The following is a 115,343-nucleotide window of genomic DNA, read 5'->3' on the forward strand; positions in this document are numbered from 1 at the left end:
AATTCCGTTGATTCGCACCATGCGTGGGCTGGCCGATACCACGCGTTCGCCGGAACTCGGCGAGGTTCTGGATGACGTCACTTCCCGTTTGGAAGGTGGTGCGACCATGGCGGCAGCCATGCAGGCACACCCGAAGGTTTTTCCGGACCTGTTCATCGCCATGATTCATGTGGGTGAGAATACCGGTCAGCTGGATGACGCGTTCAAGCGGCTGTCAGACATTCTTGAACTGGAACGAGACACCAAGCGTCGTCTCAAGCAGGCCATGCGGTACCCGACTTTTGTGGTTATCGCTCTGTTCGGGGCCCTGATGGTGGTGAACTTTCTGGTTATTCCAAAGTTCTCAGCGGTGTTCACCAAGCTTGGCGCAGATCTGCCGTTTTTAACCCAGGTTCTGGTAGGAACTTCCAATTTCTTGCTGGGCTATTGGTATTTTTTGCTGGCAGCGATCGTTGTCGGGGCCATCCTGGTCAAGCAGTGGAAGGAAACCGAACAGGGCCGCCTTACGTGGGATAGGTATAAATTGAAGATGCCTATTATCGGGCCACTGTTAGAGCTGATTACGTTGAGCCGTTTCGCCCGTAATTTTGCGAGCATGTTATCTGCGGGTATGCCAGTCACGCGTGCTCTGAGTGTTGTGGCGGATGCAACGGACAATGCCTGGATTTCCACTCATATCAAAGAAATGCGATATGGGATCGAGCGAGGGGAGAGTCTGCTTCGTACGGCTCGGCACAGCGATATGTTTACTCCGCTGATCCTGCAGATGATTGCCGTTGGTGAGGAAACCGGCTCTGTAGACAACATGCTGGTAAACGTAGCGGACTTTTACGACGAAGACGTGGATTACGGTTTGAAGCGGCTGGCGGAATCGATTGAGCCCATCCTTATCGTGGCCATGGGCATCCTGGTGTTGATACTGGCGCTGGGTGTATTCCTGCCAATCTGGGATCTGGGGGCGGCCGCCATGGGGCGGGGGTGATTTACAAGGAGCGGGGATGATCAACAAGTACCCGCAGGATGCTGCAGGCAGCATGGCCAACTCGCGCCGCCTGCGCCTGGCGATGGTGATGACGGTGCTGCTGGTGCTTTCATGGCTACTGCTAGACTCACTGGAGGATGCACTTGAAAGAGCCCAGGAACAAAGCGCGAAACTCACGCTCAATCAGATACGCAGTGTACTGGTTGTAAAAGGGGCAGAAATTCGTCTGAGTTCAGATCGCCATTTAGAGGCTCAGGCAGGTGCGAACCCGTTTGAGTGGTTCGAGGAGCCACCGGCTGGCTATACCGGCATTTGCGGGGCAGCCAGTCCCGAGCCAGGCAAGTGGTGTTTCAGACCGTTACAGACGGGTAACGCCGGATACAAAAAGGCAGAGCAGGCGGGTTCAGGGCGGGTTATATTCCGCCCATCTCAGCCGATAAACTTGGAAGAACGGCAAGGTAGCCGCGAAGCACCCCTTGGTTGGGTTGTGGGTATCGAATTCCAGGACCGGAATGGCAATGGAAGCCTGGACGAAGACGAGCCGCAGTCGGGGTTGAAATTAGTCCCGACGACGGTGACATCGTCGGCAAGTGACTGAGTTCTATACATTGCCTCAAGGAGGCCAGATTTATGAAAGCACCCAAGCATCGTTCTGCAGGTTTCACCCTGATTGAACTGGTGGTGGTTATCTCCATCCTCGCGATTCTGGCGGCGTTTGCGTTGCCGCGTTTTGCTGAGCTTTCGGATGAAGCGCACCGCGCAAGCATCCAGGGCACATCTGGCGCGTATGCAGCAGCCGTCGCCCTGACCCGTGCCCAATGGACAGCCCGGGGTGCTGCCGGTGCGCAAACAGACTTGCCGGGGTTCGGTGCTGAAAACGTCGACATGAGTGCTGACGGCTGGCCCATCAGTGTCGCGGGTGACAAGGGCACGGTCGCAGCCATGGACAGCGCCGATTGCGTCGATCTCTGGAACGGTCTGATGCAATCCAATGCTCCATCTGTGTCCACAACAGCGAACACCGACGACTACGACGCGACCTTCAACGGTTCCAGCGAATGCCAATACGACTACAACCTGAACGGCGGCGCGGACAACATCACCTACAACCCGGCCACGGGCGACGTAACCACCACGATCAATTAATGCTGCGATGACGCAGTGTGAGGAGAAAACCATGAACATGATGAACTCATTGGCAGTGAAAAAAGAACAGGGCTTTACATTGATCGAGCTGGTCATGGTCATCGTCATCCTGGGCATCCTGGCGGCGTTCGCGTTGCCACGGTTTGCGGATTTGGGTGGCGAGGCTGAAGAAGCTTCGATCGAAGGTGCGAGAGGTAGTGTGAAATCGGCTCTAGGCATTGTGCGCTCAACCGCGCTCGCGACGGGTAATGGAACCACTACGTCCGCCGATGCCATCACGCTCGAGGGAACCGATGTCGACCTTCTGAATGGTTACCTCGCTATCGAGTCTGTTAGCGATGCAGCCCAATTAGACGATTTCACTGTTGATGATACGGCTACCCCGGACGGCTATGTGACCATTGCATCACCGGTCGAAGACAGCCCCTGTTTCAATTTTACTGGTTCAACTGGGGCGAATACGCCTCCGACCGTCGGGGCAGTGAGCACTATGAATGCCGCTGCTGATTCGTGTGATTAATCGCTAGCGGGTTCGTCCAGAGAAGTTTCACCACAATCGCAGATCAATTTGCGATCGTGGTGAAACTTCAGAGGGAGGGGGCATGAAAAGAACGTCGGCCCCGACTTCGGCGGGGTTCACCCTGATCGAGCTCGTGATGGTGATCATTTTGATTGGCGCACTGTCGGTGCTTGGGATCGGACTGTTCGCCCGAAGTTCGGCCTTTTCTCCTCTCCTGGCGACCCAGCAATTGGCGTCGGCCACATCGCTTGCCCAACAGGCGGCACTGGCGGGTAATCCCGCTGCGACCTTGCGCATTGAGCAAGGCGCCTCGGACTTTGTGTTTACGGTGGGTGCTGGCTCAGGCAACCCCCGTGTGATTACACTGCCACGTGAAAGCACGACGCTGTCTGTCGCGGGCGGTTTGCCACTGAACCTTACCTTCAATGAACTCGGTGCTCCGGCATCCGGCGCTAATCTCAGTCTCACCTTTTCTGGTGATGCCAGCTTTCAGACATGCCTGAGCTCCCTCGGCGCTGTCTATCGGGGGGCGTGCCAGCCATGATTGTAATCCATCGAGGCGCAACGCTCATTGAACTGGTGATGACCATTGTAATCATCAGTGTCGCCATCGCCGGGGTTGTGGGCGCTTTTGGACTGATCACCAGCCGAAGTGCCGGTCCGCTGGATCAAACCCGTGCGGTCGAGCTTGCGCAACTGTATATGGATGAAATCATCACCAAAAAGTACGACGACAATACGCCACCCGGTGGTGTTCCGAAGTATTCCGGGTCTTGCAATATTGGGGCAGAGGGTGGCGAGACCCGCGGAACCTTTGATGATGTGGATGACTACGACGGCCTGAATGATTCGCCTCCCAGCAGTGCAGAGGGTGCCCTGAGCGGGTTTAACGATTTCACGGTGACGGTGGCGGTGGCCTGTGCCGGCGATGACTCGGGCATCGGTTTGCCGGCTTCAGAGGCGAAGCGCATTGATCTGACCATCACTGTACCCGGAGGCACGAATTTTGTGTTCTCCGCCTACCGGGCCAATTTCTGATGCGTCGCTCTGCCGGGTTCACGCTCACTGAGTTGGTGATGGTCATTGTGCTTCTGGGCATCGTGGCTACGGTGTCTGTGCAGTTTGTCGCTTTGTCCACGCGGGGCGCGATTGATCTCAGTGCTCGTCAACAGCGGTCGATGACTGGCGTAGTCATCAGCGAACAGATCAGTCGTCAGCTGCGTGAGGCTTTGCCGACCTCGGTGCGCACCAACGGCGATTGCATTGAGTGGATACCGATTGAGGCGGCCTCCAATTATCTGGACCTGCCCAGCGGCCCAACGCCTGATTCTTTCAATGCCGTGGCCCTCCCGGCCAATCGATCTGCAACCGGACGGATCGTGGTTTACGGCTATGGCAGCGATGTTTATGACATCTCAAGCCCCGGCCCAACGTCTCCGCTAGCGACCATGCCTGCCGGAAACCCGGAGGTGACCGTCACCTTCGATGGCGGCGCAACGCATCGATTCTCTGCGAAATCACCGGAGAAGCGTTTTTACGTGGTGGGTGATCCCGTGACCCTTTGCCAATCGGGACAGTGGCTCTACCGTTATCGGAATTACGGTATCAATGCCACCATCGCGACCAGTTTGCCGTCCACTTTTCCCGATCGAGAGGTGCTGGCGGCAGGGTTGGCGGCAAATAGCCTCAATTTTGAAGTAACTCCGCCATCGCTCCAGCGTGGCGCCGTGGTGTCGTTTGATGTGACCTTGGAAGACGCGGATTCCGGTGAGACTACCGCCATCAGTCAGGAGGTTCAGATTCGCAATGTTCCCTGAACTGAATGTCCGACAGCAGAGCGGCGCGGGTTTGCCCGTTGCGCTTTTCATCATCACGGTGCTTGCACTGGTTCTGATTGGCATGTCCCAGCTTCAGGAATCGAGTGGCGATGCGATCAGCCTCCAGATTCAGTCACAGCGTGCCTTTCATGCAGCGGAATCTGGCGCCCAGATTGCCGTCCGGGACGTGCTTGAGGCGGACAGCTGTTCGGCGATGTCGAGTACAATTACGTTCAGCGCCGGTGCCCTGACGACCTGCAGCGCCACGCTAACTTGTGAGTCCATGACGCCCAGCTCGCCCATTGGCAGTGGCGGCAATACCGTGTATTCCATCGCCAGCACCGGGCAATGCGGGGCTGGCCCGGATCAGGCGACACGAGTGATAGAGGTCCGTGTGCGATGAACATCATCAATGCTTTTTTGGCCATCCTGCTCTGGGTGGTTGCCGGGCCCGTGGCCGCCGCTATTACGTTATCCGCCAATGGCGATGCCAATGGGCCGGTCACCATCAACGAGGGCGATTCGGTGACCTTCGAAGTCACTGCAACCAATTGCCAGAACGTCGGTGGCAACAACTCGGTTTGGCGGGATATTTGGGTGAACGCGGGCAACCCAACGGAACAAATATTTGGCAGCAGTCCTTGCTCTGTCGGATCCTTTGGCCGGACCGTGACCTACAATACGGCAGGCACGTATACCGTTACTTTCATTTCTGAGTTCTGCCGAAACTATCGCAATGGCAGCTGCCGCACTGGCTGGCGGGAAGACCAGCGGGACAGCATTGTGGTCAATGTGGTCGCGTTCACCTGTTTTGAAGATGACTACGCCAGTGGTTCGTTGAATCCGGATGATTGGGTCGCACGAAGTGCCAGCGGCAGTTTCACTCCGAGTGCGGTGAATGGTCGCATGCGCATGACGGAGGCATCTGGCAATCAATCCACGGCGGTGACGCTGCAACGCGAAATCCCGGGTGCTGACAACCTAGTGGTGCTCGAGTTTGACTACTACGCCTACGGAGGGAGTGGCGCTGACGGTATTGCCGTCGTGCTGTCGGACGCGACGATCACGCCTCAGCCGGGCAGCTTTGGCGGCTCTTTAGGGTATGCACAGCGCAACAATGGGGACGACGGCTTTGCTGGGGGGTGGCTCGGCGTTGGCATTGACGAATACGGCAATTTCTCGGCCTCAACGGAGGGCCGGCAGGGCGGCCCAGGGCGGATTCTGGACTCAGTGTCGATTCGTGGTTCGGGGTCTGGGGGCTCAGGGTACAACTATCTTCAGGGAACAGGCCAGCTCAGCCCTGGCATCGATTCTACCGGTTCCAGCAACCCCCATCGGTATCGCATTACGGTGGATTCCAGAACCTCTGGGCAGGCGATCGTTTCGGTGGAGCGCGATACCGGAAGCGGTTTTCAGGAACTGATTGCGCCCTTCGATGTGCTGAACGATCCCAATCAAGCGGCGGTGCCGGAGAATTTCCTGTTATCGCTGACCGGATCGACCGGCGGCGCGACGAATATTCACGAACTGGACGATCTTGAATTGTGTGCGCTGCAACTGAATCCCGTCGGCGATCAGATTGACCATTTCGAAATCGTTCATGATGGCGTCGCGCTGACGTGTCAGCCCGAAACCGTCACCATCCGCGCCTGTGACAACGCCGATTGCAGCCAGCTTTACACGGACCCGGTCGAAGCAACGCTTTCGCCCTCTACCGGCTGGCAGGGCGGTAACACCATTAGCTTTAGCGGTGGCACTGGCCAGGCGACGCTGCAAAACACCACGGCGGGTGACGTGACTCTGGATGTGGTAGGTTCCGAACCGCCCACCAAGCCCCAGGCAACAACCCTGTGCGAAGAATCCGGTGGAGCACCCTCCTCAGCGGACTGTGTCCTGACCTTTGTGGATTCCGGGCTGGCCTTTGACGTGCCAGACCTGATTTCCCACAAGCCCGTCCAATCCATCGAGGTCCGGGCGGTTCGTCGTAATCCGCAAACCGAGGCCTGCGTGCCGGCCTTCGAAAATGTGGACCGGACGGTGCAGTTCTGGTCCACCTATGTCGACCCGGGCCCATCCGGTCGGCCGGTCAGTCGCCCTGTGTCGGTCGATGGCACTGATGTCAGTGTCGATTCGTCCGCGCCGACGACGCTTACTCTGAGCTTCGGTGCTGGCGGCATCGCCGAGATTGAAGTGGCCTATCCGGATGCCGGGCAGATGCAGCTGGACGCGCTGTATGAAGGCTCCATTGCGAATCAGGACGACGGCCTGGTGATGCCGGGGGCGGACATCTTTGCCAGCCGTCCGGCGGGGTTGTGCGTCTCCACCACGGGGGCTTGTGCGGCAGCGGACTCAAGCTGCCCCGTCTTTGTCAAGGCTGGGGCGGCGTTTGATCTGTCGATCACTGCCGCGGGTTGGGATAGTGACACCGACACCGACCTGTGTACTGGCAACCCGACAACGCCGAATTTTGAAATGACCGGCATCGCGCTTTCTCAAACCCTGGTGGCACCCGCTGGCGGAGACGCTGGTGAATTTGCGCCGGCTGAGTATGACCACAGCCGATCAGCGTCCGCCACCACAGTGGTTAGTGCAACGGAAAATGAAGTTGGCGTATTTGAGTTTGTGGCATCGCCGGGCACCGCAAATTATTTCGGTATGACGATTCCGGTGTCCACCAGTGCGCCTGCCGGACGCTTCTACCCGGACCGGTTTGTTGCTTCGGTCCAGGCTGGTGCTTTTCAGGCGGCCTGCACTACCGGAAGTGCATTCTCGTATATCGGGCAGCCTTTTACGTGGTCGGTGGTGCCGAGCTTGAGGTTAGAGGCGAGATCTGTGGGCAGTCCGGGCACGATCACCGAAAACTATACCGAGGTGGGTTTCCAGAAGCTTACGGCGGCAGGCGTTAGCCGAGCCTCGCCGATCGCCGATAGCACGGCATTGGACGCGAATAACGACCCACTCTCGGCCACCGTTAACACCGCGGCTGGTTCCTTGACAAGCGTGGCACCAGGACTGCTGGAGTATGTCTACGCACCGTCAGACACCGCCGAATATGATAAATCCGTGGACGCGAAGATTGCTCCTGTCTCGAACCCGGAGCTTGAGTTCACAGTCGACAGCGTGGTCGACGCGGACGGCGTATCAGCCTCGACGCCGATCCTGTTCACGCCGGATATGCTCTTTGATGTCCGCTACGGTCGTCTCGAAATGGAGAATGTGTACGGGCCAGAAAACCTTCCGGCGGGGTCCGTCCTCGAGATGCCGTTTTATACCCAATATTGGGATGGCAGCCGTTTCGTCCTCAATACAGATGACGGCTGTACCAACTGGACGACGGCTGATATTACGGATACCGAAAACCATCATTCACTGGAAACAGCGAGCGGAACGGTATCGGGTGGTGAAGGCGGCCCACTGCAGCTGGACCCGGATGGTACCGAAGGCACGGACACACTGACCTGGGCGGTGGAGGCATGGTTGCAGGACGATTCGGATGAAGACGGCTCGCTGGACGAACCGTCGGCGCTTGCAACCTTTGGCGTTTACCGCGGCAACGACCGGGTTATCTACTGGGAAGAGCGTTAGTCCTCTTCCCCCTCCGGATGATCCATTCCCAGCTCATTGATTTTGCGGGTCAGGGTGTTTCTGCCCCAGCCAAGCAGAATTGACGCATCGCGGCGGCGGCCGCCGGTGTGCTTCAGAGCGGTCTCGATCATGATTCGCTCGAATTCGGGCACGGCCGTATCCAGAATTCCCTTTCGTCCCCGCTTCAATTCCTGTTCTGACCAGTTTCGCAGGCCTTCCTGCCAGGTTTGGCCAGTTGCGGGCGCTTCTGCCTGTTGCATCAATTCGGGCGGCAGGTCATCAATGTGAACTTCGCGGCCGCTGGCCATAACAGTCAGCCAGCGGCAGGTGTTTTCCAGTTGGCGAACGTTACCTGGCCAGGGCAGGGTGGTCAGGTATTCCTCCGCTTCTGGCCGAAGGAGCTTTGTCTCGACGGCCAGCTCTTTGGCTGCGCGCTTCAGGAAGTGCTGCATTAGGCGGGGGATGTCTTCCCTGCGCTCTGCGAGTTTGGGCAGGTGCACACGGATTACATTGAGCCGGTGGAACAGGTCTTCACGGAAGTTGCCCGCCTGAACCAGCTTTTCAAGATCCTGATGCGTTGCGGCAATGATCCGAACATCGACTTTGATGGGTGTGGTGCCGCCCACGCGATAGAATTCGCCGTCTGCCAGCACCCTCAACAGGCGGGTTTGGGTATCCGCTGGCATATCACCAATTTCGTCCAGAAACAGCGTGCCGCCGTTGGCTTGTTCGAAGCGGCCCTGCCGGGCTGCACCGGCCCCAGTGAAGGCGCCTTTCTCATGGCCGAACAGCTCTGATTCAATCAAGTCTTTTGGGATGGCCGCCATGTTCAGGGCGATAAACGGATGGTTGGCTCTTGGGCTGTGATTATGAAGTGCCTGGGCGACCAGTTCTTTACCGGTGCCGCTTTCGCCATTGATCAGTACCGTGATGTTTGAATGGGATAGCCTGCCGATGGCCCTGAATACTTCCTGCATGGCGGGCGCTTCACCAATGATCTCGGTGTTGTGTTGATTACTTTCGGACGGTGGTTCGCTGGTGGCTCGTTTTTCGTGGCTGTGTGCCACGGCGCGTTTTGCCAAAGCCACTGCATCATCCACATCAAACGGTTTAGGCAAGTACTCAAATGCGCCGGTCTGGTAACTGGTGACGGCGCTTTCGAGATCCGAATGGGCCGTCATGATGATCACCGGCACGTCCGGATGGCTTTCAACGATTCGAGACAGCAGAGTGATGCCGTCTACGCCAGGCATTCGGATATCGCTGATGATTGCATCAGGTTGCTCGTGGTCGAGGCGCATCATGATGCTCTCGCCACTGTCAAAAGTCCGGGGTTGCATACCGGCCTGGTTTAGGGCGCGTTCCAGAACCCAGCGAATACTGCGGTCGTCATCGATGATCCAGACGTTTGCCGGTTGGCTCATTGGTTGTCCTCCAGGGGCAGGAAGATGATGAAATCGGTGCGGCCCGGGGAACTTTCACATTCCACGAGGCCATGATGTTGGCCGATGATGCTTTGGGTGATAGACAGGCCCAGGCCTGTTCCGCTCGCCCGGCCACTGATCATCGGATAGAAGATGTTTTGAAGCAGCTCTGCAGGGATGCCTGGCCCGTTATCAATCACGTCCACCCGGCAAACCAAACGGTGGCGACGATGGCCAATTGTAAATTGGCGCAGTGCCCGGGTGCGGAATGTGATGGTCGGCGGCTCTGCGTTCTTTTTGTTTGACTGGTTCTCAAATGCCGCCTCCATGGCATTTCTGGCGATATTGAGAAAGGCCTGTATCAGTTGCTCTTTATCACCGGGAAATTCTGGCAGGCTGGGGTCGTAATCGCGGTTGAAGGCGAGTCGGCCCCGGCTTTCGGCTTCCAGTAACGTTCTGACCCGCTCCAGTACTTCGTGTATGTTGGTGGCAGCCATTTTTGGGGCTTTGTTGGGGCCTAGCATTCGATCCACCAGAGAGCGGAGGCGATCAGCCTCGTCTATGATGACCTGGGTATACTCGCGCTGATCCTCATCGTTCAATTCTCGGTCCAGTAATTGGGCTGCTCCTCGAATCCCACCCAGTGGATTCTTGATTTCATGGGCCATGCCGCGGACCAGTATGCGGGTTGTCTCCTGCTGGGAGATGATGTCCTCTTCACGACTGATGCGAAGCAGGCGATCCCTTGGCTGGATTTCGATGATCAGTTCGGCCGGCTCCAGGCTGATAGAGGTCACCGAATAGTCAACCGTAAGTCGCGACCCGCTGGCCAGAACGAATTCGGCCTCGCGGCGTGTGTAGCTGTGTCCCGTGTCGGCTGCTGCATACAGGGTTTTCAGCGACTCCTCGGAATCAATGAGAATCTCATTGATGGGTAACCCTTTACTTCGGGTGATGCTGGTCTCGAAAAGGCTTTCGGCGGCGGGATTCAGATACTCGACTCGCAGGCCTTTCGCCAACACCAGAACCGCCGTGGTCAGGCTGTCGAGTGTGGTTTTGTAATCGGCCGATACAGCCATGCGTTGTTCCTTTAAAGATCGCACCCCGGAATAGATAGGACAGATTGCAAAAAGCGAACCACATTAGCCCGTTAGCGCCCACAGGATGCGCGCTATACGGGCATTGGTGCCATAAGGCGTGTGTTTGCGCCGTTCGGTAGTGCAAAAGTCTAATGGTAACGGGGGGCTGGTCGAAATCCCGCCCCGTGAACGAACAGAGTATGGCCTTATTTTAGTGCTTTCGCACCAAAACAAGGCACGCAACTGAGGGCTTGCGTTTATTGAGGGTCGGAATCAGTTTTGAATGCTTGGGCGATGAACGGTGAAACTGATGGCTTCGCCGGTTTTTACGGTGACACCGCTCGCGTCAATGATGTTGACCCTGGCCTGATGTGTGCCCCTGAACACGTTGCGTACAGTGACCGTGTCCGAGGTGGTTTGACCAACCGGTTGGCCATCGAGTGTGACTTCGTATTTGTGGCCGTTGCGCAGGCCCGGCGAGCTGGTGACCCGGAAAGAGACATCGCCACTACCGCTATGAAAGGCCTGTTGATCTTCGGGCGCCATGAAACTCACAGAGGAGTATATAGCTCCCTCTTGCTGAACTTTTTCCCGGAGTTGCTCTGGCTCTCGGACGGCTTCGGGCTTTGGAAGGGTCACGGTGGTAACGGGTTTGATTTTTACGGTTTCCGCAGGCGCCTGGTCGTTGGGCTCATCGGTATAGGTGACATTTCCCTGAGCGTCAACCTGGCGGTAGATCTCCGCGTGGGCTGTGCTGGAGAGTATCAAAACCATTCCGGTGAGCAGAGAAAGCCTGAACGTCATACGACCAACCTTTTTGTTGATTTTGTTCGATTATCATCGCCGTGGTGTTCCATTTCAATGCTGTAGGCATAAAAAAAGCCCCGCACGGAGCGGGGCTTTTCACAACTGGCTTCGGTCGCCCGAATTAGCAGCTGTAGTACATGTCGAACTCAACCGGGTGAGTTGTCATGTTCAAGCGCTCCACTTCTTCACGCTTCAGCTCGAGGTAGCCTTCGATCATGTCCTCAGTGAACACGCCGCCCTGAGTCAGGAACGCGTGGTCTTTCTCGAGGCTGTCCAGAGCTTCCTGGAAGGTCTCGGCCACGGTCGGAATGTTGATGGCTTCTTCCTTCGGCAGGTCATATAGATCCTTGTCCATGGCATCGCCCGGGTGGATCTTGTTCTGGATGCCGTCAAGGCCGGCCATCATCATGGCAGCAAACGCCAGGTATGGGTTGGCAGACGCGTCTGGGAAGCGAACTTCGATACGACGGGCCTTGGCGCTGTTTACCCAGGGGATGCGGATGGAAGCTGAACGGTTGCGGGCAGAGTAGGCCAGCATAACCGGTGCTTCGAAGCCCGGAACCAGGCGCTTGTAGGAGTTGGTAGAGGCGTTGGTGAAGGCGTTGATGGTCTTGGCGTGCTTGATGATACCGCCGATGTAGTACAGGGCAGTTTCGCTCAGGCCAGCGTAGCCGTCACCGGCAAAGATGTTCTTGCCGTCTTTGCTCAGGGACTGGTGAACGTGCATGCCAGAACCGTTGTCGCCAACGACCGGCTTGGGCATGAAGGTAGCTGTTTTGCCATAGGCGTGAGCCACGTTGTGGACGCAGTACTTGAGGATCTGCACTTCGTCGGCTTTCTTGGTCAGGGTGTTGGCGCCAACGCCGATTTCACACTGGCCAGCAGTACCTACTTCGTGGTGGTGTACTTCAATTTCCAGGCCCATGGATTCCATGGCGGCACACATCGCGCCACGCAGATCGTGCAGGCTGTCTACCGGCGGAACCGGGAAGTAGCCGCCTTTCACACCAGGACGGTGACCAATGTTGTTACGGTCAAAGTCGTCGCCGGATACCCAGGCGGCTTCTTCGGAATGAATTTCGTACATTGCGCCCTGCATGTCGACTTTCCACTTGGCAGAGTCGAATACAAAGAACTCTGGCTCTGGGCCGAACAGGGCACCATCAGCAATGCCGGTGGACTTCAGGTATTCCTCGGCGCGACGCGCAACAGAGCGAGGGTCACGCTCGTAGCCCTGCATGGTTGAAGGCTCAACGATGTTACAGGTCAGGTTCAGGGTGGTTTCTTCGGTGAACGGATCCAGTACGGCAGTTTCGTCGTCCGGCATCAGGATCATGTCGGATTCGTTGATGCCCTTCCAGCCAGAAATTGAAGAGCCGTCGAACATTTTGCCGTCGGAGAAGAAATCTTCGTCGATTTCGGACGCTGGCAGAGTTACGTGCTGCTCTTTACCACGGCTGTCAGTGAATCGCAGGTCGACCCATTTGACTTCGTGCTCTTTAATCAGATCTAACGTCTTGGACATTGTACATGCTCCGTCTGTTGTCCCGCCGGTGCGGGCGATTTCTGTGTAGATGTTTGCCGGATCTTCCCGGGTGATTCACACCCGGCATTGTTCAGGTCTGGCAGCTTAGCAAAAGCTGTCGCCGGTTACCTACAAATTCGGCTGCCAGAACCAAAGCAATTGGCTTGCCAGTTTCCCTGGGATGCGCCAGAAGGGCGCAATGGCAGGAAAGTAGGGCTTTTTTGGCGCGAACGCACCAGATTGTAACGGAATTTCGCCCTGTTGTGGTGCATTAAAATGGTGCGATACGTCTCTGGATGCACTGAAATAGCGCAACTGATGACTGGGTCAGTCCGGTGCTATTGGTCATATAAACGCCAGCGCTATTACTATATACTGCGCGCCACTTATTTCGCCTGTCGACCTTTCGGGTCGTATCAGCGCATTTTTCAGGAAACTAGTTGTGATTGAAAAACTCCGTAATATCGCCATCATCGCCCACGTTGACCATGGTAAAACCACTCTGGTTGATCAGCTGCTTCGTCAGTCCGGTACATTGGAGCGTAAAGAGCTCGATAGCGAGCGCGTCATGGACTCCAATGATCAGGAGAAAGAACGAGGCATCACCATTTTGGCAAAGAATACCGCGCTGAAGTGGCATGACTACGATATTAATATTGTGGATACACCCGGTCACGCCGACTTCGGTGGTGAAGTAGAGCGTGTCATGAGCATGGTGGATTGCGTTCTGCTGGTGGTGGACTCCATCGACGGCCCGATGCCCCAAACCCGGTTCGTGACTCAAAAGGCGTTCGCCGCCGGCCTGCGCCCCATCGTTGTGGTTAACAAAATTGACCGTCCGGGTGCTCGACCGGACTGGGTTGTGGATCAGGTGTTTGATCTGTTTGACGCCCTGGGTGCAACCGAAGAGCAATTGGATTTCCCGATCGTGTACGCCAGTGCCTTGAATGGTATTGCCGGCAATGATCACGAAAACATGGACGACAACATGGATGCCGTGTTTCAGGCCATTGTTGATCACGTTCCGGCGCCAGACGTGGATCTGGACGGTCCTTTCCAGATGCAGATTTCCCAGCTGGACTACAGCAGCTTTCTGGGCGTAATTGGTATCGGCCGAATTATGCGTGGCAAGGTGAAAACGAACTCGCCAGTCACCGCGATTGGTGCGGACGGCAAAAAGCGGAATGGCCGAATTCTGAAGATCATGGGGCATTCTGGTCTGCAGCGGGTTGAAGTGGATGAGGCTCAGGCCGGCGATATTGTGTGCGTCAGCGGCATGGACTCGCTGTTTATCTCCGATACCTTGTGTGATCAGTCTGCGGTGGAAGCCTTGCCGGCGTTAACAGTAGATGAGCCGACGGTATCCATGACGTTCCAGGTGAACGACTCACCGTTTGCCGGTAAAGAAGGTAAATTCGTCACCAGCCGAAACATCAAAGAGCGTCTGGAAAAAGAGCTGCTCCACAACGTTGCTCTTCGGGTTGAAGAAGGCGAGTCTGCCGACAAGTTCAAGGTATCCGGTCGTGGTGAGCTGCACCTGTCGGTGCTGATCGAAAACATGCGCCGTGAAAACTTCGAGCTGGCCGTGGGCCGCCCGGAAGTGGTTATTCGGGAGATCGACGGCGTAAAGCAAGAGCCCTACGAAAATGTGATCGTGGATATCGAAGAGCAGCACCAGGGCGCGGTGATGGACCAGATGGGTCTGCGCCGCGGTGAAATGACCAACATGGTGCCGGATGGCAAAGGGCGCATGCGCCTGGACTACACCATTCCAGCCCGTGGCCTGATTGGTTTCCGGAATACGTTCCTGACCATGACATCCGGCACGGGCATTCTGACGTCCACCTTCAGCCACTATGGTCCTATAAAGGAAGGGGATGTCACGAGCCGGCAAAACGGTGTTCTGGTTTCCATGGCAACCGGTACCGCTCTGACCTATTCGCTGGAAACGCTTCAAAGCCGTGGCAAGCTGTTCCTCAATCCGGGCGATGAGGTGTATGAAGGTCAGCTTTGTGGTATTCACAGTCGCGATAATGACCTGGTGATCAACCCAACCAAGGGTAAGAAGCTGGATAACATGCGCGCATCCGGCAAGGATGAAGTTATTGGCCTGGTGCCGCCGATCAAGCACACGCTTGAGCAGGCGCTGGAATTCATTGATGACGACGAGCTGGTAGAAGTGACGCCGAAGTCGCTGCGTCTGCGAAAGAAACTGCTGACGGAAAATGAACGGAAGCGTTCGAACAAGAAGTAGCATCGTCAGCTAAACTTCGGAGACACGTTGGATCCGGAATGACCCATGCTTACTCTTTACCCTGACATAAAGCCGAACGCTCACCACACGATTGCCGTGGATCCTCCTCATGAAATCTATATAGAGGAAAGCGGCAATCCTGATGGTATTCCGGTTCTGGTGGTTCATGGTGGTCCGGGTGGCGGCTGCGAAGATTATCACCGGCGCTTTTTCGACGCGGAACGGTTCCGCATCATTCTGATGGATCAGCGAGGCGCCGGCCGGTCCCGACCATTGGCAGAGCTGGAGGGAAATACCACCCAGGCGCTGATGGATGACATGGAAACGGTGCGGCGGTTCCTTGGCGTTGATCAATGGCTACTGTTTGGCGGTAGCTGGGGGTCCACCCTGTCACTGGTATACGCGCAGGCCTATCCGGAGCGGGTTTCCGGGCTTGTTCTTCGGGGTATCTTTCTGTGTCGTCCCCAGGACATCGAGTGGTTTTACCAGAGTGGAGCCAGCCGGGTATTTCCGGATTACTGGCAAGATTATCTGGCCACCATACCGGAGAACGAGCGTGGTGATCTGGTTAGCGCCTATTACCGTCGACTCACCAGTTCAAACGAACTGGAACAGATTCAGGCTGCCAAGGCGTGGTCTGTCTGGGAGGGGCGCTGTGCTACTCTGCATCCCAATCCCAGGGTCGTTGAACACTTTGGTCACCCCCATGTGGCGATCGCTTTGGCGCGGATCGAATGCCACTACTTTATGAATCAAGCCTTTCTGGAGCCCGATCAGATTTTGCGCGATGCGGGTCGCCTGAGCGAGATTCCGGGTGTCATTGTTCACGGGCGTTATGACATGGTGTGCCCGCTCGACAATGCGATCGAGTTGAGCAGAGCCTGGCCGGAAGCCGAACTTCGAATCATTCGTGATGCTGGCCATTCTGCGTCTGAACCGGCCATTGTCGATGCTCTTGTTCGTGGCGTTGAGGAAGTGGTGGAACGTATCGAAGAGGCGGGTAAATAAAAGAATGAAAGGGCTGATCCAGCGAGTGAGCAAGGCCAGCGTGACAGTGGATGGTGACGTGGTCGGGCAGATAGAACAGGGGTTGTTGTTGTTGCTGGGTGTGGAAAAATCTGACGATGAGACCCTGGCCCGCAAACTGTGTCGGCGCGTCAGCAGGTACCGGGTGTTCCCAGACGATCTCGGGCGCATGAATCTTAGCCTGATGGACTGTGGCGGATCCCTTCTGGTGGTTCCCCAATTTACCCTTGTTGCCGATACCCGGTCCGGAAATCGGCCCGGCTTCTCAGAGGCCGGGGCGCCGGAACACGCAAGACACCTGTTTGAGGTTTTCAGTGACGAAGCGGCTTCAACTCTGGGTGAAGGTCGGGTTGCTACTGGACGATTTGGCGCAGATATGAAAGTATCTCTGGTCAATGAAGGTCCGGTCACTTTCGCACTTGAGGCCCGAAACTAATACCATTGTCTCATGGCTGCACCGGGATGATGCGCTAGAGTGTTGGGAGTTCGTTGCTGGTGCAAAACAGGGGCTCAATGGCATTAAATGAGCTTTTGTTGCTAAAACGAAAAATCGCAACTTACTGATATAAAAATAAAAATAAAATCTGGCCCCAAAATTGTATGTGTTCTATCTTAGCGCTTCGGTAACAACAGCGTAATAAAAGATTGGTCTATTGCTCCCAAATAAGATAAAAAGAGGGACCTGGGAATTTGCAAACTCAGCATTCCTGTATTAAAAAGGAGCATAACGCAAGTTGTTAACAACAGCTTGTAAGTGGTTGACTATCAAAGATCCTCTGAAGGGAATTTAGTCACCAGAAAAAAACTAAAATGGAAAGTGTCTAAGGGCGTGTCATATAAATGTCACGCATTTTGCACAGAATAAGATTCATCCAGCTAGACTGGTGAAGTCTGAAGACCGGGAATATAACCCGTCGCTAAAACCTGAGTTAACTCAAAAAGGAAGACGCAACATGAAAAAGACGCTCCTCGCTTCTGCAATCGCCGCCGCGACCTTCTCCGGTGCTGCATTTGCTCAAGAAGGCAATCTGGGCTTCTACGGCAACGTTCAGTATGCCTACAGCTATACCGATTCTGATACCGCTGGCTACACAGACAGCCACGACGACAACGGCACCACCCTGGGCTGGACTCACAGCCATGCCATCAGCCCAAGCGTTGAAGGCTTCATGAAGGTTGAAGCTGAAATCGCTGCGGCAGACGAGAAAGGCGCTGGTAACGGCCTGACTGATCTGGACGAAGCCTACATTGGTGTTCGTGGCGACAGCTTCGGTCAGGTTTGGATCGGTTCTGACGATTCCATCTACGAGAGCCAGCTGGGCGACTACGGCAACTGGGTATTCGAATATGCCGCACTGAACACCTACGCCAGCTACACCACTGGTGAAGGCGACATGATTCAGTACATGTCTCCAAGCTTTGGCGGCCTGACCCTGAGCGCAGCAATTCAGGTTCGCGGTAACAATGACGGTTACGCTACAGCTTCCGATGGCGGTCAAGAGCTTCCGTACCAGCTGGGCGTAAGCTACAGCATGGACGGGCTGACTGCCTCTCTGGTTATGGATTCAAACGACAGCTCTGCTGACGCGAGCAACGAGAACAGCTACGGCGTTTCGTTCGAATACGCGATGGACGCGCTGGTTCTGGATGCTTACTACGACTACCGTGCAGCCATGGAAGGTGTTTCCGCAGCCAACGGCGATTTCACGTTTGACGGCGAAGAAGGTCGTAGCCAGATCGGTCTGATGGGTACATACAACCTGGGTGCCAACACGTTCCGTCTGGCCTACGAGATGGCTGAGACCGATGCTGATGGCCTTGAAGTCGACGTTCTGACTCTGCAAGCTCTGCACAACGTGTCTGACCACATGTATGTGTACACCGAGTTTGCTCGTCGTAACGACGAAAACGGCGCGGCTGAGCAAGAGCGTAACCAGCTGAACCTCGGCGCTGTATACTACTTCTGATCGGCTGAATAGCTAGTCAAGTAGTCGAAAACCGGCGACCTCAGGGTCGCCGGTTTTTTTTGTTTGAAAGTTAGATCAAAAATGTCCATCGGAGGGCGTATGGGCAAAGAGCTTGAAATCAAATTAAGTGTCGAAAATCAGTACAGTGCGACGGCCTGGCAATGGCTGGAGCAGCGGCCGGAAGCGCGGCCCGAATCGTCAAAACCATTGAGAAACATCTATTTCGATACGCCAGATGGTTTGTTGAATCATCGCCGGGTAGCTCTGAGGGTGCGCCAGGCGGGAGACCGCTTTATCCAGACCCTCAAGTCACAGGGCGAATTTGTCGAGGGCGTGCATCGGCGCAACGAATGGGAGTGGTCGCTGGCGGATGCAAATCTGGGCATGGATTTGTTGGTCAACCATCCTGTGCTTGAAGGGTTGGATACGGATACGCTGCAACCGGTTTTCGAAACCAACTTCACGCGGAGGACGTTGCTGCTGGAGGACAAAAACTCGTTGATTGAAGTGGCTTTTGACAGCGGCGAAATCCTGGCCGGCGGAGACAGGCAGCCATTGAGCGAAATTGAGTTTGAATTGAAACAGGGTCAGCCAGTCGAGCTGCTGCGCTGGGCTGGGGCGGTGTCCAAAGTCGTCCCGGTGTTTCTCAACATGGTGAGCAAGGCAGAGCAAGGCTACCATCTGGCTGGGGTCGCCGGTCCTATGCCGAAAGCCGATGGCGTGGTCAGCGTTCACGGTTTCCTGGAGCTGCTCAGTGCCTGCTGGCTCCGGCGCGTGCCAATGCCAATTGGCGACTCAGACCTGAGCGAGATAGAGACTGTGGCTGAGGCTGCTGGCCTGAAGAGTGATTGTCAGCGTTTGATCGCAAAGCTGGCTTCCGGTGTCCTCGTTAACGATTTGATCGACGAAGGAAGTCTTGGCAAGTTTCAGTTGGCGATTGCCCACAACGCTCGCGCTTAAGCGCCCGGCTTTTTGATGTAACCATCCTCTACAGCCTGTTCCTGCATCAAATGCCACTTGCGAATAAATTCCCGGTAGTTGGAAAGTGCCTTCTCCACCACCTCAACCGTGGGTGTTTCCTGTGATTTGACCAGAACGATCAGGCCTTTCCCTTCGATCTCCTTATCTGTGGGCGGGTGGCAGGCCACTTCGTTGTCGTTATCGATATAGGCCAGGGCTGTCCCGATTCCATGGCGGATCAGGGCGCTGACAATGTCCGCCCAGGTCAGATCGTCCAGCGGAATCTCATAGCGGTGAGGGTGGTCATGCTGGTAATTGAACAGGTCTTCCAGAACCTTCTCCGAGCCGGGGGCCACCACGGAACGAACCATGATCTCGGGATAGGTTCTTACCGGTCGGATGATGGTTCGTACGCCAACCGACTTGAAGCGTTGTCGGTTGTCGTCGACGACGCATTCAACCGTAACCCGATGACAAAGGTTGGATTCACTCAGCCGGTGAGCGATATCAAAAGTCAGGCTGTCGGATGATGGGTCGGCTTCGTCGGCGGCCAGAACTATAATATGTCTGGCGTTGCCTGCATGGACGGCCTTCAGGGCGACCGGGTCACTGCCAGAGCCGTGAAAATGCACCAAGCCTTTGTCAGACAACTCTGTTGGCAGGCCATTGGGGAATTGCCTGGTCAGGATCATGATCGGAATGGATTCATACCCGGGAACCGCCCGAACCTGAGCCGCAAAGCGGGCAAAATACTGTTCGCCCCCATTCTGGGGTGTGTTGATGATCACGATGTGGTTTTGCATGGGGTATATCCAGCGTCCAGTGATGATGCGTTCCCGGCGGTAAAACCGGTATTCAATAAAGTCGCTTACGATGAGTGTCATAACGGTAATGGCTGACACAAACATCAGCACTACTGTGCTGATGCGCCCGAAAGTGGTTTCTGGCGCAAAATCGCCGTAGCCAACGGTGACCAGCGTCGTCATGGTCATCCAGGTCGATTCAAATAATGTCAGATCTTCCGCCGTCCAGATCAGTAATATCTGGATGATCAGCAAACCTGCCAGAATGGCAAACAGGCGTTTGATCCTTGCCCGGATGATGCCCGCCATCGGAAGATGGGAAAGCTGATGTTCCGGGTTCAGTGGCCGGCGGTTTCTCTGCATGGGTTCCCTGCGGCGGTTCAGTCGGCGGAATGTTCGGTATACAGTACGCGAAATATAACAAAGACACAGGGGTTTGCATTATGTCTGAGCCTTGGCGCGGATTGCCTAAACTGTTAGCGGATGAAGTGGCGGAAATCTGGCCGGTTGTGTTCCCGGATGGCGTGCCTGAATTTTTGCTCGGCGCAAGCGGTATTTCGGAGGCGGATGTCGCACAGGCTGTTGCCCGTAGTGTGTTCCTGCGCCGGTCATTGCAGAGTCATGGGGCCTGGGTAGACTCGCTTTGCCAGTCAAGGCCGCTGACCGAGCGGACCACCAGGGATTTTATCCGGCAGCGTTGGGATGAATTTGTCCAACAGGTGGACGATGAGTCCCAGTTGCATCGCGCCTTGCGCCAGTTTCGCTTTGAGCTCCAGTTCCGGATCATCTGGCGGGATTTAATGCGCTGGGCAGACTTGGCGGAAACCATGGCAGCGGCCAGTGATTTTGCCGACGTGTGTATCCAGGGCGCGCTGGAATGGTTGCATGAAGAATGCTGCCAGCAGTTTGGTACACCATGGGGAATCAATCCGGTTACCGGGAAGGAGGGGGCACAGTCCCTGATTGTTCTGGGTATGGGGAAACTGGGTGGACACGAACTGAACGTTTCGTCAGACATTGACCTGATTTTTGCGTTTCCGGACAAAGGTGAGACCCGCGGGGCCAAGCGCTCGATCGAAAATCAGCAGTTTTTTGTTCGCCTGGGGCAGCGCCTTATTCAGGCTCTGGACCAGATCACGGCGGACGGTTTCGTGTTTCGCGTTGATATGCGTTTGCGGCCTTATGGCCAGAGTGGAGCGTTGGCTTTGAGTTTTGGCGCCCTGGAAACCTACTACCAGGACCAGGGGCGAGACTGGGAACGCTATGCGATGGTCAAGGCCCGTGTTGTGGCCGGTGATCCTTCCATGGGGCAGGTATTGATGGACAGCCTGAAGCCGTTTGTCTACCGCAAATACATCGACTTCAGCGCCTTTGAATCCCTACGCAGCATGAAGTCTATGATCCGGCGAGAGGTGCGCCGCAAGGGCCTGGAGAATAACATCAAGCTGGGAAGCGGCGGCATTCGTGAAATTGAATTCGTCACGCAGGCTTTTCAGTTGATTCGTGGCGGCCGGGACCGCGAACTCCAGCAGCGGGAGCTGCTGACCATACTTGGCGAGTTGGAAGCATTGGAGCTGCTGCCATCGGTGGTCGTGAACGAGCTAGCTGCTGCTTACACCTTTCTGCGTAATCTGGAGCATGCCATTCAGGGCATTGAAGACAAGCAAACCCAGCTTCTGCCGGACAGCGAGCTGGAGCGTGCACGCATTGCGCTTATTATGGGGTTCAAGAGTTGGTCTGACTGCAAATCGGTTCTGGACGACCACCGGCGTCGGGTTGCTATTCATTTCGAGGATATTATTGCCACGGATGACGAAGAGGGCGACCGGGTCGATTTCGCAGAAGAGTGGCAAGAACTCTGGATGGGCGAGATGGATAAAGCTACCGCCGTCCAGTGGCTGGGTGAAAAGGCGTTTGAGGAACCCGAGGCCAGTTATGAAGCGCTGACGACCTTGCGCAGTTCGCGAACCCTGCAAAACCTTCAAACTCAGGGGCGACAGCGCTTGAACCGGTTTATGCCGGTGTTGCTGGACGCGCTGGCTCAGGTCGAAGCGCCCTCGCAGACGCTGACGCGGGTGCTGCAGCTGGTGGAAGCGATTCTGCGCCGAACTGCTTACATGGTGCTGCTGCTGGAAAATCCGGGCGCCAGAATGCAGCTGGTGAGACTGTGCAGTGAAAGCCCCTGGATTGCCTCTCAACTCGCGGAAACCCCGCTGCTTCTCGACGAGCTTCTTAACGCCGAAAGCCTTTACAAACCGCCTGCCAAAGCCGAACTTGAGGACGACCTGCGCCAGCAGCTGCTTCGCATCCCTTTTGAGGATCTGGAAGAGCAGATGGAAACCCTCAGGCACTTCAAGAAGGCCCATATTCTGCGGGTCGCGGCGTCGGAGATTCGCGGCACCTTGCCGCTGATGAAAGTGAGCGACTACCTGACCTGGATCGCCGAAGTGGTGCTAGAGCATGTGGTAAACGTGGCTTTTGCCAATCTGGTCAGCCGGCATGGGCGTCCGACTCGTAGTGATGGTTCGACCTGCGACAGCAATTTTGCGGTTATCGGGTACGGTAAATTGGGTGGGATCGAGCTTGGCTACACATCGGATCTGGACCTGGTGTTTATCCATGATGGGGATCCTGAGGCGTCTACAGACGGCGAAAAATCGATTGATAACGCGGTATTTTTCACTCGATTGGGGCAGCGAATTGTCCATATCCTCAATACCCAGACGCCTGCCGGACAACTGTATGAAGTGGATATGCGTCTGCGGCCTTCCGGTAATTCGGGGCTGCTTGTCAGCACGCTGACGGCCTTCGAAAAGTATCAGCGCAACGACGCCTGGACCTGGGAGCATCAGGCGTTGGCCCGAGCCCGAGGCGTTGCTGGATGCGCGGATACGTTGGCGAGCTTCGAACAGTTGCGAAAGTCCATTCTTTGCCAGGTCAGGGATCGCCAGACTCTGCGCGAGGAAGTCGTGGCAATGCGCGAGAAAATGCGAACAGCTCTGGGTACGTCGACGTCCGCGGGACAGGATGCCGACGTTTTCCATCTCAAGCATGATGACGGCGGGATCGTGGATATCGAGTTCATGATCCAGTTTCTTATGCTGGCCTATTCGTCGGACTATCCGGGATTAACCCAGTGGTCGGACAATATTCGGCAAATGGAAGAGTTGGGGGAGTTAGGGGTGATACCAGTAGATGATGCCCAGGAACTCAGGCAGGCCTACATTACGCTTCGATCCACCATTCACCGTCGGGCTTTGCAGAATCTGAACAGCCGCATACCGGCGGACTCGTTTCAGGATGAGCGGGAATACATCAAGTCGATGTGGAAACGAATAATGCTGGACTAGAGCAGCTGTTCTGGGAATCTGTACTCTTCGTACCGGTGGGTTTTCCTGCTAAACTGCCGTTTTTCGTGTAAAGGCGCTTAGGAGCAAGAACAATGTCGATGGCTGATCGCGATGGCCTGATCTGGTTGGATGGTGAGATGGTTCCCTGGCGGGACGCCAAAACTCACGTGCTGACACATACCCTTCACTATGGTTTGGGCTGTTTTGAAGGTGTGCGTGCCTATAGCACGCCCGAAGGCGCTGCAATTTTCCGTTTGCAGGATCACACAGACCGGCTGTTCCGCTCTGCGCATATTCTGAACATGAAGATGCCCTTTTCCAAAGAGCAGTTGAACGAAGCTCAGCGTATTGCAGTCCACGAAAATGGACTGGATGAGGCTTATATTCGCCCCATGGTGTTTCTTGGCTCTGAAGGCATGGGCCTGCGTGCTGACAACCTTAAGGTGCACGTGATGGTCGCGGCCTGGAGCTGGCCCTCGTACATGTCGCCGGAAGCCAAGGAGTTGGGCATCAAAGTGCGTACATCGTCTTACACGCGCCACCATGTCAACATCACCATGTGTAAAGCCAAAGCGAATGGTAACTACATCAATTCCATGTTGGCGTTGAATGAAGCCATTGCCAGTGGCTGTGAAGAAGCCTTGTTGCTCGACAACGAAGGTTATGTGGCCGAAGGTTCTGGCGAAAACATCTTCATCATGCGAGACGGCGTGTTGCACACCCCGGAACTGACATCCTGCCTGGAAGGTATTACCCGTCAGACCATTCTCGATTTTGCAGAAGAGCTGAAGATTCCGGTAAAAGAGCGCCGGATCACTCGCGATGAAATTTACATCGCTGACGAAGCTTTCTTCACTGGAACCGCTGCCGAAGTACTGCCGATTCGCGAATTGGACGGTCGCACGATTGGAGCTGGCAAACGAGGACCGGTGACCGAGAAGCTCCAGACCATGTACTTCGATGCTGTAAAGGGAAAACTCCCTGAGCGCAGCAGCTGGCTGACAACCGTAGGTTAATGCCCGGTGGGGGAGGCCTGCGCCCGCTACGTAGGGCCTACTGTGGGCTATCTGGTCGCCAGCCGGTTTGAAGCGGAATTTCAGCAATCCTGGTTTGACCCGGAGTTCTGGGGGGCAAATGCCACACCAGTAGCGAAAGGCGGCCGTGGCTCGGCATGGTTCATTCGTAACGAGAGGCTGGGCGGACTGGTTCTGAGGCACTTCTGCCGGGGTGGCTTGCCGGGGCGATTTATTAAACGGGCGTATCTGTTTCTGGGGGCCGACCGGGTTCGGTCGTTCGCCGAATTTCAACTGCTGGATCGGCTCTACCGCATGGGCATGCCAGTGCCCGAGCCAGTGGCCGCCGGGTTTAATCGTCGCTGGTTGCTGCTATACCGGGCTCAAATCATCGTTGGAAGAATTCCCGACGCGCGTCCTCTCTCTGAATATACCGACCAAAGTCATTCCTCGATCTGGCGATCGGCGGGCGTTTGCGTTCGCCGTTTCCACGATGCCGACGTGTACCATGCTGACTTGAACTGCATGAATATTCTGGTGGCGGATCAGATCTATCTGATTGATTTTGACCGGGGCGAGCTAAGGTCTGAAGGCAGTGGAGATTGGAAAGCATCAAATGTAGCCCGGCTTGAGCGTTCCGTTGCCAAATTCTTCGCCGAGTCTGATGCACAAGTGCAATCGCAACTGTGGCACTCGTTCTTGAAAGGCTATAACGACGGAGCGTAGTAGCTCCGGTTCAATGGAGAGTAACTGGGGTTCAATAAACCGGCTTTTCGCCCGGTGCAGTCCGGCCGAATCGCTTGTACTCCCATTGGTACTGCGTTGGCGCATCGGCAATGCACATTTCGACAGACTGATTCAGTGCAGTTAGCGATTCCGTCATGTCCTTGGAAGACATGCCCGGAGCAGCCTCTCGAATGACTATCTTGAACCCTTCTGAATCGGGCAGCCTCTGGGCGTAGGTGACGAGGGGGCGGGCGCCTGTCTTCTGAACCAGCTTTGACGCCAGAGTCATGGTAATGGCGGGGATGCCAAAGAAAGGCGCAAATTCGCCCCCTTGCCGTCGCGGCATCTGGTCTGGAAGTATGCCCACGACCCCCTTATCACGGAGAATGCTGAACAGTCGCATGATGCCGCGTCGGTCTGTCGCGACAAGCTCTGAACCACTGCGGCTGCGGACCGATTTAATGTACTCTTCAAAGCCCTCCTGATTTGGAGGGCTGTAGAGTGCCGCCATTTTGTAGCGCGATGCGAAATACAGGCCTGCCAGCTCCCAGTTGCCCAGATGAGGAGCTAACAGAACAAGGCCCTGCGTGCCGGCTTTGTATCCGTCGAGCAGTTCCTCGCCTTCGATTTCCCGGATCAAACCGAGGCAGCGCTCAACAGGCCATTCCCACATAAGAGGGATCTCCAGAGCCAATGCACCGGTTTCCCGCATGCTCTGACGGCCCATGGCCTCAACCTGGCTATCATCAAGTTGTGGATAGCAGGCTTTGAGATTTTTACGGGTAAGGTTCACCGAGCGACCGCGTCCTCCCAGCTTCCAGGCAACGCCGCCAAGAAGTCTGCCGAGGCGCTGGGCATTCTTCAGGCTGAGAAGCGATAAAAGTCTAAAGACAAGTCTAATGAGCTTGGCAGACACAAAACCATCCAGTTGGGCGTATAAAGGAGCAAAAAAGTACCACTGTCGAGATGGGCATACAAGGTAATGACGGTGCCCGCCTGTTCCATTGCCTATCTGCTTTTAACCAACTGACGTGGTAGACTCTGCGAAAATTTTGACGGTGCGCTGAAACAGCGAATAGCCCTGTCTGGGCATGGATACCTTGGGTGAATCGGGCAGCCTTTCTATGTGGAATTCGATACTGTTGGCTTTTTTCAGATTCGCAGCCAGTGGCTGGGTGCCCGCACGGTGGTTTGAACCACATCTCCCGCCGGAAGAACGACGGGCTGCGAAAACTGGCCATTTAAAGCTTGAAGTAGTCAGTCACTGTTGGAATTACTCCCACTTTCTTGTGTACCAGCTCAGTTCTCTGGTGCTGTTTCCTCCGTCAAAACTCGACGTCACCATGACGGTTTTCTACAGCCCGGAAGACACCAAAACCGGGGAGCTTCTGGCGTTCTTTGAAAAACAAGAGGTTCCTGGCGTAACCTGGAACTGGCAGCCGATCCCCAAACAGCAGCTGTTCCGTCGCGGGATCGGTCGCAACAAAGCGGCCCTGGCCACCCAATGCGATTGGGTGTGGTTTACCGACTGTGACCTGATGTTTCGTGAAGGCACCCTGGATGCACTGGCGGAGGCATTACAAGGTCGTCGTGATGCACTGTTGTTTCCGTCCAGGGAGCACACCACAGACTTGCTGGCGGCGGATAACCCCATGTTGCAGGCTGGCAGTGCTGAGCCGCAAGTTCTGGATATAAACACGACGTCATTCACCTCTCGCGACATCTCAAAGGCGACAGGGCCGCTTCAGATCGCTCATGGCGATGTGTGCCGGGCAGTCGGCTACTGCCGTAACATCGGTCTGTATCAGCAGCCGGTCGAGAGTTTCGCAAAATGCCACGAGGATCGCGCTTTCCGATGGTTGCTGCGTAGCCAAGGCACACCCATTGATGTGCCGGGCGTATTCCGGATTCGGCATGTTTCAAAAGGTCGCTATACAGGCAACACGGCCCGGAGCAAATTTCGGACAAAGCTGCGTGTCTGGCAATCGCGATGGCGAGACCGTAAGCAGGGAAAAGGGTCATGAGCCAACCCGATGACATTGCCCTGGTCACGCCCACCTGGGCCGGAGACATTGATCATTTCAGGGTCATGCGGGCGTCTCTAGAACAGTCTCCATTGGCGAATGTTCCTCACTACGTTGTTGTGCAGACTGAAGATCTATCTGAGTTTGAGGAATTCCGTGGCAGGTCAGGACTAACGCTTTTGACCACCAGAGATGTGCTTCCGGCAGAGGTTGAACATCGCAGGGTGAAAGCGCGGGTGCTTGCGAAGCGTTTTGGTCGCAACTTCACACGGATCTGTGGCAGCCTCAAGCGAACCCTTTCCTGGCCCAGCTGGCCTTCCTACACGGGATGGCACACGCAGCAGCTTTGCAAGCTCAAGCTGGCGAGAGACCTGAACGTGGGCACCGTTGTCGTCATTGATTCAGACGTGTTGGTGACACCCCACGCGAACGTCGACGACTTTTTCAGTGACTCCGGTGTGGTTTGTTTCGCACGGTGGCAGGAGAAGTCAAAGCTCGAAGGGAAAGTTCGCAACTGGACGGTGGAATCCGAACGGCTTGTTGGCGCCGAAGCAAACGGCTCTGAAGTGAACGTCTATTTTGATACACCGTTCGTGCTAGACAGAAATCTACTTACCTCTGCCTTGAATCATCTGGAATCGAAATCAGGAAAGCATTGGTGGTCAGCATTACTTGCCAGCCCGCCGCGACGCTGGTCTGAATTCGGGTATTACAAGACCTTTCTGGCTAGCACAGCAAATCAGGAAGTTGTCCAATGGCGAGAACCCTGGTTCTTTCGATATATTCGGGATACGAGCAATCCATCGGCCGTGTTGGAATCGGTAGACTCTTATATGTGTGACCCTGATGTCCACTACGTTACCATCCATTCCGAATCCAGCGGTCGCCACCAATGGCCTGCTGAAGACTTTTTGTTGCCTATACTCGCTGATTTAAGGGCTCGCCATGGAGGCTGCTCGCAATGACAGAACCGGGGATAACGTTTTGCGTGTTTTCCTACAATCGAGGCAACTTCCTCAAGAATTGCGTTGACTCGATCAGGCTTTGTGTCCCGTCGGCTGAAATCATCATTTTTGATGACGACAGCACGGATTCAGATACCCAGGAATACCTCTCGCAAATCAAGTCCTCCGTTCGAGTGGTCGGGCAGGAAAAGGCGGGTGAGATTAAACATGGCGGCCTGTATCACAATATGAATTGCGCTCTCAGAATGTGCAGTGATCGATCTCTGGTGTGTTTTCTTCAGGATGATACTCAGGTAGTGAGGCCTGTTTCGGATGAGGATTTTTCCGTTATCGATAGCCTTTTTGCGAGAGACAGCTCCCTCGGTTTCATTCATCCCTGTTTTATCCGCGGAATCAGTCTCAAGAAGAGGCCTTTGACGCCGCTCAATGGGCGCGATGAAAGTGTGTTTTTCAGAAAGGACACGGGACAGAGTGCCGGCATTCACTATTCTGATCTTGTGGTGTTCAAGCCCTCCCGGCTATTGCATGCAGGCTGGAAGTTTGAGCAGTCCGAGCCCGAAAACGACCGGCAGGCGAGGCGGTTGTTTGGAATGATGGCTTACATGTGGTTGCCGTTTGCCATGTGGTTGCCAGAGGTCCCGGCGTACCGGGGAAAGCATAAAACTCTTGGCCTTAGATTGGCTGAAAGGAAAAAGCAGGTAGGATTTTTCCCTTTTAAAGTCTGGTCACAGGACACGGTGCAGGAAGCACGCCGCAATGCTGGTGAAACGCTACCCGTGGCCGAAGAGTGGCTGGAATGCATTCCAAAGGATCCACCGAAACCCTGGACTTATAATCCGCTCACTGGCCTTGGATTGTTTAAGCAACTTAACAACTTGGAAATCGCTATTCGACGGTGGATTAATCTGAACGGTCGACGGTAATTAACTCCCGATTCAACTACTTACGGTAGTCCAGGGTAGCAGCTTTTTATGGAGATGATGGTGCAGACACAGGCTAGACAAGGGGTGAAATTGACCAGACTTAATGTGCTTGTTTCTCTTTTACTCATTGTATTCCCGGCGTTGCTTCTTGTGGTTTCAAGCGGAGGAAGTACGCCCTATCACATTATGGCGGTGGTTGGTCTTGTTTGCCTGGCGATTCGACGCCCACAACTGCCTCGGCCACTGAGCGCCGATGAAAAACTGGCTCGCACCGGCTTTTATGCGTTTACTCTGGCAGTGTTGATTTCATTGGTGGAAACCGGTTTTAGTCGGGAAGCTGTAAAAGACTTGGATGTGCTCCTGAGGCCACTCTGGGCAATCCTCATCCTTTACCTTTTCGTCAGAGTGAATGTCTCAGAAGCTCTGCTGTGGTTTGGTGTTGCCCTGGGCGCAATCGTCGCAGGCTCAAGTGCGCTCTATGAAACGCTGACTGTTGATAGCTACGTCCGTGCAAATGGCGCAACCAGTGCAATCACCTTTGGCAATACGGCCCTGTTGATGGGGCTGATGGCCGCAGTTGGTGCCCCTTATTTCCAAAAGCTGGGGCGGTGCTATGTCGTGGTGCCCGTGCTGGCGCTTCTCTTCGGATTGATGGCAAGTCTGCTCTCGGGCAGCCGTGGCGGATGGCTGGCTCTGCCGGCCTTGCTCATGCTGCTGCTCTGGCATTTCTGGAGAGAAGGCTACAGGCGTACTTCAATTGTCTCGGCTGTATTGCTGTTATGCTTCTTTGCAGTCGCAGTTGCACTGCCTCAGACTGGGGTCATTGAAAGAGCGGAAGAGGCGGTTCTGACGTTTAATCAATACTCGGAGGATCCGGCGCAATATGGTGATACGTCCGTCGGACAAAGACTGGAATTGTGGCGCGCCTCGTGGAACATGTTTCTGGAATATCCGATTTTTGGCGGAGGAATAGGGCACTCTTTCAATGCCTACCTGAAAGAGGGCGTGGCCGAAGGGCTTTATCACCCAAGTTCCGTGGTGCAAACGATGCCGCATAATGTCTGGCTCGATACCCTCGCGATGCAGGGCCTGGTTGGGCTTGCGGGTCTTCTTGGAATCTGGGGCGCGCTGACGGTGGTGTTTGTGAGAGCTGTCGGGAGACAGCAAGCAGAATCCAGAATGCTGGGAGTAGCAGGGCTGGTTCTTATGGTCGGTTACAATCTATTCGGTTTGACGGAGTCTGTTATGGGGTATGGTCCGCCCCTCGTTTTCTTCAGCCTTTATTCGGCTTTGATCGTTTATCGAATTGCCCAGGCGCGCCTTGAAACAACGCCGTCGCGGCAACCCGGTTAATCCTTAGAACTTACCTGGAATGCAAGCCATGTCTAACAGACTTCTATTCTGCGTGTTTTCATACAATAGAGGAGAGTTTCTGGAGAATTGCATTCGGTCAATTGAGCAGTGCATTCCCGAAGCAGACATTGCCATTTTTGATGATGACAGTACCGAACCTCATACTCGTAAGGCTCTGGAACGCCTATCCGGGCACCATGAAGTTCTAAAACCCGGTAATCAGTCAACTCACAAGCTGGGTGGGCTGTATGGAAACATGCAGTCAGCCTTGGAATATGCTCGTGAACGTGACCTGGTGTGCTTCATCCAGGACGATATGCAGGTGGTGCGCCCGGTCACTAGTGAAGAAATCAAGATCTTGCATCTTGCGTTCGAACAGCACCCCAAGCTGGCATTCCTTCATCCCTGTTTTCTCAAAGGCATCAATCGCCAAAGGGATGAAAACACGCTAACCTACGACTCCGAACTCAATGCCTACAAGCGAAAAGCCACAGATCAGAGCGCCGGCCAGTATTTTTCCGCCATTCTGATCACTCGTCCCGCCCGATTATTGGATCAGGACTGGCATTTCAAAGCTTCTGAGCCCGCTAACGATTCGCAGGCAAGAAACTATTTCGAGACGATCGGGCATATGTTCGCGCCTTTTATGATGTGGCTGCCGGAAGTTCCTGCCTACCGGGGCAAAAGAAAAACCCTCGCGTTGAGGCTTGCAGAAAAGCGCCGCGGTTGTGGTCTTTTCCCTTATGAAATTTTGAGTGAACAGGATGTAGAGCAGCTGCTGGAGCGCCCGAAAGATGTGCTGCCGTTTGCCGAAGATTTTCTAGTTTGCTCGAATTCCGACCTCCAGAAGCCTTGGGGTTACTATCCCATGCAAGGCAGCCGTTTCCTGAAAAAACTTAACAGTCTTGAACTGGCGCTGCGAAATCTCTTCTGAAATTAACGGTTCTCATATGGCCGATGACGTCGAAAATGATGATCTCTACAAGCACCCACTAATTCACGTGGTGGTTGTTGAGCTGCACCATCACAGTGACTTGATAGATAATCTCATCAAGGTGCTTCGACAGGAACGCTTCAGAATGACGTTGATCACGGTCAAATCCGTCTATGACAACATGGGGCATGATTGGGGCCAGACAGAAGAGTGGCTAGAGGTCTTCTGTATGGACCGTCATGAAGATGTCTCTAGCTACATAGACCGAATGGCGCCAGTCTTTAAAGATGCCGACATTCTTTATTTCAATACGGTGCGGGATTTCTGGGCAGAGTTAGGCGCCATACCGCGCAGCTGCCCGGCGATGCTTCGTATTCACAATGCCCATGCCGATCTGGCGCCCGCCAGCCATTTTGAGCGCCCCTGGACTAGATTTCCCGGGATACTTTCACATCTGATCCGCAAGGTTTGGATAGGAGGAGAGTGGCGAAAAAGAAAGCAGTTCCTGGCGGACATGGATTACGTCATGTTTCCTAACCAGGCAATCACGGACTATGTTCTGGCGCACGGTTGGATTGAAGAATCCAGGGTCCTGCCGCCGGTTGTTCCGTTTGCCTTTCTCGGAGAATCCAGTGCTAAGCCCAACGATCAGAACCGGTGGGTGACTGCCGCGATCACCGGTAAAGTCACGAACGCGAAAAAAGACTATGGACTGGTCTATCAGGCCTTAAAAAACTGCCTACCTGATTTGGAGTCACCTCTGCGCCTGATATTGCTGGGTAAAGCAGGTGATAAGCAGGCCGAAAAAATCGTGGCAGACTTTAAATCATTAGAGTCAGATCGGTTCAGCCTGGATTACAGCACCAGCTTTATAAGCCCGGATGAGTTTGAAAAGAAGATCGCTGAAGTTGATTTTCTCTTGGCTCCAATCAGGGTCCAGACTCATTTCAGAAAGTACAGTGAAGTCTACGGCAAGAGTAAAATGTCGGGTATCGAGAACGACATACTGCTCTACAGAAAGCCTTCCATAGTCACGGCCAGATACGGTATTCGTGGAGAGATGGATAAGGTTGTCGATTACTTTGAGCCAACGCCACAATCCCTGGCAGCGACCTTGACGGAGTGGGTCAAGAACAAGCCATACAGGCATCTGCAATCGCACTTTGATGGGATGGATCAATATCGCCCTGAGGGAGTCGCAAAAAACTTCTACCGTCTGTGTGAAGCGCTGACAAGCAAAACCACCTGCAAAGAATCTGAGAAGCAGTGACTCTGAAGGCGTTCAAAAGACCTCATTGATGACGGCGGTCTGATAGGCATCTTTGTCCTGCTCTGCTTCGTAAATAGAGCCTTCTGTTTTTTGGGAAGTCAGATATCCCTCTTTATGGGCCAGGTGCCATATCGGGTACCCGTTTTTTCGTGCAAAACAGCCTACCCAGATATCCGCCATGTTTTTTCGTTTAAATTCGCTGATTGGAATGCTGAAAAAACGGGTATCAAACGCCATCACGCCCGTTCCACCAAATTGAACTTTCAGGGTTTTTCTTTCATTACGCCCGTAACGGTATTTTTTGGCCTTGTCTTTATAGAAGCTCTTGATCGGGAATGATTTGAAGATTCTCCCGTTAAAGGTAACGACGCCATATTCATCTACTTTTTGAGTAATATCTTTGACGTAGGTTGGTGGATAAACGATGTCGTCGTCGCAGGTTAAATAATACCCGTCGACTTGTTCCTGAAAGAGAAACTTGCCCGCGTCCCCAAGTGAGTTGTCGGCAAGAATGGTATTAATTTTGGGGTCGTCAGCAAAAGGATCGGCTTCGTAGTCGTTCAGGCAAAGGTTGATGACGTCAACCTGGGAATACAGACTTTCGATTGTTTTTTCGAGCATTTCCCGACGGTTCGGCACTGAGGCAATATTGGCTGATATTGTTTTCATTCAGACTCCCATCTAATTTGCTGGATATTTGCCCTATCTATTGGTTGGCCGAGTCGAGTTGCTCGATGCCACAATCGGTGCGAGTTTTCTTCTGTTTCTCGCTGTCGACCCGCAAGGCCTTATTCGCAGCGACCAGCTCGGGGTCTTTGTAGCCACGTTTGTGGTCCAGGTGAATCACGATCGCGTTATAGCGAACGTGCTTAGGCTTGATGCCGGAGTTGATCAGGCGTACGCCAAATTCCCTGTCCAGCCCACCCCAGGGCATTCTCTCGTCAAAACCGTTAACCGCCAGGATGTCTTTCAGCCAGGCTGATCCGTTTGAGCCTTTGAAATTACACGTCGCGGGGGTAAGCGTGTTAAAGATTTTTGCGCGTTTTGGGCCAGCGGTCAGTTTGCTGTTCTTATAACTGCTTTTCAGGCCATGGGCTTTTAGCCAGTCCAATTGAAAACAACGGCCGGAAAGTATGTCGTCTTTGGTGATCGCGAGGCTCGTGTCCATCGGAAGCTTATGGTAGCTGCCAGACAGGTAGGTAGATGGCCGAGCTTCCCTGGCATGAACCTCAAGAAAATCAATGCGAGGAATGCAATCGCCGTCGGTGAACACGACATAGTCTGATTCGACCTGCAGAATCGACTTGTTCAGAATCCGGCATTTTCGAAAGCCCTTGTCTTCCTGCCACACGTGCTTGATCGTCATGCCAGTTTCCTGGCGCAGGCGGTCAATCACCTCTCTGGTGTCTTCGGTAGATCCATCATCACCAATGACGATCTCGAAGTCTTTGTGTCTTTGGGCGCTGTAGCCCCAGAGCACTTTCTCCAGCCAGACAGGTGAGTTGTATGTAGTCATCACGACGGAAAGCTTCATAGTGTAAGTCCAGGCAAACAGGGCTATCAAACGATCAATAAGCGGTCAGATTATATCAGTTCCTTTTAGAGGGGTCTTGATCAACCAGCGCAATCCATTGGCTGTCCAGTCCTTTTACGTTTTCTAGCTTCCTTTTCGATACAGGTCAGGATCCTGTTTCGATGGACGGGTTTTGAACCGGCGATGCATCCAGAGGTATTGCTCGGGATGTTTTCGGATCTCGGTCTCGACCGCCTTATTGATCAGCGTTGCATCTTCCAGGTCATCGCCGGTTGGATAGTCTGCGATCGCAGGATAAAAATAGATGTCGTAACCGGGACCGTTCTCGCGACGAAAATGGCTAAAAGGCACGATCTGGCAACCACTGCGTCCGGCAATTCGGGAGGTTGCGGTAATTGAGCCTGCCGGTATTCCGAAAAAGGGAGCGAACACGATGTCTTTGTGGCCGTAATCCTGATCTGTCGCGTACCAGACCGTGCGGTTGTGTTTGAGTTGCTTCAGCAAGCCCCGGAGGTTTTTGGAGTCCAGCACTTTTCCATATCGGCGCTCCCTGGCGCGGGTCATGACAGCATTGATTAATGGGTTGTTATGGTCTCGTTGCATGACATCGGCATCAATAAACTCGGTGACAAGGCTCCCGCCCAGATCCAGTGTACTGTAGTGCCCTCCGAGCAGAAGTACGCCCTTGCCTTTGGCCAAAGCGTCATTCAGGTTCTGTAATCCATGAACCTGGGTTATATCCAGAAAATCCCTCGGGTTTCGAAACCAGGCCACCCCCAGCTCCATCAGACCAATTCCATTGGCGCAAAAGGAATCTTTGACGAGATTGGCCTGTTGCTGTTCGGTCAGCTCTGGGAAGCAAAGACGGATATTCACTTCCGTAATGTGCCGCCGTGATTTCATGAAGCGCCAGCTCAGACCACCAATGGTTCGTCCAATAGAATATTGGGCCTTAAGGGGAAGCTGGGCGACGAGCCACATGACGCTAATGAGCAGCCAGGTTGGCCACCAACGCGGATGGACGTACCGGCGGTAGTTGGTGTCACGCACCCGATAGCTTTTTCTGGTCACGTATCGGCACTCTTCAATTTGGAAAGACGGTTAATTTGGAACGCGTTGGACGCTTTAGAACTTCGGAAGTTTACCAGCGTCGGCTTATTGGTCTAAAGCAGCATTTTGCGATTCTGAGGGCAGTAATGCCCAGTGGAAGACGTTGCCAGAGGCTTTATGTAGAATGATCGGCGCGTAAAGCCTGCCAGGAATCACGATGCTGCATTTTTTTTACTCTCTGTTTTTTCGGTTAGCACTGCCTTTCGTTCTTTTAAGGCTCTGGTGGCAGGGACGAAAAAACCCGGACGCGTTTGTTCGCTGGCAGGAAAGGCTGGGCTATGTAGAGCCGACAGGGGAAGAGGTTATCTGGGTGCATGCTGTGTCTGTCGGCGAAACCATCGCGGCTGCGCCCCTGGTCAAGGCTTTGCTGCGTCGCAAACCGGAGATTCCCATTCTGATGACTGCGATGACCCCAACCGGGGCAGAGCGCGCTCGGGCGCTGTTTGGTGATCAGATTCAATACGCCTTTTCACCGTACGATACGCCCGGCGCTGTTCAGCGTTTTATTGACAGAATCCGGCCAAAGGCTCTGGTGATCATGGAAACTGAGCTGTGGCCCAACATGGTGGCCTACAGCAAACATAAACACGTGCCAGTCTTCCTGATTAATGCCCGTTTGTCAGAACGTTCTGCCAAAAGATACCGCTGGGTCGCGTCCACGGTTCGTCCACTGTTACAAAGCCTGTGTTGGATTGCGGCCCAGGCTGAAGACGACGCAAAACGCTTTTTGAGGATTGGAGCTCATCCTTCGTCGGTCTCGGTGACAGGCAGTATCAAGTTTGATGTAGTTATCACGGATTCAACCCGAATCCAATCGACCCGGCTGCGAGAGCGACTTGGTGCAGATCGTCCAGTGTGGATTGCGGCCAGTACTCACGATGGCGAAGACCGCCAGATACTCGAGGCGCACCAGGCCGTTCTGAGCCGTCATCCGAATGCCTTGTTGTTGATTGTCCCGCGGCACCCCGAACGCTTCTCAGCGGTAGCTTCACTTATTACCAGCATGGATTTGAGTGTTCGATGCCGATCTGAGGAATCTACTGCCACTGATGACAGCGATTATTCGAACTGCCAGGTCTATCTCGGTGACACGATGGGCGAACTGTTGATGCTTTATGGTGCATCGGATGTTGCCTTTGTTGGTGGTTCATTGATCGAAAGAGGCGGGCATAATCCGCTTGAGCCGGCTGCGTGGGGGCTGCCCGTGCTGTCTGGACCTCATATATTTAATTTCGAGGCCATCTATAGCCAGCTTAATAAAGGGAAAGCCGTCTATATGACACCGTCTGCGTCGTCGCTGGCCGATTGTGTCAATCATTTGTTTGATGACCGAAGCGCGGCTGCGATGGCGGGTGAGAACGCGCTTGCAGTCGTGAATGCCAATCGTGGAGCGCTTGAGAAAGTAGTAGACGGAATCGTTGAGCGGGTCTGATTAACGCGCTATCGGAAGGCATCGTGCCTCCCGATAGCGGCTTCACTCACTGAGTGGGGTCGTTAAGCGTCGCGTCTTCGTTGGCCAGTGCTTCAATGCCAGGTGCGGAGGCGCTCAGCCAGTTATTAAGGTCCGCCAGGTCCTGGGGATTCAGTGTGCCAGCGGCCTGTTTCAAGCGAAGTGAGTTTACGATGTAGTCGTACCGGGCATTGGCAAAATCACGCAAAGCCACGTAATAGTTCCGTTCCGCGTCCAGCACTTCCACGATGTTACGAGTACCAACTTCATAACCTGCACGGGTTGCGTCCAGAGCGCTGCGGCGGGAAATGATGGTCTGTTCCAGAGCAGATGCGGACTCTATATTTGTGTTGACCGTGCGATAGAGACTGCGCGTGTTTACCCGAACATCCCGTCTGACAGTCTCAAGGGACTGCTCGGCCGCTGTTACCAGAGATCGTTGTTGTCTCACGCCGGCTTGAGTGCCGCCACCAACGTATAGAGGCACGTTGAGGGTCAAGCCAATTTGGGCTTCCGTTGTCTCACCATCCCTCTGTAGTGTCGATGGCTGTTCAAGACCGTCGGTATCGGAGACGCCGTAGGAGGCGTTTAGATCGAGTGTCGGCAAATGGCCGGATTTTGCCGTCTTCAGATTCGCCTCTGAGGCGTTCAGATCAGACAGAGCAGACTGGATTTGCCAGTTCTGATCCAGAGCCAGGTTCTCCCAGGCCGAAGGGCTCATCGGGTCGGGGCGCCCAAGAGGGAAGTTGCGCCGCAGGTTGTTCAGCTTTTCCTCGTATTCGCCGGTCAGACGCGATAGTTGCTCGCGCGCAATGGCCAGATCACTTTCCGCCGCAATTCGCTGGCTTTTGCTCGCGTCATAGGTTGCCCTGGCTTCGTACACTTCGGTGATCGCTATCAAGCCTACATCAAATCTTTCCTGAGCCTGCTCATACTGACGTTGGAAGGCGGCTTCAGCAGCGCGGGTTACGGTCAGGGTGTCTGCGGCCCGCAACACGCCGAAATAAGCGGTAGCGACGTCCAGAATAAGTTGTTGCTGTGCCAGGTTGTAGTTCGCCCTGGCGGCCTCGGTCTGGAACTTGCTGGCATCGTAGCGGAACCATTCATCGGCCCTGAAGAGCGGCTGCGTCGCGCGAACGCCATAGGCAAAGGTCTTATAGCTGTTGTCCTGGTTTGGTCCGTCCACGTCTGTGTGGTTTGCTTCACCAAAACCAACCACTTCCGGCAGCAGGCTGCTGCGCGTGACGTTGCTGGCCGCCTGCTGGGCTTCAAAAGAGGCCTTGGCAGTCGCAATACCCGAATCGTAGGAGAGTGCTTTCTTGTAGGTTTCCACCAGATCCATGGATACCGCAGGCTGGGCTGCGAGCAGGCCGATAAGCCCGGAAAGCAGTCGTTTTTTCATGATATCTCCTAACGTTGGCATGCGCGTCGAGACCGCATTATGGACAATAATGAGGTCGACCTCTACACTTGCGATTGGCACTGATTGAGAGTGTCATCTATTGAATTCGCGTCTTGACGGGGTGCTGGCACCAGAAAACCTGTGTAGCTGGCTGAGATTGCAAAGCAGAACCCGCGACCTGATCCGGATAATACCGGCGTAGGGATTGAGATTGTCGATAGTGTTTCACGCTTCTTGCGTGCTACTGCCTCCGTCATGCGCGACCCTAACTTTTACCTTCAGGGGCGCTTTATGACCGATCTACCGTCTTACCTCAGTGATTCCGCCGCAGTTGATTCTGCTGCCATCAAACCCTTGCCTCAGTCCCGAAAGGTGTACGTTCAGGGTAGCCGACCCGATCTCAGGGTGCCTATGAGGGAAATTACAGTGGGCGATACGCCGACGGATATGGGCGGCGAGAAAAATCCGCCGGTGGCCGTTTATGATACGTCCGGCCCCTACAGCGATCCCGACGCAAAGATTGATTTGCGCAAAGGGTTGCCTTCAATCCGTGGTAACTGGATAGCAGAGCGCGGGGATGTTGAGCAATTGCCTGACTACACGTCAGAGTTCACGCGCCGTCGCATGAAAGACCCCCAGCTGGACCCGCTCCGATTCATGGACGAGCGCAAACCACTGAGGGCCAAACCCGGAAAAAACGTCAGCCAGATGCACTACGCCCGGCAGGGAATCATCACGCCAGAGATGGAATATATTGCCATCCGTGAGAACCTGAAATTGCAAGAGGCTAGAGAACAGGGGCTTCTCAAAGATCAGCACCCGGGCCAGTCGTTCGGTGCTTCACTACCGCAAGAGATTACACCGGAATTTGTACGCAGCGAAGTAGCGCGTGGGCGTGCGATTATTCCGGCAAATATCAATCACCCTGAAACAGAGCCCATGATTATCGGCCGGAATTTTCTGGTCAAAATTAACGGGAACATCGGCAACTCCGCAGTAAGCTCTTCGATCGAAGAAGAGGTAGAGAAGCTGACCTGGGGTACCCGCTGGGGTTCAGACACCATCATGGATTTGTCCACAGGGAAGAACATTCACGAAACTCGCGAATGGATTATTCGGAATTCGCCGGTGCCGATCGGCACGGTCCCAATTTATCAGGCGCTGGAAAAGGTGGGCGGAGCCGCTGAGGATCTTTCCTGGGAAATCTTCCGGGATACCCTGATTGAACAGGCAGAGCAGGGTGTGGATTACTTTACGATTCACGCCGGTGTACGTCTGCACCATGTCCCGATGACCGCCAAACGCACCACGGGCATCGTCTCGCGGGGCGGTTCCATCATGGCCAAATGGTGTCTCGCTCACCATAAGGAGAGCTTCCTCTACGAGCACTTTGAAGACATCTGCGAAATTATGAAGGCCTACGATGTGTCCTTCAGTCTGGGCGATGGTTTGAGACCCGGGTCGATTGCCGATGCCAACGACGACGCTCAGTTCGGCGAACTGGAAACGCTTGGTGAGCTGACCAAAATTGCCTGGAAGCACGACGTCCAGGTGATGATCGAAGGGCCGGGCCATGTGCCGATGCACTTGGTGAAGGAAAATATGGAAAAGCAGCTGGAATGTTGCGACGAAGCGCCTTTCTATACGCTTGGGCCGCTGGTTACCGATATCGCACCGGGTTACGACCACATCACCTCTGGCATCGGCGCAGCCATGATTGGCTGGTATGGCTGTGCCATGCTTTGCTATGTCACGCCCAAGGAGCATCTGGGGCTTCCCAATAAGGATGATGTGAAAACCGGGATCATCACCTATAAGATCGCTGCCCATGCGGCTGACCTTGCGAAAGGTCATCCGGGCGCGCAGGTTCGGGATAATGCCCTTTCCAAAGCGCGTTTCGAGTTCCGCTGGGAAGACCAGTTCAATCTGGGGCTGGATCCGGATACGGCCCGCGCTTATCACGATGAAACATTGCCAAAAGAATCCGCCAAAGTGGCGCACTTCTGTTCAATGTGCGGTCCAAAGTTCTGTTCAATGCAGATTTCCCAGGAAGTACGGGAGTACGCGAAAGAGCACGGGCTTGATGAGGTATCCGCGGTAGACGTCGGGATGAAAGAAAAGTCACGGGAGTTTGTGGAGGCTGGCTCGAAGCTTTACGACAAGGTTTAGCCGAGAGGCTGATTCCCAGCGGCACAAGGATGTGCCGCTGGGAGCATGTTCCGGAGCCCCTTCTATGTTGCGGTCCTCCAACGGCACTGAGCTAATGGAAGGGGCTTGCGCCAATGCTGAATCACCGGCTATCGTCCAGATTCGTTTCTAATTACGGATCAAAAATGGCCGAACCGTTCCAGTTTAAAAGTACTGACGTCACCATCGAAAAGCGCGAAACGGTATTCAAGGGCTTTTTCCAGATGGATAAGCTCTGGCTGACCCATCCGCGTTTTGATGGTCGGGAAATGCCCACATTCACTCGCGAGCTCTTCATCCGTGGGGATGCCACTTGCGTATTACCCTACGACCCCGACAGAGACGAAGTCGTCCTGCTCGAGCAGTTTCGACTCGGGGCGCTGGGCCGTGATCAATCTCCCTGGCTGCTTGAACTGGTTGCCGGCATGAATGAGGACGGCGAGACGCCCGAAGAAGTTGCTCAGAGGGAGGGGGTGGAAGAAGCAGGTCTTACTTTCGAGCCGCTGGAAAAAATCTGCAATTACCTGGTGTCTCCTGGCGGAACCACAGAGCTTATTCATCTTTATTGTGGACGAATCAGCACCGCAGCGGCTGGCGGCTTATTTGGCATGGAACATGAGCATGAAGATATCCGTGCCCACGTGTTCAGTGCCGACGAAGCCATCACAATGATTTATGATGGAAGGATTAACAACGCTGCGGCCATTATCGCGTTGCAATGGCTGCAACTGAATCGCCGGCGCCTAAAGGAGGGCTGGAGCTAGAATGACAGACTGGGTAATGAAGCAAAGGCGCTATGTACCGGATCTTCAAAGGTTTGGTGCGCTTTGCGATGGCAACTACATGCGACTTCGTCGGCTGCGCAAGCTGGAAGCCGGTGGGGAGCCTGTCTGTGAATTCGAGCTTCGTCGGCAAGACCAGTATCTGGGGCGTGTTCGAATAGAAGTGCTGCAGGTTGCCAAGTTCACCGAAACGTTGCTACTCCAGCAGATCCACAATGCTGGCCGCTGGCTTAACAATCCTCAGCTGACCGTGCGCGTGTATCACGATGCAGCGATGGCTGAGGTAATCAGCTGCTACCGCGACCGTCAGATTGCTCCGGTCAATGATTACCCCAACCGATTTATGCACCACCCCGACGAGAAAGTTCAGGTGAACAGCTTTCTGGCTGACTGGCTGGATTATTGCCTACGCTTCGGGCACTTACCGATGGAGCATTCAGTGTGGCCCGCCGGAGAGGGCGTGGACTAAGGTGGAATGTCCGTGATTTCGTGCCTGCTTTAGTATTAGAGTCCGTAAGAGTGTGTCGTAGTTGTCAAAATCGGCAATTTAAGACGGTAGTTGGGGTGGAATGTGACGAGATTCGGGACGTTGGAAGGCAATCTCACTAACCTGACGCCTGCAGTATCCAGAACCTTACACCGGACGAGAACGACGAAATCAGCAGTGTCATGACAGAAAGCGACCGACCAAAGCCTTTTCGGGTACTACAAATCACCGACCCTCATCTGATGGCCAACCCGGCAGGTGAGCTTTTGGGTGTGAATACCCGAGACAGTCTGGACGCTGTCATCGAACAAGTATTAAACGACTTTGGCCAGCCTGATTACGTGCTGGCCACAGGGGATATTTCACAAGACGCCTCTGAAGAAGCCTATCGGGTTTTTGGCGAGAAGCTTAAAGCCTTCCATTGCAAATCGGCCTGGGTTGCGGGTAATCATGATGATTCGCGATTGCTGGATCGAGTTGCATCAGAATTCAATGCTCACCATCGTAGTCTCACCATGGGTGGTTGGCAGATAGTCCTGCTTGATACCTCAGTGCCGGGAAAGGTCTACGGCGAATTACCGGAGTCTGAGCTTGCCTTTCTGGAGAAGACGCTTGCCGACAGCCCGGACACGCCAACGCTGGTTTCGCTACACCATCATCCAGTAGACATCAATACCCGCTGGATGTCCTCGATTGGCCTGAGGAATCAGAAAGACTTCTGGCGCGTCATTGACCGTTTCCCACAGGTCAAAACCGTTTTGTGGGGCCATGTTCACCAGGAATACGACGAAGTCCGGAATGGTGTGAGGCTTCTTGCGACCCCGTCGACTTGCATACAGTTTACGGCCGGTTCAGAAAAGTTCTCGGTAGAAGAAAAGTCGCCTGGATATCGCTGGTTTGAGCTTATGCCCGATGGTGAGTTCAGGACCGAAGTAAGGCGAACGGAAAACTTCCATTTCGAACTGGACATGACCAGTACCGGTTATTAGGCCATTCATCCAGTGACAGAGTGCACTGTCATCATCGAGGTAAGCTGTATATAATTCTCTCCGGCTCAGGAAGAGCCTACAAAGCAATAAGCCATCTGATCTTCAAGGACCGAAGACATGCCCCAGTCCAGCGGACTGCAGTTCACCGCCCGTATTGGCGGACTCCCCCGTGACTTTTTCAGTGTGGTTGGTTTTGAGCTGACCGAGCGCCTGTCTGGCCTGTGCACGGGCCGGCTGGACCTGGCCAGTACCTTTTCCGACGTAGCCGCCTCCGACGTGCTGGAACAGCCGGTGGATCTGATCGTCTGGCAACAGGGCGAACCCCTGCGCCGCTTCACCGGCGTGGTCAACGAATTCGCCCGGGGCGACACCGGCCACCGCCGCACCCGCTACGAAGTCCTCTTCCAGCCGCCGTTGTGGCGCCTGGGCCTGATGCACAACAGCCGCATTTTCCAGACCCAAAGCACCGACGCCATCGTGCGCACCCTGCTGGAAGAGCGGGGCCTGATCGACACCACCTTTGATCTGAAACGTACCCCCATTGAGCGGGAATACTGCGTCCAGCATCGTGAAAGCGATTTATCCTTCATCGAACGCCTTGGCGCGGAAGAAGGCTGGCACTACCGATACAGCCACGGATCCGTGGATGGCGAAGACCAACCCCAACTGATCATCTCCGATCACCACGGCGATGCGCCCAGGCTTCCTGAGGCGGAATACAACACCAAAGCCGGTGGCAGTACCCAACAACCGGCCATCTTCCGGTTCCGCTATCAGGAGCGCGTCAGAGCCGCCTCCGTGGCCATGAAGGACTACACCTTCAAGAACCCGGCTTACGCCCTGATGCATGAACACCAGGCCGATAAACTGGACGCCCAGCGAACCGACTATCAGCACTACGACTACCCGGGCCGATTCAAAGCCGACGCCAGCGGCCAGCCCTTTACCGAATCACGACTGGACGCCCTGAGAAGCGACGCCAGCACCGCCACCGGCAAAAGCAACCGCGCAGACTTCACCGTGGGCGCCAAAGCAGAACTCACTGAACACGACAACGACGCCCTGAACCGGGAATGGCTGTTAACCAGCATCACCCACAAAGGTGAACAGCCCCAGGCACTGGAAGAAGAGGGCGGTAGCGAACCCACCACTTACTACAACGACTTCGAGGCCATTCCAGCGGATCGAACCTGGCGGCCGAACCCAAATACCATCCACCGTCCCCTCATGGACGGTCCCCAGATCGCGATCGTGACCGGCCCCGAGGGCGAAGAGATTCACTGCGATGAACATGGCCGGGTCAAAGTAAGGTTCCCCTGGGACCGCTACGCAAAGAACAATGAACACTCAAGCGCCTGGCTGCGAGTGAGCCAGGGCTGGGCCGGAGGCCAATATGGCTTCATGGCCCTGCCGAGAATCGGCCACGAAGTCATCGTGTCCTTCCTGGACGGCGACCCGGATCAGCCGATCATCACCGGGCGAACCTATCACGCCACCAACACGCCGCCCTATGCGCTGCCCGAACACAAAACAAGAACCACCTTAAAAACCCAGACCCACAAGGGCGAGGGCAGTAACGAGCTGAGGTTTGAGGACGAGGCGGACAAAGAACAGATCTACGTCCATGCCCAGAAAGACTTGGACCTGCTGACGGAAAACAACCGCACGGAAGTCATCAGGAATGACATCCACCGCACCGTCGAGAACAACGCCTTCAGCCACATCAAGGGCAATGAACACGCTACCGTGGATGGGGAGAAGCGAGAGTCCGTTGGCGGTGATTACAGTCTCACGGTAAACGGCAGCCAACACAGCAAACAGGGCAAGAATCAACTCATCGAAGCGGGCACCGAAATCCACCACAAGGCGGGCATGAAAATTGTCATCGAAGCGGGTGCCGAAATTACGCTAAAAGCCGGCGGCAGCTTTGTGAAGGTGGACCCCAGCGGTGTGACGGTGTCCGGGCCCATGGTGAAAATGAATTCCGGGGGTGGGCCGGGGAGTGGGACAGCAGCTGATGCGAAAGTTTCAAGCCTACCCGAAGCTCTGCTGGCGTCGGGAGAAAAAAATACACCAGAGGCGTTAGCTGACGTTGGGCACCGACCAGACGCCTCAGCGCAGCATTTGTTAAAAGAGGCCGCCAATGCAGGCAGCCTGACCGTTTCCGATTGTGAGTTTGATGAGCATGGACGCTGCAAATTACATCAACACGCTTGATAAGCTTGATTTGAACGTGGCCACTCCGGGTGAGCCAACCTTCGGGATTGTCGATCTTGCGGCGGACGAACAGTTCCTGAGCCGATTGTATGGCGGTATGACCCAGGTTGCCATTGAATGGTATAGCCTCCTTCTGGGCTCTTCCTGGCAGTCTGCCTGGGAGCAGGGCCCCATATTGCTAGACCTTACCGCTTCGCCCGATTTTACCTGCGAGCTGATTGACCTGATGGAGACAAAACCGCTGGGCGTGTTGATTCAGTCCTGCACAGACATCGCCACGATGCTGGAGCGCTGCCAGCGTTGGCTTTTCAATAGCGACGCTTCAATTCTGCGGTTTTACGAACCCCGAATGTTGACCCCGCTGATAGCAGCCATGAGCCCAGGGCAAAGACACGATTTGATCAGACCCGGAGAGTGCTGGGCATGGCACAACGGCTATGACTGGAAACAGTCCCCGTCGACTGATGAGAAAGCCGAAAAAGACGATTCTACGCCCAGGATAACAGCCGAGCAGCTCAGAGACGTTCAGCGATTTCGGCATGCCGCACATGCCCGGGAATATGCTCAGCACTACAGAGGCAATCTATCATCCCGCTCCGATCCGCAGGCCTGGGTTCTTGGCTGCCTCATAAACGCCAACGAATGGGGGTTTAAAACCAGAGCGGATCAGGAACGTTGGTTAAGGTTGGCGATTCGAAATGGTAATGACTTTTATCGGCAGGAAGCTTTTCAAGCGATCATGGAAAAGCAGGCATTGACACCGGAAGATCAGTTAGCAGCTATGGAAAGCAAATCGGAGGTTTTAAATGCCTGAGTACAAGGTCCAACCGGGCGACACTCTCACAGGCATTGCTGCCAGGCACGAGGTTTCGGTCAGTGACATCAAGGCCAGCAACGACATCATTGGCGACATCAACCACATTGAGAGTGGGTGGTTGCTGAATATCCCCGGACCAGAAGCGTCGTCCACCTGTACTATGCCCCCCTCCAAAGCGGCCAACGATGTCAGCACTGGTGAAGCATCCTCCGCTTGTGGCGTTGAGTATGCAGCCTTACTCCATCTCACGGACGAGCCTGATACGGTTTATGCACTGACCCAGATGCAGCTGGATGAAATTGACAGTGAGATCAAAACGCTGCAGGAACCGCTGATTGAGTTAAAACATAAAGAAGAAGGGCCAGAAGCAGATATTCCGGCAGCGCGGGAGGTGGCCTGGAACAAACTGAAAGAGCTGGGCGCATTGCCAGCGCCGAAGAAGAGCTCAACGGCCGAGGAGCTCTTAAATCAGTACGAGGCAAAGTGGGCCCTCGAAAGGAGAAGACTGGATCATCAAAGACGAAGACACACCCGCATCCGGTTTGAAATTGACCGAATCAGAGAACTGATATTCAAGCCTATAAAAGAAAAGCAACCGCTTCTTTCAGAAAAGGATCGACTGACTCTTGCGGTCTTTGAGGCCATGCATAAGGAGCTTACGAACACCCTGCCGTCTGTGGAGGCCACACTAGAGGCCCGCAAGGCGGCAGCCCGCGAGAGCCAGGGCGATATCGAAACCATGGAGAGGCAGCTAAAACTGCTGCGAGCGGCGCTCGAGGCAGAAATCAGCTATCGCATTGCGGAAGCGGATAGCGAAGAGCACGTCTCTAGGAAGGAGCAACTCAGAGTTGAGTCCGAGCGATTGAAAGAGGCCACGCGATGGCCGGGTTACATTGCTGAGTCTGATATTCGCACTCTCACCGAGCGCCAGAAGAAATTGAATCAGCTTGACGAGGAACGGACGCCGGTGTGGGATGCGATTACTTCGTTCGCAAAAAAAACCAGTCCAGTTTACTGGGCCTATGATCTGGCCACTGAAGACGAGGTCAGTCAGCAGTCGACAGCTCAGGAAGAATATAAACGTTTGGCCGTTGAACAGGAATTGATGCTGGATAGGCTCGTCCGGACGAGTGCACCTCACCCCGTTGACGTTCTTGCAACGCCCCAGGGCGGCCCCGAACGCACACTATTTGAAATTAAACACACCGGAACGGGCGGCTATCGCTATGTCCGCCGGGAGATGGCTGAACAACTGCGTAAGAACTGGCGCCCTTTGAAAATGGCGGATGTCAGAGCGGCAATGACATCCGGCGAACTGGAACGCGCAGTGGGTGAAGCGAAACAGGGGCTAAAAACCAGTAAATCCCTAAAGATGACATTGGCGCAGTGGCAAAGCTCAGAGGATAACTTCTTCAACCAACTGGAAGTCGAGCTCATAAATGCCAGCGCTGCCACCGAGGATGGCCGGTTTGCCGCTGATGCTGAAGCCCAGATGTTTCGCTTTGCCGCTAAAGCCGGCCTGAGTGCCGGATACGACGAGGAGAAACAAGAATGGTATGTCGGCGGTAAGGCCGAGGCCGCATACAGCTTGCTGCAAGGTCAGGCCTCGTTGAAAGCGCAGTTGCCTGACGCCACGGGTACGGCGTTAGTGCTCAAATACGCTGATCCTATGGGGGGGCAGAAACAGCTCCATTGCGGGTTTGTGAGAGCCGATGTTGAATACAAAATTCAAGGGTTTGTTGGTGCCTGTGCGTCTCTTTCTGCCAATGTAAAAGTGTCGACTAGCAAAAATAATGTCGGTATGCGGGGCGAAACGAACGGTGAGGCCTTTGCTGGAGGGACTGTCAGTAATGAAGCTAGCTTTTCAGTCAAATGGAAAGCAAGCTATGACTTTGTAAAGGAATCAGTATGCACTGCAGGCTGGGTGCCAGAAAAGGCGGATGCGGAATTTAAATCGCTATTAGACGTGAAAGCTGAAACAGCCGTATCAGCGGGTATTGGCGCAGCATTTGACTACAAAGTCAGTTACTCAGAAGGGAGCCTTGTTCTCTACACGAAAGGTAACCTGGTACTGGGGGTAGGGGGCGGCGGAGGCGTGGCTGCTGAGCTGAATGGTAGCCAGATCTGGGAACTTGTTAAATTCATTCGTTGGTCATTGGAGCAGTCTGATTTCCGTTTTTTGGAGTGGATAGAAAAGGAGGCGTTTGAGCATATTACGTTCTTGTTGAAGGTCTTTGCTGTGAGCGACAACGATTTTGGAGATCTAATCCAAGACAGCTTACTTCGTGTTGAGCAAGTATGGGAAAACTTGATGACGCCCGATACTAGAGTTCGAGATGCCGCTTTACGGATTCTACAAAACCAACATCTAGATGCACTTACTCCACCTGCAAAAGCGGAAATCCTATACATCCTTACAAGAGACAGTTCGACACTATTCAGTAATGACGATCCTTATCGTGAAGTTGGCGCCGAAGCCGCCCTTAAAGTATTAGAAACTATCAAAAGCCATCGTGAATTAATCGAAGTATTAAAGCGGATGGGCAAAGGTGACTCGAAGGGAGATTTCGACGATTTGAGAACGAATTACTCCGTGCTCATGTTTCAGAGGTTGTTTAAATCGAAGCAGTCTGCCAAAGCTGAGCAGTATCTGCGCAACTTATATGGGTGAGTGTATTCAGCTGTGCTTGCCAATTAATAGGCGCAACGAAATCCTGTTATGCCGTTGCTGCCATTCTGAATTTCTTTGCGTCGCGTAACTGTCGTGTTGCCAATAAAGTCCCTGTACTCGCCGCCTCGTAGTACTCTGTAGACGTCGGGATTAGTGCCAATGACTGTTTTTATGCCCTCCTGAGGGCCTTTTGGGTTATGAACAGGTGAGTCCTTGTAGTAACTTTCACTGTAATAATCATTCACCCACTCTGCCACATTTCCCGACATATCATAGAGTCCAATCGAATTAGGCGGAAACGAACCTGGCGGATTCGGAAGCATTTCGTCATATGGTCTGCCCTGCCAGGCACGGGGGGTAGGGCCGGCAGCCATGGTGATGCCTTCCTCTGCTTCACCGTTTTCGGTGGCGTATCGAATGATTTTCCCTCTTGCGCGGGCCGCGTATTCCCACTGCGCTTCCGTTGGTAGAGTGACGGGCTTGCCGCTCATGTCTCCTAGCCACTGGCAAAAGGCCATCGCGTCTATCCATGAGGCGACCGCAGGTAACTCTGAATCATACCGATCCGGATTTTCGTCCCGCTTCTTATCGTAAAATTGATAAGAGTGCTCATAGCCTGTCGCCGCTTGAAACAGCTCAAAATCCCCCTGGGTAACCTCATACTTCTGGATATGGAAATCATCCAGAACCACTCGATGAACTGGAAGCGTATCGCTACGGACGCTCCATCCACCGGGGTTTCCCATCATGAATTCCCCACCTTCGACAAACACCATGGCGTCCATCTGGCGTTCGACCATGCCTTCGGCTCGGTAATCGTAATAGGGGCCGCATCCGGTTGTGAAAATTGCTATGGCAGAGGCAAGACAAAAGCGGCGGATTTGTGCTGGTTGCATGGCGTTTTCGGCATCCTTTCCGAAGGTTTTAATGGTAGAAAGTCTACATAATTTGAGAACGAACTACTACGTGCTCATGTTTCTGCGGTTGTTTAAATCGAAGCAGTCTGCTGAAGCCGAGGAATGGCTGCGAAGCGTATATGCTTAAAAATCCTATTCCTTGTTTAGTAGGCGCAGCGAAAGCCTGTTTGCTCGCTACTGAGTCTGGGGACACCTTTGCGGCGAGTAACGGTTGTGTTGCCGATGAAATCTCGATAGTCGCCGCCACGCTGTACTCTATGGGTATCCGTTATTCCTTCAAACGTCAGCTCCAGCCCCGTTTCGGGCCCTTTGGGATTGAGGACCGGTGAGTTTTCGTAGTAGTCCTCCCGATAATAGTCACTAACCCATTCCGCGACATTCCCGGACATGTCATAGAGCCCAATAGGATTTGGTGGGAATGAACCTGGCGGATTCGGAAGCATTTCGTCATATGGTCTGCCCTGCCAGGCGTGAGGGGTAGGGCCGGCCGCCATGGTGATGCCTTCCTCTGCTTCACCGTTTTCGGTGGCGTATCGAATCATTTCCCCTCTTGCGCGCGCCGCGTATTCCCACTGCGCTTCCGTTGGTAGAGTTACGGGCTTGCCACTCATGTCCCCTAGCCACTGGCAGAAGGCCATCGCGTCTGTCCAGGACGCCACCGCAGGTAATTCAGACTCATATCGGTCTGGATTCTCATCCCGGTAATCATCATAGAATTTGTTTGACGGCTCGTAATCCGTCACCGCCTGAAATAGCTCAAAATCTCCCTGAGTTACCTCATATTTCTGAATATGGAAATCATCCAGAACCACTCGATGAACTGGAAGCGTATCGCTACGGACGCTCCATCCACCGGGATTTCCCATCATGAATTCTCCCCCTTCGATAAAGACCATCGCGTCCATTTGGCGTTCGGCCATACCTTCGGCCCGGTAATCGTAATAGGGACCGCATCCGGTGGTGAAAAGTGCGAGGGCAGAGGCAAGACAAAAGCGGTAGATACGTGCTGGCTGCATGGCGAGTTCGGCGTCCTTTCCGAAGAATGTCCAAAGCGCTGAGTTTACAGAAATTGCTTGAGGTAGACCATTGTGGCTTCATCACTGTGGATCAAAAGTTGAAGCGTGATCTCTTTCGAATAAAACATCATGAGGAGTTACCTTCAACTGCGGATTGTTTTATCATTCGCTCCGGTGACAGGATGTTGCCTGAGCCTGCTCAAAAGTCTGGCTGAAGCCTAGGATAGGGTTGATTTCAAGTCTCTCCCTCCCGCCAACGTGCATCCGCTATACAGCTCAGGCTGTCTTCGTTCTGTTCCCTGACCGAAAATCGCCATTAGCTGGCTGTATTCATTCATGGAGGAATGATTGTGGATCAAATGGAACAACGCAAAAATCGAATCTTTGCACTTCTGCTGGGCCTGCCCCTCGGCTTTTTTGGAGTGGATCGCTTTTATCTGGGTAAATGGAAATCAGGGCTGTTGAAAGCCATCACCCTTGGTGGGTTGGGATTCTGGTGGTTCTTCGACAACGCCGTGATGCTGCTTGATGCATTTCTGCATTCGTTTGGTAGAGACACCGGATTCGTCAAGGATGCAGAAGGCCAGGACCTGAATTACGGCTTGTCATTCTGGAGAATCAAAAACGGACAGCTGGTGCGGGATTGGTTCTGATATGCGGGTTTACGACTTTTTGAAATATGTTTTTTCAGTTGTCGGCGGAGCACTGATTATAGGGGCTCTTGCTGCCTATCAGAGCACCTCCGGTTTTCTTGCTGAAGCCCTTGAGGTGCCGGGCGTAGTGACGGATCTCATTTATGACCGGTCGGGGGATTCCAGTGTCTACTACCCCATAGTTCAGTTTAAGGACGCAACTGGCCAGTTGATTGAGTTCCGCTCTTCATCGGGCAGTAATCCTGCTTCGCATGATCGGGGTGAAACGGTTTCGGTTTTCTACACCGCTGGCGAACCTGAGAGCGCCCGGATCAATGGCTTCTTCTCGCTGTGGGGGGTGCCGTTGATTGTTGGGTCCCTGGGTGGTGTGTTTTTCTTGGTTGGCGTCCTGATGATTCTTGTGCCCAAGCTTCGCAGTCGGCGCGCCGCGAAGCTCAAAGCTACTGGCCGGCCAATCTCTGCTCGCATACAAAGTGTGGAATTGAATACCGGAATGCAAATGAATGGCCGGAGCCCGTATCGCATCGTGTCGCAGTGGCAGGATCCCGCGACCACGAAAGTTCACGTTTTTCTCAGCGATAATCTCTGGTTTAATCCGACGAATTTCATAAAGGGTGAGTCCGTTAGTGTCTATATCCAACCCGATAACCCGAAACGCTATTGGGTAGATACTTCGTTTCTGCCAAAAGCCGTTTAGCAATTCAGCAGGGTTTGAAATTGATGCGGGATGGGTTCCTGTTAGTCCCGGAACTGCGGGTTCGCCCGCTCCTCATTCTTCGGTTAAAATGCCGGAAATTCATGAACAAGGTACCCGGCCATGAGCGAAACACCGCCAGATCTCAAGTACATCGAAACGCACCAATGGGTACGCGCTGCAGATGACGGCACGGCTACTGTGGGGATTACAGACTTCGCACAGGATCAATTGGGCGATGTGGTCTATGTTGGCGTCCCTGAAGTGGGTGTGACCGTTAATGGTGGCGAAGAAGCTGGTATTGCCGAATCGGTCAAGTCGGCGTCGGACGTGTTCAGCCCGGTAACTGGCGAGGTGATTGAGGTTAACGACGCGCTTGAGGATGAACCTGAACTGGTGAATGAAGACCCCTACGGTGATGGTTGGTTGTTCAGGGTTCGACTTGAAGATGAAGGCGAACTGGAAGGCTTGATGGATTCGGAAGCCTACGCGGCGCATGTTGCCGACGCGGAATAGCGTTGGCTGATCTGGCCCGTACCCTTGCGGGAGTGTCCAGAGTACCCTTTCTTGTTCTGACTCCCCTGTGTGTGTTGCAGGGCGTGGCACTTGCCGCGACCGGTGGGGAAGGGATTTCTCTGCTACGTGTTTCCTTGGTGTTCGTGGCGGCACTGGCGGCTCATATCCTCGTGAATGTCGCCAATGAAGTGTCAGACTTCCGTTCAGGACTTGACCTGCATACTGAGCGGACACCTTTCTATGGAGGTAGCGGAACGCTCCCGGCCTCGCCTGAGGGGCTGACCGCAGCGCGCATGTCGGTTGGCGCCTCGTTAGCTACTTTGCTGTTGAGCGGTGTTTTCCTGATCTGGCTGAGCGGGCCAGGCCTACTTGCCTTTGGCGCGGTGGGGAGCCTCTGTCGTTACCGGCTTCCTGGTCAGCGGCCTGCTGCTTATGAATCAGTTGCCGGACCGGGCAACTGATGCTCGATTCGGCCGCCGCCATCTGGCCATTGCGTATGGCTCCAGGGTAGCTGCTCTTGCCTACCTTTTTATTGTTTTTTTTCCCGCGATGTTGTTGACGGGCCTCGTGCTCGCAGGTGTACTTCCCAGGGTGATCCTCTTCGCTCTTGTGCCATTCTCTATGCTGCTACCAATTGCTCTCCGGTTGAAAAGCTTCCATCAGGGTGGTCCGGGTCTTATCCCGGCACTGGGAATGAATGTCTTTTTTGTGAATGCCGCGATGTTGTTAATTGTCGTGGGTCTGTCGATAGGGTGAGCTGAGCTTAAACTCGTTGAGAGTGCGTAAATTCGGCTGGGCATGACTCAAGTCAATATATCCTGATTCTGGTCACAAAAAATAACGTGAGCAAGGTAAGATCTTGGTGAAGCCCCTCGTTGCAACTTCAAGGAGATAGATTATGCCTAACGAACTGTTTTCTGGCCTGAATGACCGTTCCAGAGACTTTATGGAGCGGACAGCGCATTTCAACGAAGCCCTGTTCCATCAATTTTCCAAAGCGGCCGAGCTTCAGATGGAAGCCCTTCGCCGCTATACGGATATTGCTAGTGAGCAGGCTCGCAAGCTGGCAAGCGTACGCGACCTGGAAGATATCAAAGAAGTCTCGGAGGGGCAGGTCGAAGCCCTGAAGAAGATCAGTGATCAGATGTCCAGCGACTGGCAGGCCTGGCAAGACTATTTCACAGATGCACGCGATCAGCTGAAGTCAAGCATCGTGGACGAGCAAGAGAAAAGCAGCTCTCCGCAGCCTGCTTCGAAAAAACAGTAGTGGTCGGGGAAATGCTACCTAAGCCAGCAGAAAAATTAGTTCGCCAGTTTGATGAGCAATTCGAGCAGGTTATAGAACGATGTGAGGAGTTGTTGTCGCAATCCGGTGTGGTGGATGAGACCACCGCATCCACTCTGGGTGAGATGGCCAATGCCTATCGGGCGATGGCGGAGAATTTCACTTTGCATCCAATCCGGTTTCTGAATCTTGAACTCGGACTGGTTCGCAATAACGCCCGTTTGGGATGGTATGCGCTTAACCGGATGCTGGGTCGGGAGGATTCGCGCGTAGTCGAGCCTTACCTCGATGACCGGCGTTTTGAAGCAGAAGACTGGCGGCAGCATCTGGCTTATGACCTGCTGGTTCAATTCTATCTAATACAGAGCCGTGGACTGGAAGAATGGGCTGATCAGGTAGACCCATTGCCTGGCGCAGGGCATGAACAGATCCGTTTCTACGCCCGCCAGCTGTGCAACGCGGTGGCACCCTCCAATTTCCTGCTGACCAACCCCGAGGCTCTGCGCCTGACCTGGGAAACTCGCGGTCGCAATCTTATCGACGGTGTTCGCCAGTTTCGCGAGGATTTGAAGCGCAACCCAAATAATTTCAATGTCAGCATGACCGACCGCAGCGCTTTTCAGGTGGGGGAGAATCTGGCGACTACGCCAGGCAAAGTGGTTTTCCAGAATGAAATGATGCAGTTGATTCAGTACAGCCCGACCACTGAAACCGTTGCCCAGCGGCCAGTGCTGGTTGTGCCTCCCTGGATTAACAAGTACTACATACTGGATCTCAAGCCGAAAAACTCTTTGATCCGTTGGCTCGTCAGTCAGGGCCTGACGGTGTTTATGATTTCGTGGGTCAACCCGGGCCCTGCTCATAAGGATAAGGGCTTCGATGACTATCTGCAGGACGGTGTTTTGGCAGCCATCGATGCCATCGAGAAAGCCACAGGCGAGAAGACCATCAATGCCATCGGCTACTGTATCGGCGGCACGCTGTTAGCAACAACCTTGGCCTGGCTGGCAAAAAAAGGCCGTAAGCCAGTGGCCAGTGCCACTTACCTTACAACCTTGCTCGACTTCTCCCATCCTGGTGGTATCGGGGTCTACATTAACCCGCATACCATCGATGCGCTTTGTCGCCATATGGACCGGAAAGGCTATCTTGATGGTCGCAACATTGCGTTTACTTTTAACCTGTTACGAGAGAACGACCTGTTCTGGTCCTTTTGGACCCGAAGCTACCTGAAGGGGGAAAAGCCGCCAGCGTTCGATATCCTTTACTGGAATACCGACAGCACCAATTTGCCGGCAAAGATGCACTGCTTCTACCTGAGGGAGATGTATCTGCATAACCGGTTGGTGGAACCCGATGCACTGACCATTGCTGGGGAGCCCATAGACCTGAGCGCCATCGATCTGCCCGCTTTTTTCCTGTCGACACGACAGGATCACATTGCCAAATGGCATTCCACGTACCTGGGGGCGAAAGTTCATGGTGGGGATGTTCGGTTTGTACTGGCCGGGTCGGGCCATATCGCCGGTGTGGTGAACCCGCCCACCAAGGAAAAGTACGGCTACTGGGTGAATGATCATTTTGAGGAAGATCCCGATCACTGGTTGGAGGCAGCGGAGCAACGCCCCGGTTCCTGGTGGCCGCATTGGCTTGAATGGATCGGGCCGCACCTTGGGCCTCAGGTTGCCGCCCGTGAACCGGGTGACGGAGCCCTGGAGGTGATTGAAGATGCACCCGGCAGCTACGTGCTGAAGAGTGCGGCAGAAGCGGGCCGATAGCGGCGATGCTATACGCCTTTTACGAGCTTCAGCATGCAGCCATGGCACCGGTTCATCTCTGGGCGGATCAGAGTGCCCATCTGATTCGCCACCCTCTGAACCCGATGGGCTACACCCTGGCAGGGAGAACCGCAGCGGCCGGGTGCGAGATGATCGAGCAACTGACCCGGCGATACGGCAAGCCATCCTTCGGCCTGCACAAGACCGTTGTCGAGGGCGAGTCGGTATCTGTTCAACCACGGCGTTGCCATCGCAAAACGTTTGGTCAGTTGCTTCATTTTGAGCGTGCTTGTAAACGTGACGACCCCCGTCTGCTGATCGTTGCGCCCATGTCGGGCCACTTTGCGACCTTGCTGCGTGGCACGGTGGAAGAGTTGTTGCCGGATCATGATATCTACATCACGGACTGGCGCGATGCCAGGGACGTGCCATTGCATTCGGGGCGCTTCGATCTGGACGATTATGTTGGCTATCTGATGGACTGGCTGACCCAGTTAGGGCCGGACACTCATGTATTGGCGGTCTGTCAGCCCGCGGTGCCCGTTTATGCGGCTGCCTGCTTGATGGAAGCCCAGGGACATCCGGCGAAGCCTGCCTCCATGACCCTGATGGGTGGGCCTATCGACACACGGCAGGCACCCACCAAGGTGAACGAACTGGCCATGACGCGGCCACTTTCCTGGTTCGAACGCAATGTTATTACCGAAGTACCGCCACCTAACCTTGGTTTCATGCGCCGCGTCTACCCTGGGTTCCTGCAGTTGGCCGGTTTTATGACGATGAACCTGGACGATCATGTTCTCAAACACCAAAAGCTGTTCAAGCATCTGATTACCGGTGATGAAGACAGTGCAGAGAAGACACGGGCCTTTTACGAGGAATACCGCTCGGTCATGGACATCACGGCCGAATTCTATCTCCAGACCATCGACCTTGTTTTTCAGAGGCAAGCGCTGGCCAGGGGAGAGTGGGTATGGCATGGGGAGGTCGTTGATCCCTTAGCGCTGCGTCAAACGCCTGTGCTTGCCATTGAGGGTGAGCTTGATGACATCTCCGGTGTTGGTCAGACCCGAGCCGCGCTGGACCTTGCGGTCAATCTGCCGGAGTCCAGGCGCGAATACTTTCTTGCTGAGGGCGTGGGCCATTATGGCATCTTCAATGGGAGCAAATGGCGCCGCCTGATTGCTCCGCAGGTCAGACGGTTCATTCGCAGACACAGCAGTACCCATTAGTTGCCGCCGTGAGCGTGCCTCTGAAGCTCTTCGAAGCTTTCCTCAAAGTAGCGAGTTACATGGGCAGGATCCTGAATCATCTGGCTGTCGGCAATCACGCCAAATTGGACGGTGCCGGCGTAGCTGAGAATGCTGAATCCCACTCCAAGATGCCCGGACTGCGGTACCCACACAAGAGGCTGTAGTACCCGGGCGCCAGCAATGATCAAAGGTGTGGTTGGCCCAGGCACGTTGGTCATCACTAGTGAGGCCTTATCGCTGAGCGTATCCAGGGCAAACTTCTCGATTGCAGCCGGCCCTTTGCCGAGTAAATCCAGTAGGCCGAAGGTAACCTGAGGCTGAACGGAGTGCTTGAGGTCCACCATCGCCTTTTTGACCCGCTCATAGCGCTGTCGCACATTTGGCTCGCCAATGGGAAGCGCGACGATGACAAGTCCGAATTGATTGCCCAAGTGGCTGATAGGCTTATCGCGTGGACGCAGACTGAATGGCACAGCAACGTGAATGTCGGAATAATGATCGTTGTCAGTTTCAGCCAGGTAGCGTCTTAGCGCACCCGCAGCGCAGGTCATCAGCACGTCGTTCACGGTACCTTCCAGCTGATGGGCAGTTTCCTTCACGGCTGCCAGGTCCAGTGGCTGTGCCCAGGCAACGCGCTTTCGGCCTGTCATGGTTTTATGGAGACGGGTATCTGGGTCTCGAGGTGACAGTCCGATGTGCACCAGCTCACTGGCGATGTGTTCAGCCTTTTCGGCCCATTGATTGACTCGGCCGGGGTGACGAGCCACTGCCAGTCCCTCGTTAATGAGATCGTGCCCCAGATACGCGCCCGCTGTGGCAACCTGCATGAAAGGTCTGGTCAATCGATCTAGCAATGAGTTTTCGCCTGCCGGTGTCTCCAGTGCTTCAGGATGCCAGGTGTCATCGGCCAGTGACATCATGACTCGGACCAGCGCCAGCCCATCGGCGATGCAGTGATGAATCCGGGTAATCAGTGCCGCCCCACTTTCGTAGTGGTCGACCAGGTAAAACTTCCAGAGCGGATGGCTGAAGTCCAGGGGTTCCGAGGCAATGTCTGCCACCAGCTCCTGCAGTTCGGCCTGGCCTGCCGGCTCCGGCAGGCCGATGCGGTGGACGTGGTTGTCCAGATGAAAGTGGGGGTCGTTTTCCCAGTAGGCATTGCCGTTTCTTTCGACCACCTTCTGTCGAAAGCGGTCAAAGTGCAGCAGTCGGTTCTCCAGAACCGTATTGAACCGATCGCGGTCCAATGGCTGGTCCAGTATCAACACGCCGGTGATAATCATGTGGTTGTCGGGTTGATCCATATGCAGCCACGCAGTGTCTACGCTGCTCATGGGTTCCGTCGAAATTGTCATTGGTACACGCTCCCCCGGCATCTTGTTCTGGATGTTGCGACCTGTGCGTCGTTTCCGGGTTACGGGTGCATGTGCTGACCACCGTTGGCAGAAATGTTTGACCCGGTAATAAACCCGGCATCAGGACTTGCCAGAAAGTCCACGATACGGGCAATCTCCTTGGGTTCGCCAAGCCGGCCTACGGGAATCTGGGCAATGATTTTGTCGCGGATGGCTTCATCCACTGCCATAACCATGTCGGTGGCAATATAACCAGGCGAAATGGCATTGACAGTTATGCCCTTGCGGGCAACCTCCTGAGCCAGGGACATGGTGAGACCGTAAATGCCCGCCTTGCTTGTCGCGTAATTGACCTGTCCAAACTGTCCTTTTTCACCGTTTATGGAAGAGATGTTGATGATGCGACCGTATTCTCTTTCCAGCATGAACGGGAGCGCCGTTCGGCACATGTTAAAGGTGCCATTAAGATTGACGTTGATGACCGTTTGCCATTGGTCGGCAGTCATGCGCTTGAGTGGCGTGTCCCTGGTGATCCCCGCGGCGTTAACCAGCACTGATATCGGGCCAATGGCCTCTTCGACATCCAGGATAAGTCGTTCGCAGTCGCCGAAATCCGAGACATTCAAAGGGCGAGCCTCAATGTTATAGCCGGCCTTCAACTGATCTTCCTGCCAAGTCTCTGCCTTACGTTCAGAGGAGGACAGTGCGATGGTGCGATACCCCTGGTCTGAAAGGAGCTGACAGATAGCGGTACCAATACCACCTGTGCCGCCGGTTACCACTGCGATTTGTTGTTTTGACATAGCTCGACTCTCCGATGGCGTTGCGATTAGACGCCGAAAATGGTTCTTGCTTGTTCAGAGAGTCTGAGACACAGAGAGCATAGATAGGTTGACTCAGATCATGCCGATGAACGCTGGCGCAGGAATCCTGTCCCAGCCTTGATCCAGGTCAAATAACCGCGGCTTCTTCCGGTGTTCTGGCCCTGTACCATGGAGTGAAGTTCATGTGCTTTTGATTGCACTTGAGCAACGACTGATAAGCAGGCGCTTCGGGCCGTGGTAAAACCGTAGGAAATCAGGTGATGGCAACAGAGAAAAAGGAAAGCCCGAATATGAAAACCATTGTGAGTGTGAGTCAGGGAAGCAGCGAGTCTGACTACCAGATGGACACCCGGTTTCTGGGCACGCCATTCCGCATCATCCGTATCGGTACAGATGGAGACATTGACAGAGCGGAGAAGGTACTCGAATCGGTCCATGCTCAGGCGGATGCGATAGGCCTGAGCATGATTCATGACCATTATCAGGTGGGACGCGAGCAGATCGTGCATCCGAATACGGCAAGGCTGGAAGCCTGTGTGCCGGACAAGCCGGTGACAACCGGAGCGGGGCTGCGAGGCATTCTCCAGGAGTGGGCGATTCGCCATACACAGTCCGAATTGGGGCACTTCTTCGATAACGCGCGGGTTTTATTCATGAATGGCCAGGCAAGCTATCGGATTGCCAGGTCGTTGTCGGAGCACACGGACAATCTTTTCTTTGCGGACCCTTTCACTGACTTTGGCGTCCCCAGGCTACTGACGTCTCTAAACCAGCTTGAAACCTATTCCTCGTTAACCGCACCGCTGATGTTTCGGCCGGCTGCGGTGAAGACGATTGAAGCCATTATGAAGACGCCGCTTTATCGTCTTGGTGAGGGGCTGGTGAAAGGGTCCTTGCACAAGGCTGTTTCTGAGGCCCACGTGATCGTGTCGACAATTGACGACCTGGCGCAGTTCAGCCAGAAGGAGCTGGACGGAAAAACCGTGATTACGTCACGGGTGACCGATTCGGCACTGGAATGGATGCGTGCCAGTCGCGTCGCAATGGTCGTCGATTACAGTCCCTGGCTGGAGGACCGGCCGATTGGTGTCAACGTCATGGACGCCATGATCAGCGCATCGCTATCCAGAACCCCAGAACAGCTGGGGCCAGATGACTATCTGGACGTTATCCAGAGCCTGGGTATCGAGCCAAGGATTCTGTACCCCAACGGGTATCGCAGGGTGAATCGCTTCGCTTTCGTGATTCATCCCTTGTCCCAGCAGTACCTGACTAAAACCTCCCCCCTGGACTGGATTGCCAGTGTCTCGCCTCCTATGGTGATGAACCTTGTAGAGAAAGCAGTCGCCTACACGCCCCCTTTCATTTACTCGAAAGTGTCAGGAATCAAGTCACCGACCGGCGATGAAGTTGAGGGCTGGTTAATCACCGTGGGTGGCACCCCAAAAGAGATCATGTCTCATGATCCTGAATTTACCTATGCGCGCTTGCTACAGGCGGCGGAGCTGGCCAAAAAGCTGGGAGCCCAGATCATGGGGCTGGGGGCGTTTACCAAAGTTGTCGGGGATGCCGGAATAACGGTGGCAAAACGGGCACCCCTGCCGATTACCACGGGAAACAGCTACAGCGCTTCAGGCGCACTATGGGCGGCACACGATGCCATGCAGCGAGTGGGGCGGATCGCTATCGGCCCCAGTGGCAAAGCCGCTGGTAAAGCGATGGTTGTTGGCGCGACAGGCGCCATCGGTTCGGTTTGCGCGCGCCTGTTGGCAAAAGCAGTCGACGAAGTGTATTTGGCGGCTCCTGAGCCGGCGAAATTACTGGCCCTGAAAGAAAGCATCCTGCAGGAAACACCGGGCGCCATCGTCCATGTTGCAGGCGGCGCGGACAAAGACCTTGCGAAAATGGATATGATCGTTACCGCTACCTCTGGCGCCGGAAAACGTATCCTGGACATTATGAAGGTCAAGCCAGGTTGTGTGATCACAGACGTTGCGCGACCTCTGGATATTCCACCTGAAGATGTCGCCAAACGGCCTGATGTGCTGGTGATTGAGTCCGGCGAGATTCAGCTGCCTGGCGAGGTTCACATGAAAGACATTGGTCTGCCCAGGGGCATCGCCTATGCGTGCCTGGCCGAAACGATTGTGCTGACTCTGGAAGCGCGATTTGAAAATTTTACGCTGGGGCGGAATATCGAGTGGGAAAAAGTTCGCGAAATATACAAACTGGGCCTGAAACACGGAATGAAGCTGGCCGCTATCTCCGGTGTTAACGGCACGTTTACTGAGGAGGATTTTGAGCGAGTTCGAAGCTTGGCCGTCAAGGAAGAAGGGCCGCAGAGGATGTCTGTTCGCACATCGGCGTAAAGCGAAAATTTATCCGCGACACTCGTAAGGGGAATTCACCGCATGAGCGATGTTAGTCAATCCGTTTACGTCTGTCAGTGTGCAGTAACGACCCTGAAACTGGACAAGTTTTTGTTTTTGAAGGCGCGTCAGTACACGACTGACTGTTTCAACTGCCAGCCCAAGGTGGTTGGCAATATCGTTTCGGGTCATGGGGAGGCGAAACTGGGTTGCTGACATGTGTCGCCGGCCGAATCGTTTGGACAGGGAGAGTAGAAAGGTTGCCAGGCGTTCGTCGGCGGTTTTCCGATTCAGCAGTACGGTCATCCGTTGGCTTTTCTGTATTTCCTGACTCATGAGCTGGAAAAAATGATGCTGAAGACCGGGGATACGCAGGGTGTGTTCTGCAAAACGGTCCAGGGGGATTTCGCAGAGGCTGCTACGCTCAAGAGCTTCGGCGGAGCAGGAATAGTAATCGGTATTAATGCTGTCCAGTGCCACCATCTCGCCCGGCAGGTAAAAGCCCGTCACCTGCTTTTCACCGTCCTCGGTCACAATAAAGGTCTTTACGGCCCCACCCTGAACAACGAAACAGGATTTGAAACGATCACGCTGCTTGAAGACCAGTTCCCCGCGGTTAAATTTTTGTCCTCGATTGACGGCAGTCTCCAATCGATACAGGTCTTCAGGATCCACAGCAATCGGCAAACATACGCTGCTCAGACCACACTGGTCACAGGAGGTACGAAAAGTGGTTTGAGTCTTGGCAAAAATGGTTTCTTCCATGATGAGAGTTCCACTCTACGAGGTCTTGGTTTGGGAATTTATTTTATTGTTGTTGGGTGCCCAAAAAGTTTGGGGTTTGCTAGATCCCAAGGAATCTCCGACTCGATCACTATTTATTCATATCATGGTAGTCAGAACCTGGCGCTATTTCACATTTCGAATGGCCAAAAAGAATGAAGTCTAGATTGACCTGTGTCATTCGAGGCGGCTCACCTCAAGGATACAATGCCTGTTGATCAAGCGGAGCTTGTCGTATTGAAAAAATTGCTTCACCAGTATTGGAAGCCCGCTTGCTTTTTCAGCTAACAATAAACGGCAGGTGGGATCTTTAATGGAGCAATTCAAGCAAGTTGAAGCGTGTGTCGACCGCGTGATCGAGACTGTGGGTAAGCATATTGTTCTGGGCCTGCCGCTAGGCCTGGGTAAGCCTAATCAACTGGTCAATGCGTTTTATGATCGCGCTGTCGCTGACTCCAGTATTTCGCTGCGAATCATCACTGCGCTGTCTCTGGAAAAACCGACGCCACAAAATGAAACTGAAGCCAGGTTTCTAGGCCCCTTCGTGGAACGCCTGTTCGGAGACTACGAAGACCTCAAATATACCAGCGCGATTAGAAACAACACACTGCCGGATAACATCACCGTTTCCGAGTTCTATTTCAAAGCTGGAGCTATGAAAAAGGTTCCCAGTGCCCAGCGCAATTATATCTCCAGTAACTACACCTTCGTTGCCCGGGACTTGATGCTTAACGGCGTTAATGTCCTTGCTCAGATGGTCAGCGAAAAGGAAGTGGATGGCGAGCGCAGGCTGAGCCTGAGCTGTAATACGGATGTGACTCTGGACGTCTTGCCCATCATTGAGAGGGAGCGCCAAAAAGGGCGAACGATTGTGACCGTTGCGCAAGTGCATGAGGATCTGCCGTTCATGTATAACAAAGCCATGGTCGCACCTGACACTTTTGATCTGGTGGTAAAAAACGAAGCCTATGCGACCACCCTTTTTGCGCCGCCCAATATGTCAGTACCAAACGCTGACTACATGGCGGGATTCTATGCCAGCACCCTGATCAAGGACGGTGGAACCCTGCAGATCGGCATCGGTTCTCTGGGGGATGCCATCGTGTATGCCTGCCAACTGCGGCATCAGAATAATGACTTGTATAAGCAGTTGGTCGATCAAGCGGCACTGGATAAGACTCTGATCCGCGAATACGGAGGAACGGACATCTTCAGTGAAGGGCTCTACGGTTCCAGTGAGATGTTTGTGAATGGTTTCATGCACCTGATCAAGAGCGGCATCGTTAAACGTTGCGTCTATGACGATATCGATTTGCAGCGATTGCTGAACAGCGGGCAGATAAAAGAAACAGTCACGCCCGGAATGCTAAAGCGTCTGCTGGACGAATCGGTGGTTCAGACTCGATTAAGCCAAGAAGATGTCCAGTATCTTCAGCGATGGGGCATTTTCAACGAGGCCGTCAAGTGGACCGAAGAAGGCTTATCGGTGAACGGCGAGCTGCTGAGTGTTGATCTGGACACCCTGGATAATTTCAAGCGCGTGACAGAAACCTGTCTGGGCGACAGGCTAAAAGGCGGTATCCATATGCACGGCGGTTTTTTCCTCGGCCCCAGGGATTTCTACCAGGCCCTTCGGGATTTGCCTCGGGCGGACAGTGAGAAAATTTGCATGTCCAGCGTCGGCCACATCAATCAGCTGGCCTACGATCATGAATTGCTGACGGCCCAGCGTCGCCATGCCCGCTTCATCAATACCGGCATGATGGTGACGATCAGTGGCGCCGTGGTGTCGGACGGTCTTGAGGACGGCACCGTCATAAGTGGCGTGGGCGGCCAGTATAATTTTGTCTCCATGGCCCATGAACTTCCCGATGCCCGCTCTATCCTGTGCGTACGCAGCACAAGGGGGAGTGGCAAAAACCTGAAATCGAACATTGTTCTGAATTATGGGCACATCACCATTCCGCGTCATCTCCGGGATATTATCGTGACCGAGTACGGTATTGCCGATCTTCGTGGAAAAACCGACGAGCAGATCGCTATTGAGTTGCTGAAGGTCACAGATTCCCGGTTTCAGGAAGCGTTGCTGGCAGAAGTGAAAAAGGTGGGCAAAGTGAAGCAAAGTTATCAGATCCCTCAGCCCTATCGCGAAAACTATCCGGAGAAGCTGGCCGGACGAATCAAAGCGCTTCGTGAGGAAGGGTTCTTCCCGGCATTCCCGCTTGGCTCTGACTTTACCGATGAGGAAATCGCACTCGGCAAAAGCCTGAAGGACATCAAAGCGCTGATGGAGAGACCGAAGGAAATGATCCGAGCCGTCATTCGATCCTTTGTGCATAAAGTGGATGTGCGAGAAGCTCAGCCGTTTCTGGAACGGTTGAGCCTGACGCATCCCGAATCCACCCAAGACAAGATTCTTCAACATCTGCTGTTGATGGAGCTGGAAGAGAACGGCTATCTGAAGCCCATGTGAGGTTTCAGGACGCTTTCGTCATAGGCGCGAAACGGGCTCAGGACGGTCTGAAGCCGTTGATGGTGATCGCCGAAAAAGCTACTCTCTAGCCTTTTTCAGGCGCCCATCTCATGACCTTCCCCGTTCTCTATCTTCGTAAAGGCGCTGAGCGTAGGCTCAGAGCCGGCCATTTGTGGGTCTACAGCAATGAGGTAGACACCCGTCGATCACCACTGCCCGAATTCGAACCTGGCTCCCAGGCCGAGTTGCGCGCAGCTAACGACAAACCCCTGGGCACAGTATTTGTGAACCCCCATGCGCTGATTTGCGGGCGTCTAATCAGCCGCAATGCCAGTCATGGCATGACCCCTCAACGCCTGACCGAGCGACTCGAGACGGCGCTTTCACTGCGTGACCGGCTTTTCGATAAACCATTTTATCGTTGGGTGTTCGGTGATAGCGACGGGCTTTCCGGCCTGGTAATTGACCGTTTTGATGATGTCGTTGTGGTACAGATTTCAACCGCCGGTATGGAGCAGCTGAAAGACTCCATCATCAGAGCTGTTCAGCGCCTCGCACACCCGAAGTCTATCGTCCTGAAAAACGATGGAAAGATGCGAAAGGTGGAAGGGCTTGATACCTACATCGAACAGGCGCTCGGGGATAAGATTGACCTTCTTTCCGTTGAAGAAAATGGCGTTCGCTTTGAAGTCCCTATGGAAGGTGGCCAGAAAACCGGTTGGTTCTATGATCACCGAATGAATCGTCAGCGGCTCCAGGCTTATGCGCCAGGCAAACGGGTGCTGGATGTCTTCAGTTATGTGGGTGGATGGGGAATTCAGGCGGCCTGTGCAGGAGCCACACAGGTCACATGTGTGGATAGCTCTTCAGGCGCCATTGATTCGGTTCATCATAACGCCAGAATCAACGGGCTCGACAATATCGAGACCATTGAAGGTGATGCCTTTGAGGCTTTGAAGGCATTGTGCGATGAAAAGGAAAAATTCGACATTGTGGTACTCGATCCGCCGGCGCTGATTCCGCGGCGCCGAGATCAAAAGGCTGGGGAGGAGGCCTACGCGCGTCTCAACCAGCTTGGTCTGCGTTTGCTGGAAAGGGATGGGTTGCTAGTCTCTGCGTCGTGTTCCATGCATCTATCTCAGGAAAAGCTGACGGATATCATTCGTAGTAGCGGTCGTAAAATCGATAGGTTCGTACAGCTGCTGGAGCAGGGGCACCAGGCGCCAGATCATCCAGTGATTCCTGGGATTCCCGAAACGGACTACATCAAATCCTGTTTTGTACGGTCTCTGACCAGCTTCCTCTGATCAATCGCGGAGCGTCATGACTGTCCAGCCATTTTTGCGGGCCGTCGCTTCCAGATTCGGATCCGGGTCGACGGCTACCGGGTTGTCGACCCTGTTCAACAGCGGAAGATCGTTGTGGGAGTCGCTATAGAACCAAGCGCCATCGAGTGTTTCTCCGGTGCTTTGCAGCCAGTCATTCAGGCGTTCCACCTTGCCGTCCTGAAAGCTTGGAATGCCCGCCACACCGCCTGTAAAACGCCCGTTGATCAATTCCGGCTCCGTGGCAATCAGATGCTCTACGTCCAGTAATTCAGCAATAGGCTCGGTGACAAAGCGGTTGGTCGCGGTGATGATCATCAAGGTGTGACCTTGCTGACGATGATGATCGAGCAGTTTCTTTGCTTTGGTCAGCATCATCGGTCGCACTTTGGTTTCGATGAAGTCGGCTCTCCAGAGGAGCAGTTCGTTCATGTCATAGCGCACCAGAGGCTGAAGGGCAAAGCTCAGGTAGCGCATGATGTCCAACTCGCCGTTCAGATAGTCCTGATAGAAGCGGTCGTTAGCGCGCCGGTATTCTTCGGCATCCACGATGGCCTCTTCGACCAGAAACTCGCCCCAGGCATGATCGCTGTCTCCGGCCAGGAGAGTGTTATCCAGATCAAACAGTGCGAGCGTCAAATTAAGTTCCTCCGGTACCGGGACGGTGTATTATCGCGTGCCATTCTACCACGACATGCCGCCATCGACTGCGTTTGCCGTGCCATTGGGTTTCTGTAAGAATGAAGGCAACTTGGACAATTCTGGCCGATACATTTTAGATCGGCCAACCGACTAATAAGGACTGTGCCGTGATTGATTCAGACGGTTTCAGACCCAACGTCGGAATCATTCTGGCCAACCACAGAGGAGAAGTCCTCTGGGCAAGGCGAATCGGGCAGGACTCCTGGCAGTTTCCTCAGGGTGGCATTCAGCATAATGAGTCACCTGAAGAGGCACTGTACCGGGAACTGGGGGAGGAAATTGGTCTTGGCAAAAGCGACGTGGAAATTGTCAGCTGCACCCGGGGCTGGTTGCGGTATCGCCTCCCGCGACGAATGGTGCGGCATAATTCGCACCCGGTTTGCGTCGGGCAAAAACAGAAATGGTTCCTGCTGAGGATGTTATCGCCGGACGCGCAGGTGCGCGTCGATGGCACGGATTCACCCGAATTTGATGGCTGGCAATGGGTCAGCTACTGGTATCCGCTTGGGCAGGTTGTGTCTTTCAAGCGGGAAGTTTATCGGCGAGCGCTCAGGGAGCTTGCGCCGCGATTGTTTCATAACATGGAACAATGGCAGCGCAGTAACCAGGCAGGGCGCTCGAGCGACCACCAGAGGTGATGGATTAAAGCCCCAATGCTGAGCGTTCTTCGAAACATCGTACAGGAAGTCAACAGCGCCCGTGATCTTCAGGAGGCGTTGGACGTTATTGTCTCTCGCGTCCAGAAAGCGATGGACACAGAGGTGTGCTCGGTCTATCTGCTGGATCCTGCAGTCAATCGCTACATACTGATGGCAACGGAAGGTTTGTATCAGCAAGCGGTTGGTCAGGTCAGCCTGGGGTATTCCGAGGGTCTGATTGGTTTGGTCGGGTCTCGTGAGGAGCCGATTAACCTGGAAGATGCGCCTTCCCATCCGCGCTATCGTTATTTTCCTGAAACCGGCGAAGAGCGTTTCCGTTCTTTCCTCGGTGTTCCGATTATTCACCATCGTCGTGTCTTGGGCGTTCTCGTGGTTCAGCAGCGGGAAAGCTCTCGCTGTTTTGACGAAGGTGAGGAAGCCTTCCTCGTCACCGTATCGGCGCAATTGGCGGGTGTTATCGCGCACAGCGAGGCAACGGGGGCGATCAGTGGGCTGTCACTGACCGGCGAAGAAGCCACGGATGTCAGCTTCAGCGGTGTGCCAGGGTCGCCCGGCGTTGCTATCGGCAAGGGCGTGGTGGTTTACCCTGCAGCGGATCTGGATGTTGTGCCTGAAAAACCGACGGACGATGTCGATCAGGAGCTCAGATTATTTGCGGAAGCCGTAACAGCGGTTCGTGAAGATATCGAGAGGGTCGCAGAGAGACTGGCTTCGCAGCTTCGGCCAGAAGAGCAGGCGTTGTTTGATGTGTATCTTCGCATGCTGGGTGATGACGCCATGCCTGGCGAGGTGGCAAACCGAATTCGCGAAGGCTTCTGGGCGCAGGGCGCGCTGAAGCAGGTAGTGCAGCAATATATCCGTCATTTTGAAATGATGGACGACCATTATTTGCAGGAACGGGCCGTGGATATCCGGGATCTGGGCCGTCGTCTGCTCTCTCATCTTCAGGAAGGCGAACAGAAAGACCTGGTGTATCCGGATCGAACGGTATTGGTCAGCGAAGAGCTGACGCCTGCAATGTTGGGTGAGGTTCCCAAGGGTCAGTTGGTCGGCCTGGTATCCGTTAAAGGCTCCAGTAACTCTCATGTGGCGATTCTTGCGCGTGCCATGGGCGTTCCCACTGTGATGGGGCTGGTGGACATTCCGGTGAACCAGCTTGATGGCAGGGATCTGATTGTTGACGGCTTTGAAGGCCAGATCTTCGCGTCTCCCTCAACGGATCTCTTGGCGTACTACCAGGAAATCTGCGACGAAGAAAACGAGCTGATCCGTGGTCTGGAAGCGCTGCGGGATCTGCCATGCGAGACAACGGACCATCATCGAGTCTCACTTCTGGTGAATACGGGGCTGATGACGGATGTGGTCCGCTCACTAAGCCATGGCGCCGAGGGTATCGGGCTGTATCGAACCGAAGTGCCGTTCATGATCAAGGATCGGTTTCCGTCAGAGCAGGAACAGCGGGAGTATTACCGCGAGCAGTTGGAAGCCTTTGCGCCCAATCCTGTCACCATGCGCACGCTTGATATCGGCGGTGATAAGGCTCTGACTTATTTCCCGATTCAGGAAGAAAACCCCTTCCTGGGTTGGCGCGGTATCCGGGTCACTCTGGATCATCCTGAAATATTTCTGGTGCAGGTTCGGGCCATGCTCAAGGCGAGTGAGGGGCTGAACAATCTGCAGATCATGTTGCCGATGATCAGCAATATTTCGGAAGTGGAAGAATCCTTGCACCTTGTCTATCGGGTTTACCACGAGGTTAGGGAAGAGGGATTCAACATCCATATGCCGAAGGTGGGTGTGATGGTTGAGATCCCCGCAGCCGTGTATCAGATACGTGAGCTGGCAGACCGGGTCGACTTTCTGTCGGTGGGGTCCAACGACCTGACCCAGTACCTGCTGGCGGTGGATCGCAACAATCCGCGGGTTGCCCAGCTGTATCACTCGTACCATCCTGCGGTACTGCAGGCGCTGGTTCGGGTGGCTCAGGATGCCCATTCGGTCGGCAAGCCAGTCGGTATCTGCGGTGAGCTGGCGGGTGATCCCGGCGGAGCGCTGCTGCTGATGGCTATGGGCTACGACTCTCTGTCCATGAACGCCGCGAGTCTTCCAAAAGTGAAATCGGTAATTCGTAACGTCAGTCGCGAGTGGGCCGTGCAGTTGCTGGAAGATGTGCTACTGCTGGATTCTCCTCATGTCATCAAGAGTTGCGTGGATCTGGCCTTGCGCAATGGCGGCTTTGGTCGCTACCTGCGGCCCTCCCGCTCGGCCGGGGTTGCGCGTGGCGAGCAATCAGAATCCAAGGCACCGCTCGTCTGAAATAGCCCATTGTAGGGTGTGAACTCTAAATCTGGCTGCTACCGTGTATTTATGAACAGTAACTATCCCGATAGGGGAGCGTGAATGACGGCAACGACCACGGCAATCAAGCCCGGCCCAAGAATTGGCCTCGCCCTGGGCGGCGGTGGCCCGCTCGGCGGTATATACGAGATCGGGGCGTTGCGGGCACTTGATGAAGCAATGGATGGCCTGGATTTCAATAACATTGATGTCTACGTGGGCGTTAATGCGGGTTCGTTCGTCGCTGCCAACCTTGCGAACCAGATGACAACGGCACAGTTATGCCGCATCTTTGTTCGCAACGAGGCCGAGGTGCACCCCTTCCACCCGGAAGTGTTCTATCGACCTGCATTTCGCGAAATTGGCGGTCGGTTGCTGGCAATTCCCGGTCTGGTATCCACCGCGTTACGCCGTTTCGTGAATAACCCTTACGACCAGAGCTTTCTGGAAGCCATGACCATTCTGGCCAAGGCCGCACCGGCCGGTCTTTTCGATAATGAGGGTCTGCATGAATACCTGAATCGCGCTTTCAACATGCTGGGTCGTACAAACGATTTTCGTCAGCTGCGCCGCAGTCTGTACATCGTTGCAGCGGACGTGGAGAGCACAGAAGCGGTCTGTTTTGGCGCGCCCGGGTTTGATCATGTGCCAATCTCCAAGGCCATTCAGGCCAGCACGTCCTCTCCTGGGCTGTATGTGCCGGTCAACGTAGATGGTCGCTACTACGTGGATGGCACCTTGCGTAAAGGGCTGCATGCGTCGGTGGCGTTTGAGGATGGCGCAGACCTGGTGTTTGCCGTCAATCCACAAGTACCTATTGACGCAAGCTCAGCGGTTCGGGCTGGCAGTATGGCGCCAGGTGATCTCACTCGTTCTGGCATGCCCAATCTGCTATCGCAGATGTACCGGACCATGGTTTATTCAAGAATGCAGTCAGGGATAGCGCAGTATGCGCGTGACTACCCGGATAAAGACATTCTGCTGTTTGAGCCGACCCGTGACGATGCCAAGCTGTTTTTCTCCAATGTGTTCAGTTTCCAGTCACGGCGCATGGTGTGTGAACACGCTTATCAGATGACTCGGCGCGACCTGCTCAATCGGGCAGACGAGCTGGAGCCAAAGCTGGCGAAGTACGGTATTCGGTTGCGCAGAGATCGCCTGGAAGATGAACAGCGCACCATCAGCACCAGCCTTTACGGCGAAATGCTTCCTTTGTATGTGGCAAAAGGCCGAAAGAAACAGGCCCAGAAGGGCAGGATAGCGTCTGGCCTTGGCAACGTGAGCGACCTCTTCAGCAAGGCCCTTTAAAAACTCGCATAAAAAAGCCCGCTTCCGGAGTCTTCAACCGCAAGCGGGCTTTTTTCGGGCTGTGTAGCCCTCGGCCGTTTAGAGAATATAGCGGCTCAGATCTTCATCCTCTGCCAACTCTCCCAGCTTCTCTTCGACAACCTGGGCAGTCACCTCGAAACTTTCGGTGACCTGGTCACCCGCCTCGTAGGACAAGCTTTCCAGCAGCCGCTCCAGAACCGTGTGCAGGCGGCGGGCACCAATGTTTTCCGTGGTCTCGTTAACCTTCCAGGCGACCTCTGCAATGCGCGTGATGGCGTCGTCAGAGAAGGTAAGTTTCACGCCCTCTGTGCCCATCAGGGCTTCGTACTGCTGCACCAGCGAGGCACTCGGCTCGGTCAGGATGCGCTTGAAGTCCTCCGGTGTCAGAGCTTTTAGCTCCACCCGAATTGGCAGACGACCCTGCAATTCCGGAATCAGATCCGAGGGTTTCGACAGGTGGAAGGCGCCGGATGCGATGAACAGAATGTGATCGGTGCGAACCGACCCATATTTTGTGCTGACCGTGCTGCCTTCGATCAATGGCAGAAGATCCCGCTGAACGCCTTCCCGTGATACGTCTGAGGAGGTGTTTTCGGAACGCTTGGCCACCTTGTCGATTTCATCAACGAATACGATGCCGTTCTGCTCGACGGAAGTAATGGCTTTTTGCTTGATCTCTTCTTCGTTGACCAGTTTTGCAGCCTCTTCTTCGCGCACCTGCTTGAAGGCATCGGCTACCTTCATTTTGCGAGTCTTGCGCTTGCCAGACGACATGCTTGAGAACATATTCTGCAGCTGGCTGGTCATCTCTTCCATGCCAGGCGGCGCCATGATCTCCATACTTGCGCCGGAATTGCTCAGGTCGATTTCGATTTCCTTCTCGTCCAGCTCGCCTTCGCGCAATTTTTTGCGGAAAAGCTGACGCGTCGAGGAGTCCTCCGAGGTCTTCTGGCTTTCTTCCTTGAAATCCCTTGCTGGTGGCAGCAGCGCGTCCAGAATCCGCTCTTCGGCGGCATCCATGGCCCTGTGCTCGTGCCGCTTCATTTCCTTCTCTCGAAGCATCTTGATGGCCATGTCGGTCAAGTCGCGGATGATGGATTCCACGTCACGGCCCACGTAGCCCACCTCAGTAAACTTGGTGGCCTCTACTTTCAGAAAGGGGGCATCGGCGAGTTTCGCCAGCCGGCGAGCAATCTCGGTTTTACCCACACCGGTCGGGCCAATCATCAGAATGTTCTTCGGCGTGATTTCATCGCGCAGATCGGAATCCAACTGCATTCTGCGCCACCGGTTTCTAAGTGCGATGGCAACGGAGCGCTTTGCTTCGTCCTGGCCGACAATGTGTTTGTTGAGCTCGTGAACAATCTCACGGGGGGTCATAGCGGACATGAGTGCTCCAGATCAGTCGTTGGCAGACAGAGTTTCAAGCGTACGATTGTGATTGGTGTAGATGCAGATGTCGGCCGCGATATCCAGGCCTTTTTCTACGATCTCTGTGGCCCCCAGGTCGGTATTCTCCAGAAGGGCTCTGGCTGAAGACTGGGCAAAGGGGCCACCTGAACCAATGGCAATCAGGCCCTGTTCAGGTTCAATAACATCACCGTTGCCGGTGATTATCAAAGACGCCGTCTTGTCGGCAACGGCAAGGAGGGCTTCCAGACGCCTGAGCGCTCTGTCGGTTCGCCAGTCCTTGGCCAGCTCAACGGCCGCCCGGGTAAGGTTTCCCTGATGTTTTTCGAGCTGGGCTTCGAAGCGCTCAAACAGAGTAAAGGCGTCCGCCGTACCACCGGCAAAACCGGCCAATACTTTCCCGTTGTACAGTCGCCGTACCTTGCGGGCATTGCCTTTCATTACAGTATTGCCAAGCGATACCTGGCCGTCGCCACCCATGGCAACTTCATCGCCTCTCCGGACAGAAAGTATGGTAGTCATTCGGGCTCCACTTGCCTGATTCAGAACGTATCTTCAGGTAATGGAGGCGACGGCAGGGTTTTCAAGGGCAATCAGTCTCTTCTGCCTAACCGTCTTTGGAGGTTTCCTTGGGAACCTTTCGGACCAGCGGTTCAATATTGATGGAAACGAGTTTGTCGACGGCGGAGTTCATCTGGCTTCGCGAGGCGAAGGGGCCAACATTGACCCGATACCAGGTGCTGCCGCTGTCCAGATCAATCTGGCTGACGTAGGCCCGTAATCCCTGAAAGGCGATCTGCGCGCGTTGACGTTCAGCGTCTTTTTCAGTCCTGAACGAGCCGGTTTGAACCAGATAATCAAAGTCAGTCTGGTCGGGCCCTGGCGTGTACTCGTCGACCTTTGGTGGCACCACCTCGGAATCCGGCAGCATGTCGTAGAACCTGAAGCCGGGCTTCTTTTCCGAAGCCTTGTTGGTTGCAGCTGTGGCGTCTTTGTTTGACTGTTCCTCGATGTTATCCGCTTGGCCCGCAGATTTGGGTGCAGGGAGCGAGTTGAGATAGGCGATAAAACCGATAAAGCCGCCAACAGCCGCAAGTGAAAGAATCCACTTCAGCGACAGCCCGCCATGTTGTGCTCGGGCCACTTTTCTGCGAGCTGGCTGTGCTTTTGCTTTCCTTGCCATAATTACATCTCTTCCGGAGCGCTGACGCCAAGCAAGTCCAGTCCGTTCTCGATAACCTGGCGCACGGCCAGGTACAAGGTCACCCTGGCATCGCGAACGGCGGTATCTTCAATCAGTACCTTATGAGCGTTGTAATAAGTATGGAATTGCCCTGCGAGCTCCCTGAGATAGTGCGTCAGGTGATGGGGTTCCCTCTGATTGGCTGAATTTTCGATCAGTTCCGGATAGCGGGCCAGCTGGTTCGCCAGATCCTTTTCTTCCTGCAACGTCAGCAAAGACAGGTCGCCGACGCTCTCATTGCGGCCCCTGTTAACGCCTTCATCTTCAAGTTTCCGCAGAACGCTGCAGATGCGGGCGTGAGCGTATTGAATGTAATACACGGGATTTTCGTTGGTCTGGGAGCGAGCCAGATCGATGTCGAAGGTTAACTGTGAATCCACCCGGCGAGCTGCCAGGAAAAAACGGGTCGCGTCCCTGCCCACTTCGTCAATCAAATCCCGAACGGTGACGTAGCTGCCCGCACGCTTGGAAATCTTCACTTCCTGGCCGGAGCGGGTAACCATGACCATCTGGTGCAGAACATAGTCAGGCCAGCCTTCAGGAATGCCAGCCTTCAGTGCCTGCAGGCCTGCCCGAACCCGGGTAATGGTGGAATGGTGATCGGCACCTTGTTCATTAATCACTGTGGAAAACCCGCGTTGCCACTTGTCCAGGTGATAGGCGACATCGGGCAGGAAGTAGGTATAGCCGCCATCCTTCTTGCGCATGACCCGGTCTTTGTCGTCGCCAAACTCGGTGGTTTTGAGCCACATGGCACCGTCTTGTTCATAGGTGAAGCCGTTCTCGTTCAGCTGGCGGACAGCGGCTTCAACTTTCCCGTCTTCGTAAAGAGACGACTCCAGGAAGTAAACATCGAACTGAACGCCAAAGGCTTTCAGATCCAGATCCTGCTCGCGACGGAGGTAGGCTACGGCGAATTCCTGAATGGCCGCCTGATCGTCCGGGTCCGCCTTGCCGGTGACTTCCCGGTCGTCAGCGGTGACGGTTTCACCGGCCAGGTAAGCGTTTGCCACATCCAGGATGTAATCTCCGCGATACCCGTCATCCGGCCAGCTTTCGTCTTCCGGAGAAAGCCCTTTTACCCGGGCCTGAACGGATAAGGCGAGGTTGTTGATCTGGGCGCCCGCATCGTTGTAATAGAACTCACGGGTAACCTGATACCCGTTCGCTCCCAGAAGTCTGCACAGGCAATCCCCAATCGCAGCGCCACGGCCATGCCCGACATGTAATGGGCCTGTGGGGTTGGCGGAAACGAATTCCACCTGAACCTTTTCGCCCTTGCCATTCTGGTTTCGGCCGTACTGGTTTGCCTGTTCCAGAATCGTGTTCACCACCTCAAAGGCGCTGGCTGTATTCATGAAGAAGTTGATAAAGCCAGGGCCCGCGATTTCCACCTTATCCACGGCGCCACTTTCCGGCAGCCGTTTAATCAGATCTTCCGCAAGCTGGCGAGGAGGGCAACCTGCCGCTTTTGATGCCACCAGGGCAATGTTGCAGGCGTAATCGCCATGGGCCTTGTCTTTGGTGTTGCCCACCTGGGGACTGAAGGTCTGGTCACTGGGCAATACGCCCTCCGATTTAAGGGCTTCAAGCGCAGATTGAAGCAGCTCGGCTACGGTCTCTTTCATGCTGTCGGATGACTCGGTTTGCAAGAGAATGGGTACGGGGCAGCAGTTACTGCTGCTGGTCGACGAAGGAGGGTATTATCGCGGAAAGAAAAAAGTTACTCAAATGAGACAACGCCTTTCTGAAGTGAAAGGCGTTGCCTTGGGCTTGGTGTCGCTGCCTTAATTGCTATCGCTGCAGCTTGCAGAAGAGCCGTAAGGGCTGACTTCCCCAGGAGATGGGCTTACAGGGTTGCTCTCGTTATATGCGAGATCACTGGCAAGGCACGGCAGGCTGAAGCGCTGCGTTGCGTCCGACTCCGTTCCACCCACCCGGGTTACTGCAGATAATTCGACAGTTACCCAGCTGCATTCGCTTTGCAGGAAGGTCAGATCAAAATCCGCGATTCCGCTGCTTGATGTTGTGACAGTTGTGGGAGTGGCGGCGGAAGGGAAGGGCTCTAGGCTGCCATTGCCATTCGCATCTTCTCCGGCGTCAAGCGTTCCATTATTGTTTACGTCTTCAGAGGGACATGACGTCGAGGGTTCGAAAATCCAGCGAGAGTCTGGCTCTCCTGCGTCTGTGTCTGGCGCACGGTAAATACCTTTTGTATATGAAATCGGCGTGACACTAAGCTCTACCAATTGGTTGCTTGCTGCGTTGCCATTCGCATCAGTAACGATGACTGTCCAAGGCTTGGTATAGGTTGTTGTGCTAGGCGCCGAAATCTTGTTGCCTGTGCCCAAATTGATCCTCAAGGCTTCACCTGCAACGGTAAGTGTCAGAGCGTCGCTGGCGCCACTGCTATGACTTGCAGTGACTGTAATACCATCTTTGGCGCTGGTAGTGCTTCCTGATGAATAGGTAATTTGTGCTTGACCCTGACTGTTGGTGGTTGCAGTCGAGCTCGATAGCTGACCGCCCGTGATGTCATTCAGGGTAAAGTTAATCGCCGCATTCTTCACCAAGTTATTGTTTGGATCTCGAACGGTGGCAGTGATTTCAGTCGACTGGTTTGGTGAAATCTGAGTTTTGTTCGCTTGCAGGTTTATAGAATCTACGGTCGAAGCTACAAACTCCACGTCTGTTTGAATTGTGGGTCCATTCTCAGTCAAAGCTGCGATAGAAGAGAGTCCAGCGTTATTAGATTGAATCTGCACTGATGCAGTGCCACCGGTCGTGGTGGCAATGCCATCCGCAGGAGTTAATTGGCCTCGAGTTGCTGAAAATTGGACTTCCGAACCGTCTGCAACAGGAGAGCCGTTAATGCTCCAGGTTACTTCAATTGTTTGAGGGGTGTTCAGGAGGATCTCTTGTCCAGAAGTTGGAGTGACAAATTCAAAGTCTTCCCCTGAGATAGAAATTTCAACAGACGCGGTCACTCTGCTCGCTCCGCTGTATGCTCCGACAGTCAACGTGTCGGAGCCAGCGCTGGAAGCGTTGTAGGTGAAATTTACTGAACCGCTTGAATCTGTCTGGCTAGAGGCAGGGGTGACTGAGTTATTTGCGTTGCTGGAGATAGTCACAGACTGACCCGAAATCGGATTATTATCGGAATCTGTGAGCTTGGCTGTAAAAACCGTATCCTGATTTAAAGGAACGCTGGATGGTCCCGAAAGCGTTATTTCGGTGCCGGCAACGCTAATATTGATAGAGGCGGTAGCCGAACCAGATGTCGCGGTAATGGTAAGTTGCCGGTTTTCGGGTGATCCTTGCGCTGAAACCTCGACGGTTGCTCGACCGTTATCATCGGTAAAGTTGCTCTGTATATTCAGAGTTGCAGTTGGCGAGGAAAACTCAATTGGAGTGTCAGTTAACACGACGCCACCGCTATTTTTAACAATCGCAGTCACGGTCGCGGAATTATTCCCGGCTGTTCCGATCTGAGTCGTGTTCGAAAGGAGTTGAATCGAAGCAGCGGTTGTCGAAGCTGTTTGATCAGATCCAGACCCGTCTCCGCTTCCGCTTCCGCCACTATTTGCTGGACCCGCAAGCGCACTAGAGTTTTCGTCGCCTCCACAGGCGGCCATGATGAGCGCTAGCAAAATGATCGCAGCGCGAGCAAGGATTTTCCCTGACATTGTTATCTCCAGTTTCCATTTACAGCAAAGTCCTTGAGGGCCCGCGTGTTTAGGGAAAGCGGAACTTCAAGTGTTTTCACAGGTTTTGCATCTATGCCGTTCTAATCGTAGCACAGGATTCATAGGTACAATGATGATTAGTATTCATTTATGAAAATCTTTGTAACCGCTTTACCTGGCATTTTACGGATGTGTTAGCCGGTTTCCCGTGGGTCTACATCTATGATCCATTTCGCCCCGCTTGGCAGCTTCGTCTCGTCCATTTTCTGGCAAGAGTCTGCAATGACATTATTGAGTTGTCGCCGCTGCGTCGAAAGAAGAACAAGCTGAGCACAGTGCTTGTCTGCTCGTCTCGCCAAAACCGCGGGCAAGGGGCCCCAGGTCTCTATTTGCGAGCCTTTGGATGATTGAATAAAAGACTTGATGGAGTCCAGTAGCCTAAGGCTGTCTTCCATGGTTCTGGATTCGGCTCGAAACGTTGCCATCGCCCGGAAAGGGGGTAGGTGGTTTTCCTTCCTTTCTGCCAATAGTTGGTCTGATATTGAGAGGTAATTGCCGGCGCCAAGAGTTTTCAGCAGCGGGTGGTCGCTGTGGCAGGTTTGAACCAGGACCTGGCCTGCCTGCGCACCTCGGCCAGCCCGGCCGCTGACCTGTATCAGCGTCTGTACGAGGTGCTCTGGAGCACGGAAATCCACGCTGAATAACCCGCCGTCCGCATTGATAACCACAACCAGCGTGACTCCGGGAAAATCGTGGCCTTTTGCAAGCATCTGGGTCCCCACCAATATGCAGGGCTTGCCCGTTCTTACCTTCTCGATAATGCTCTGGATTGAGCCCTTTCGCTGTGTGCTGTCGCGATCCACGCGAATGATTGGCGTTTCAGGGAAGTGTTCTGCCAGGAAATCCTCGGCTCGTTCGGTCCCTTGACCTACAGGTTTGAAGGCCTCGCTTTCACATTTCGGGCAGGTCTCCATCGCGGCCATCTGAAAATCGCAATGGTGGCAGCGCATGGCTCGGTCACGGCGGTGATAGGTGAGCCGAGTGTCGCATCTTGGGCACTCGACCATGTGACCGCAGTCAAAGCACATCATCACTGGGGCAAAGCCGCGCCGATTCACATACACCAACGCTTGTTGACCGCAGTCGAGGGTTCGTTGGATGGCGTCCAGGGCTGGGCGTGAAAAGCCTGCCTCGAGAGGTCGACTGCGGATGTCCAGCAACTTGATTTCTGGTGGTTTCGAGTCGCCTGCCCGATGCTCCAATCGCACCAGTTGATACTTGCCACTCCGGGCGTTGTGTAGTGACTCCAGCGATGGTGTCGCAGAGCCCAGAATGACAGGGCAGCGTTCAATGAAGCCGCGGTAAACGGCTGTGTCTCGCGCGGAGTATCGGAACCCGTCTCCTTGCTTGTAGGAGCTGTCGTGCTCCTCGTCGACGACAATGGTTTTCAGGTTCGTAAATGGAAGCAGCACAGCGGAGCGTGTGCCGATAAGGATGACCGGCTCGCCGTTGCGGACTTTAAGCCATGCGTTGAGTTTTTGGCCGTCGTTCAGCGCCGAGTGCCATACAGCGACCCTGGGGCCGAAATAACGCTCGAAGCGCGCCAGTGTTTGGGGAGTCAGATTAATTTCGGGTACCAGTACCAGTGCCTGGTCGTGAGCGCTCAGATGTCGCTTCAGGTAGTCCAGGTACAGTTCGGTTTTGCCGCTGCCAGTAATGCCATAAAGCAGCGACACGGAAAAGGCCTGATCCGGCGTTGCCAGCTGTTCAGCAGCGACTTGTTGTTCTGCGGACAGTTGTGGTCTTTGTGATGGCGAAACCGACGGGTTATGCGATTTTGGGGCATTGGTTGCCGCGATCAGATTCTTCTCACTGAGGCTCTTTATCTGAGCGTTGGAGTAACCCGCGAGCAGAATCTGTTTTGTCGCTACGCCTTCAGGATATTGTTTTAACCAATCGAAAAGTGCCTTCTGTTTTTTTGCGTTGGCAGGCAAAACCGCTTCATCGGATATGGTTTTCCAATATATTTCCGTGCGTTCTCTGGCGGGCTGCCCGCGTCTGAGGGCTGGGGGCAGGGCAGTGAACAGGCACTCGCCGAGAGCGTGTTGGTAATAGTCAGAAGCCCAATTGAGTAGGCGAAATGTCTCCGGGGGGAGCGCCGGCCATTCCTCGCAGCAGTCTTCAACCGTCTTTAATTGAATGCCCTCGGGTGGAGGCTGGTCCAGAGCGGCAACAATGCCGGTCATTCTAGAGCGGCCAAATGGGATCGTGACCCGCTGGCCCAGAGTGATGTTCATCCCCTCAGGTACGCGATAATCGAACAGCCTCCGAAGCGGACGGTTCAGGGCAATGCTCGCGGTTCGGGGCACGTTTGGCTCCATTTGGGGAAGAAGGTCGTTCGGTGGCCTGGGGGCCGCGATTAGGGCTTGCCTGAGCGCCTATTAACTAGTACGATTCGCGGTCTGTTTTAGGCAGGGCATGATTGTGCCCCGTCTCGTCAATTGATTCAAACATGCGGTGCCTGACGCCTGGATGTTAAAAGTCCCGCGATCTGGTAGCGGCATGACCGATAGAGGTAAGCCATGAAAGAAGGTATTCATCCAAAGTACGAAGAGATTACCGCCACCTGCTCTTGCGGTAATGTACTCAAGACTCGTTCCACGTTTACTCAGGATCTGACCCTGGACGTGTGTTCACAGTGCCACCCATTCTACACCGGCAAGCAGAAGGTGATGGACACAGGTGGTCGTATCGATCGTTTCCAGAAGCGTTTCGGCGGCAGAATCAAGAAATCTTGATTCCGCGAGCCAGACTAAAAAAGCGCCGACATCGGCGCTTTTTTTATGCCTGCAGATTCTGGGTAGCGTTTCAGCGACAATACAAACGCTTGTACGCAGTATGGCGTATTGACTGTACGCAAAATGCACAGGCAGGCCTTGTCTGGGAATTGCCTTCGCGCCATAATGGCGCGCTCCGCTGAGTGAGCTCAGTGGTCCTCTATCAATAAACGTAAAAAACGGAACAGTGGCAATGTCTCAAGATCTGAAAGAAGCAGCCCTTGAATACCACGCCAAGCCGCGGCCTGGTAAGCTGAGTGTTGAAATCACCAAGCCCACCAAGACTTCCCGCGATCTTTCTCTGGCGTATAGCCCCGGGGTTGCTGAGCCGGTCCGCGAGATCGCTAAGGACCCGGAGAATGCATACAAGTACACGGCCAAGGGTAATCTTGTTGCCGTCATTTCCGATGGTTCTGCTATTCTAGGCCTCGGAAATCTGGGGCCACTGGCCAGTAAGCCGGTCATGGAAGGTAAAGGCGTTCTTTTCAAGCGCTTTGCCGGTATTGATGTGTTTGACATTGAAGTGGATTCCGAAAGTCCGCAGGCGTTTATTGAAACAGTCGAGCGTATTGCAGACACCTTCGGTGGCATTAACCTGGAAGACATCAAGGCGCCCGAGTGCTTTGAGATTGAGCGCGCGCTTATCGAAAAGTGCAACGTGCCCATCTTCCACGATGACCAACATGGTACTGCTATCGTAACTGCAGCCGGCATGATCAATGCTCTTGAGCTGCAGGGTAAAAAGATTGAAGAGGCGAGGGTGGTTTGCCTGGGTGCGGGTGCTGCGGCAATTGCCTGCATGAAGCTATTGGTCAGCTGTGGTGTTCGTTCTGAGAACATTTTCATGCTGGATCGTAAGGGCGTTATCCATTCTGGTCGTGACGATCTGAACCAGTACAAAGCCATGTTTGCGAATGAGACCGATCGTCGCACGCTGGACGACGCGATTGATGGCGCCGACGTATTCCTGGGCCTTTCTGGTCCTGACCTTCTGACAGCGGATCAGCTGAAGAAAATGGCCGCGAACCCCATCGTGTTTGCCTGTTCCAACCCGGATCCCGAAATTAGCCCGGAAGTTGCGCTGGCTACCCGTGACGACCTGATTATGGCGACTGGTCGCTCAGACTATCCCAACCAGGTGAACAACGTGCTTGGCTTCCCGTTCATTTTCCGCGGGGCGCTGGATGTCCGTGCAACTGCCATCAATGAAGAAATGAAAGTAGCTGCGGTTCACGCCATTCGTGAGCTGGCAAAAGAGCCGGTTCCGCAGGATATTTGTGAGGCCTATGGTGTCTCAAGCTTCGAATTTGGCCGTGAGTACATCATTCCCAAGCCAATGGATGTGCGCTTGCTCGAAGTGGTTCCCGCCGCCGTGGCGCGAGCCGCGGTCGATTCTGGTGTTGCCCGTAATGGTTATCCGGCACACTACCCGCTAAAGTCCATGGACGACATTATTTGAGGGTGGGTTGAAACAAAAAACCGACGGTTTGGCCGTCGGTTTTTTTATGTCTTGAAAAAAGGCTTCGGTCAGAATATCTGTCGGGACAGATCCCCGTTGTCGCCATTGCTGTCGGTCTCGGCGGGCGTTTCCTCGGCGGTTAAAGGCGGTGGTGCGTCTTCCTCCCGGAAAACTTCGAAAATGGCACCCTCTGCCCCCGCGCGCGCGCGCTTGCCGGTTTCGGGATCAATTCGAACATTCACGATGCCATTGGGGCGGGGCATTAAAGATGAGGGTTCTCCCTGGAGGGCTGTTGCCATGTAGTCGAGCCAGATCGGGAGGGCGGTGCTGGCGCCGAATTCCCGGCGGCCAAGGGGCGCGGGTTGATCAAAGCCCACCCAGACGGTTGTGGCGATATCATGATTAAAACCGCCAAACCAGGTATCGCGCTGCTCATTCGTAGTGCCGGTTTTACCGCTGATGTCGTCACGGCCAAGTGCCAGGGCGCGGCGCCCGGTACCAAGACGTATGACGTCTCTCATCATCGAATGGAGGATGTACACGGATCGCTCGTCTGCAAGGCGTTTCATGATGCGGATTTCTGGTTGCGCCTGGGTATCTGTTTTTTGGGGCGGTTCGCAGTCCTGATCGCAAAGCACTGTATCTGGTGCGGTGTAAAGGCTTTTCCCGTTCACATCCTTAATGCTTTTAATATAGTAGGGTTTGACATCGAAACCGCCATTGGCAATCACCGCGAACCCTCGCGCCAGATCCATAGGGGTAAGCAGTCCACTACCAAGAGAAAGCGAGAGGTCTTTCTGCATATTTTCCGTCGGTATCTTGAGCTGCTTGAGATAGTTGATCGTGGATTCAATTCCCAGATCTCTCAGCAGTCTAATCGAGACCAGGTTCCGTGAACGATAAAGTGCCTCGCGCAATCGAGTGGGGCCGTAGAATTGGCCGGATGAGTTTTGTGGTCTCCAGGTGGTTTCCAGCTCGGAATCATCAAAGACAATAGGCGCATCGTTATAGATTGTGGCCGGTGTCTTGCCCTGTTCCAGGGCGCTCAAGTACAAGAACGGCTTGAATGTCGAGCCTGGCTGTCGGCGGGCCTGAGTGGCCCTATTGTATTTGGTCTGGCTGAAACTGTAGCCGCCAGACAAAGCCTGGATCGCCCCGGTTTTCGCCTCAAGCGATATCAAAGCGCCTTGCGCTTTCGGCACCTGAAACAGTGCCATCTGCGGCCTGTTCGGAGTCGCGGTTTCTTCAGGAGAGCTCTTTGTGGAGTCTTCGTTTTGCGCCGTCTGCGGTGCATCGTTGATCGCTTTTACATAAACGATGTCACCCGAACTCAACACGTCCGATGGTTTTTCCGGTTCTGGGCCAGTCAGGTCCTCTGTTTTATAGCGGCGCGCCCAGCTCATTGTTTCGAAGGGGATGATGGCGCTGCCAACGGAGCGGGCGTAGATCTCGGTCTTGCCCTCTTCATCGACGACATTGGTGACGACGGCGGGGATCAGGTCAGCCACTCTTGGGTATCCGGCCATGAGCCCTGACAGATTTTCCGGGGCTAGCGCTTCATCCGACACCTGGCCAATCGGGCCGCGGAATCCATGGCGGCGATCGTAGGCTTCAAGGCCTGATCTGAGCGCGTCTGTTGCCGCCTGTTGATTGTCACCATCAATGGTAAGGGTGACGGTGTAGCCATCCGTATAGGCGGCATCGCCATAGCGGCTGACCATCTCATTGCGTGCCATTTCCGCAATGTGGTCAGCATCGACTTCTGTGGATGGTGCGTTATAGCTTGCGGTGATCGGAGCGCTGGACGCCAGGTTAAAGGCGTCGTCTGTGATGTATCCGAGGTCACGCATGCGGCTCAGTATCCAATTTCGGCGGACGCCAGCGCGTTGCGGGTCGGCAATTGGGTTGTAGGCTGATGGCGCTTTGGGAAGGCCGGCCAGCATAGCCATTTGAGCCAGTGACAATTCCGCCACTGGTTTGTCGTAGTAAACCTGCGCCGCCGCCTCTATGCCGTAAGCTCGATTGCCCAGGTAAATCTTGTTCAGATAGAGCTCGAGGATGCGATTTTTGTCCAGTTCACGTTCAATCTGAAGAGCAAGAAGTATCTCGTTGAACTTGCGGATAAAGGTCCGGTCTCGTGACAAAAAGTAATTTTTTGCAACCTGCATAGTGATGGTGCTGCCACCGGATTGAATCTGGCCCGTGGAGATCAGTTCGATGGCAGCCCGCATCAGGCCTTTAATGTCGACGCCAAAGTGTTCGTAAAAACGGGCGTCTTCGGCCGCGAGAAAGGCATGTAACTGAATTGTAGGGATCTGTTCTATTGTGACTGGTGCCCTTCTCTTTTCGCCGAATTCTGCTATTAATTTGTCGTCCGCGCTATAGACCCTCAGTGGCGTCTGGAGTTTGATGTCCAGAAGTTTTTCGACAGGGGGGAGTCCTGGTCGCAGGTAAAGGTAGAAACCTGAGGTCAGAATGGTCGCTATACTTATACCGACGACAAAGAACCAGGCAAACAGGCGAGATGTACGCAACAAATGAGACATTTTTTTCTGACAACTGTTGGATATAGGTCTATCATTTGAGAAATTGCTTTAGGAAGAAAGAGAGACTTCCAGGCCACAATGTTCTCGAAAATTCTAAGAAAGGGCATTGTAGACGGAAAAATAAAGAAATTCTCTTAATTAAAAAACACATATGAAGTGGTTTTAACAAACCATTCATGACCCGGTGCGTGTAACCAGGTATAGGGTGAGCCAGTGTTCGGATTGCTAGGAAAAAAATCCAGTGCAGTGCTAGGGGTGGACATCAGTTCAAGCTCTGTAAAGCTACTGGAACTATCAAAGCAGGGTGACCGCTATAAGGTCGAGAGCTACGCGGTAGAGCCATTGCCGGCGAATGCCGTTGTAGAGAAAAATATCACCGACGTTGAGGCGGTCGGAGAAGTGCTCAAGCGAGTTGCTTCCAAAGCCCGCACCGGCGTGAAGCAAGTTGCGGTTGCCGTGTCAGGCTCTGCCGTAATTACCAAAGTGATCCAGATGGATGGCGGCCTGAACGAGTTCGAGATGGAAGACCAGATAACTCTCGAAGCGGACCAGTACATTCCCTATCCGCTGGATGAAGTTGCAATCGACTTTGAGGTGCAGGGACCGTCAGAGACAAATCCTGATCAAGTTGACGTTTTGTTGGCTGCCTGCCGAAAAGAGAACGTTGATATTCGTGAAGACGCGCTCGAGATTGCGTCCCTCTCTACCAAGGTGGTGGATGTTGAAGCATACGCTTTGGAGCGTGCCTATTCCCGTATCGAGCCGCAGCTCGATTCCCAGGGTGAGGAACTGGTTGTTGCTATTGTCGATATTGGCGCGACCATGACCACTTTGAGTGTGCTCGCCGAGGGTAAGACAGTATATACCCGCGAACAGGTATTTGGCGGCAAACAGCTTACCGAGGAAATTCAGCGTCGTTATGGCCTGTCACTGGAAGAGGCAGGGCTTGCCAAGAAGCAGGGTGGGTTGCCAGACGATTATGAATCCGAAGTTCTCACACCGTTCCGAGAGGCCGTGGTTCAGCAAGTCGCTCGTGCGCTCCAGTTCTTCTTCGGTGCGAGTCAGTACAATGCTGTTGATTATGTAGTGCTTGCCGGCGGCACGGCTTCTATTCAGGGCCTTACAGAAATGGTTGAAGAGAAAACAGGCACACCCACGCTGGTTGCCAATCCGTTTGCGGATATGGCGGTTGGCTCTCGGGTAAACGCCTCGTCTCTGAGTAACGATGCCCCATCGCTGATGATCGCATGTGGCCTGGCAATGAGGAGCTTTGACTGATGGCAAAGATCAACCTCAGACCCTGGCGTGAAGAGCTTAGGGCGGAAAAGCAGAAGCAGTTCGTTGTGATGATACTGGGTGCTGCAATTATTGCCGCTGGTCTGGCTTTCCTCTGGAAAACAGATATGGATAACCGGATTGCGTATCAGGAATCGCGTAATTCCTACATTGAGACAGCAACCAAGCAGCTTGATAAACAGATCAAGGAAATAGAAAGCTTGAAGCGCAAGAGGGATGAACTGCTGGCCAGAATGAAAGTCATTCAGGACCTGCAAGGCAAGCGGCCGGTGATTGTCAGGGTGTTTGATGAGCTGGTGCGGACGTTGCCGGACGGTCTGTATTACACCGACCTCACCAAGCGTGATGACAGCATCAGTATCGTTGGCATGTCCGAATCAAATAGCCGAATCGCATCATTGATGCGCCGATTCGAAGATTCGGATTGGTTCGCAAGCCCGAACCTCTCGAATGTTGCATCGGCAGATTCGCGCCGATCCGGATACAGCCGGTTTGATTTGACCGTACAACAGAAGACGCCCGAGCCCGAAGGAGGAAATAAGTAATGAGCCTCGCGGACTCCATGAAAAAGCTTAATGATTTCGATATCAACGATCTTGATATCAATAACGCTGGTATCTGGCCGGCACCCGTTAAAGCCATTGTCGCGCTGATTGTATTCGGCCTGATTCTGGGAGGCGGTTATTGGTTTTTCATAAAGGACCAGTATGCCGAGCTTCAGAAGGTCGAGAAGGAAGAGCAGGAACTGCGTGAGCGCTATGAGAATAAAGCCTATCGGGTTGCGAACCTTGAAGTTTTCAAAGCTCAGATGACTGAAATGGAAGAAACCTTTGGTGCACTGGTCAGGCAGTTGCCCAGTGAAACTGAGGTTCCTGGTCTTTTGGAAGACATTACCAATACGGCCCTGGGAAGTGGACTTGACCTTCAGGAGGTTAAGCTTCAATCCGAGCAAAAGCGGGATTTCTATTCCGAGCTTCCAATAAACATCCGAGTGGTGGGTTCTTACCATGAGTTGGCCAGTTTTGTGAGCAGTGTCGCAGGGCTTCCCAGGATCGTGACTTTGCATGATCTGAAGATTTCGCCGCAAGATGGTGAGCCAGAGCGTTTGAATATGCAGGTGCTTGCACGTACCTATCGTTACAGGGCCGGGGAGTGAGCATGAGTTTAAAGCTTTCTTTTAAATCTCTTTCGTGTGTTTGCCTGGTTTCTGTTCTCACCGCATGTTCTCAAGGCAGCGGGTTTTCTGACCTGGATCAGTTCATGGAAGAAACGCGCGCAAAGCCCCGCGGTTTTGTAGAGCCGCTTCCGGAATTCAAATCTTACGAAGCGTTCACATACTCTGCTGCCGATAGAAGGGCGCCGTTTGAGCCACCGGTCGATGTTCAATTAACGATGATGGATGAGCAGCCCACCAGTAACGTTGAGCCGGATCTCGATCGCCCCAAGGAAGTTCTGGAGAATTTCGGACTCAAACAGCTTACGATGGTTGGTACTTTGAGCGGTCAGTCTGACAGTCTGTATGCATTAATCCGGGATGATACTGGTGGTATTCACAGGGTCAAAACCGGGAACTACATGGGCGAGAATTACGGCCGAATCATCGGTGTCAATGAAACCCGTGTTGAACTGATTGAAATCGTTCCGAATGGTCGTGGCGGTTGGGTGGAGCGTCCACGCTCACTGACGCTAGACGGTGAGGCCGAAGGCTAGGGAGCGGCATATGAATAGTGAAAGAAACATGCATGAACAAAAAAGTTTAGGGTCGAGGCTAGCGATGTTCAGAAAATTAAATGTATACGTCAGCGTGGTTGCTCTTGGGTTGTTATCCGGCCTGGCCAATGCGGTCACGTTGGAAGACGTGTCATTTTCGTCGTTGGCAGGCGACCGGGTGGAAGTGACGCTGTCTTTCGATGGGGTTCCCCCTGAGCCGACTGGGTACACCATTGAGCGCCCGGCACGTATTGCGGTTGACCTGAGAGACACCACGAGTGGCCTCGAGTCACGCAACATTTCTCTCGGATCCGGAAATGCTCAAAGCATGACCGTGGTCGAAACCAAAGACCGAACTCGCCTGATTTTTAATCTGGCAGAGCTGGTGCCTTACGAAACCGCTCGCACGCAAACCAGCCTTGTGATGACGATCGGGGCCCGTCCGGACAATGTCACTGCGAGTTCCGCATCGACCTCTACGGCACCAGTGATTTCCACAGACAGCCCTTCAAGTTCGGCTTCCTCCGAGAATGCGCTGGCTGGGGTCGATTTTCGTCGCGGCAAGGAAGGGGAAGGGCGCGTAATTGTGGATCTTGGTGCGTCTGATGTTTCTGTGGATCTGTCCGAGCTTGGTGGCAAAATTCGCCTGACGATGGATAGTCTCACGGTGCCAGAGAATCTCAGGCGTCGGTTGGATGTCACTGATTTCGCCACCCCAGTGACACGGATTGATACCTTTATCGAGGGCGGGAATGCAGTCGTCGAGATCCGCCCCGAAGGCAATTACGATTACATTGCCTACCAATCGGGTACTGAATTTACTGTCAGTGTTGAGCAGCTAACAGAGCAAGAAGCCGAAGCCCGTCGGGAAGATAAGTTTCCTTACACGGGTGACAAGCTTTCCTTGAATTTTCAGGATATCGAGGTGCGTTCAGTCCTTCAGCTGATTGCAGATTTCACCGGCCTGAATCTTGTAGCCAGCGACACCGTTAGTGGCAGTATCACGTTACGTCTTCAGAATGTTCCCTGGGACCAGGCTCTGGATTTGATATTGAAGACCAAGGGCCTTGATAAGCGTCAAATCGGAAACGTGCTTTTGGTGGCTCCCGCCGATGAAATTGCTGCACGTGAAAAGTTGGAGCTCGAAACCAATAAACAGATTGCCGAGCTGGCGCCTGTCCGACTCGATATCATCCAGGTGAATTACGCTAAAGCCGCCGAGGTGGTGTCTTTGATTGAGGCGGACAAGGAGCTGATTTCTTCGCGTGGATTTGTGTCCTCAGACGCCCGCACTAACACCATCAGCGTTCGGGAAACGGCCGACAAGCTGGATGAAATACGGCGTCTGGTTTCGACCTGGGACGTTCCGGTTCGCCAGGTTTCAATCGAAGCCCGAATTGTTCGCGCACAAACCAACGTGGCCGAAAATCTTGGTGTTCGTTGGGGCGGCGCGGCTTATGACGTTAGCGGAAATGACGTGATTTCCATTGGCGGTTCTCAGGCAACCGTTGAAGAAGGCAGGCAGGCTGCCGGCGGGCTGAATAACACCATTTCGTTCCCTGATGCCCTGGCGGTTGATCTGGGAGTATCCGGCGAAGGCGCGTCTTCTGTTGCCATCGGCTGGGGTAGCGATGATTTCCTGGTCGATCTGGAGTTGTCGGCCTTGGAAAGCGACGGACGTGCAGAACTCGTTTCCCAACCGCGGGTTGTGACGGCCGACCGCCAGACTGCCTCCATCAAATCGGGTGAAGAAATTCCCTATCAGGAAGCGTCATCCAGCGGTGCCACTTCTGTTTCCTTCAAGGAGGCGGCCCTGTCTCTGGAAGTAACGCCTCAGATCACGCCGGATGACAAGATCATCATGGATCTGGTTGTTAATCAGGATTCACGCGGTGAGGTCACGGCGGGTATTCCGGCGATAAATACTAACCAGGTAACCACTCAGGTGTTGGTCGGCAATGGTGAGACAGTTGTGCTTGGTGGAATCTTCCAGTCGGAAGTGGCCACGACGACCACGAAAACTCCGTTCCTGGGTGACATCCCTTACCTCGGTCGTCTGTTCAAGCGCACCGAGCACATTGATGAGCGTAGCGAGCTACTGATCTTTATCACTCCTAAAATCATCAAGAGTGACCTGATTCAGTAAGCTATGTTGTGAAGTAAAAACCGCCGTTTCGACGGCGGTTTTTTTTTGCTGCCATTTTGCCTGAACTTATGGAAATACTGGCCCTGTGGTATTCTCACACGCCTGAACACTAATGAGCGGAAGTTATGTCGTTGCCCAAACGCGTTGTTCTGGTCGGTCCAATGGGGGCTGGCAAAAGTACGATCGGCCGAATGCTTGCTAAAGAGCTGGGTTATCACTTTCTGGATTCGGATCGAATTATCGAAGAACGTTGTGGCGCGAATATTCCCTGGATTTTCGATGTGGAAGGTGAAGACGGATTCAGGCAGCGAGAGACCGCAATGCTCCGTGAGCTTTCAACTCAGCCCCGGACGGTTCTGGCTACCGGAGGGGGCGCCGTTATGCGCGAAGAGAATCATTCGCACCTGAAAAAGGACGCGTTGGTTGTCTATCTAAAGACATCGATTGAACAGCAGGTCGAGCGCACCCGAAAAGACCGCAATAGACCACTGTTGCAGAATGATGACCCGGAAGCGGTGTTAAGAAGGCTATTCGCGATCAGAGATCCACTGTACACCGGGTTGGCGGATGTTGTTATGTTTACGGACCGTAAAAGCCCGCGTCTGGTCGTTCGTCAGCTGGTTAATCGAATGAATCCAAAGTCTGCCAGGCACAAGCGTCAGGCTGGAAAAGAAGGCAGGAAACATGCTTGAACCCACCAAAGAGCTGAATGTCGATCTCGGGGATCGCAGCTACCCGATTATCATTGGCCAGTCATTGTTGGGGCAGGCGGATCTGACACCTTGGGTTGCCGGGTCTCAGGTTATGATCGTCACGAATGAAACCGTCGCGCCTCTTTACCTGGAGTCAGCGAAAGCCTGCTTTCCCGGTAAACAGGTGGATACGGTAATCCTACCAGATGGTGAACAATACAAGGATTGGCAGACCCTCAATCGAATCTTCGATGCATTGCTTGAAAATCGCCATTCCCGAAAGACAACGTTGGTAGCGCTCGGTGGCGGGGTCGTAGGTGATATGACCGGATTCGCTGCTGCCAGCTATCAACGGGGCGTGGCCTTTATCCAAATGCCGACGACGCTGTTATCCCAGGTGGATTCTTCGGTGGGTGGAAAAACGGGCATCAATCATCCCCTTGGTAAAAATATGATCGGGGCGTTCCATCAGCCTGAAGTCGTCCTTATCGACACAGAAAGCCTGAAATCCTTGCCGCCCAGAGAGGTGTCTGCTGGCCTTGCAGAGGTGATCAAATATGGTCTGATTCGTGAGCAAGGTTTTATTGATTGGCTTGAGGACAATATGGCCGAGTTGCTGGATCTTGATCAGGCTGCTCTGGCGGAAGCCATCTTTCGATCCTGCGAGTGTAAAGCTGACGTTGTCGCCCAGGATGAACGCGAAGGTGGGCTGCGTGCCATCCTGAATCTGGGTCATACCTTTGGGCACGCCATTGAGAACTATGCGGGATACGGCAAAGTACTCCATGGCGAAGCTGTTGGTACCGGAATGATGATGGCTGCAGATCTGTCGGCGAGACAGGGATGGATCTCGAGCGAAGACAAGCAGCGGGCACTGAGATTGATTTCCAGCGCCAGGCTGCCTGCTCGGGCGCCTGTTGGCATGACGCCTGATGATTTTCTTCGGTTGATGGCGGTCGACAAGAAAAATGTCGATGGTCGCCTCAGGCTCGTGGTTTTGAATGATCTGGGTACTGCTGTTGTCACTGATGAAGCAGATCCGGGTCTATTGAGTGACACCTTGAAGGCATATTGTCAGAACTGAGTTTTTCGTAGCGCCATGAGCAGGGAAAGGGAGCAGTGCCAGCGATGACCGAGTATGACGCTCAGTTGAACAGTTTTGGTGGCGAAAATCTTGCCGCTGAACTGGCAGATCGGTATGGCCTCAAGGCCGATCCTCTTGCCATGGATATGCCGTTCTTCCCGGATGCGTCCCGACACCATGCTTTGGAAACTCTTCGGCACTTATGCGGGTTCGGGGATCTTGCGCTTGTGCTGACCGGTGCTTTCGGTGCCGGAAAAACCCGATTGCTTGCAGAGCTGGTTCGTAGTGAGGCGTCAAGACTGGATTTCCACCGACTCCCTGCCGACGCCCTGAGAAATCCACAGGCTTTAGCCAATGTCTTGATAGGGCTTGCCTACCGGGGGCTGGAGTCTTCTGATGGCGCGCGAGACGCGGTTTACGGATTCTTTCGATGGTCCGAAACCAGAGCGAGGAAAGGGCGTCGGATGGTTCTGTTGCTGGACGATGCGGATCAAGTTCCTGCGGACGTTCTACGTTTGCTGCTGGGTGCGTATCAGGCGGCTGATCGCGCATCTGCCGCCGCTGTTGTTTTTAGCGGTACCGATGAGCTGATCGGCTTGCTCGGTCTGGAGGGTGACAGTACCGGAGTCTATCAAATTCATCTTCGTCCACTCTCCGCTGACGAAATTGTGGCCTATCTGGAGCCGCGCATTCATAAGGCTGGGGGTAATGTAAAATCATTGCTCGGGCCGCAAAGGCGGTCGGCTCTGCATCGCTTGAGTCAGGGCAGCTTCTCGGAGCTGAAACGAGTTGCGCCTGCCGTCTGGTTGGATCGAGCGCCAATGGAAGAGTCTCGGTCTTCACGATTTCGCTGGGTGGTCAGCGCACGTTGGCCAGCACTTGCGCTTGTCTTGCTGGGTGGCTCCTGGTGGCTGGTGTCACAACAATACGACGCGTCTGTCGAGCGCGAGCAGGCCGAGGTCAAGCCTGAGCCTGAGCGTAAAAGCGTTTCTATTGGCCCGGAGTCGCCGGAAATGCCTCTGCCTGAGGAGACGGTTTCCGTTGAAGCCCAACCCGAATTGACCTCCAACAAACTGGCATCTGACCCTGTTCCAGAGCCAGAGCCAGAGCCAGAGCCAGAGCCAGAGCCAGAGCCAGAGCCAGAGCCAGAGCCAGAGCCAGAGCCAGAGCCAGAGCCAGAGCCAGAGCCAGAGCCAGAGCCAGAGCCAGAGCCAGAGCAGCCTTCTTTTTCTCCGATGAAACCGGCAGCATTTATGCCCTTGGACGACGTACGGGGCTGGAACGCCTGGACAATCCAGGTGATTGCCGGCAACCAAGAGCAAACAGTGATCAATGTGATTGAACAGCACGAAACCGTGCTTAGTATCCGGTATACTGTCACCGAACGTCAGGGAAATGACTGGTATGTCGGCTTTTTTGGGAACTTCGCGACAAAGGCTGAGGCCCGAGACGCGTTAGACCAACTACCACGCGCACTGAAGCGCCAGTCGCCGTGGGTCAGAAAACTCAGTGGATTTTAGGGATAGCTGATCATTCTTATTCTGATTTTCTGATTTAAAAACAACAGGTTTCATCCCTCTTGCCCTCACGCCGATATCGTTGAGGGCCCTCGTAACGGGCGGTCAGGCTCCCTACTATTAAACCGCTTTGGTTTGAGTACGTATTTGTACGCGTGTAAAATAGCCAGCCCTCATTTTCAGTGTCAAAGAGTGCGTAAGAATTTTGGTTATTGTAACTCTTTGATTGAAAAGCATTTCTACGCGAGAGAACGCTTATGATGACAGGTTTGTATCATCCCGATGAATTCAGGGACAACTGTGGTTTCGGCCTGATAGCCCACATGAAGGGCGAGGCCAGCCACAAGCTGTTGCAAACTGCCATCGAGTCATTGACCTGCATGACCCACCGAGGTGGTATCGCTGCAGATGGAAAGACCGGTGATGGTTGTGGCCTTCTGATTCAAAGTCCGGACGCATTCCTGCGTAAGGCAGCCAAAGACGCTTTCGGCAAAGCGCCTGAAGGTCTGTTTGCGGTTGGTCAGGTTTTTCTGAACCCTGACGAATCCAAAGCGGCGGCTGGTCGTGCGGCCATTGAAAAACGACTGACTGAACAGGGTCTGGAAGTGATGGGCTGGCGCAAGGTGCCAACCGACGAAAGCTGTTTGGGGCCAATGGCACTGGACTGTCTGCCTTGGATCGAGCAAGTGTTTGTTGTGCCATCCGGCCAGACTGAGCAGGAATTCGCCATTGCATTATTTGTGGGCCGTCGCCACGCCGAGCGCGACATGATCGATGATTCTGAATTCTATATTTGCAGCCTGTCTCATCGTACGTTGGCCTACAAAGGCCTGATGATGCCTGCGGATCTCGCTAATTTTTACAAGGATCTGGGCGATCCTGATCTGCAAACCGCTATCTGTGTGTTCCACCAGCGATTTTCCACCAACACCATGCCGAAGTGGCCTCTGGCTCAGCCGTTCCGCTATCTGGCCCATAACGGTGAGATCAATACGGTGGATGGTAACCGCAATTGGGCGATTGCTCGAGCGGCAAAATTTAGCTCGTCGTCATTGCCTGACCTCCAGACACTTCAGCCTCTGGTCAATCTGACGGGGTCAGATTCCTCAAGCATGGACAACATGCTGGAAGTCCTGCTGGCGGGCGGTGTCGATCTGTTCCGCGCCGTCAGGATGATGATTCCGCCAGCCTGGCAGAACGTCGATACCATGGACTCCGAGCTGCGAGCGTTCTACGAATACAACTCTATGCATATGGAGCCCTGGGATGGGCCTGCGGGTCTGGTGCTGTCAGATGGGCGTTACGCAGTGTGTATGCTTGACCGAAACGGTTTGCGTCCTGCGCGCTGGGTAATCACCAAGGATGACTTTATTACTCTGGCGTCCGAAATCGGTACCTACGATTACAAGCCCGAAGACGTGGTGGCCAAGGGCCGCGTCGGACCCGGCCAGATGCTGGCCATTGATACCGAATCCGGCGAAGTGCTCCATACCAAAGACGTGGACCAGCGTCTGAAGGCTGCCCAGCCTTACAAGCAATGGCTGCGCGATAACTCTCTGCGCGTTGAGGCAACCCTCAATCAGGAGACGCCGGACTTCAAACTGATGAGTTCTGAAGATCTTCAGATCCATCAGAAGATGTTCAATGTGTCCTACGAAGAGCGGGACCAGGTGCTGCGTCCGCTGGCTGAAAATGGCCAGGAAGCGGTTGGCTCCATGGGCGATGACACCCCTATGGCAGTCTTGTCCAGTCGTGTGCGTCATGTGGCCGACTACTTCCGCCAGAAATTTGCTCAGGTCACCAACCCGGCAATCGACCCGCTGCGTGAATCGATTGTGATGTCGCTTGAAACCTGTATCGGTGCCGAGCGTAACGTGTTTGAGGAAACTCCCGAACACGCAAACCGGATCATTCTCACCACGCCAGTGCTGTCGCCGGCGAAGTTCCTGAGAATTGCGAACAACGATCGGCCGGGCTTTGAAGTGGCGCGAATACCAATGGGTTATCGCCCGGAAGTCGGCCTGGAAAAAGCCATTCAACAGGTTTGTGAGAATGCCGAGCAGGCTGTGCGGGATGGCAAGGTCATTCTGATCCTCACGGATAAAGACCTTACAGAAGGCGAATTGCCTGTGAGCTCCATGATGGCGACCGGTGCGGTGCATCACCATCTCGTTCGTAAAGGCTTGCGCTGCGACTCCAACATTGTTGTGGAAACCGGCTGGGCCCGTGACCCCCATCACTTTGCGGTCTTGTTCGGTTTCGGTGCGACGGCCGTTTATCCTTATCTGGCCTTCCAGGTGCTGAATGACCTGATTCGCACCGGCGAAGTCATGATGGATCCGATTGATGCCAAGAATAACTATCGCAAGGGGATCAACAAGGGTCTGTTGAAGATTCTCTCCAAGATGGGCATTTCCACCATTACTTCTTACCGTGGTGCTCAACTGTTTGAAGCCGTCGGCCTGGCAGACGAAGTGGTAGACCTTTGCTTCAAGGGCGTGCCGAATCGAATCCAGGGAGCCGGTTTCTACGATTTTCAGCAGGATCAGGAGGCGCTGGCGAAAGTCGCCTGGAAACCTCGCAAGCCGATCTCTCAAGGTGGCTTGCTGAAATACGTGCACGGTCAGGAATACCATGCCTTCAACCCGGATGTGGTCGGCAAGCTTCAGGAAGCCGTGACCAGCGGAGACTACGGTCAGTACATGGAGTATGCAGGGCTGGTCAATGAGCGGCCCGTGTCCACGCTTCGTGACCTGCTGGTATTTCGTAAGGATCTGAAGTCAATTGACATTTCTGAGGTCGAGCCGGTTGAGAACATTTTCCCGCGCTTCGACTCGGCTGCTATGTCCCTTGGTGCCCTTTCGCCCGAGGCCCATGAGGCGCTGGCGGTCGCCATGAATACATTGGGTGGTCGTTCCAACTCGGGTGAAGGTGGTGAAGATCCCGCCCGCTACGGCACCAACAAGCGCTCCAAGATCAAGCAGGTGGCCTCCGGCCGCTTCGGTGTGACCGCCGAATACCTGCGCAGTGCAGACGTCATGCAGATCAAGGTTGCCCAGGGTGCCAAGCCCGGGGAAGGTGGCCAGCTGCCGGGTGGCAAGGTGAATGATCTGATCGCCCGCCTGCGATATTCCGTACCGGGGGTGACGCTGATTTCACCGCCCCCACATCACGATATTTATTCGATTGAAGATCTGGCTCAGCTGATTTTTGATCTGAAACAGGTAAACCCGACGGCGCTGGTTTCTGTGAAACTGGTTTCCGAGCCTGGGGTAGGCACCATTGCCGCTGGTGTCGCCAAGGCCTATGCCGATCTGATCACCGTATCCGGCTACGATGGCGGCACTGCTGCAAGTCCGTTGACCTCCATCCGTTACGCCGGTTCGCCGTGGGAGTTGGGTTTGAGTGAAACCCAGCAGGCGCTTCGTGCCAACGATCTGCGGGGCAAGATTCGCCTGCAGACGGACGGTGGTATTAAAACGGGACTGGACGTGGTCAAAGGCGCCATTCTGGGTGCTGAGAGCTTCGGCTTTGGCACCACGCCGATGGTGGCTCTGGGCTGCAAGTATCTGCGGATCTGTCACCTGAACAACTGCGCAACCGGCGTGGCGACCCAGAACGAGCACCTGCGGGAAGAGCACTTTAAAGGCACCGTGGAGATGGCCATGAATTTCTTCCGGTTTGTCGCCGAGGAGACTCGTGGCTGGTTGGCCCAGCTGGGTGTTCGCAGTCTGGAGGAGCTCGTGGGTCGTGTGGATCTTCTGGAACGGTTGCCGGGTGACACTCCCCGTCAGCAAAAGCTGGATCTCAGCCGTCTGCTGTCAAACGACCACATTCCGGCCGACAAGCCAAATACCTGTCAGGTTGAACGCAACCATCCGTTTGATCCAGGCAACCTGGCTGAGACCATGGTGAAGGACACAGCGGAGGCGATTGCTTCGAAGCAAGGTGGCGAATTCAGCTATCGTGTGACCAACTGCGATCGTTCCATTGGTGCACGCCTGTCTGGCGAGATAGCCGAGCAGCACGGCAATCAGGGTATGGTAGGCACGCCGATCACACTAAATCTGACTGGTACGGCCGGCCAGAGCTTTGGTGTCTGGAACGTCGGTGGCCTTAACCTGGTCCTCGATGGTGATGCCAACGACTACGTCGGGAAAGGCATGACCGGCGGCAAGCTGGTGGTGCGTCCGCCGTCGGGTAGTGAGTTCAAGTCTCAGGAAACGTCCATTGTCGGTAACACATGCCTGTACGGTGCGACTGGCGGCAAATTGTTCGCAGCTGGTACGGCCGGTGAGCGCTTTGGCGTGCGTAATTCTGGCGCCCATGCGGTTATCGAAGGGGTGGGTGACCACTGCTGTGAGTATATGACAGGTGGTTTGATTACCGTTCTGGGCGCTACCGGGCACAACTTTGGTGCCGGTATGACAGGCGGTTTCGCCTATGTTCTGGACGTGAATAATACCTTTGTGGACAAATACAACCACGAACTGGTGGAGATCCAGCGAATTTCCAGCGAAGAGATGGAGTCCTATCGGAACCATCTTCGCGGCGTGATTCGCGAGCACATCTCTGAAACCTCCAGTCAGTGGGCAGAGCATATTTTGAACAATTTCGACGATTACATCGGCCGGTTCTGGTTGGTGAAGCCCAAGGCCGCCAACTTGCGCAGCCTGCTGGCCAGCACTCGGGCACGCCCCGAGTAATAGCCCGGAGAACAGGGAGTGGGCGTTGCACGGGAGGCAGCGCCCTCGTCGAAATTGAGTTTGATGAGAGCGTCTTACATGAAAGAACGACTGAGTAACGACTTCCAGTTTGTTGAAGTCGGGCGGATCGACCCGAAAAAAGTACCGGCGAAGAAGCGCAAGAAAGAGTTTGGTGAAATCTACCACCCGTTCACGCAGGATCACGCCGCATCTCAGGCGCATCGCTGCCTTGAGTGCGGTAACCCTTACTGTGAATGGAAGTGTCCTGTTCACAATTACATTCCGAACTGGCTGAAGCTGGTATCGGAAGGCAACATCATGAAGGCAGTGGAGCTGTGTCATCACACTAATTCGCTGCCGGAAGTCTGTGGTCGTGTTTGTCCGCAGGATCGTCTTTGTGAAGGCGCGTGTACGCTGAATGACGGCTACGGTGCTGTAACCATTGGTTCGGTGGAAAAGTACATCACTGACACCGCCTTTGCGCTCGGCTGGAAGCCAGACATGTCTGCGGTCAAGTGGACTGACAAGAAAGTCGCGGTGATTGGTGCCGGTCCTGCCGGCCTTGGTTGCGCAGATGTGTTGGTTCGCAATGGTGTGAAGCCGGTGGTTTTCGACATCTATCCCGAAATCGGTGGCTTGCTGACCTTCGGTATTCCGGAATTCAAGCTGGAAAAGTCGGTCATGACCCGTCGTCGCAAGATATTCGAAGAGATGGGCATGGAATTCCGCCTGTCGACGGAAGTCGGCAAGGACGTCGCAATGGCGGACCTGCTTGAGGAGTATGATGCCGTATTCATGGGTATGGGCACTTACACCTACATGAAAGGTGGCTTTCCCGGGGAAGACTTGCCGGGCGTTTACGATGCGCTTCCGTTCCTGGTGTCCAATGTCAATCGCCGTCTCGGGTTTGAGAAAGACGCCGACGAATTTATCGACATGAAAGGCAAGCGAGTTGTTGTGCTCGGTGGTGGCGACACCGCCATGGACTGCAACCGCACGTCCATTCGCCAGCAGGCGGCCAGTGTGACCTGCGCCTATCGTCGTGATGAGGGCAACATGCCTGGCTCGCGCCGGGAAGTGGCAAACGCCAAGGAAGAAGGCGTCAAGTTCATGTTTAACCGACAGCCAATCGCCGTGATCGGCGAGGACAAGGTCGAGGGCGTGAAAGTTGTGCGCACCCAACTTGGCGAGCCGGATGAAAATGGCCGTCAGCGTCCGGAAGTTGTTCCGGGCAGTGAAGAAGTGATACCTGCCGACGCCGTGCTGGTTGCCTTTGGTTTCCGTCCAAGCCCGGCTGACTGGTTTGATGAGCAGAAAGTGTCGACCGACGAATCTGGCCGCGTTGCAGCACCAGAGGAAGTGGAATTCCCATTCCAGACCAGCAACCCGAAAATCTTTGCCGGTGGTGACATGGTGCGAGGTTCTGACCTCGTCGTGACCGCTATCTGGGAAGGTCGACAGGCTGCCGAAGGCATCATGGATTATCTCGACGTATGACAGAACTGAAGAACGATCGTCTTCTTCGCGCGCTGGCTCGCCAGCCCGTGGACCGTACACCGGTATGGATGATGCGCCAGGCTGGGCGTTATCTGCCTGAATATCGCGCAACGCGCGCCAAAGCCGGAGATTTCCTGAGCCTTTGCAAGAACACACCACTGGCATGTGAGGTGACGCTGCAACCGCTGGAACGATATCCATTGGACGCTGCGATCCTCTTTTCGGACATACTGACCATACCGGATGCACTGGGTCTTGGTTTGTATTTCGAAACCGGCGAAGGTCCAAAATTCCGTAATACCGTTCGTTCTGCTGCCGATGTGGACGCTTTGCCCACTTTGAAAGCCGACGTGGATCTTGATTACGTAATGAATGCCGTATCAACGATTCGAGGCGCATTGAATGGCTCTGTACCGCTGATTGGCTTTTCCGGCAGCCCCTGGACGTTGGCGACCTACATGATCGAGGGTGGCTCTTCAAAGGACTTCCGTGAGGCCAAGAAACTCATGTATGGCCAGCCAGAGGCGATGCATCGGTTACTCGACCACCTGGCGGATTCGGTGATCGATTACCTGAATAGCCAGATCCGGGCTGGCGCCCAGGCGGTTCAGATTTTTGATACCTGGGGTGGTGTACTGACGGGATGGGCCTACGAAGAATTTTCTCTGCGATACATGAAAAAGATCGTAGCGGGTCTGATTCGTGAAAGTGACGGTCGACACGTGCCAGCGATCCTGTTCACCAAGAACGGAGGTCAATGGCTGGAATCCATCGCGGAATCCGGTGCAGATGCGGTAGGCCTGGACTGGACAACCGATATCGGCCACGCCCGTCAGCGAGTTGGCGACAAAGTAGCCCTGCAAGGCAATATGGATCCGGCCATGCTGTTTGCGCCACCAGAGCGGATTCGCGAAGAAGTCGCGGATATACTGGCACGCTACGGTACCGGCTCAGGGCATATCTTCAATCTGGGCCACGGTATTACGCCTGATGTGGATCCTGAGCATGCTGGTGCGTTCATCCGGGCCGTCACCGAGTTGAGCCCGGCATACCACCGCGAAGACTGAGTTACTGCTAGAAACATTGGCCTGTCGGGTCTATAGTCCTAACAGGTCAATGACATCAGTCAGGAGCAGTCTATTGCCAGCTAAAGCACCTGAAAAACGTCGCTTCCACCGCATCTCGTTTGACGCTCAATGCGAGCTTCACTGCCTGGATTCGGTGTGGTCGACAGAAGTTCTGGACATCTCGCTCAAGGGCGTGCTGGTCAAACGGCCGGATTCCTGGAATGTCCCTCTGAACCATCCCTGCGAGGTCGTTGTGATGCTGGATGACCAGGAAACAGGCATTGTGATGGCGGTGGAGCTGCGCCACATTGAAGAGCACCGTCTGGGCTTCAAGTGTCAGTACATTGATCTGGAGAGCGCAACTCATCTCAAGCGGCTGGTGGAGTTAAACCTGGGTGACCAGGCGGTTCTGGATCGGGAATTTTCCCACCTGATCGAATAGCTGACCGTTCAGACGTTTCCTTTCTACAGATCTTCCAGCGCGCTCAAGGCATCGCTCAGCTTGGTCACTGGAACCACCTTCATTCCATCAATCGCTTTACGTGGCACATTCGCTTTGGGCACCAGTGCTCGGGTGAAGCCGTGTTTCGACGCTTCGTAGATGCGTTCCTGACCGCTGGGGACCGGGCGAATTTCCCCGGAAAGCCCGACTTCCCCGAATATGACAAGATCCTGGGGCAGGGCGCGATCCCGAAATGAGGACACGATTGCTGCCAGCAACGCCAGGTCCGCGCTGGTCTCGTTGACCTTTACCCCACCAACGACATTCACGAATACGTCCTGATCGGCCACGTGCATGCCACCATGACGGTGCAGTACCGCCAACAGCATGGCCAATCGATTCTGGTCCAGCCCTACAGCCACCCGCCGCGGATACCCGCCCTGAGCCATATCTACCAGGGCTTGAATCTCGACCAGCATTGGGCGAGTGCCCTCCCAGACCACCATGACGACGCTGCCGGGCGCGGCCTCCTCCCCCCGGTTCAGGAAAATAGCGCTGGGATTTTTCACTTCCTTGAGCCCTTGCTCAAGCATGGCGAATACGCCCAGCTCGTTGACCGCGCCAAAGCGGTTCTTGATGCCTCGCAGTGTGCGGTACCGACTGTCACTGGAGCCTTCGAGAAGAATGGAACAATCAATCATGTGTTCCAACACTTTCGGGCCAGCCAGGCTGCCATCTTTGGTGACATGGCCAACCAGGAAGAGAATGGTCCCGGTCTGTTTTGCAAACCGAGTGAGGTAGGCGGCGCTCTCCCTTACCTGGGAGACGCTGCCGGGGGCGGACTCGCTCTCTGCCACATGCATCACCTGAATACTATCGACGACCAGAATCTTTGGTCGTTCCGCTTCCGCAACCTGCATGACCCGTTCGACGCTCGTCTCGGACAGCATTTTCAGGTCTTTGGTGGGCAGACCCAGGCGCTTTGCGCGCATGGCGACCTGTTGCAGGGATTCTTCGCCGGTGACGTAAAGGGCGGGTGTGCTGGCCGCCAGGTGACAAACCGCTTGCAGTAGCAGAGTGCTCTTGCCAGCGCCTGGGTGCCCACCCATCAAGACAGCGGAACCTTCCACAAGGCCACCACCGAGAACCCGGTCAAACTCGGCCATGCCGGAGCTGATGCGAGGTTTTTCGGCCAGGCTGACATCATCCAGACTCTGGACTTCCGACAGGCTGCCGGCAAAACCTTCAAAACGTTGCCCGCGCTGGCCTCTGGCGCTGCTGCCACCGACCCCGCGGACCTCGTTGATGGTATTCCAGGCCTGGCAGGCGGTGCACTGGCCCTGCCACTTGGAATAGTCGGCACCGCATTCGGTGCAGACAAAGGCCGTTTTGGCTTTTGCCATCAGGCCAGCTTCTTGTACTTCATGCGCTGGGGTACCATCGCGGAGTCCCCTTTACGCTTCTTGTGGTCTTCGTCGTATTCACTGAAGTTGCCCTCGAAGTAAACCACTTCGCCGTCGTCCTCAAACGCCAGGATATGGGTCGCCACGCGGTCGAGGAACCAGCGGTCGTGCGAGATCACCAGGGCAGATCCGGGGAAGTTCAGCAATGCTTCTTCCAGCGCTCGCAAGGTTTCAACGTCCAGATCGTTGGTTGGTTCGTCCAACAGCAGAACGTTGCCGCCTTCCTTGAGCAGTTTTGCCAGGTGCAGACGGTTACGCTCACCGCCGGAGAGGTCACCGACGCGCTTCTGCTGATCTGTTCCCTTGAAGTTGAAGCGGCCCACATAGGCGCGCGAGGGTGTCTCGTAGTTGCCTATTTTAATGATGTCATTGCCGTCACTGAGCTCTTCCCAAACCGTGTTGTCGCCATTCAGGTCGCGCATCTGGTCCACATAGGCAAGCTTTACGGTCTCACCCACGACGATGCTGCCGGAATCGGGTTTGTCGTACCCGGCAATCATGCGGAACAACGTTGATTTACCGGCACCGTTACCGCCGATAATGCCCACAATGGCGCCCGGTGGCACGCTGAACGAGACATCTTCGTACAATAGGCGGTCGTCAAAGGATTTGCTGATGCCGTCCACCTCGATGACCTTGTCGCCCAGGCGAGGACCGGGCGGAATGTATAGTTCGTTGGTTTCGTTGCGCTTCTGGAATTCCTGAGAGCTCATTTCCTCGAAGCGGGCCAGTCGGGCCTTGCTCTTGGACTGACGCCCCTTGGCGTTACTGCGAACCCACTCCAGCTCGTGCTTGATGGTCTTCTGGCGAGAAGCCTCCTGCTTTGCCTCAACTTCAAGGCGCTTTTCCTTGTTTTCCAGCCACTGGCTGTAGTTGCCCTCGAACGGGATGCCCTGGCCGCGGTCCAGTTCCAGAATCCAGCCAGCAACGTTGTCCAGGAAGTAACGGTCGTGGGTAATGGCTACCACGGTGCCCGAGTAGTCGTGCAGAAAACGCTCCAGCCAGGCCACAGATTCAGCATCCAGGTGGTTCGTTGGCTCGTCCAGCAGTAGCATGTCCGGGCCGGACAGCAGTAGGCGACAGAGTGCGACACGGCGACGCTCGCCGCCGGACAGGTTTTTCACCATGGCATCCCACGGTGGGAGGCGCAGCGCGTCCGCCGCGACTTCCATCTTGCGCTCGATATCATGGCCGTCGGTGGCCTGGATCAAAGCTTCCAGCTCGCCCTGGCGCTTGGCCAGTGCGTCGAAGTCGGCATCCGGTTCCGCGTAATCTGCGTACACCTGATCCAGTTCCGCCAAAGCCTCATGAACGCTGGCGACTGCCTCATCAACGATTTCCTTGACGGTTTTGGAGTCGTCCAGCTCGGGCTCCTGGGGAAGGTAACCGACATTGATGCCGGGCTGCGGCCGGGCCTCGCCAATGTAATCTTCGTCAATGCCCGCCATAATGCGCAGAAGGGTGGACTTACCTGCGCCATTGAGGCCGAGAACACCGATTTTGGCGCCTGGGAAGAAACTCAGGGAAATATCTTTGAGAATTTCGCGTTTTGGCGGGACAACCTTGCCAACGCGGTTCATGGTGTAAACGTACTGGGCCATAAAGGCGGCTTCCTCTGGTCTGAATTCGCGTTTGAATTTTAGTCTGGAGCTGGGGCCACTAAGGGAATCATTGAATAACTGAGTACCGTAGCGAAACCGCCTGGCTATGGCAATCGGCGTCTTGATGTCAGGGTTGCTTCAAATAGCCGATGTGTCGGTATCTACGGAACGCCTAAACAATGTCCAAAGGATGATTTTGCACCCGTTTGTAAGCTAGAATAGGCGCCCATTTTTCAGGGCAGCTAAGCACATAGAGGCAGCGCATCCATGTTTAATCGTGATATGAAAATCGCCGGCTACGACGACGAACTCTGGAACGCCATGCAGGCGGAAACCGAGCGGCAGGAAGCTCACATTGAGTTGATCGCTTCGGAAAACTACACCAGCCCACGGGTAATGGAAGCGCAGGGCAGCGTGCTGACCAACAAGTACGCTGAGGGTTACCCTGGCAAGCGCTATTACGGTGGCTGTGAGTTTGTTGATATTGCCGAAGATCTGGCCATCAATCGTGCCAAGGAGCTGTTTGGCGCGGCCTACGCCAACGTGCAGCCGCACTCTGGTTCGCAGGCGAACTCAGCCGTCTTCATGGCATTGCTCAAGCCGGGCGATACCGTTCTGGGCATGAGCCTGGCCCACGGCGGTCACCTCACTCACGGTGCCAGTGTTAACTTCTCTGGCAAGATCTACAACGCCGTTCAGTACGGTATCGACAACGACACCGGCCTGATCGACTACGACGACGTTGAGCGTCTTGCGCTGGAACACAAGCCAAAGATGATCATTGCCGGTTTCTCTGCCTACTCTCAGGCGCTGGACTTTGCCCGTTTCCGTGAGATTGCGGACAAAGTGGATGCTTACCTGTTTGTCGATATGGCTCACGTTGCCGGTCTGGTTGCCGCTGGCGTTTATCCTGACCCTGTGCCGCATGCCCATGTGGTTGCTACGACCACCCACAAGACGCTGCGCGGTCCTCGTGGTGGTCTGATCCTGGCCTGCGACGATGCCGATCTTCAGAAAAAGCTGAACTCTGCGGTATTCCCGGGCGGTCAGGGTGGCCCCTTGATGCACGTGATCGCGGCTAAAGCGGTTTGCTTCAAGGAAGCCATGAGCGATGAATTCAAGGCTTATCAGCAGCAGGTCATCAAGAACGCAAAAGCAATGGCCGACGTCTTCATTTCCAGAGGTTATGACGTCATTTCCGGCGGCACCGAGAACCATTTGTTCCTGGTCAGTCTGATCAAGCAGGACATTACCGGAAAAGACGCAGATGCGGCTCTGGGTAAGGCGCACATCACTGTTAACAAGAATGCGGTGCCGAACGATCCGCGTTCTCCGTTTGTGACGTCTGGCCTTCGCATCGGTACGCCAGCGGTCACTACTCGTGGCTTTGGCGAATCCGAGTGTCGCGATCTGGCGGGCTGGATGTGTGATGTTCTCGATAACCTTGAAGACGAAGGCGTTAACAACCGTGTGCGAGAGCAGGTAGAAGCCCTGTGCAAGCGTTTTCCGGTGTATGCCGGTTAATCAGGCCTGAGCCAGCCATCGTGAAAGGGGCAATCCTTTCACGATGGTCTTTCGGAGTTCCGACTTATGCATTGTCCTTTCTGTGGTGAAGCGGATACCAAGGTGATTGATTCTCGGCTGGTGGCTGAGGGCGATCAGGTGCGTCGTCGCAGGGAGTGTCTGTCCTGTCGGGAGCGGTTTACCACCTTCGAATCCGCCGAACTGGTGATGCCAAGAGTCGTTAAGCAAGACGGGACTCGCCAGCCCTTTGACGAGGAGAAACTCCGGTCGGGTTTGATGAAGGCGCTGGAAAAGCGCCCGGTAAGCATTGAAGAAATCGAAGCGTCGCTGAATCGTATCAAGTTTCGTCTCCGGGCTACGGGCGAGCGCGAAATCAAATCGATGCACCTCGGCGAAGAAGTCATGACCGAACTTCGCCAGCTCGATAAGGTTGCCTACGTTCGCTTTGCTTCCGTGTATCGGAGCTTTCAGGACATTAACGAGTTCAAGGAAGAAATTGAGCGACTGTCTGCAAATTCAGGCGAAGACCCCGTGGATGTCGCCAAAGTGTTGGCCGACACACCGCCAACCAAGGGCAATGCATGACAGATCGCCAGGACACGGCTTTTATGGCCCGCGCCGTGCAGCTTGCGTGGCGCGGGCGGTATTCCACGCACCCGAATCCCAGGGTGGGGTGCGTGATTGCCAAAGGCGACAGGATTCTTGGCGAAGGTTGGCATGAGCGAGCCGGTGAAGCCCACGCAGAAATTCAGGCGCTGAGTAAGGCGGGCCCGGATGCCCGCGGTGCAACGGCTTACGTCACTCTTGAGCCATGCAGCCATTTTGGCCGAACGCCGCCTTGCGCCAAGGCACTGGTTGAGGCCGGCGTGGCGCAGGTGCACGCCGCTACCGAAGATCCCAATCCGTCGGTATCCGGCAGAGGCCTGGATATGCTGCGAGATGCAGGCGTTCATGTGACCACTGGATTGTTAGCAGACGAAGCCATGCGCCTCAATCCTGGCTTTATGAAGCGAATGAACACCGGGCGGCCGTTTGTACGATTGAAAATGGCCGCAAGCCTGGATGGCAGAACGGCTATGGCCTCTGGCGAAAGCCAGTGGATAACGGGAGCTCAGGCCCGGCAGGATGTCCAGCGCCTCAGGGCCATTAGTGACGCCATTCTGACGGGGGTCGGCACTGTGCTGGCGGACGACCCCTCATTGACGGTTCGTAGGGATGAGCTGGGAGATATCGGCGATGCCACAGAGCCTTCCCGTCAGCCACTGCGAGTTATTGCAGACAGGGATGCCAGGACACCAGCCTCCGCCAAAATTTTGCGCGGCGGCAATGTGCAGGTTTACTGCGCATCACCGACCCTGAGTACGTCGCCGGCTCAGGATCTGGCCGCACTGGGCATCAGTCTCGGTGGTGTGGCCTGGAGGGAAAACGGCATAGATCTGCGGGAGCTATTGGATTCCCTTGGCGAACTGGGCATCAATGAATTGCTGGTAGAGGCGGGCCCCACGCTTGCGGGCACCTTTATCGACGAAGGACTGGTCGACGAACTCTGGTTGTATCAAGCGCCGGTGTTCCTGGGGAGTACGGGCAGGCCAACGGCGCATCTGCCATTGGAATCCATGGCCGATAAAGTGCAATGGAAGGTGCTTGATCGTCGTCAGATCGGAGTGGATCAACGGCTGATCCTCGCGCCTGCTTAACTGGCACAAATTCATGGCCCGCTGATGTCCTATGATTGGGCGGCGGACCAATAAGGTACTGACACAGTATGGCACTGAACAGCATTGAAGAGATCATAGAGGACATTCGTCAGGGCAAAATGGTGATTCTGATGGATGACGAAGATCGTGAGAACGAAGGCGATCTGGTCATGGCGGCAGAATACTGCACGCCTGAAGCCATCAATTTCATGGCACGATTCGGCCGTGGGTTGATCTGCATGCCGATGACACGTGAGCGGTGTGAACAGCTGGGCTTGCCTTTGATGGTGCAGCGCAATGCCTCCGGGTTCGGTACCAAGTTTACGCTGTCCATCGAGGCCACTGAAGGTGTGACCACGGGCATTTCTGCCGCCGACCGTGCTCGTACCGTGCAGGCCGCTGTTGCCCGGGATGCGAAAGCGTCCGACCTGGTGCAGCCGGGACACATTTTCCCGCTGATGTCCGATCCGGGCGGCGTTCTCAGTCGGGCAGGACACACAGAAGCGTCCTGCGATCTGGCGGCGCTGGCAGGCTCTGAACCCGCCGGTGTGATCTGTGAAATCATGAACGATGATGGCTCCATGGCCCGGCGCGAAGATCTGGAGCGTTTCGCCGAAGAGCATGGCTTGAAGATTGGCACCATCGCCGACCTGATCCACTACCGCACCATGAATGAAAGAACCATTGAGTGCGTTGAACAGAATGATCTGGATACTGAATACGGTGTGTTCAATCTTCGCACCTACCGAGACACGGTACAGGGTTCTACCCATCTGGCCATGGTGATGGGTGACGTAAAGGCCGAAGAGCCGACCCTGGTGCGAGTGCACATTACGGATACGCTCAGAGATCTTCTGGGCGCACGACGGGCTGATTCTCGCAGCTGGCCGCTGCATCACGCGCTGGAGAAAGTCGCGTCTGAGGGCAAGGGCGTGGTGGTGCTTCTCAACAGTGCCGAAGACAGCTATAACCTGGAAGATCGTATCCAGGAATTTTTCGAGAAGAACAGTGGTTCCGCTGCGAAAGGCAGTTCCGGTGTCTACTTCACGGTAGGAACAGGCTCGCAGATCCTGCGTGATCTGGGCGTTGGTAAAATGCGCCTGCTGAGCCCACCGATCAAGTTTTCCGCGATTTCCGGCTTTGATCTGGAAGTGGTGGAGTACGTGCCTTACAGCCCACAATGAAATAACCATGTGGCGCCTGATAGACCAGTGGCGCCGCACTGAAGGAGCCTTGCATGGCAGATGTAAAAGTAATTGAAGGTGATTTTAAGCAGTGCAGTGGTCACTACGCACTGGTCGTTGGCCGTTTTAACGGTTTTGTTGTAGAAAGTCTGGTTGAAGGTGCATTGGATACTCTGCGTCGCCACGGCATTGCCGACTCAGACATTACCCTGATTCGAGTGCCTGGCGCTTACGAGATGCCGCTGGCTGTGAAGCGTGTTGCCGAGAGTGGGAACTACGACGCCATCATCGCCCTGGGTGCGGTGATCAGGGGCGGAACGCCACACTTCGACTACGTTGCCGGTGAGGCCTCAAGCGGTCTTGGTGCTGTGAGTCTGGATACCAATGTGCCAGTAACTTTTGGAGTGCTGACGGTGGATTCCATTGAACAGGCGATCGAGCGTTCAGGTACCAAAGCCGGTAATAAAGGTGCGGAAGCCGCCGTTACCGCACTGGAGATGGTCAGTCTGTTCAATAAGCTGGGTGATTAATGAGCGCCTCTGACGAACACACAGAACAGCCTGCAACGTCCGGGCAACCGAAAGCTGGCGATCGTCGCCGGGCCAGAGCGCTTGCGATGCAGGGGCTGTATCAGCGTCACTTTTCGAAAAGCTCGATCACTGACATTGAATCTGAATTCATGGTCGACAACGACATGTCCAAAGTTGATGCGGCCTACTTCCGGGACCTGCTCAGGGGTGTCCATCGCGAGCAGGAAACCTTGGACCGTATTATCGAGCCGTTTCTGGAGCGTCCGATCAACGAGGTTGATCCCATTGAGCTGGCGATCGTTCGCCTAGGTACCTATGAACTCAAGTTCCGGCTGGACGTGCCTTACCGGGTGGTGATTAACGAAGGTATCGAAATGGCCAAAAAGTTTGGCGGTACCGAAGGGCACAAATTCGTCAACAGTCTGCTGGACAAGCTGGGTCATCGCCTGCGTTTGGCTGAGACTCGCCCACGCTGAATGATGGGTGAATTCGAGCTGATTCGTCGGTTTTTCTATCCAGTCGCAAACGCTGAAGCGAAACCCGATGTTCTGCTGGGCCCAGGCGACGATTGCGCGATTCAGACAATTCCGGAAGGCCATGAACTGGTCTTTTCCATGGACACTCTGGTCGAAGGCATTCACTTCCCCCACCAGTACACTGCGGAAAAACTGGGTTGGCGAAGTCTGGCTTCCGCGGCCAGTGATCTGGCCGCAATGGGCGCCACGCCCGTTTGCTTTACCCTTGCGCTGACCCTGCCAGAGGCTGATGTCGATTGGCTGCGCGCCTTTAGTAAAGGCTTGTCTGACGCGTCCCGACAGTTTGGTTTGGCACTCGTCGGTGGCGACACCACTCGCGGGCCACTCGCCCTGACCCTGCAGGTTCACGGAACCGTCCCCGCTGGAAGCGCAATACGTCGGTCGGGCGCGACATCCGGTGATCTGATTTGCGTGTCAGGTACTCTCGGCGATGCTGGCGCTGCGCTCGAATTTTTGCACCTGGAGTCGCCCACTCCGGAACAAGCCGATGTTCTGAACAGATACCACTTTCCCGAGCCCAAGCTGGCGTTGGGGCAGTCACTTCGGGGCGTTGCCACCGCTGCGATAGATATTTCCGATGGCCTCGTGTCTGATCTACGCCATCTGTTGCTTGCTTCAGGTGTTGCAGGACGAATAGCGCCAGAGACGCTTCCTTTATCAGAGGCTCTTGTCTCTCTGCGCGCCGATGCCCGCGAGTTGGCTTTGTATTCCGGGGACGACTACGAGTTGTGCGTCACTCTATCTGAAGCGGCTTTAGCCGGTCTGCCGGAATGCATTAGAGAGCAGTTAACGACCATCGGTCGGGTTCACGACGGTGAAGGCCTGGGATTCGAAGGTTACGTCGAAGAGGGTCATGAGACTGGTTATGATCATTTTGGGAGTGTTGAATGAATCCAGGTGAAGACCGCACGGAACCGAAACTGACAGGACCGAATTTGCCTCCGGGCTTTCTAAAAGACCCGGTGCATCTGGCCGCCTTTGGTCTTGGTAGCGGAGCCGCTGCCAGAGCGCCCGGTACCTGGGGAAGCCTCGCCGCAATCCCGATCTGGCTTACGTTCGTGTGGCTGCCGCCAACGGCTTACTGGTTGGTTGTTGTGAGCGCGTTTCTGGTGGGCATCTGGCTGTGCGGGAAAACGGCAGAAGATCTCAAAGTCCATGACCATGGTGGCATTGTCTGGGACGAATTCGTAGGGATGTGGATTGCTTTGGGGCTGTTTCCGGATAGCGTCTACGGTGTTTTTATGGCGTTCGCTCTTTTTCGTTTATTTGACATCGTCAAACCCTGGCCGATCAGTTGGTTCGACAGGCATTTACCGGGTGGCCTGGGTATCATGTTTGATGATGTGTTGGCAGGATTTATGGCGCTAGCAAGCCTGTTCGCCATTGACCGGTGGTTGATTCCGATCATTGTCTGAATGGTTGTTGAGTTGAGTTGCAGGTTCTGGTCAGTGAATCTGCTGTTCCTCGGGAAGCATCTTCACCACATGCAAAAATCGCTTGAGCCCGATTTCCGCTCGCTCGCGTGAAGCAAAGGGACCACTGTCAAAACCTTCCCTGGTCGTGAAGTACCATTTACCGCCCACGCAGAAATAACGGCTACTGCGGAATGGGGTGGGGCCTTGCTCACCAGTTCGACGTTGCGTATCCATTTTTACTCCTAAGCCCGACCTCTTTGGATATACAGATGTTGGGCACTGCGACATTTCTTGCTTGATTGTATAAAATTAAATCAATTTCTGCTGAATTCAACATTTTTTTACATTTGTTTGTTCAGCAACCTTGATGGTTTACGGCCCGTTTCCGGTTCTGGTCTTGTTTTCGGCGGAATAAATGGCTGGTCTTGCCCTGATGCTCTGCTCTCGTCAGAATGCCTGTCTATCAAATCTATCGATCCAGTGTGTTCAAAACCAGCCAACAGGAAAATATCATGAAAAGGCGTCGGAATATTCTAAATGTAGAACGAACGTGGATTGCCGTTCTGGCACTTGCATCGATTGTTCTGGCCTCCGGGTGCAGTACCGGCCCTTCCAGGATGCAGACATGGGAAGGCGATGCCCGGGATGCAGCCAATGTTGCCGTGCTGTCTCCCCCGAGCCCGATCAAGGTCAAGGAAGTAAATGGCCGGGAAATGGCAAGCTATCTGTTGGATGATCTGGAAGTGGACTATGAGCTTTTGCCTGGCAAAAACCAGATCGTGTTCACGCATAAAACCATCTGGTCGAAGCACGAAGCGGTGGATGATGGCGAATCCAAGGTCCATGTCGTTGAAACAGAACGACAGTCGGTCACCATCGACGCAAAAGCAGGTGAAACCTATCGTTTTGCCATTGATATGCCCGAAACCAAAAAGCAGGCAGAGGCTTTAATCAGCGATTTTTCGGTGGATGTCACGAATTCGGTTGGCCAGGTCGTGGCTACCTCTACGCCCTGGACAGCGGCGGTCGCCCGTCAGTCTCCGGCGAGAGCCCCGGTTCCTGAATCTGGCCGCTCTGCGGATTCAGGAAATGTGGAGGCGGGGTCGACAATTGAACGACTCAAGTCGCTTTGGGGGCAGGCCTCTGAAGACGAGAAACGGGAATTTCTGCGTTGGGCGTTTGAATAGATCTGGAAAACCTTCTGATTTAGCTGCGAAAACGGGCGACCGTTTTCCGCAGCGCTCCTTCCATCAATGTCAGTGCATCGTCCATGAGAGTGGAGTGCGCGTCGGTATCAATCTCTGAGTCTTCCGGCTCATTTGTCATTTCCGCTGCTGCAGATTCAATGGCATCCAGGCTTTCATGAACCAGGGCGTTCAGTGATTCACCCCCCGCAACGACGTCCGGACAAAGTGTGAAATTCAGCGTCAGCGTTCCCTGATAGCTTACGGCGACGATAACCAATCCCATACTGTCAAACAGGGGTGCTGTGTTGAATTGGTGGGTGAGCTTGGCTCCCTGGAGATACAGGGGAACCTGCGGCCCGGGCACATTGGTGATTGGCAGATTGAATACCGGTTGATAGCGCTGGGCAATTTGCAGTTCGGAGTAGAGTCGTGCTGACAGTGCGAGCATGGTGGATGGCAGCAGCTCGGTCAGTCGGTCTGCGGCGATCGCTTCGCGGTAAGGCTCAGATTCCACTGCGTTCCAGTGAATTCGGCGGATCCGACGTGCCGGGTCTTGTTCATTGGTTGCCAGGTCCAGCAGCATGGCCGACATCTGGTTGCCTGTGGCTTTGCGCAGGCTGCTGGAGCGCACTGAGATGGGTGTCATCGCGACCAGAGAGCGATCCGTTTCCATGCCCTGGTCCAGCATATAGCGCCTGAGTGTTTCGGCGCACAGGCCCAGTACGACATCGTTAAGAGTGACATTGCCCAATGTGGCTTTGATGCCTTTCAGGCGCGACAGGCACACGTTGCTGGATACGATCTGGCGATTCGCCGTTATCTGTCGGTTAAAAGGGCTGTGAGGCGCCGAAAATAAAGGAAATGGCAGTGGCAATTTTCGCATCTGTTTCTGAATGATGCCCCGCGCTGTGGCCTCGGCAGCGCTCATCGCGAGAGAGGTTATCTGTAACGGCTTGCGCACGAAATTCGCTCCGGCCTGAAGCATGACCCGCTCATCTGACGGCGCCGGACCCGGCGTCCATGGGCGGGGTGAGTCGATGCGTCGGGGGGTGGGGCCGTATTCCAGCAGTTTGGCGATGATCTCCTCACCGCTGAATGCATCGATGGCGGCATGGTGCAGCTTGATGATTAGCGCAAACCCATCCTGATTTTCCGGATGGTCCGGATTACGGAAGCCGTCAACAAAGGTGATGTGCCACAGCGGGCGATCCCGTTTCAGTGGCTGCTCGAGTATTCGTGATGCCAGCTTCATGAGATTGCTCTGGTCACCGTTATCGCCAAGATTCACATAGGCAAGGTGACGTTCGATACTGAAATCAGGGTCATCAATCCAGTAAGGCCTCCCCAGCCGCAGGGGTATCTCCTTCAGGCGTTGCCGAAAAAGGGGCACCACGTGGAGCCGGCTTCGCAGATAGGCAACAAAAGTACTGAACGCCGGCGGGGTCTCACACTCTGAGGCGTCAAAAAGGTAGATACCGCCAATGTGCATCGGGGCGGTTTCGGACTCTAGGTAGAGAAAAGAGGCGTCCAGTTCTGACAGCTGCCGCATAGTGAAAGAACTCCGGTCTGAAAATGCGCGTTGGGGCAGTATAAACGACTTGACGCTTTTTCCGTTGGCTCTTTTGCCAGATTTACGGTCTGGCTGGAGTCATGATCGGGAAAGAACCAGGCTAGTTCAACCAGGGTGCCATGGTTGAGGTGTCGGTCAGGCGTTCCCAGAACCACATTAATGCCTTGCCCTGATCCTCCGCATGGCGGGCCAGGTGCAACATGATGGGTTGCCTGGGCTCGTGAACGGAAAGCGCGACCAGCTCGCCGCTGTTCAGCAAACCACGCACTCGCGGTTCTGGCAGCCAACCCACAGCCATTCCGGCGCGCTGAATGGCAATCTTCTGATCAATGTTGGAAACGGTCAGGGTTCGCTGGCGTCGGAAAATTCCGGCGTTGCCCGGCGGAAGGGAGCGGGATGTGTCGGCCGCCACGGCCGCCGGGAACCGGGCAATATCGGCTTCAGTGAGGGGTTGCTCGGCCTCGGTAAGTGGATGGTCGGGAGCGACTGCATAGACGAAATCCAGCCTTCCCAGTGGGCTGGTGGTAAAAGCGCCGGCAGGCTTGCTCATCTGGTCCGCGCCAACAATCAGGTCGATTCGTCGGCTCTGCAGGGCATCCCAGGCGCCGGCAAATACTTCTTCGACCAACTGGACTTCCACCGGAACCCCCAGTCCGTAAAATTCGCGGACCGCTTCGAACAGGCAGTCCGCAGGCAATATCGAATTGAAACCGATTCGCAAACGGGTTTCCCAGCCTTTGGCCACCTGCTGGGTGGTATGAGCAAGGGTTTCGGCAGCTTCCAGAAGGGCCCGACCCTCCTCAAGCAGGTAGCGACCAGCGGGCGTCAGCGATGCGCGGTGCCCGGTGCGGTCGAAGATAGGAACATTCAGATCTTCTTCCAGTTTCTGCACGGTATAGCTGATGGCAGACGGTACGCGAAAAAGCTCGTTTGCGGCGCCGGCAAAGCTGCCCTTGCGATCAATGGCGTCAAGTACTTTCAAGGCGTCGATAGTAATGGCGGTATGCATGTTCGAATAATCTGAATGTGTTGGCCAGAATTGATTGTTTGAGAGCGTAGCAGGGTCGCCGGTATTCTTCCTGTGATTTCCATTTATTCAGCCCTAATCGGAGGCCCTATGGGTTTGCTAGTAGACGGCAAATGGCACGATCAGTGGTACGACACGTCGAAAACCGGTGGTAAATTCGAGCGCGAGGCCGCCAGATTCCGTAATTGGGTCACCGCCGATGGTGCGCCGGGGCCCGATGGCGAAGGAGGGTTTCAGGCAGAATCCGGTCGTTACCATCTGTATGTTTCCATGGCGTGTCCCTGGGCGCATCGGACGTTGATATTCAGGGCGCTCAAGGGTTTGCAGGACCATATTTCGGTCTCTGTGGTTCACCCGGACATGGTGGAGAACGGCTGGGAATTCCGGCCAGAACAGGAAGCACACCGCGATCACGCCAATGGTATGCGTTTCATGTACGAGGTGTATCTCAAAGCGGCGCCAAATTATTCGGGGCGTGTTACGGTTCCGGCGCTGTGGGATACGAAAAAGCAGACCATTGTCAGCAACGAATCGGCCGATATCATTCGCATGTTCAACTCTGCCTTTGATGGGCTCGACGGCGTGCGTAAGGGTCTGGATTTCTACCCGGAAGCGTTACACGGCGATATCGACGAAGTCAACGAGCGGGTATATCACACCGTGAACAACGGGGTGTACAAGGCCGGTTTTGCAACCGCTCAAGACAAATATGAAGAAGCCTACGGGGCGCTCTTTGATTCGCTGGATTGGCTCGAAGAACGACTTTCAGGGCAGCGTTACCTTGCGGGTAATCAGTTGACCGAAGCCGATTGGCGGTTGTTTACCACATTGATTCGTTTTGATGCTGTGTACTTCAGCCATTTCAAGTGCAATCGTCAGCGCATTGCTGATTTCCCAGCGCTGTCCGGTTATGTGCGGGACCTCTATCAAGTGCCTGGCGTGGCCGAGACGGTTGATATTGATCAGATCAAGCGTCACTACTACGTAAGCCAGCGGACTGTGAATCCAACGCAAATTGTGCCGGTTGGGCCGGCGCTGGATTTTGAATCCGCTCACGGTCGAGAGGGTTTGGGGCCCGATTTCAGCTAGACCAGCAGGGTCGTCCGCGAGTTAGCTGATTCTAGCGACGGCGACATCTGTGAGCATGACCAGGGCTTCTCGATAGCCTGATTGAGGAAGAGCGTCCAGGCAATTCAGGGCGGCCTGGGCCTCTTCTCTGGCGCGTTTCAGGGTGTAATCAAGCGCGCCGGAGCGATCCACAACGTCCAGTATTTTCGGCAGGTCATCCAGGCCGCCTTTCCGAATGGCATGGCGAATCAGTTCTTTTTCGTCGGTGCTGCCGTGATTCATGGCATGGATCAATGGCAGGGTGGTTTTTCCCTCGGCAAGATCGTCTCCCACATTCTTGCCCATGTCTTCCGCGTTGCCTTTGTAGTCGAGCACGTCGTCCACCAACTGAAAAGCCAGGCCCAGGTGTTTGCCGTAGTCCCTCAACCCCTTTTCCTGTTCCGGTGAAGCGCCGGCCAGCAGCGCGCCGGTATGGGATGCAGCTTCGAATAGCATGGCCGTCTTGTTGTGAATAACCTTCATGTACTGATCTTCGGTGAGGTCCGGGTTCTTCACGTTCATCAACTGCATCACTTCGCCTTCGGCGATGACGGCCGTGGCGTGTGAGAGTACGTCCATGATTCGCAGGCTTTGCAACTCCACCATCATCTCGAAGGCGCGTGCATACAGGAAATCACCTACCAATACACTGGGCGCATTACCCCAGCGGGCATTCGCGGTACTGCGACCGCGGCGGAGATCCGAGGTGTCAACGACGTCATCGTGCAAAAGCGTGGCGGTATGAAGAAACTCAATGACGGCAGCCAGTTTGAGGTGGTCGTCTTCCTTATAGCCGA

99 protein-coding genes, 1 pseudogene and 1 riboswitch (2 of these 101 only partly in view) are annotated in these 115,343 nt (G+C 54.6%); of the genes and pseudogenes, 70 read left to right on the forward strand and 30 right to left on the reverse strand.

Annotation, left to right across the window (positions count from 1 at the left end):
* The 9 genes from QLQ17_RS15650 to QLQ17_RS15690 form a co-directional block, all read left to right on the forward strand.
* On the forward strand, window positions 1-982 hold the 3' portion of the coding sequence (locus QLQ17_RS15650; RefSeq protein ID WP_283210543.1) for a type II secretion system F family protein. The gene continues 248 nt to the left of window position 1, outside the view; the window shows 982 of its 1,230 coding nt (coding positions 249-1,230); the start codon falls outside the window, past its left edge; the stop codon is at window positions 980-982.
* Window positions 983-998: 16 nt separating this feature from the next.
* The gene (locus QLQ17_RS15655) at window positions 999-1,580 is read left to right on the forward strand and encodes a hypothetical protein (RefSeq protein WP_283210544.1); all 582 of its coding nucleotides are present in this window, start codon (window positions 999-1,001) and stop codon (window positions 1,578-1,580) included.
* 32 nt (window positions 1,581-1,612) lie between these two features.
* Window positions 1,613-2,128, forward strand: coding sequence for a pilus assembly FimT family protein (locus tag QLQ17_RS15660; protein ID WP_283210545.1), 516 nt, complete (start codon window positions 1,613-1,615; stop codon window positions 2,126-2,128).
* A 31-nt stretch (window positions 2,129-2,159) separates the two neighbouring features.
* Window positions 2,160-2,648 carry a prepilin-type N-terminal cleavage/methylation domain-containing protein gene (locus QLQ17_RS15665; RefSeq protein WP_283210546.1) on the forward strand — a complete coding sequence of 163 codons (489 nt, stop codon included), beginning with the start codon at window positions 2,160-2,162 and terminating at the stop codon, window positions 2,646-2,648.
* A gap of 82 nt (window positions 2,649-2,730) precedes the next feature.
* On the forward strand, window positions 2,731-3,192 hold the full coding sequence (locus tag QLQ17_RS15670; protein ID WP_283210547.1) for a type II secretion system protein: 462 nt from the start codon (window positions 2,731-2,733) through the stop codon (window positions 3,190-3,192).
* Window positions 3,189-3,686 carry a type IV pilus modification PilV family protein gene (locus QLQ17_RS15675; RefSeq protein ID WP_283210548.1) on the forward strand — a complete coding sequence of 166 codons (498 nt, stop codon included), beginning with the start codon at window positions 3,189-3,191 and terminating at the stop codon, window positions 3,684-3,686. The genes QLQ17_RS15670 and QLQ17_RS15675 overlap by 4 nt, the downstream gene beginning before the upstream one ends.
* The gene (locus QLQ17_RS15680) at window positions 3,686-4,465 is read left to right on the forward strand and encodes a PulJ/GspJ family protein (protein WP_283210549.1); all 780 of its coding nucleotides are present in this window, start codon (window positions 3,686-3,688) and stop codon (window positions 4,463-4,465) included. The genes QLQ17_RS15675 and QLQ17_RS15680 overlap by 1 nt, the downstream gene beginning before the upstream one ends.
* A complete protein-coding gene (locus QLQ17_RS15685) occupies window positions 4,455-4,868 on the forward strand; it encodes a hypothetical protein (RefSeq protein ID WP_283210550.1) in 414 nt (137 codons plus the stop codon). Before QLQ17_RS15680 ends, QLQ17_RS15685 begins: the two co-directional genes overlap by 11 nt.
* Window positions 4,865-8,050, forward strand: coding sequence for a DUF6701 domain-containing protein (locus tag QLQ17_RS15690; protein WP_283210551.1), 3,186 nt, complete (start codon window positions 4,865-4,867; stop codon window positions 8,048-8,050). Before QLQ17_RS15685 ends, QLQ17_RS15690 begins: the two co-directional genes overlap by 4 nt.
* Here QLQ17_RS15690 and ntrC read toward each other — a convergent pair.
* The 4 genes from ntrC to glnA all read right to left on the reverse strand — a co-directional run bounded on the left by ntrC (window position 8,047) and on the right by glnA (window position 12,885).
* On the reverse strand, window positions 8,047-9,474 hold the full coding sequence (gene ntrC, locus QLQ17_RS15695; RefSeq protein ID WP_283210552.1) for a nitrogen regulation protein NR(I): 1,428 nt from the start codon (window positions 9,472-9,474) through the stop codon (window positions 8,047-8,049). The two genes, QLQ17_RS15690 and ntrC, sit on opposite strands and share 4 nt — an antisense overlap.
* Window positions 9,471-10,553: a nitrogen regulation protein NR(II) gene (gene glnL / locus QLQ17_RS15700; RefSeq protein WP_283210553.1), complete on the reverse strand. Its 1,083-nt coding sequence runs from the start codon at window positions 10,551-10,553 to the stop codon at window positions 9,471-9,473. Before glnL ends, ntrC begins: the two co-directional genes overlap by 4 nt.
* A gap of 273 nt (window positions 10,554-10,826) precedes the next feature.
* The gene (locus QLQ17_RS15705; RefSeq protein ID WP_283210554.1) at window positions 10,827-11,357 is read right to left on the reverse strand and encodes a DUF4124 domain-containing protein; all 531 of its coding nucleotides are present in this window, start codon (window positions 11,355-11,357) and stop codon (window positions 10,827-10,829) included.
* Between the two features lie 124 nt (window positions 11,358-11,481).
* A complete protein-coding gene (glnA, locus tag QLQ17_RS15710) occupies window positions 11,482-12,885 on the reverse strand; it encodes a glutamate--ammonia ligase (protein WP_283210555.1) in 1,404 nt (467 codons plus the stop codon).
* Window positions 12,886-13,327: 442 nt separating this feature from the next.
* Between glnA and typA the strand changes: the two genes are divergently transcribed.
* The 5 genes from typA to QLQ17_RS15735 all read left to right on the forward strand — a co-directional run bounded on the left by typA (window position 13,328) and on the right by QLQ17_RS15735 (window position 19,092).
* Entirely contained in the window at window positions 13,328-15,139 is a 1,812-nt protein-coding gene (typA, locus tag QLQ17_RS15715; protein ID WP_283210556.1) for a translational GTPase TypA, read from the forward strand.
* Window positions 15,140-15,184: 45 nt separating this feature from the next.
* Window positions 15,185-16,147, forward strand: a complete 963-nt coding sequence (gene pip, locus QLQ17_RS15720) for a prolyl aminopeptidase (protein WP_283210557.1) — start codon at window positions 15,185-15,187, stop codon at window positions 16,145-16,147.
* A 4-nt stretch (window positions 16,148-16,151) separates the two neighbouring features.
* Window positions 16,152-16,601, forward strand: coding sequence for a D-aminoacyl-tRNA deacylase (dtd, locus tag QLQ17_RS15725; protein ID WP_283210558.1), 450 nt, complete (start codon window positions 16,152-16,154; stop codon window positions 16,599-16,601).
* 517 nt (window positions 16,602-17,118) lie between these two features.
* Complete coding sequence (locus QLQ17_RS15730) at window positions 17,119-18,132, forward strand: porin (protein WP_283210559.1); 1,014 nt, start codon at window positions 17,119-17,121, stop codon at window positions 18,130-18,132.
* A gap of 99 nt (window positions 18,133-18,231) precedes the next feature.
* Complete coding sequence (locus QLQ17_RS15735) at window positions 18,232-19,092, forward strand: CYTH domain-containing protein (protein WP_283210560.1); 861 nt, start codon at window positions 18,232-18,234, stop codon at window positions 19,090-19,092.
* Here QLQ17_RS15735 and QLQ17_RS15740 read toward each other — a convergent pair.
* Window positions 19,089-20,258, reverse strand: coding sequence for a potassium channel family protein (locus tag QLQ17_RS15740; protein ID WP_283210561.1), 1,170 nt, complete (start codon window positions 20,256-20,258; stop codon window positions 19,089-19,091). The two genes, QLQ17_RS15735 and QLQ17_RS15740, sit on opposite strands and share 4 nt — an antisense overlap.
* 80 nt (window positions 20,259-20,338) lie before the next feature.
* Between QLQ17_RS15740 and glnE the strand changes: the two genes are divergently transcribed.
* The 3 genes from glnE to QLQ17_RS15755 all read left to right on the forward strand — a co-directional run bounded on the left by glnE (window position 20,339) and on the right by QLQ17_RS15755 (window position 24,984).
* Window positions 20,339-23,245, forward strand: a complete 2,907-nt coding sequence (glnE, locus tag QLQ17_RS15745) for a bifunctional [glutamate--ammonia ligase]-adenylyl-L-tyrosine phosphorylase/[glutamate--ammonia-ligase] adenylyltransferase (protein ID WP_283210562.1) — start codon at window positions 20,339-20,341, stop codon at window positions 23,243-23,245.
* A 92-nt stretch (window positions 23,246-23,337) separates the two neighbouring features.
* Entirely contained in the window at window positions 23,338-24,261 is a 924-nt protein-coding gene (locus QLQ17_RS15750) for a branched-chain amino acid transaminase (RefSeq protein ID WP_283210563.1), read from the forward strand.
* Window positions 24,262-24,267: 6 nt separating this feature from the next.
* Window positions 24,268-24,984 carry a 3-deoxy-D-manno-octulosonic acid kinase gene (locus QLQ17_RS15755; RefSeq protein ID WP_283210564.1) on the forward strand — a complete coding sequence of 239 codons (717 nt, stop codon included), beginning with the start codon at window positions 24,268-24,270 and terminating at the stop codon, window positions 24,982-24,984.
* 31 nt (window positions 24,985-25,015) lie between these two features.
* On the opposite strand, the gene QLQ17_RS15760 is transcribed toward QLQ17_RS15755, so the two are convergent.
* Entirely contained in the window at window positions 25,016-25,900 is an 885-nt protein-coding gene (locus tag QLQ17_RS15760) for a lysophospholipid acyltransferase family protein (RefSeq protein WP_283210565.1), read from the reverse strand.
* A gap of 208 nt (window positions 25,901-26,108) precedes the next feature.
* Here QLQ17_RS15760 and QLQ17_RS15765 point away from each other — a divergent pair, with 208 nt between their 5' ends.
* Genes QLQ17_RS15765 through QLQ17_RS15790 form a run of 6 tightly spaced genes read left to right on the forward strand, consistent with a single transcriptional unit; the run spans window position 26,109 to window position 32,453 of the window.
* Window positions 26,109-27,008: a glycosyltransferase gene (locus tag QLQ17_RS15765; RefSeq protein ID WP_283210566.1), complete on the forward strand. Its 900-nt coding sequence runs from the start codon at window positions 26,109-26,111 to the stop codon at window positions 27,006-27,008.
* Window positions 27,005-27,973, forward strand: a complete 969-nt coding sequence (locus QLQ17_RS15770) for a DUF6492 family protein (RefSeq protein ID WP_283210567.1) — start codon at window positions 27,005-27,007, stop codon at window positions 27,971-27,973. Before QLQ17_RS15765 ends, QLQ17_RS15770 begins: the two co-directional genes overlap by 4 nt.
* Window positions 27,970-28,896, forward strand: a complete 927-nt coding sequence (locus tag QLQ17_RS15775; protein ID WP_283210568.1) for a glycosyltransferase family A protein — start codon at window positions 27,970-27,972, stop codon at window positions 28,894-28,896. The genes QLQ17_RS15770 and QLQ17_RS15775 overlap by 4 nt, the downstream gene beginning before the upstream one ends.
* A 48-nt stretch (window positions 28,897-28,944) precedes the next feature.
* Window positions 28,945-30,249, forward strand: coding sequence for an O-antigen ligase family protein (locus QLQ17_RS15780; RefSeq protein ID WP_283210569.1), 1,305 nt, complete (start codon window positions 28,945-28,947; stop codon window positions 30,247-30,249).
* Between the two features lie 28 nt (window positions 30,250-30,277).
* Complete coding sequence (locus tag QLQ17_RS15785; protein WP_283210570.1) at window positions 30,278-31,183, forward strand: glycosyltransferase family A protein; 906 nt, start codon at window positions 30,278-30,280, stop codon at window positions 31,181-31,183.
* A gap of 16 nt (window positions 31,184-31,199) precedes the next feature.
* A complete protein-coding gene (locus QLQ17_RS15790; protein ID WP_283210571.1) occupies window positions 31,200-32,453 on the forward strand; it encodes a hypothetical protein in 1,254 nt (417 codons plus the stop codon).
* 12 nt (window positions 32,454-32,465) lie between these two features.
* On the opposite strand, the gene QLQ17_RS15795 is transcribed toward QLQ17_RS15790, so the two are convergent.
* The 3 genes from QLQ17_RS15795 to lpxL all read right to left on the reverse strand — a co-directional run bounded on the left by QLQ17_RS15795 (window position 32,466) and on the right by lpxL (window position 35,058).
* Window positions 32,466-33,092 (reverse strand): hypothetical protein, encoded by a 627-nt coding sequence (locus QLQ17_RS15795; RefSeq protein ID WP_283210572.1) that lies wholly within the window; start codon window positions 33,090-33,092, stop codon window positions 32,466-32,468.
* A 67-nt stretch (window positions 33,093-33,159) separates the two neighbouring features.
* A complete protein-coding gene (locus tag QLQ17_RS15800; RefSeq protein ID WP_283210573.1) occupies window positions 33,160-33,987 on the reverse strand; it encodes a glycosyltransferase family 2 protein in 828 nt (275 codons plus the stop codon).
* Between the two features lie 123 nt (window positions 33,988-34,110).
* A complete protein-coding gene (gene lpxL, locus QLQ17_RS15805; protein WP_283210574.1) occupies window positions 34,111-35,058 on the reverse strand; it encodes an LpxL/LpxP family Kdo(2)-lipid IV(A) lauroyl/palmitoleoyl acyltransferase in 948 nt (315 codons plus the stop codon).
* A 196-nt stretch (window positions 35,059-35,254) separates the two neighbouring features.
* On the opposite strand from lpxL, the gene waaA reads away from it, so the two are divergent.
* Complete coding sequence (gene waaA, locus QLQ17_RS15810) at window positions 35,255-36,529, forward strand: lipid IV(A) 3-deoxy-D-manno-octulosonic acid transferase (protein ID WP_283210575.1); 1,275 nt, start codon at window positions 35,255-35,257, stop codon at window positions 36,527-36,529.
* Window positions 36,530-36,575: 46 nt separating this feature from the next.
* Here the strand turns inward: waaA and QLQ17_RS15815 are convergent, their stop codons facing one another.
* Complete coding sequence (locus tag QLQ17_RS15815) at window positions 36,576-37,949, reverse strand: TolC family outer membrane protein (protein ID WP_283210576.1); 1,374 nt, start codon at window positions 37,947-37,949, stop codon at window positions 36,576-36,578.
* Window positions 37,950-38,056: 107 nt separating this feature from the next.
* Window positions 38,057-38,171: riboswitch (TPP riboswitch) on the forward strand.
* Between the two features lie 69 nt (window positions 38,172-38,240).
* On the opposite strand from QLQ17_RS15815, the gene thiC reads away from it, so the two are divergent.
* From thiC to QLQ17_RS15850, 7 genes are all read left to right on the forward strand, one after another.
* Complete coding sequence (gene thiC / locus QLQ17_RS15820; RefSeq protein WP_283210577.1) at window positions 38,241-40,118, forward strand: phosphomethylpyrimidine synthase ThiC; 1,878 nt, start codon at window positions 38,241-38,243, stop codon at window positions 40,116-40,118.
* A gap of 164 nt (window positions 40,119-40,282) precedes the next feature.
* Complete coding sequence (locus QLQ17_RS15825; protein WP_283210578.1) at window positions 40,283-40,900, forward strand: NUDIX domain-containing protein; 618 nt, start codon at window positions 40,283-40,285, stop codon at window positions 40,898-40,900.
* 1 nt (window position 40,901) lies between these two features.
* Window positions 40,902-41,387 (forward strand): DUF1249 domain-containing protein, encoded by a 486-nt coding sequence (locus tag QLQ17_RS15830; protein ID WP_283210579.1) that lies wholly within the window; start codon window positions 40,902-40,904, stop codon window positions 41,385-41,387.
* Between the two features lie 200 nt (window positions 41,388-41,587).
* Window positions 41,588-42,394 (forward strand): 3',5'-cyclic-AMP phosphodiesterase, encoded by an 807-nt coding sequence (cpdA, locus tag QLQ17_RS15835; RefSeq protein ID WP_283210580.1) that lies wholly within the window; start codon window positions 41,588-41,590, stop codon window positions 42,392-42,394.
* A gap of 117 nt (window positions 42,395-42,511) precedes the next feature.
* On the forward strand, window positions 42,512-44,611 hold the full coding sequence (locus QLQ17_RS15840; protein ID WP_283210581.1) for a type VI secretion system Vgr family protein: 2,100 nt from the start codon (window positions 42,512-42,514) through the stop codon (window positions 44,609-44,611).
* On the forward strand, window positions 44,580-45,425 hold the full coding sequence (locus QLQ17_RS15845; RefSeq protein WP_283210582.1) for a DUF4123 domain-containing protein: 846 nt from the start codon (window positions 44,580-44,582) through the stop codon (window positions 45,423-45,425). The genes QLQ17_RS15840 and QLQ17_RS15845 overlap by 32 nt, the downstream gene beginning before the upstream one ends.
* A complete protein-coding gene (locus QLQ17_RS15850; RefSeq protein ID WP_283210583.1) occupies window positions 45,418-48,099 on the forward strand; it encodes a LysM peptidoglycan-binding domain-containing protein in 2,682 nt (893 codons plus the stop codon). Before QLQ17_RS15845 ends, QLQ17_RS15850 begins: the two co-directional genes overlap by 8 nt.
* A gap of 23 nt (window positions 48,100-48,122) precedes the next feature.
* Here QLQ17_RS15850 and QLQ17_RS15855 read toward each other — a convergent pair whose 3' ends face one another.
* Window positions 48,123-48,995 (reverse strand): formylglycine-generating enzyme family protein, encoded by an 873-nt coding sequence (locus QLQ17_RS15855; RefSeq protein WP_283210584.1) that lies wholly within the window; start codon window positions 48,993-48,995, stop codon window positions 48,123-48,125.
* 164 nt (window positions 48,996-49,159) lie between these two features.
* Entirely contained in the window at window positions 49,160-50,032 is an 873-nt protein-coding gene (locus tag QLQ17_RS15860; protein ID WP_283210585.1) for a formylglycine-generating enzyme family protein, read from the reverse strand.
* A gap of 359 nt (window positions 50,033-50,391) precedes the next feature.
* Between QLQ17_RS15860 and QLQ17_RS15865 the strand changes: the two genes are divergently transcribed.
* The 8 genes from QLQ17_RS15865 to QLQ17_RS15900 all read left to right on the forward strand — a co-directional run bounded on the left by QLQ17_RS15865 (window position 50,392) and on the right by QLQ17_RS15900 (window position 56,190).
* Window positions 50,392-50,685 carry a TM2 domain-containing protein gene (locus QLQ17_RS15865; RefSeq protein ID WP_283210586.1) on the forward strand — a complete coding sequence of 98 codons (294 nt, stop codon included), beginning with the start codon at window positions 50,392-50,394 and terminating at the stop codon, window positions 50,683-50,685.
* Between the two features lies 1 nt (window position 50,686).
* Window positions 50,687-51,382, forward strand: coding sequence for a DUF3592 domain-containing protein (locus tag QLQ17_RS15870; RefSeq protein ID WP_283210587.1), 696 nt, complete (start codon window positions 50,687-50,689; stop codon window positions 51,380-51,382).
* A gap of 120 nt (window positions 51,383-51,502) precedes the next feature.
* Window positions 51,503-51,895 (forward strand): glycine cleavage system protein GcvH, encoded by a 393-nt coding sequence (gcvH, locus tag QLQ17_RS15875; RefSeq protein ID WP_283210588.1) that lies wholly within the window; start codon window positions 51,503-51,505, stop codon window positions 51,893-51,895.
* A 2-nt stretch (window positions 51,896-51,897) separates the two neighbouring features.
* The gene (locus QLQ17_RS15880) at window positions 51,898-52,356 is read left to right on the forward strand and encodes a prenyltransferase (protein WP_283210589.1); all 459 of its coding nucleotides are present in this window, start codon (window positions 51,898-51,900) and stop codon (window positions 52,354-52,356) included.
* Window positions 52,328-52,651 carry a UbiA prenyltransferase family protein gene (locus tag QLQ17_RS15885; protein ID WP_283210590.1) on the forward strand — a complete coding sequence of 108 codons (324 nt, stop codon included), beginning with the start codon at window positions 52,328-52,330 and terminating at the stop codon, window positions 52,649-52,651. The genes QLQ17_RS15880 and QLQ17_RS15885 overlap by 29 nt, the downstream gene beginning before the upstream one ends.
* Before the next feature lie 142 nt (window positions 52,652-52,793).
* Window positions 52,794-53,162 carry a phasin family protein gene (locus QLQ17_RS15890; protein WP_283210591.1) on the forward strand — a complete coding sequence of 123 codons (369 nt, stop codon included), beginning with the start codon at window positions 52,794-52,796 and terminating at the stop codon, window positions 53,160-53,162.
* Between the two features lie 11 nt (window positions 53,163-53,173).
* A complete protein-coding gene (locus tag QLQ17_RS15895) occupies window positions 53,174-54,958 on the forward strand; it encodes a PHA/PHB synthase family protein (RefSeq protein WP_283210592.1) in 1,785 nt (594 codons plus the stop codon).
* Between the two features lie 5 nt (window positions 54,959-54,963).
* Window positions 54,964-56,190 carry a polyhydroxyalkanoate depolymerase gene (locus QLQ17_RS15900; protein ID WP_283210593.1) on the forward strand — a complete coding sequence of 409 codons (1,227 nt, stop codon included), beginning with the start codon at window positions 54,964-54,966 and terminating at the stop codon, window positions 56,188-56,190.
* Here QLQ17_RS15900 and QLQ17_RS15905 read toward each other — a convergent pair.
* Window positions 56,187-57,566 (reverse strand): WS/DGAT/MGAT family O-acyltransferase, encoded by a 1,380-nt coding sequence (locus QLQ17_RS15905; RefSeq protein ID WP_283210594.1) that lies wholly within the window; start codon window positions 57,564-57,566, stop codon window positions 56,187-56,189. The genes QLQ17_RS15900 and QLQ17_RS15905 overlap by 4 nt on opposite strands.
* 59 nt (window positions 57,567-57,625) lie before the next feature.
* Window positions 57,626-58,369 (reverse strand): acetoacetyl-CoA reductase, encoded by a 744-nt coding sequence (gene phbB / locus QLQ17_RS15910; protein ID WP_283210595.1) that lies wholly within the window; start codon window positions 58,367-58,369, stop codon window positions 57,626-57,628.
* A 281-nt stretch (window positions 58,370-58,650) separates the two neighbouring features.
* Between phbB and QLQ17_RS15915 the strand changes: the two genes are divergently transcribed.
* A complete protein-coding gene (locus tag QLQ17_RS15915; RefSeq protein ID WP_283210596.1) occupies window positions 58,651-60,759 on the forward strand; it encodes a DUF8754 domain-containing protein in 2,109 nt (702 codons plus the stop codon).
* 9 nt (window positions 60,760-60,768) lie between these two features.
* Here QLQ17_RS15915 and fnr read toward each other — a convergent pair whose 3' ends face one another.
* Window positions 60,769-61,524 (reverse strand): fumarate/nitrate reduction transcriptional regulator Fnr, encoded by a 756-nt coding sequence (fnr, locus tag QLQ17_RS15920; RefSeq protein ID WP_283210597.1) that lies wholly within the window; start codon window positions 61,522-61,524, stop codon window positions 60,769-60,771.
* Window positions 61,525-61,855: 331 nt separating this feature from the next.
* Here fnr and QLQ17_RS15925 point away from each other — a divergent pair, with 331 nt between their 5' ends.
* Together QLQ17_RS15925 and QLQ17_RS15930 are read left to right on the forward strand one after the other, a co-directional pair.
* Window positions 61,856-64,015 carry an acetyl-CoA hydrolase/transferase C-terminal domain-containing protein gene (locus QLQ17_RS15925; protein ID WP_283210598.1) on the forward strand — a complete coding sequence of 720 codons (2,160 nt, stop codon included), beginning with the start codon at window positions 61,856-61,858 and terminating at the stop codon, window positions 64,013-64,015.
* Window positions 64,016-64,125: 110 nt separating this feature from the next.
* A complete protein-coding gene (locus QLQ17_RS15930) occupies window positions 64,126-65,322 on the forward strand; it encodes a class I SAM-dependent rRNA methyltransferase (RefSeq protein ID WP_283210599.1) in 1,197 nt (398 codons plus the stop codon).
* Here the strand turns inward: QLQ17_RS15930 and QLQ17_RS15935 are convergent, their stop codons facing one another.
* Window positions 65,323-65,979: a histidinol-phosphatase gene (locus QLQ17_RS15935; RefSeq protein ID WP_283210600.1), complete on the reverse strand. Its 657-nt coding sequence runs from the start codon at window positions 65,977-65,979 to the stop codon at window positions 65,323-65,325. It abuts the gene before it with no gap.
* A 170-nt stretch (window positions 65,980-66,149) separates the two neighbouring features.
* On the opposite strand from QLQ17_RS15935, the gene QLQ17_RS15940 reads away from it, so the two are divergent.
* The 3 genes from QLQ17_RS15940 to QLQ17_RS15950 all read left to right on the forward strand — a co-directional run bounded on the left by QLQ17_RS15940 (window position 66,150) and on the right by QLQ17_RS15950 (window position 70,346).
* The gene (locus QLQ17_RS15940) at window positions 66,150-66,680 is read left to right on the forward strand and encodes an RNA pyrophosphohydrolase (protein ID WP_283210601.1); all 531 of its coding nucleotides are present in this window, start codon (window positions 66,150-66,152) and stop codon (window positions 66,678-66,680) included.
* A gap of 15 nt (window positions 66,681-66,695) precedes the next feature.
* Window positions 66,696-69,017 (forward strand): phosphoenolpyruvate--protein phosphotransferase, encoded by a 2,322-nt coding sequence (gene ptsP, locus QLQ17_RS15945; RefSeq protein ID WP_283210602.1) that lies wholly within the window; start codon window positions 66,696-66,698, stop codon window positions 69,015-69,017.
* An 84-nt stretch (window positions 69,018-69,101) separates the two neighbouring features.
* A complete protein-coding gene (locus QLQ17_RS15950; protein ID WP_283210603.1) occupies window positions 69,102-70,346 on the forward strand; it encodes a patatin-like phospholipase family protein in 1,245 nt (414 codons plus the stop codon).
* Window positions 70,347-70,424: 78 nt separating this feature from the next.
* Here QLQ17_RS15950 and hslU read toward each other — a convergent pair whose 3' ends face one another.
* The 6 genes from hslU to QLQ17_RS15980 form a co-directional block, all read right to left on the reverse strand.
* The gene (hslU, locus tag QLQ17_RS15955; protein ID WP_283210604.1) at window positions 70,425-71,756 is read right to left on the reverse strand and encodes an ATP-dependent protease ATPase subunit HslU; all 1,332 of its coding nucleotides are present in this window, start codon (window positions 71,754-71,756) and stop codon (window positions 70,425-70,427) included.
* A gap of 12 nt (window positions 71,757-71,768) precedes the next feature.
* Window positions 71,769-72,299 (reverse strand): ATP-dependent protease subunit HslV, encoded by a 531-nt coding sequence (hslV, locus tag QLQ17_RS15960; protein WP_283210605.1) that lies wholly within the window; start codon window positions 72,297-72,299, stop codon window positions 71,769-71,771.
* A gap of 85 nt (window positions 72,300-72,384) precedes the next feature.
* Window positions 72,385-72,960 carry an SPOR domain-containing protein gene (locus QLQ17_RS15965; RefSeq protein ID WP_283210606.1) on the reverse strand — a complete coding sequence of 192 codons (576 nt, stop codon included), beginning with the start codon at window positions 72,958-72,960 and terminating at the stop codon, window positions 72,385-72,387.
* A gap of 2 nt (window positions 72,961-72,962) precedes the next feature.
* The gene (gene argS / locus QLQ17_RS15970) at window positions 72,963-74,648 is read right to left on the reverse strand and encodes an arginine--tRNA ligase (RefSeq protein WP_283210607.1); all 1,686 of its coding nucleotides are present in this window, start codon (window positions 74,646-74,648) and stop codon (window positions 72,963-72,965) included.
* Window positions 74,649-74,807: 159 nt separating this feature from the next.
* The gene (locus QLQ17_RS15975) at window positions 74,808-76,706 is read right to left on the reverse strand and encodes an Ig-like domain-containing protein (protein WP_283210608.1); all 1,899 of its coding nucleotides are present in this window, start codon (window positions 76,704-76,706) and stop codon (window positions 74,808-74,810) included.
* Between the two features lie 194 nt (window positions 76,707-76,900).
* Window positions 76,901-79,075, reverse strand: a complete 2,175-nt coding sequence (locus tag QLQ17_RS15980; RefSeq protein WP_502867395.1) for a primosomal protein N' — start codon at window positions 79,073-79,075, stop codon at window positions 76,901-76,903.
* A gap of 213 nt (window positions 79,076-79,288) precedes the next feature.
* Here QLQ17_RS15980 and rpmE point away from each other — a divergent pair, with 213 nt between their 5' ends.
* Together rpmE and QLQ17_RS15990 are read left to right on the forward strand one after the other, a co-directional pair.
* On the forward strand, window positions 79,289-79,504 hold the full coding sequence (rpmE, locus tag QLQ17_RS15985; RefSeq protein ID WP_283210610.1) for a 50S ribosomal protein L31: 216 nt from the start codon (window positions 79,289-79,291) through the stop codon (window positions 79,502-79,504).
* Window positions 79,505-79,736: 232 nt separating this feature from the next.
* Window positions 79,737-81,002, forward strand: coding sequence for a malic enzyme-like NAD(P)-binding protein (locus tag QLQ17_RS15990; protein WP_283210611.1), 1,266 nt, complete (start codon window positions 79,737-79,739; stop codon window positions 81,000-81,002).
* 68 nt (window positions 81,003-81,070) lie between these two features.
* Here QLQ17_RS15990 and QLQ17_RS15995 read toward each other — a convergent pair whose 3' ends face one another.
* Entirely contained in the window at window positions 81,071-83,548 is a 2,478-nt protein-coding gene (locus QLQ17_RS15995) for a penicillin-binding protein 1A (protein WP_283210612.1), read from the reverse strand.
* A gap of 213 nt (window positions 83,549-83,761) precedes the next feature.
* Between QLQ17_RS15995 and QLQ17_RS16000 the strand changes: the two genes are divergently transcribed.
* The 8 genes and pseudogenes from QLQ17_RS16000 to QLQ17_RS17195 all read left to right on the forward strand — a co-directional run.
* Window positions 83,762-84,826: a pilus assembly protein PilM gene (locus QLQ17_RS16000; RefSeq protein WP_283210613.1), complete on the forward strand. Its 1,065-nt coding sequence runs from the start codon at window positions 83,762-83,764 to the stop codon at window positions 84,824-84,826.
* Window positions 84,826-85,389, forward strand: a complete 564-nt coding sequence (locus QLQ17_RS16005) for a PilN domain-containing protein (RefSeq protein WP_283210614.1) — start codon at window positions 84,826-84,828, stop codon at window positions 85,387-85,389. The genes QLQ17_RS16000 and QLQ17_RS16005 overlap by 1 nt, the downstream gene beginning before the upstream one ends.
* Window positions 85,389-86,000 (forward strand): type IV pilus inner membrane component PilO, encoded by a 612-nt coding sequence (locus QLQ17_RS16010; RefSeq protein ID WP_283210615.1) that lies wholly within the window; start codon window positions 85,389-85,391, stop codon window positions 85,998-86,000. Before QLQ17_RS16005 ends, QLQ17_RS16010 begins: the two co-directional genes overlap by 1 nt.
* A gap of 2 nt (window positions 86,001-86,002) precedes the next feature.
* The gene (locus tag QLQ17_RS16015; protein ID WP_283210616.1) at window positions 86,003-86,554 is read left to right on the forward strand and encodes a pilus assembly protein PilP; all 552 of its coding nucleotides are present in this window, start codon (window positions 86,003-86,005) and stop codon (window positions 86,552-86,554) included.
* 64 nt (window positions 86,555-86,618) lie between these two features.
* Window positions 86,619-88,700: a type IV pilus secretin PilQ gene (locus QLQ17_RS16020; protein ID WP_283210617.1), complete on the forward strand. Its 2,082-nt coding sequence runs from the start codon at window positions 86,619-86,621 to the stop codon at window positions 88,698-88,700.
* A gap of 125 nt (window positions 88,701-88,825) precedes the next feature.
* Window positions 88,826-89,392, forward strand: coding sequence for a shikimate kinase AroK (aroK, locus tag QLQ17_RS16025; RefSeq protein ID WP_283210618.1), 567 nt, complete (start codon window positions 88,826-88,828; stop codon window positions 89,390-89,392).
* Window positions 89,385-90,476, forward strand: coding sequence for a 3-dehydroquinate synthase (gene aroB / locus QLQ17_RS16030; RefSeq protein ID WP_283210619.1), 1,092 nt, complete (start codon window positions 89,385-89,387; stop codon window positions 90,474-90,476). Before aroK ends, aroB begins: the two co-directional genes overlap by 8 nt.
* A 146-nt stretch (window positions 90,477-90,622) precedes the next feature.
* A pseudogene (locus QLQ17_RS17195) lies at window positions 90,623-91,063 on the forward strand (AAA family ATPase); the annotation flags it as partial.
* A 173-nt stretch (window positions 91,064-91,236) separates the two neighbouring features.
* Here QLQ17_RS17195 and QLQ17_RS17200 read toward each other — a convergent pair.
* Complete coding sequence (locus QLQ17_RS17200; RefSeq protein ID WP_502867396.1) at window positions 91,237-91,809, reverse strand: hypothetical protein; 573 nt, start codon at window positions 91,807-91,809, stop codon at window positions 91,237-91,239.
* On the opposite strand from QLQ17_RS17200, the gene QLQ17_RS17205 reads away from it, so the two are divergent.
* The 5 genes from QLQ17_RS17205 to QLQ17_RS16055 all read left to right on the forward strand — a co-directional run bounded on the left by QLQ17_RS17205 (window position 91,730) and on the right by QLQ17_RS16055 (window position 99,705).
* Window positions 91,730-91,996 carry an SPOR domain-containing protein gene (locus QLQ17_RS17205; RefSeq protein ID WP_502867397.1) on the forward strand — a complete coding sequence of 89 codons (267 nt, stop codon included), beginning with the start codon at window positions 91,730-91,732 and terminating at the stop codon, window positions 91,994-91,996. The genes QLQ17_RS17200 and QLQ17_RS17205 overlap by 80 nt on opposite strands.
* A gap of 254 nt (window positions 91,997-92,250) precedes the next feature.
* The gene (gene gltB, locus QLQ17_RS16040) at window positions 92,251-96,699 is read left to right on the forward strand and encodes a glutamate synthase large subunit (protein WP_283210621.1); all 4,449 of its coding nucleotides are present in this window, start codon (window positions 92,251-92,253) and stop codon (window positions 96,697-96,699) included.
* A 78-nt stretch (window positions 96,700-96,777) separates the two neighbouring features.
* Window positions 96,778-98,196, forward strand: coding sequence for a glutamate synthase small subunit GltD family protein (locus QLQ17_RS16045; RefSeq protein ID WP_283210622.1), 1,419 nt, complete (start codon window positions 96,778-96,780; stop codon window positions 98,194-98,196).
* Window positions 98,193-99,263 carry a uroporphyrinogen decarboxylase gene (hemE, locus tag QLQ17_RS16050; RefSeq protein ID WP_283210623.1) on the forward strand — a complete coding sequence of 357 codons (1,071 nt, stop codon included), beginning with the start codon at window positions 98,193-98,195 and terminating at the stop codon, window positions 99,261-99,263. The genes QLQ17_RS16045 and hemE overlap by 4 nt, the downstream gene beginning before the upstream one ends.
* 73 nt (window positions 99,264-99,336) lie before the next feature.
* On the forward strand, window positions 99,337-99,705 hold the full coding sequence (locus tag QLQ17_RS16055; RefSeq protein WP_283210624.1) for a PilZ domain-containing protein: 369 nt from the start codon (window positions 99,337-99,339) through the stop codon (window positions 99,703-99,705).
* 23 nt (window positions 99,706-99,728) lie between these two features.
* Here the strand turns inward: QLQ17_RS16055 and radA are convergent, their stop codons facing one another.
* Both radA and ettA read right to left on the reverse strand, forming a co-directional pair.
* Window positions 99,729-101,108 carry a DNA repair protein RadA gene (gene radA / locus QLQ17_RS16060; protein WP_283210625.1) on the reverse strand — a complete coding sequence of 460 codons (1,380 nt, stop codon included), beginning with the start codon at window positions 101,106-101,108 and terminating at the stop codon, window positions 99,729-99,731.
* The gene (gene ettA, locus QLQ17_RS16065; protein ID WP_283210626.1) at window positions 101,108-102,769 is read right to left on the reverse strand and encodes an energy-dependent translational throttle protein EttA; all 1,662 of its coding nucleotides are present in this window, start codon (window positions 102,767-102,769) and stop codon (window positions 101,108-101,110) included. The genes radA and ettA overlap by 1 nt, the downstream gene beginning before the upstream one ends.
* Window positions 102,770-103,036: 267 nt before the next feature.
* Between ettA and glyA the strand changes: the two genes are divergently transcribed.
* From glyA to QLQ17_RS16105, 8 genes are all read left to right on the forward strand, one after another.
* The gene (gene glyA, locus QLQ17_RS16070) at window positions 103,037-104,293 is read left to right on the forward strand and encodes a serine hydroxymethyltransferase (RefSeq protein WP_283210627.1); all 1,257 of its coding nucleotides are present in this window, start codon (window positions 103,037-103,039) and stop codon (window positions 104,291-104,293) included.
* A gap of 66 nt (window positions 104,294-104,359) precedes the next feature.
* Window positions 104,360-104,878, forward strand: a complete 519-nt coding sequence (gene nrdR / locus QLQ17_RS16075) for a transcriptional regulator NrdR (protein ID WP_283210628.1) — start codon at window positions 104,360-104,362, stop codon at window positions 104,876-104,878.
* Window positions 104,875-105,990, forward strand: coding sequence for a bifunctional diaminohydroxyphosphoribosylaminopyrimidine deaminase/5-amino-6-(5-phosphoribosylamino)uracil reductase RibD (ribD, locus tag QLQ17_RS16080; protein ID WP_283210629.1), 1,116 nt, complete (start codon window positions 104,875-104,877; stop codon window positions 105,988-105,990). The genes nrdR and ribD overlap by 4 nt, the downstream gene beginning before the upstream one ends.
* A 68-nt stretch (window positions 105,991-106,058) precedes the next feature.
* Window positions 106,059-107,174, forward strand: a complete 1,116-nt coding sequence (gene ribBA, locus QLQ17_RS16085) for a bifunctional 3,4-dihydroxy-2-butanone-4-phosphate synthase/GTP cyclohydrolase II (protein WP_283210630.1) — start codon at window positions 106,059-106,061, stop codon at window positions 107,172-107,174.
* A gap of 53 nt (window positions 107,175-107,227) precedes the next feature.
* Window positions 107,228-107,704 (forward strand): 6,7-dimethyl-8-ribityllumazine synthase, encoded by a 477-nt coding sequence (gene ribH, locus QLQ17_RS16090; protein ID WP_283210631.1) that lies wholly within the window; start codon window positions 107,228-107,230, stop codon window positions 107,702-107,704.
* Window positions 107,704-108,180 carry a transcription antitermination factor NusB gene (gene nusB / locus QLQ17_RS16095; RefSeq protein WP_283210632.1) on the forward strand — a complete coding sequence of 159 codons (477 nt, stop codon included), beginning with the start codon at window positions 107,704-107,706 and terminating at the stop codon, window positions 108,178-108,180. Before ribH ends, nusB begins: the two co-directional genes overlap by 1 nt.
* Before the next feature lie 3 nt (window positions 108,181-108,183).
* A complete protein-coding gene (thiL, locus tag QLQ17_RS16100) occupies window positions 108,184-109,131 on the forward strand; it encodes a thiamine-phosphate kinase (protein ID WP_283210673.1) in 948 nt (315 codons plus the stop codon).
* Complete coding sequence (locus tag QLQ17_RS16105) at window positions 109,128-109,655, forward strand: phosphatidylglycerophosphatase A family protein (protein WP_283210633.1); 528 nt, start codon at window positions 109,128-109,130, stop codon at window positions 109,653-109,655. Before thiL ends, QLQ17_RS16105 begins: the two co-directional genes overlap by 4 nt.
* Window positions 109,656-109,685: 30 nt before the next feature.
* Here QLQ17_RS16105 and QLQ17_RS16110 read toward each other — a convergent pair whose 3' ends face one another.
* A complete protein-coding gene (locus tag QLQ17_RS16110; protein WP_283210634.1) occupies window positions 109,686-109,889 on the reverse strand; it encodes a DUF6316 family protein in 204 nt (67 codons plus the stop codon).
* 278 nt (window positions 109,890-110,167) lie between these two features.
* Between QLQ17_RS16110 and QLQ17_RS16115 the strand changes: the two genes are divergently transcribed.
* Window positions 110,168-110,842: a DUF2057 family protein gene (locus QLQ17_RS16115; protein WP_283210635.1), complete on the forward strand. Its 675-nt coding sequence runs from the start codon at window positions 110,168-110,170 to the stop codon at window positions 110,840-110,842.
* Between the two features lie 19 nt (window positions 110,843-110,861).
* On the opposite strand, the gene QLQ17_RS16120 is transcribed toward QLQ17_RS16115, so the two are convergent.
* Complete coding sequence (locus QLQ17_RS16120) at window positions 110,862-112,391, reverse strand: wax ester/triacylglycerol synthase family O-acyltransferase (protein WP_283210636.1); 1,530 nt, start codon at window positions 112,389-112,391, stop codon at window positions 110,862-110,864.
* 121 nt (window positions 112,392-112,512) lie between these two features.
* Window positions 112,513-113,421, reverse strand: a complete 909-nt coding sequence (locus QLQ17_RS16125) for a LysR substrate-binding domain-containing protein (protein ID WP_283210637.1) — start codon at window positions 113,419-113,421, stop codon at window positions 112,513-112,515.
* A gap of 108 nt (window positions 113,422-113,529) precedes the next feature.
* Here QLQ17_RS16125 and QLQ17_RS16130 point away from each other — a divergent pair, with 108 nt between their 5' ends.
* The gene (locus QLQ17_RS16130) at window positions 113,530-114,528 is read left to right on the forward strand and encodes a glutathione S-transferase family protein (protein WP_283210638.1); all 999 of its coding nucleotides are present in this window, start codon (window positions 113,530-113,532) and stop codon (window positions 114,526-114,528) included.
* Window positions 114,529-114,549: 21 nt separating this feature from the next.
* On the opposite strand, the gene ispB is transcribed toward QLQ17_RS16130, so the two are convergent.
* On the reverse strand, window positions 114,550-115,343 hold the 3' portion of the coding sequence (ispB, locus tag QLQ17_RS16135; protein ID WP_283210639.1) for an octaprenyl diphosphate synthase. The gene runs 175 nt beyond the window's last position; 794 of the gene's 969 nt are visible here — the last part of the coding sequence; its start codon lies beyond the right edge, outside the window; it ends in the stop codon at window positions 114,550-114,552.

This window comes from Marinobacter sp. CHS3-4 (assembly GCF_030053415.1).
GTDB lineage: Bacteria > Pseudomonadota > Gammaproteobacteria > Pseudomonadales > Oleiphilaceae > Marinobacter.

Coding starts and splice junctions, on each gene's coding strand:
- QLQ17_RS15655 (WP_283210544.1), top strand. CDS start 999: ATGATCAACAAGTACCCGCAGGATGCTGCAGGCAGCATGGCCAACTCG.
- QLQ17_RS15660 (WP_283210545.1), top strand. CDS start 1,613: ATGAAAGCACCCAAGCATCGTTCTGCAGGTTTCACCCTGATTGAACTG.
- QLQ17_RS15665 (WP_283210546.1), top strand. CDS start 2,160: ATGAACATGATGAACTCATTGGCAGTGAAAAAAGAACAGGGCTTTACA.
- QLQ17_RS15670 (WP_283210547.1), top strand. CDS start 2,731: ATGAAAAGAACGTCGGCCCCGACTTCGGCGGGGTTCACCCTGATCGAG.
- QLQ17_RS15675 (WP_283210548.1), top strand. CDS start 3,189: ATGATTGTAATCCATCGAGGCGCAACGCTCATTGAACTGGTGATGACC.
- QLQ17_RS15680 (WP_283210549.1), top strand. CDS start 3,686: ATGCGTCGCTCTGCCGGGTTCACGCTCACTGAGTTGGTGATGGTCATT.
- QLQ17_RS15685 (WP_283210550.1), top strand. CDS start 4,455: ATGTTCCCTGAACTGAATGTCCGACAGCAGAGCGGCGCGGGTTTGCCC.
- QLQ17_RS15690 (WP_283210551.1), top strand. CDS start 4,865: ATGAACATCATCAATGCTTTTTTGGCCATCCTGCTCTGGGTGGTTGCC.
- ntrC (WP_283210552.1), bottom strand. CDS start 9,474: ATGAGCCAACCGGCAAACGTCTGGATCATCGATGACGACCGCAGTATT.
- glnL (WP_283210553.1), bottom strand. CDS start 10,553: ATGGCTGTATCGGCCGATTACAAAACCACACTCGACAGCCTGACCACG.
- QLQ17_RS15705 (WP_283210554.1), bottom strand. CDS start 11,357: ATGACGTTCAGGCTTTCTCTGCTCACCGGAATGGTTTTGATACTCTCC.
- glnA (WP_283210555.1), bottom strand. CDS start 12,885: ATGTCCAAGACGTTAGATCTGATTAAAGAGCACGAAGTCAAATGGGTC.
- pip (WP_283210557.1), top strand. CDS start 15,185: ATGCTTACTCTTTACCCTGACATAAAGCCGAACGCTCACCACACGATT.
- dtd (WP_283210558.1), top strand. CDS start 16,152: ATGAAAGGGCTGATCCAGCGAGTGAGCAAGGCCAGCGTGACAGTGGAT.
- QLQ17_RS15730 (WP_283210559.1), top strand. CDS start 17,119: ATGAAAAAGACGCTCCTCGCTTCTGCAATCGCCGCCGCGACCTTCTCC.
- QLQ17_RS15735 (WP_283210560.1), top strand. CDS start 18,232: ATGGGCAAAGAGCTTGAAATCAAATTAAGTGTCGAAAATCAGTACAGT.
- QLQ17_RS15740 (WP_283210561.1), bottom strand. CDS start 20,258: ATGCAGAGAAACCGCCGGCCACTGAACCCGGAACATCAGCTTTCCCAT.
- glnE (WP_283210562.1), top strand. CDS start 20,339: ATGTCTGAGCCTTGGCGCGGATTGCCTAAACTGTTAGCGGATGAAGTG.
- QLQ17_RS15750 (WP_283210563.1), top strand. CDS start 23,338: ATGTCGATGGCTGATCGCGATGGCCTGATCTGGTTGGATGGTGAGATG.
- QLQ17_RS15765 (WP_283210566.1), top strand. CDS start 26,109: ATGTGGAATTCGATACTGTTGGCTTTTTTCAGATTCGCAGCCAGTGGC.
- QLQ17_RS15770 (WP_283210567.1), top strand. CDS start 27,005: ATGAGCCAACCCGATGACATTGCCCTGGTCACGCCCACCTGGGCCGGA.
- QLQ17_RS15775 (WP_283210568.1), top strand. CDS start 27,970: ATGACAGAACCGGGGATAACGTTTTGCGTGTTTTCCTACAATCGAGGC.
- QLQ17_RS15780 (WP_283210569.1), top strand. CDS start 28,945: ATGGAGATGATGGTGCAGACACAGGCTAGACAAGGGGTGAAATTGACC.
- QLQ17_RS15785 (WP_283210570.1), top strand. CDS start 30,278: ATGTCTAACAGACTTCTATTCTGCGTGTTTTCATACAATAGAGGAGAG.
- QLQ17_RS15790 (WP_283210571.1), top strand. CDS start 31,200: ATGGCCGATGACGTCGAAAATGATGATCTCTACAAGCACCCACTAATT.
- QLQ17_RS15800 (WP_283210573.1), bottom strand. CDS start 33,987: ATGAAGCTTTCCGTCGTGATGACTACATACAACTCACCTGTCTGGCTG.
- waaA (WP_283210575.1), top strand. CDS start 35,255: ATGCTGCATTTTTTTTACTCTCTGTTTTTTCGGTTAGCACTGCCTTTC.
- QLQ17_RS15815 (WP_283210576.1), bottom strand. CDS start 37,949: ATGAAAAAACGACTGCTTTCCGGGCTTATCGGCCTGCTCGCAGCCCAG.
- thiC (WP_283210577.1), top strand. CDS start 38,241: ATGACCGATCTACCGTCTTACCTCAGTGATTCCGCCGCAGTTGATTCT.
- QLQ17_RS15825 (WP_283210578.1), top strand. CDS start 40,283: ATGGCCGAACCGTTCCAGTTTAAAAGTACTGACGTCACCATCGAAAAG.
- QLQ17_RS15830 (WP_283210579.1), top strand. CDS start 40,902: ATGACAGACTGGGTAATGAAGCAAAGGCGCTATGTACCGGATCTTCAA.
- cpdA (WP_283210580.1), top strand. CDS start 41,588: ATGACAGAAAGCGACCGACCAAAGCCTTTTCGGGTACTACAAATCACC.
- QLQ17_RS15840 (WP_283210581.1), top strand. CDS start 42,512: ATGCCCCAGTCCAGCGGACTGCAGTTCACCGCCCGTATTGGCGGACTC.
- QLQ17_RS15845 (WP_283210582.1), top strand. CDS start 44,580: ATGGACGCTGCAAATTACATCAACACGCTTGATAAGCTTGATTTGAAC.
- QLQ17_RS15850 (WP_283210583.1), top strand. CDS start 45,418: ATGCCTGAGTACAAGGTCCAACCGGGCGACACTCTCACAGGCATTGCT.
- QLQ17_RS15855 (WP_283210584.1), bottom strand. CDS start 48,995: ATGCAACCAGCACAAATCCGCCGCTTTTGTCTTGCCTCTGCCATAGCA.
- QLQ17_RS15860 (WP_283210585.1), bottom strand. CDS start 50,032: ATGCAGCCAGCACGTATCTACCGCTTTTGTCTTGCCTCTGCCCTCGCA.
- QLQ17_RS15865 (WP_283210586.1), top strand. CDS start 50,392: ATGGAACAACGCAAAAATCGAATCTTTGCACTTCTGCTGGGCCTGCCC.
- QLQ17_RS15870 (WP_283210587.1), top strand. CDS start 50,687: ATGCGGGTTTACGACTTTTTGAAATATGTTTTTTCAGTTGTCGGCGGA.
- gcvH (WP_283210588.1), top strand. CDS start 51,503: ATGAGCGAAACACCGCCAGATCTCAAGTACATCGAAACGCACCAATGG.
- QLQ17_RS15885 (WP_283210590.1), top strand. CDS start 52,328: ATGAATCAGTTGCCGGACCGGGCAACTGATGCTCGATTCGGCCGCCGC.
- QLQ17_RS15890 (WP_283210591.1), top strand. CDS start 52,794: ATGCCTAACGAACTGTTTTCTGGCCTGAATGACCGTTCCAGAGACTTT.
- QLQ17_RS15895 (WP_283210592.1), top strand. CDS start 53,174: ATGCTACCTAAGCCAGCAGAAAAATTAGTTCGCCAGTTTGATGAGCAA.
- QLQ17_RS15900 (WP_283210593.1), top strand. CDS start 54,964: ATGCTATACGCCTTTTACGAGCTTCAGCATGCAGCCATGGCACCGGTT.
- QLQ17_RS15905 (WP_283210594.1), bottom strand. CDS start 57,566: ATGACAATTTCGACGGAACCCATGAGCAGCGTAGACACTGCGTGGCTG.
- phbB (WP_283210595.1), bottom strand. CDS start 58,369: ATGTCAAAACAACAAATCGCAGTGGTAACCGGCGGCACAGGTGGTATT.
- QLQ17_RS15915 (WP_283210596.1), top strand. CDS start 58,651: ATGGCAACAGAGAAAAAGGAAAGCCCGAATATGAAAACCATTGTGAGT.
- fnr (WP_283210597.1), bottom strand. CDS start 61,524: ATGGAAGAAACCATTTTTGCCAAGACTCAAACCACTTTTCGTACCTCC.
- QLQ17_RS15925 (WP_283210598.1), top strand. CDS start 61,856: ATGGAGCAATTCAAGCAAGTTGAAGCGTGTGTCGACCGCGTGATCGAG.
- QLQ17_RS15930 (WP_283210599.1), top strand. CDS start 64,126: ATGACCTTCCCCGTTCTCTATCTTCGTAAAGGCGCTGAGCGTAGGCTC.
- ptsP (WP_283210602.1), top strand. CDS start 66,696: ATGCTGAGCGTTCTTCGAAACATCGTACAGGAAGTCAACAGCGCCCGT.
- QLQ17_RS15950 (WP_283210603.1), top strand. CDS start 69,102: ATGACGGCAACGACCACGGCAATCAAGCCCGGCCCAAGAATTGGCCTC.
- hslU (WP_283210604.1), bottom strand. CDS start 71,756: ATGTCCGCTATGACCCCCCGTGAGATTGTTCACGAGCTCAACAAACAC.
- hslV (WP_283210605.1), bottom strand. CDS start 72,299: ATGACTACCATACTTTCTGTCCGGAGAGGCGATGAAGTTGCCATGGGT.
- QLQ17_RS15965 (WP_283210606.1), bottom strand. CDS start 72,960: ATGGCAAGGAAAGCAAAAGCACAGCCAGCTCGCAGAAAAGTGGCCCGA.
- argS (WP_283210607.1), bottom strand. CDS start 74,648: ATGAAAGAGACCGTAGCCGAGCTGCTTCAATCTGCGCTTGAAGCCCTT.
- QLQ17_RS15975 (WP_283210608.1), bottom strand. CDS start 76,706: ATGTCAGGGAAAATCCTTGCTCGCGCTGCGATCATTTTGCTAGCGCTC.
- rpmE (WP_283210610.1), top strand. CDS start 79,289: ATGAAAGAAGGTATTCATCCAAAGTACGAAGAGATTACCGCCACCTGC.
- QLQ17_RS15990 (WP_283210611.1), top strand. CDS start 79,737: ATGTCTCAAGATCTGAAAGAAGCAGCCCTTGAATACCACGCCAAGCCG.
- QLQ17_RS15995 (WP_283210612.1), bottom strand. CDS start 83,548: ATGTCTCATTTGTTGCGTACATCTCGCCTGTTTGCCTGGTTCTTTGTC.
- QLQ17_RS16005 (WP_283210614.1), top strand. CDS start 84,826: ATGGCAAAGATCAACCTCAGACCCTGGCGTGAAGAGCTTAGGGCGGAA.
- QLQ17_RS16010 (WP_283210615.1), top strand. CDS start 85,389: ATGAGCCTCGCGGACTCCATGAAAAAGCTTAATGATTTCGATATCAAC.
- QLQ17_RS16015 (WP_283210616.1), top strand. CDS start 86,003: ATGAGTTTAAAGCTTTCTTTTAAATCTCTTTCGTGTGTTTGCCTGGTT.
- QLQ17_RS16020 (WP_283210617.1), top strand. CDS start 86,619: ATGTTCAGAAAATTAAATGTATACGTCAGCGTGGTTGCTCTTGGGTTG.
- aroK (WP_283210618.1), top strand. CDS start 88,826: ATGTCGTTGCCCAAACGCGTTGTTCTGGTCGGTCCAATGGGGGCTGGC.
- aroB (WP_283210619.1), top strand. CDS start 89,385: ATGCTTGAACCCACCAAAGAGCTGAATGTCGATCTCGGGGATCGCAGC.
- QLQ17_RS17205 (WP_502867397.1), top strand. CDS start 91,730: ATGCCCTTGGACGACGTACGGGGCTGGAACGCCTGGACAATCCAGGTG.
- gltB (WP_283210621.1), top strand. CDS start 92,251: ATGATGACAGGTTTGTATCATCCCGATGAATTCAGGGACAACTGTGGT.
- QLQ17_RS16045 (WP_283210622.1), top strand. CDS start 96,778: ATGAAAGAACGACTGAGTAACGACTTCCAGTTTGTTGAAGTCGGGCGG.
- hemE (WP_283210623.1), top strand. CDS start 98,193: ATGACAGAACTGAAGAACGATCGTCTTCTTCGCGCGCTGGCTCGCCAG.
- radA (WP_283210625.1), bottom strand. CDS start 101,108: ATGGCAAAAGCCAAAACGGCCTTTGTCTGCACCGAATGCGGTGCCGAC.
- ettA (WP_283210626.1), bottom strand. CDS start 102,769: ATGGCCCAGTACGTTTACACCATGAACCGCGTTGGCAAGGTTGTCCCG.
- glyA (WP_283210627.1), top strand. CDS start 103,037: ATGTTTAATCGTGATATGAAAATCGCCGGCTACGACGACGAACTCTGG.
- nrdR (WP_283210628.1), top strand. CDS start 104,360: ATGCATTGTCCTTTCTGTGGTGAAGCGGATACCAAGGTGATTGATTCT.
- ribD (WP_283210629.1), top strand. CDS start 104,875: ATGACAGATCGCCAGGACACGGCTTTTATGGCCCGCGCCGTGCAGCTT.
- ribBA (WP_283210630.1), top strand. CDS start 106,059: ATGGCACTGAACAGCATTGAAGAGATCATAGAGGACATTCGTCAGGGC.
- ribH (WP_283210631.1), top strand. CDS start 107,228: ATGGCAGATGTAAAAGTAATTGAAGGTGATTTTAAGCAGTGCAGTGGT.
- nusB (WP_283210632.1), top strand. CDS start 107,704: ATGAGCGCCTCTGACGAACACACAGAACAGCCTGCAACGTCCGGGCAA.
- thiL (WP_283210673.1), top strand. CDS start 108,184: ATGGGTGAATTCGAGCTGATTCGTCGGTTTTTCTATCCAGTCGCAAAC.
- QLQ17_RS16105 (WP_283210633.1), top strand. CDS start 109,128: ATGAATCCAGGTGAAGACCGCACGGAACCGAAACTGACAGGACCGAAT.
- QLQ17_RS16110 (WP_283210634.1), bottom strand. CDS start 109,889: ATGGATACGCAACGTCGAACTGGTGAGCAAGGCCCCACCCCATTCCGC.
- QLQ17_RS16115 (WP_283210635.1), top strand. CDS start 110,168: ATGAAAAGGCGTCGGAATATTCTAAATGTAGAACGAACGTGGATTGCC.
- QLQ17_RS16120 (WP_283210636.1), bottom strand. CDS start 112,391: ATGCGGCAGCTGTCAGAACTGGACGCCTCTTTTCTCTACCTAGAGTCC.
- QLQ17_RS16125 (WP_283210637.1), bottom strand. CDS start 113,421: ATGCATACCGCCATTACTATCGACGCCTTGAAAGTACTTGACGCCATT.
- QLQ17_RS16130 (WP_283210638.1), top strand. CDS start 113,530: ATGGGTTTGCTAGTAGACGGCAAATGGCACGATCAGTGGTACGACACG.